Below are 115,000 nucleotides of genomic sequence, written 5' to 3'. Positions count from 1 at the left end.
GATCGTGTCCCATAATCAATTGAAACTAAAGATAAAATATTACATTTCTTTTATGCAATTTATTGCTGAGGGTGAAAGCGCGGCCCGGCAACGCCGGATTTCCCCGATTTTCTTTCGCTAAATTTACAGGATTGAAGTGCAAACTTTTATTATGTGCTCTTAGTAATCATAAAAAGTGAATTACTCTGGACTTAGTTAAACGCAAATTTCAAGTTACTCAGAAAAATAAGGCTTGGGTTTAAGATACAACGTATCTCGCTAAATCTTTCTTTGGATCTCTTAAAAGAAAATGAAGTATAATTGCTTTTATCGAATTCAAGAAACGGAACAATTATTTTAAATGAATCTGTTTATCAATTTTTGAATATTCTAAATTTTTTAACTTGATTCAAAGTATAAACCAAAACCGATCTTCGCATCTAACCTTTTTAATAAGAAAAATCTAAATTTTAAGACATGTCATAAAATGAATTTGTTTATCACACTCAAAGTATGCTCTAAATCTTAGATCCGTAATCCTTTTGTAATCACTTAGTAACAAATCAAAGATATATTTCAGAGACATTTTAATCGGAGACGTCGATGAAATTTTTCTCTATAAAAAAAGAATTCAAATGGGTGTTTGTAACACTGATCCTTTCTGGAATGATTTCAATTTCCACATCTGTAATATTCGCACAAAATAAAACACCAGAACAAACACAAACCTCCCCCGCAACCGAAACTCCTGCACCCACCAAAGCAGATAAAAGCTGGGGATTTGTAGATCTTTTTCTTTTAGGTGGTTGGACCATGTATCCTTTAGCACTTTCTTCAATCGTAGCTTTAGGAATTATATTTGAAAGAATTTATTTCCTATCTACAGCAAAACTTCTTCCCAAAGGTTATAACATAGATTTAGGGGAGACCATGGACTCAAAAGGTTTGGACTCGGTTCGCGGTTTTCTAGACGAAAGAAAAGATTATAAAATCACTCAAGTTTTAGCAGGTGGAATCGAAGTATCTTCCGGAGACGCTGAAATTTTCGCGAAAGGTGTAGAAAGAGAAGCAGCAGAAGTAATTACTATATTAGAAAGAGGACTTGTGATCCTTGCAGCAGTTTCTACGATCGCTCCTTTGATCGGATTTTTAGGAACCGTTTCCGGTATGATCAACGCATTCGACGCAATTGCAAACGCTGATCAAGTAAATGCAAAAGTAGTTGCTGGCGGTATTAAAGAAGCGTTAATTACAACCGCTGCTGGTTTGATCGTTGCAATCCCAGCAATGACATTCCATCAATACCTAACTTCTAGAATTGACGGTTTCACTTCCGAAATCGAAGAAGCCGCAAACAGAATCTATAAGGAATTCCTAAAGAGAAATTCCCAAAAAGTATAATCGTTTTTTTGAATGTAGGTATTCTTATGATCCGAATCAAAAAGAAACGCACCTTAGAAGAAATATCCGCGTCTTCCATGTCGGATATTGCATTTCTATTATTAGTATTTTTTATGGTTACCGCCGTATTCTTCGTAAAAGAAGGATTGAATATTCAACCTCCTAGAAAGAACTCAAATCCTACGTTGATTCTGCGAGAAAACATCTACGAAATATTGATTGCCGGTGATCTGGTTAAGATGAAAAACAAATCGATCGGAACCAAAGAATATAGAAATCTAATCGATTTCAGACAAGAACTCAATTTGATTGAAATTCCAGATATAGAAAACAAAGTCGCATTAATAAAAACAACTGGAGAAACGAAATACGGCAACATGTTGGATGCGTTATCCGCTGTTCAAATCCGGGGATTTAAACAGATTTCTGTAAAAAGGCTGAAATAAATATGAGTTTAAAAAAGAAAAAAAATCCACCTTCAATTCCAGTCAGTTCAATGGCCGACATCGCATTTTTACTTTTAGTTTTTTTTATGGTTACTTCTGTCTTAGATACGGATCCAGATTTACCGATCGCCCTTCCGGATGTTCCAGGTGGAGAACAGTTAAATAAAAAAATTGCAAATCTATATCTCGGCGCAGATAAAGCGGTATACTTTAATCAAGTTAAAATGCCTTTGAATGAAGCGATCAATCATGTAAGGGCCAAACTTACCACCACTCCCGATCTTAAAGTTCTGATCCACGCAGATAAAAATTTACCTTATGCAGAATTAGACAGTACATTCGAACTTTTGAAAGAAGCAGGTGCGTTGAAAATATCCCTAGTCACAAAAACCACTCAAGGTGGAGGTCTTTGATCGATGGTTCAATCTAACTCTACAATTACCATTGTGAAAAAGAATAGGTTTAGAAGATGGATCGATCGCTATCGGATGGAATTTTTTCTTTCCATTTCTTTTCTTCTACAAATATTCATTTTGTTTTTTTGGTACACACCTTCTGTTCAATTCGATCGATTGGATCGACTTGTAGATGAAGTTGCATTTGTAGATAACTTAGTTATTCAAGAACCAAACGTTGGAGAAGCAGCAGACGACGGAGAATTTGAAGTAACTGATACAATTAAAAAAAAGGAAGATCCTAGAATTGCTGGCGCACAAGACGCAATCATTTCCGGTGCAACCGCTCCAGTGGATCTAACTCCAAATATCACTCCGGAGTATCCCGATGAAGCTAGATCAGCAGGTATTACCGGAACCTCCACTTTAGAAGTAATCATTGCAGAAAATGGGCAAGTATTAAGAGTTCGTTCCGTTGGAAAATCCCTTGGGTTCGGTTTGGATGAAGCTGCAATCGAGGCATTCTATAAAAAAAGATATTCCCCTTCCATTCTGGACGGCAAACCGATTACAGTTAAAGTTCTAATTCCAGTTCGATTTAGTCTTTATTAATATAAATAAATTAGAATATTCTAAAAAATAAGCCTAATCCAAATCTATAGGCTTTCTTAAAATAAATACTACATTCCAAATTTTACAACAAGCTCAGTCTAGTTTTATTATCATCCGAGTAGTAACATCAAAAATTCTATGATAAAAAATCCGGCTTCAAAATTCATAAGTAACTTAATTTGTGGGAACTACCGCAAATCGTAGTTTTACGGTAAAAAAACCTAAAATGTGCGATATTACTTTTTCTAATTCACATTCAACCATACAATGTGAAAGATTTTGTAGGAACGACAACAACCCTATTATAAATGTCTAAAAAATCAAGATTCAAATCCTAAAATAAGTTCTGATGTTTTTTTCTAAGTTTAAAAAAACAACAATCTAAACCGCCATTCAATTCAGTATTCTATTATATAATAAATTTGAATATAGAATATTTTAAAATCGCCATTCACGTTAAACTAAACTATAACCAAAATTAACAACCCACACGATCGATTGATCCGAGAAAGTATTTAAGATAAAAAAGAAGCAGTCATATATTTTTTTTTAAAACTACCGTCAGAAGTAGTAAAAATATTAAATTTAGAATTCAGAATTCAGTTTTATTTTAGAAGAACTCAGACAAGAACAAATAGATCTACTATTTAAAATTCCTCTCAAGTCTGGAAACAAAACTAATGTGCATTTACTATTCGAACATAAGAATTGCGAGTTCGACGTAAGAAAATCAGGGCAAATCCGGCTTGCCCAGGCAGCTAGACCGAGCTCTCAGCTCTGGTAAATAAATTGCATACGCAAAACTTTATATACTAATTTTCTTTAGTTTTAATAAAACACAATCTGTCGAGCGACCCGGAAAACTTAACGAATGCCTCTCTAAAAATCGACATTTAGGGAGCGATGTATTGAGTTAAAGAAGCGAGACGCTGAATTTGAGAGACATCTTGCTATTTTCCTTGCATCGACCTCTTTCGTGTAAATTCACATTATTTAGATAATTCGATCTATATACAACTACTAGGTTATCTTACAAAAATCTATCGAAACCAACATAAAAACGGAAAACCCATATCCGTTGTAATTCCATTCGTATTTTATCATGGTGAAAAAAAAATGAAAGTTAAGAAATCGATTCTTAGATCAGCTCGTTTTAACAAATCAAGAAGTTAATATTCTAAAAGACTTTATTCCCAATTTTAAAATAGATTTATTTGATCTAAAAAATAGAACTAAAAGACAAATTAGAAAATACTACCTTTTAAGTCGCTCTGGGAGTTGTTCAAAAAAATTTGAGTAGGTGACTTAGAATTTATCTCTCATTTGAAATCCAATTCTTCCCATTCCTTCAGATCGGATTCAATCCATACAAATGGTTTTGTACTATACATTAGAATATTTTATTTTTTTAAAGCATCAACTCTTTTAATTTTGTTTTTCATCCACTCTGTTAATATCTTACGTTTAAGAGAAGAATTATAATAAGAATTCTCTAAGGCAGCGTGAGGATTGTATAAATATTCTTTTCCAAGAGAATATCGTTTTACAGCTAAATCCGTCTGAGCTCCATACTTCAATAATAATTGCAATGAATTTATGGATACTTCTTTCGTGTCTTCTAAACAAAGTATCAAAAAAGTATCTTCTTCAATCCCATCAATCCAGCGATCGTTTACGAATACGTTTTTTTTAAATCCATAAATTCGATTCGGATCCAGTCCCGCTTGTAACAATTTTTCGAGTATCTTAGGAAATCGGAGCACAGTAAAAATCATCTCTCGATCGGATGCAAAAAATATATTAAAATCGGAAACGTGTTTTCCGATAACCTCTATAGAATCAGGATTTATCTACGGCCTTTTTAAATAAATTTCCAATAGAGATTTTTGTTTCTTTTGGAAATTCCTGAAATGCTTTTTCTAAAGCAGGATGGTTATAAGCAATAACTCCAGACGAAATCGCTTCTTTCCAAACTGGATCCAAACTTTTTTTTAAATGAGGAAAATCCTTACGAATCATTCTATCTAGTTCCAATAAAATTTGAATTTGGTTCTTCCAAAATTCTTGATTTGTTTTCGGAAGTCCTAAGTTTGAACGGACTTCGAAAGATTCATAAGTACTTTGAGAACTAGGGCTTATGACAAAATCAGGATAAAGTCCGTCTCGACTTTGTTCCGAATAAAAAGAAGCAATCTCCTGGAACAAAATGGCTGTGTCTTTTGAATCTGAAAATTCATCTAAAATTTTCTTTAAAACTTCCGGATTACGAATGAGTCCCTCTTTGGAAAAATAATTTCTCCATACAATTGTAAAATAACTTTGCCATAAATTTTCATTATACTTAGATTTTAATTCCGGATGTTCCCTAAACTGTTCATAGACTATACCTACAATTTCAACGTGTTGTTTCAATTGTAATCCTGGATCTATTTTACCATTAGACGAAACTGACATCAAATATTCTAAATTTTTATTGAGGACAATTCCTTCCTTTTGTAGATCCCCAATACGTCCTTCCAGATCTGAAATAGACTTTAGCAACTTTATATATATGTATTTACTATCTTTTTCTAGAATTTCTAAAGTTAAACTTAGAATGTAGTTCGAAGAATTCTTTGCTATAAACGTATAAAGTTTTTCTTTCCGCGTGTTATAATACCAACTTTTAGATCCAGGTGAACCGGATTCCACATATAAGTAATAAGGAAAAGATACCGGTAAAAGGATGGTATCGAGCACGAGTGTAAAAGGAAGATCAATTAGAATCAATATATCCCAAATTTTTTTTGAAAATGGCTTAGGAGGACATGTTTCCCAGATCAAACGTTCCAAAGCAAGTACTGCTCCAGAATACGGATAGATCTTTTCTTTTCCTTCAAAAGTAAATATAATAGCAGATGTAGTATTACAACTGAATTGGAATATAATTAAAATCGATACAATGAACTTAAAAAACACATTCAATCCTATATTAAAAAAATGAAATTTAACTCGTTATAAAACTCACGTTACATTAGAATTATCACAAAATCGGCCCTCTTCCGTTTTTTTCATTAGAGTTGTTAAAAAATTAATTCTTGATCTGTTTATATTGGATTGAAATGGACAATTGAAGCAATTTTACGAATCTTCACTATGGAATTTTTCAACAACTCTATTAAACCGAATCAATAAAACCACTTTGTTAATCATAGATACGTTTTTTCAAAAACTCCATTTATACACAGTTCATTCTTAATCTCAAATAACATTCAAAAAAAGAATATAAAGAACCTAATATGTTTTTGTTTTATTCATCCTCTTGCTGATCTCTATAAAAATAAGTGCCGTTAATTCTATCACAAAACGCTGATTCCATGTAAAATATTAGGTACTCATTATATAGTTATGAGTAATATCATTGTTCCAAGTTCGTTCGTTTGTTTTTTTATTGCCTAACACAGACTAGTTTCCTGGAAATACTACAATCTAAAGTAAAACCTGCGGCAATAGACACGTTAGAAACAGTGTCCCCGGAACCGAACTGTCCATTGTTAAGGGCAGTTCCATCCGTCCAGTTGACACAGTGATCCGGACTGGAAACCCAATCGTTTTCTATTCCGGTCCACCAAGTAGCCGCCGCGTTAGAATCAATCGAACTGAGAGATGGAAAAACTACAATCCCCGCAGAATTAGTAGTAAATACTTTTACGGGAGAAGTGACCGTTCCCTTATAATAATCCTGATTAGACAAAAGAACCCAATTTGTATTTTCCGCAGAGTTGACACAATTAGGAGTGGCATTACAAGCCCTTCGTATTGGAGCCACCGTCGAAGCAATCAAAGCTTTATAGTCTGTCCCTTTTCCGGGTAAAGAAACAAAGTTCGTGTTTTTTTCGTTCGCACAAATGTTGTCTGCTCCGGTCACCGTGCCTAACTGTCCCGTTGTTCCTGTAACGGTAACAAAGATATATTTCAATTCAAGATTTGGATCAGAAACGTTATTCGTGTTGTTTGAATTCAATAGAGGTAATAAAAAAAGGCTCGGATTTAAATCAGGAAACGGAACCGAACAACGCGATATAAAACAAAACATGATCAAAAAAGAATATATTATTTTTTGAATATCTCTAATCCAATTAAAAAAAATATAAATTTCATTCCATAAAGAAGGGATCTTTTTTAAGAAACCGTTTTTTTGTGCGATCATTCTAACTCCCTCCGAAATCCGATTTCAAACCTTCCCAAAGAAAACAAAGCGTTCGGTTGTATATAAGAATCATTTCCTCTGAATATACTTTCGGGTTTGGATTCTATCAAAACGGTAGTAGAATGAAAAGAACGTTTTTCCAACCATACGTTTAAACCATAACTCAAAAGAGCTAAAAGACCTATACTCACTTGATTATTTTGATGTCTTTCATATTCTTTTTTGTCTCCGTCCCTTTGATGAATAAAATAAATTGATACCGGCAAGGGTGCATAAAAAGAGACTAACGTTAAAAACGTGGAGTCGTTTGTGGTGGATTGTGCAAAAGAATTACCAGCGACTCTTTCCGCATTACCCGCAACCGCAAGCGCACCAAACCATAAAAAAATCAAAGATGCCTTGGTATATTCTTTTCTTTCGATCGGCAACAAACCAGGAACCCAAACCTTCCAGGTAGAAACTCCCGCAGCAGCCAACTTTTTTTCCGCTTCCACAACACTTTTAGGTCTGTCTTGTTCGACTTGAAAAGAAGACCACTGGCTCCAAGAAGATGGTTTTCCAAAACGATTCAGAGCCGAAATCCTAAATTCGTATTCACCTGCGGGAATTAAAAATTCTAAACTACTAGTGACCGTTTTTTCTTCGGCTACAAGGGCTTCAGGATTAGAAACTTTTCTGACTTCCACTTTATAACCGTTATTTCCTTTTACTTCGTTCCATTCTATGTAATAAGTATACTTTCTTTCCTCTGAATATTCAGAATAACTAATAAATAAACAAAAAAGAATCAAAAATTTTAAGACTATAGATTTCAAGTCCTCACTCCCCTTTTTTACCAGTCGTTTTTGTTTCGGGAGTAGCTAAATCCTCTCTCAAAACAATCGTAAATTCCGCCTTGCTTTGATTAGATTCGTTTCCATCTTGAATCAACGCCCAACGAAATTTTCCAACGTCTAAAACACTTAGATCCGTTAAACGAAAGGATTCTCCGTTTACAGATCGTTTGAATATAGACTCCCCATTTTTTCCGTAAAGATTTAGATTCCACTTCTCCACTTTAGAATTAGAGTTATGTTTCCATCTAAATACGATCGAATTGCGTCCCGTCATATCCACAGTCCCACCCTGAATAGGATATACCAATTTAGGAATTATCTCTAACTTATTTCTGTTAAAATTATCTTTAGAAATATTTTCTTTCTGCTCAGTAGATTGAACCTTTTCTTTCTGAATCGTTTCTTTTACAGAAGTAGTTTCAGAACTTATAATATACTTTACATCTTCTACAGAAAAAGATCTAACTTCCGATACGGAAGACATACCTGACAAATTAGAAAAAGTTTTTACTCTCCAGTGATACTTACCTACGGACAAAGGAATCGAAATCGAAGTTTTAAAAACCGTAATCTGTTTAAATTCAGATTTAAAATCAGAAGATTGCGAAATTTCTAAAATATAACCGGTGGCCAACTGGGAAGGTTTCCAACGAAAAGATTGTAACGTAGCTCCTTCTAGAGTTGTATTCTTCAAGGGAAATAATAAGGCCACAGGAGGATTAGGCAGAATTCTGAATTTACGAACTTCGGAAATTTTTTTTCTATCGGAGGAAACGATTCTCCAATAATAAATTCCCTCCGGAAAACTATCTTCTGTAAAATCTCCTTTAATTTCTTTTTTAAATATTAAAGAATTAAAATTTCTGTTTAATGAAATTTCTAATAAACCGACAAAGAGAGAATCGGATTTCCAGCGAAACACTATTTTGGCTTCTCCAGTTTCCGGAAAAATCCTATCATTATCCAAAGGTTCCAGCAATTTCCATTCTTGTCTGATCGGTATGGCTGTATTTTTTACTACTCTGACATTTTCTCCTTCCTGAATCAAACCTACATTTCCTTCAGAGCTAATCCATCTCAGATTTCCTTTTGTAGATTCCACCACATCTTCGGTATTATTTTCGTTTCGCGTTATGCGAAATATACCCTGTTCGTCACCGGATTTTAAAACGTTTTTTCCGGAAATCAAACTCATAGAATGATCGGTCTGTATTTTTACGGAACCTTCTTCCAGTTTTAAAAGTTCTTCTTCTTCCTTAAGATGAATTACAATCATAGATCTGGGATCTAATTCAAACTTAGTTCCAGATTTTAAAGTAATGATCGCTTCTGAAAGTTCGTCGGTCCTAACAGAATCTTGATTAAAAATCGGAAAGTTCTGTTCCACATCTTGCCAAATCATATGATCCGAAAATTTTCTCTGAGCGGTTCTATATTTAAAAGTAATGTTTCCTACAGCTTCTCTTTTCCCGAAATCCACAGCCCCTTCTTTCCAAAAAAGAAAAAGAGAAACTCCTAAAACTAAAAGAGACAAAATCCCTACAAGAATCTCTTTATTAAATTTAGAATATAAATTCATGCTAAAGACCGAGAAGGGTTTTCAGGATCTGGGATATCGCATAACGTTCTTAATTCTTCCAAAGACTTAGGACAATCCTGATCCTCTTTCCAACCTAACACCGCATAGATGACTTGCGGTTTTTCCTTGCCACGGATCCAAACGGGAGGAAGTTCCACAAAATTAAAATGGTCCTTTGTTTGTTGATACGTACTTTCAGAAATTAGAATGTCCGTACCAAATTCCTTATTTAAATATTCAATTCTAGAAGCGAGATTAACCGCATCTCCGATAACTGTAAATTCTAACTTCTTTTCGGAACCAATTTGTCCAACGATTACAGGTCCAGAATTGATCCCACAACCAAAACGAGTAAAAGGACGACCAATTTCTTTTCCTTTTAGATTAAATTCTATCAACGCCCTTCTCATCAACAAAGCAGCGTTAATCGAATTTTTAGCTTCGTTTCCATCATGAACCAAAGCTCCCCAGTGAGCCATCACGGCATCGCCAATAAACTTATCCACAATTCCCTGAGTCAGATAAATACATTCTACCATTTCGGTGAAGTACTGATTTAAAAATTCAACCACCTCTTCCGGTTTCATCTTTTCTGACATTCCGGTAAAATTTCTAAGATCCGAAAAAAACACCGTGACTTCCCTATTTTCTCCTCCCAATTTCAGATCGGAAGATAACGCGCGTTCGGCGATCTCCTTATTTACAAACTTTCCAAACGTATTTTTAATTTTTTCTCTTTCTTCCAAACCCCTCGCCATTCTTAAAAACGAATTGGTAAGAACTCCTACTTCGTCGTGTGTAGTAGCTCGAATGTCGACGACGTAATCCCCTTGTTCTACTTTCTTAGTTGCAGAAAGAAGTTGAATAATAGGTATCGTAAGCGTCCTTGAAAAAACGAATACTACAAAAAACGCAACCGATAAAACAGAAATCATAATCCAAAGATTTTGTCTTCTAATCTGATACACCGCTTCAAAAGCGATATCGGCGTCTAACGTAGAGATAATTCCCAAACCGCCCACTTCCAATTGTTGATAAGAACCTAATACTTCTCTGCCTTCAAAATCGAATCGTTGAGAACCATTATCTGAAGGACTGCGTAACATATTTTCCACAAGAGGATGTTTTTTATAGTCCTTTCCGGAAACCGCTTCCTTATCGTTAGAATGAGCAATCAAGTTTCCGGAAGAATCCACCACGATCATTTGAAAAAAATCGGTTTGTCTAACACTGAGAAAAGAACCTAAAAATTCAGAAGCGGAAAAAACCAAACCGCAAATTTTGTCATCTATCGGAAGTAAAACCGCAACCGCGGGAAAACCAAATTCAGAAGAAACATTCAATATTTCTAATGTATTTGATAGACGGGAAAAAGATTTTTCCAACGCTTTTTTTAAGTGTGTAGAATCAAGAACAACCGAATTAGACTTTAGAAATTTTGAATTCCAAAAAAGGGAATCTATTTCCCAAACGGAATTTACCGCCTTACTTTTAAAACGTACGTATGCCACCGCATTAGAATTGGTTTTAAAAAATTTTTCGGAATCTTCAGAACGAAAGTCCTGAATTTTACGAGTAGTTTCTTTTAGTTGTCCACTCAATTGAAGTCCTGTCATTCTAGCAAGAGATAGATTGTATTCTTGAATTAGAATTTCACTGTATTTCCTAAAAAAATACGTGGCCATCGTAATCATCAGCCCCATACTGAGAGTGATAATCGCGGAAACGATAGAAAGTAATTTTACACGAATGGTAAACCTAGACGGACGAAACGATTGGTCACCGTTAATCTGGCGAAAATGATTAAGAAAATCATAATATTTTGATTCGATTTGGGAAAGCTCAGAAATCTCCGTCCAAACCAAACAGTTTGTATTTCTGGAACGGTTTTCTAAATAACGAAAAAATTTAGAAGAAGACTCTACATTTGCGGAAAGTATTTTATCTCTGTCCGCGGATGAAATCGTAAAACCGGCTCGTTTGAGATCTTTTATTAGCTTTAAAAAGTTTCTGGATTTTTTTAGAGATAAGGCTTGTTCTGCGGAAAGACAAAAAACAATTTCTCGAATTCCAAGAGAAAGTTTTTCCGAAATCAAACTTCGTATGATCAGATCCAGATCCTGCAAGTCGGAATGAAGATTTGGTAGTTCTTCCCAACGAACCGATTTGTCATTTTTATTCTTCCATCGATCCAACATTCCACCTTCCTTAAGTCTGGAGCAGAATAAGAACGTTTTCTGTTCTGTCATTCTAAAATCTAAAATTTGAATACAAACCTATGGAAAGAATTGAACAAAAATAGACACGATCCGACTTGAAATCCTTAAACCTTACATCAAAATGAAATCAAACGATTTGATCTTGCACGATTGGGATTTAGATAAAAAATGTTCTCATGAATTGGAACGAAATTCAAGACTGGTTTTCTAAAGACTTTCTTTGGGAATTAGGAAAGGCAACCGGAGTTTTTCTTTTCGTATTATTTTTTGGTTATCTATTAAGCGACAGAATTAACCCCAGGTTGTTTGGTTTTTTTTTAGGAGATAAAATTCCAACCTCCCATCCGATTTACAAAGCGGGAAAAAAGATCATTCGTTTATTTTTCTTTTTACTCTCTTCGTTTTTATTTCTCAAATTTTTAAAACTCACTTCAATAGAATCCGTCTCTTTAGGTTTCAAAATTCTTTCAATCATACTTGGAACGATCTCGATCTCTCATCTTTTTTCGGCGGCGTTCGAAACCAAAATAGAAGGAACGATTTCTTCTGCTTCCATCATAGGTAACGCGATCCGGATTGTATTGTTTGCGGTTTGTATTTTATTGATTCTCCAATCTTTAGGAATTTCAATCGCCCCAATTTTAGGAGCCCTAGGAGTCGGAGGTCTTGCCGTCGCACTCGGTTTACAACCTACACTTGCAAACTTATTTTCCGGGTTAGGAATCTTGCTCGGAAAACAGCTTAAAAAAGGTGACTACGTTCGGATGCAAGGAGAAGGATTAGAAGGTTACGTTCAAGACATCACTTGGAGAAGTACTACAATTCGAAAATATAATGATAGTGTAATTGTAGTCCCAAACTCCGTGATGGCGTCTTCCGTAGTTACTACATTAGAATTATCTAAAAAATGTTTTTCAATTCCAATCGAAGCAAATATAACCTATCAAGCCGATTTAGAAAAAGCAGAGTTGCTTGCCATAAACATAGGAAATGAGGTCTTAAAAAAGTTTTATCCATCCGATTCAATCGGACAAATTTCTTTCTCTTATCAAAAATTTGGACCCAATGTAGTAGGATTCAAAATGGATCTGCCCTGTTTAGAATTTTCAGATCAATTTTTAATTCGACACGAATTGATCAAACGACTACATTCTAGTTTTCAAAAAGAAGGAATCGAATTTAAGTGATAAAATATGTAATCGGCCCAATTAGTTTTAAAAAGAAAGGGACTACTCTATGTTTTACAGAATATTCTATTATTGGAATGTATTAAGTATTGATATAGTATGTGGGGCTGTTTCTTCGGCTTGGTTTGCTTCTTACGTTTTAAATTCGGATCTAAAGACAGAATTTTGGATATTACTTCCTACTACGGTTTGGGTAATTTACAGCGCAGATCATTGGATGGACGGTTGGAAACTTGGTGAAAAAAGCACAAATCCAAGACATGAATTTTATTATAAAAACAGAATATTCTTAATTATTATGACCGGTTTAACAGGAATTTTTTGTTCTATCTACGGAATTTTATTTCTAGGGGAACAAACGTTATTAGTCGCACTGACAATTGGAATTTTCGTAGCGATACATTTCGTGTGTTCCTACTTTCAAGTTTCTTTTTTTTGGAAAGAATGTTCCGTTGCAATCCTTTATACCGCAGGAATTTGGTTCGCCCCGATCCTATCTACTTCTAAAACCGATTGGAAAATTTGGTGTGGTTTATTTTTTTTGACCACACTTTGCAATTCATTCGTAAATTCTTATATGGAAATAGAAATGGATCGAAAAGAAAACGCTGAATCGATTCTAAGATGGGTTTCACAAAAGACATTAAAAAAATTGGTTATTACGTTATCCGGAATAGGAACTCTATTCAATCTGATTTGGCTTTATAAAAATCAATGGGAAATTCTACCGGAATTTTTTTACCTAAGTTTCGGTTATTTAATTCCGGTAAACATTCTATTTTTTGAATCTTTTTTTCAAAAAAAACAGCTCTATAGAATTTTAGGAGAAGGAAGTTTCATCCTCGCCTGTATTCCAGTCATTCTTAGAAAATTGTATCCTATTTAACAACAGGGGGAATCCTCAACATCCAACGAAGAATTTCATAAAATTTTACATATTTCAAAATCGGATTCAACCAACCAGTAGTAATACAAAAATAAGTATCGTGCGGGGGAGTATGATGAACCCCGTGGTGTTTTGGTCCTAAAATCAATTTATATTTTTGTAATATAATTACAAACGTTGAGGGAGAGTCCTGATGCGCCCATTTATGAATTTGGTTGGTGGCAAAAATCCCCAAAAGAAGAAAAAACCAAAACGAAGCAAATAAATAACTAAATACTCCACCAGACTCCCAAAAGAAAACATAATATACTAAAATAGGCAAAGAAACCAGACAGTTATTTCCGTTGGTTTCGATAAAATCGTGTCTTGTAATTCCTTTCGGGTCCACGTGATGATCCCTAAACGGAAATATAAACGCGGGTCCGAAAATAGGAGTGTTTTCAGAACCTACGCTATCCCCCAAAAAATGAACCAGCCCCGAAAGAAAATCAGCTCCGAGCCAAGAAAGTAAAACTACCAAAGGAAACATCCAAACCAAATAGGAATGAACGGTAAAATAATCTAAAAATAATCGAGTCAATTGATAACCAAAATAAATCGAAAGTAAAACGAAAGAGATTACGCTCAATGTCTCTAAAATTCTATGAATCGTTAAATCCGGTTTTTGTAGCTGAGTTGGTTCTGTTTTCATGGCTGCCTAGTGTAGTCTTATTATAGACAAGAATTCAGGCGAGATTTTTTCAGAAAAAGAATCTATCGATTTAAAAAAAATGAAAGCCTTTGGTAAGTTGAACTGTTTTCATTTTTATGATTGATCATTAGAGTTGTTGAAAAATCCCATAGTGGCGTTTAACAAAACTGCTTCAATCGACGCTTCCATCAAAGAAAAACTATTAACTTTTCAACAACTCTATTGTTAATATTCGTTAAATGTCGAAATTAAACTTTAAAGTAAAATTTAACCATATACAAACTTTATATAGAATCAAACCGTCAATATTTCCTTTGAGAAAAGAATTTTAAAAGAAATAGATAAAATTGCAAAGCGAGAACACCGATTCAGTTCCGAACTAATCAAAGAAGCCGCAAGAGCCACTTTGAAAGATAATTCAAATGGGAAAAGTTTTTCGAAATAAGTTCTGTGCAATTAAAGACAGCAGGTATAACTGAAAATTTGATTATAAATGAGATTCATTCAGTTAAGTTGAATTTTTTGAAAATTATTTCTGTCGAACAATAGATTAAGACGGTAAGACATCTAAACTTAAACTGAGGGTTGTACTCAGTGGCACAAGATCGTATCTATTCCAAAATTTATGTTTTTTTGACAGAAATAGACCCGCAATCTTAAGAGTTATTTCTTTATGATAGTAAGGAGCGCTTATTAAAAAACGAAAAAAATACTGTGCCTAAAAGTTCATTAGAACAGATCTTGTAGAAAATTTTATTTACAATCCGTTTTATACATTTTAAAAAGTGTCTCAAAAAAAAAGACAGAAGATATAAATTTATAGATTTAAAAAAAGTAAAATCGAACCACAAAGCGATACATTTTAAACGATTGAGCCCAAAGTCTCATCGTATAGAATCATTTATTTATAAATCTTTAATATACTTAAAAACTTATCTAGGATCCATAAAATGAACCACTATCTAGCATTCAAAGACGGCACATCGGACAAATTTTGGAATATAGAAGTTACCGGAAATTCTTTTACCGTGACTTACGGCAAAACTGGCACGTCGGGAACCTCTCAGACTAAAACTTTTGACAACGAAGAAAAATGTTTAAAAGAGGCCCAGAAATTACTTTCTGAAAAATTAAAAAAAGGGTATATTCAAACTTCTTCCCAAAAAGAAAAAATTTCCAACGACTTTCTCAAAGAATGGAAAGAGATCGCCGATTCTAAAAATTTACAAAACGATTTAACAAAACACTTTTCCTATCTTGCGGATTCTCCCGGATTTGAACCGGTAGTTCGTAAAATTTTTGAACATTCTAAGGCGGCAAAAATAAACGGAAATACGTTGGTAGTAGAATTTAAAAACGGAAATACTCTTACAGCCGCAGCTCCTGGTAATTCAAAGTCCTACAAAAAATTTCCTAAGTCTTTTTTAAATCTAATTGAAAAACACAACACGTTAAAAACAAATCGGTTAGAACTCGGAAAATGTGATTTTGATTTTGATATTTTCGACGAAGGAGATCGGGTCTATGACATTTTCGATGGCAAAGAAAGTAACGTGTTTTGTCCACTCCACTACAGGGACAATTCCGATTGGATCTATCATCCGACCGAAAAAAATAAAGAAGGTGAGCCCGCCATTTTTCCGGTGATCCACGAACTGGAAGACGAAATCAATCCAGTATATTATAATATTGGCTCACTCTTTCTAAAACAACTTTGTGACGAATTCGAAATAGAAGTCGAAATCCCGATCGCAGAACGTCCTGCAGATCCTTCTGCAGACTTAAAAACAAACTGGTGGAATGATCTAAGCGAAGCCTGGAAACAGGCTTTCCGTAACAAATTGAAAGACGAGGAACCTACGTTTGAAAAAATACTAACTTTAGAAAAATTGAATTTAAGTAATTTTGCAATTTCCGATCTAAAACCTTTAGAAGCGCTTCTGTCCGAAAAAAAATTCAAACTAGGGATCATAGATCTCAGCGACACTTCCGTTTCCGATATTGGAATTTTGGCTCTGGCTAAAAAAAAGCTATTTAGTGTGAATATTTCCGGAACTCCGGTCAAAGACGTTTCTATGCTAAAAGAAATTAATTTTTTAACCGCGGATAGATGCTCCGAGTTAAATTTTTCTACCGTAGCAAAATTAAAAAAGTTACTCCAACTTTCTCTGCTAGACACAAAATTGAACGACCTTGAATTTCTACACGACTTTACAGAATTAGAACAGTTGAATATCAACGGCACTCCTCTTACGGACGAACAGATCCAAAAATTTCAGATACGTTTCAATAAAGATCGATTGGAAAAAAACAAAACAGTTTCCTTTCCACGTGATCCACTCAAATTGGATATCCATCCAGAAATTAAAGATCCGTTACTACGAGCGCTTGCGGACAACAGCGACTATAAACCGGAACTTGCTTTGGAGGCTGGAGAAAAACTTTTAGAGCAAAGAGCAGAAAGAAAAGATTTTACAGAAATCCTCAAAGACATGATTTCTATCTGTGGCAAACAAAAGAGCAAGTATATTTACATTAAAACTCCCGAAGGTGAAAAAAAATACGATTTCTTTAACCAAAAAGAAAAAAGATTTAAATACATACTGGATACGGGTGATTTTAGCACTCCTGTATCTATCACGAGCCTCACCGATCCGATCGCAGAGATAGTCGGATTGATTCCGTTCATCTATAAAAATAAGAAGAATTACAAAGCGATCTGCACGATCGAAGACGATTCGTTTTATCACGTCGACGCCATACAGGAAATCATCTCTAAAACCAAATACCACGACGTGACTCTCTCTCAAGTGGAAGAGGCTGTAAAAAAGTCGGATTACGTGGAATATAAAATCAAAGAAAACGGAGATATGTACATCAAAGTAAAAAAATAAAACTGAATCATGCAAGATTCTAAATTACATGATGGATAACTTTAAATTTGAGTAATAATTTTAGTTTAGAATAGAGTTGTTGAAAAATTCCATAGTGGGCGATCAACAAAACCATTTCCATAAGACGGAAATTGATGGAGAATTCATTTTTCAACAACTCTAATATTATAACTCATTCATAATTTTTTGGAACCGCCAAAAAACAAAGAGCATATTTCAATCAATTGATAAAATTATTAAATTTAAATATACTAATTACTTAATAAACTCCAATTTCAAATCATCTAGGATCCATAAAATGAATCACCACCTAACATTCAAAGACGGCTCATCGGACAAATTTTGGAACATAGAAGTTTCAGGAAATTCTTTTACCGTCACTTACGGCAAAACCGGCACGTCGGGAACCTCTCAAACTAAAACTTTTGACAACGAAGAAAAATGTTTAAAAGAGGCTCAGAAACTATTTTCTGAAAAATTAAAAAAAGGGTATATTCAAAAAGAAGAAAATACTACAAAGCCCGAAAATCCAAAATTGGAAAAAGAGAATTATAAAAATTCCATTGAAAATAAAAATCATCAATCCTCAAAAGAGGTTCATAAAGAACAAAACAACATTTCCGTTCCGCAAACCGAAGAGGAAATAAAGTTGTCGCTGCAAAAAATGATAAAACCCGCCGAATCTCACTCTCAAAAAGTTGACTTGAAAGCTCAAGAACAAAATCCAAAAACTCTTCCATCAGAAAATTCTACGGAGTTCAATAAAATCAGTCTTTATTATCAAGGTGAAGGTAGCGATAAAGTTTATCACGTAAACATAGATCCGGCAGGAGAAGGTTATGTGGTTCATTTCGCTTTTGGTAGACGGGGAAGTTCTCTTCAAACCGGAACTAAAACCTCAAAGCCTGTATCTTACGAAGCCGCGCAAAAAATCATGCGCCAGCTCGTACATTCTAAGATGGCAAAAGGATACACGGAAGTAGAATCCGGTACTCCTTATCTACACTCTACAAAAGAAGAACGAATCAGTGGGATTCATTGCCAACTACTCAATCCAATTGATGATGATGAACTTTCCACATATATCGAAAACGATCAATATGGGGCTCAAGAAAAATTAGACGGAAATCGTATGATGATTCGTAAAATCGGAGACAACGTAGAAGGAATCAATCGTAAAGGTTTAATCATTGCTATTTCGCAAATTTTACACGACTACTCTCTTGGTTTTTCAGAAGATTTTATTTTAGACGGAGAAGTAATCGGAGACGTTTTTTATCCTTTTGACATTTTTTCGAAAGACGGAAACGATATTCAACACCTTCCATATCAAGAACGTTATACGATACTGGAATCTATTTTAAAAAATACAGATCCTATTTTTCGTATCGTAAAATTGGTCACTTCCACAAAAGACAAAAAACTTTTACTCGAAGAATTGCGAGAAAAACAAAAAGAAGGAATTGTATTCAAAGATCTGAATGCTCCTTATAAAGCGGGCCGTCCTGCAAGCAAAGGTTCCCAGATTAAATTCAAATTTTATGAAACCGCTACGGTCAGCGTGGAAGAGGTAAATCTAAAACGTAGCGTTAGCATGCGTCTTTACAACGGAAACGATTGGGTTTCTGTCGGTAACGTTACAATTCCGGTTAATTTTGAAATGCCTAAAGAAAACGACATTATAGAAGTACGTTATTTATACGCCTATCGAGGTGGTTCTTTGTATCAACCTACTTTTCTTGGAGTTCGAACTGATATGGACGAAAACGATTGTGACTTAAAACAACTTAAGTATAAAAATGTTCAATAAAAGCGGAATTAAGTTTGTTCTTGATTTTTTCTTAGACGACACAATTTATCAGATAAATTTTTACATTAGGAATTTCGCATGAATCAATTTACTAGTCATTTCATATTGGATGAAGTCCAAGGCCAGTGGAATATTCCTTTTATCGGAGATATACCGGATGAAATTGATATGATAGACGTAATGCTCGGAAAAAAGATCGAAGTAAAGAATCTGCCGATCCAATTACCGGTAACCATTGACGAAGAAGAGGAAACGATCTATCCGGATATAATGACCGCGGACTTACCTCTTTTTTCGAAAAAACTAAAATCTATTTTTGATAGTTTAGAAATAAATAATATAATCTATTATCCGGTCGAACTAATCGAAGAACGATCTGGAGATAAAACAGCAGAATATTTCCTGGCCGTTGTCACTAACATCATTTCATGTCTCAAAAGTGGAATTGATAAAAGTCCCGCTGGAAGATTAATTTTGAAGAATCCGATTATCGATCCCACTCTTGCAAATGGACATAGACTATTTCGATTAGGCGAAGAACCAAATCTTATGATAGTGGATTCCCAATTAAAACAAAAAATCGAAACGGCAAATCTGCAGAACATCTCACTGCTGCCCTTGGAAGATTACGTAAGTTTATGAAAGATCAAATCTTGTTTCCCGTGCGAAGTTGGTCGAACGACAAGAAAAACAGTAAATTAGGATATATTAATACGCTTGGTCAATGGACGATCGAACCGGAATACGAAAATGCAGAAGAATTTCACGAAGGATTCGCCCAAGTAAAAAAAGACGGTAAAAAATTTATCATAAACGAAAGAAATGAAACGATATTCGAAATTCAGACCGGAACGGATTTAGGACAATTCCACGAAGGTCTTGCCATAGCTTATTATATAGAAGAAAAACGAGGTAGGTATAAATGCGGCTACATGAACTTAGAGGGAGAAGTTGTAATTCCCTTTCAATACGGAGGAGCAGAAAATTTCAAAAACGGACTTGGAAGTGTTCAATCTAGTGAAAATCAAAAATGGGGAGCCGTCGACAAATCGGGACAACTGATTATCCCTTTTAAATTTCTTGCTTCGCTCTATTTCGAAGATCAGGCAGTAGCGATAGCCAACGAAGACTATGATCTATATGGAGTGGTTGATTTAAGCGGCCGTTATATGATCCAGCCTAAGTTCGGATCGATTGGCAGATTTTCAGAAGGTTTAGCTAACGTGAGGGATAAAAAAACTAAAAAACACGGTTTTATCGATTTAACCGGCAATTATAAGATCAATCCTATATTTGAATATTCTAATGGATTTTCCGGAGGTTTTGCTGCAATTCACGACGACAAAAGTAAATGGGGACACATTGATACATCCGGAAAAATAGCGGTCCCGACAAAATTCAGATCTACAGGAGATTTTTCAGAAGGTTTCGCAGACGCACTTACAAATAAATGGGGTTATATAGACCCAACAGGCACTTGGGTAATACAACCAACCTTTACTAGGACCAGCCGATTTTCAAACGGTGTGGCCGTTGTAGAAATCAAAAAGAAATACGGATTGATCAATACCTCAGGAGAATATATTCTTCCTCCGATCTACAATCATATTGATAATTCTTTATCGGGTTTAATCAAAGTTAGTTTTTCTCCGAGCCCTAAAACATCTAGTTACAATCAGTTTTTTACAAGAGACGGAAAGTTAGTTTGGACTGAATTTGAACCGACACAAACTTCAAATTTACAAATTGTAAGTAGTCCTAAAAAAAACGACATCGTCGTTCCGGAAAATCTTATTGCCGATTTAAAAACCAGCACGGAGCAAATTATCTCCGAACTTGGACAGGAAAACGAAGCTGCACTCAACACACTGACAAATATTTCATGGGAAAAAGTTTTTATCGAAGCCGTGCGTCAACTGGACGCACATTGGCAAGATTTAGCGACCCAAATCGAAGAAGAGTTAAGTGGTGTACTATTTTTTTGGGACGATTTAAAAGGGGACGTAGGACTCTCGTTTTGTTTTGCTACCGGCAACAACGATCCGGAAGATATACTCAACGAGTTCGATGGAGGCGAACCCGCAGTAGATTTTGATTTTGTGTTTTCGAAGGTTGTCCCTACAGAAGAGAGCTATGAAGAAATACATTCCCGACTCAGAAACGATTTGCTCGACCTCGTTTTTGAAAAAGCATTGGCATTGACCCTGTCGCGTTCCGAATTTTTAAAAATCAAAAAAACAAATCCTCTTTACATCTACCGATCGTATGCACACGACGATTATCCTCCGGAACTTCTGTTCAAGGTAGGAAAAGAAAAACCTAAAATTCTAAATGAGGAAAAATTCATCTCTCAAAGAGTACTAAAGGACCATCTTTATTTTTCCCAAATTTTCGGACAAAACAAATGGCTCGAAATTTATGAAGATGAATTCAACGAAGTATCTCAGGATGATCTTTCCGAAACTCTGAATCTTTTTTTATTCACATACCTCAAAGAAAGTTCTAAACCAGAATATATAAAAGCCATCGCAGATCGTTTACCTCGTTCACCAGAAACGGTGCATTCAAATCGCTTAGCTTTGACTCTGGCCGGATATTTTTGTTTGATACAAGAACCACAACTGGCATTACAACATTTGCGTCGACTGGAAAAAACGGAACATTTAAAAACTCATTTTTTGTGGGCAAGAGAACATTTTTCCCTCTTGGAAGAGAATCCCGAATTTCAAAAAATTGTACAGGAGTTACTTCATAAATAAAATAGAAATATTAAAAAATCAATTCTACATCTGTTCTATTTTATGGGAACGGTGGTTTGAGTCAGCTTTGTCAATCTGAACCATAGAACTTTCAATAACTATAATATAACATGAGTTCGACGCAAGAAAACCTGGGCGAATCCGGCTTGCCCAGGCAGCCGGACCGGGCTCTCAGCTCTGGTAAATAAATTGCATAAAGGAAACATAATATGATATTTCGACTTAAATTTCAAATTTATTTACCTCGCATCGATCCCTTTCGCGTTAGTATGCAGTAAATTTTTATGAAATAGAATTGTTGAAAAATCGATTCTCCGTCTATTTCTGTTTCATGAAAACGATCGATTCAAGCAGCGTTGTAAATCGCCATTATGAAATTTCTCAATAACTCCAATACAATAAACCATATGTTCATTGTTAGAAAAAAATTTTGCTAATAACAAAAAAATACTTATAAAATCAATTGTAAATTCAATGATCGTCCTTAAACTAACCGGAGTAATGACTTATACATTTAGCACAGAACGGGATTCAATTATACGTTAAGGCGAGTTTTAATGATTGTCGCCAAACGAAGATCTCTTGCAAAAATTTAATTCTTAAATCATTATCTTAGAATTTTATAAAGATTTCAAAATACATATTCAAAAATTAAAATATAATAATATACAAAATTTAAATTACACATAAAAATACAATGAACACAAATCTAAACGAATTACATCTATCTTTATTACAGGCCATCGAAAACGAAGACGAATCAACAATTAAAGAACTACTCAAAAACGGAGTCGATCCAAACGAAATAGTTGATGTAAGAGGACTTGAGGCGCCGATTTGGTTTTCAGCTTTGCCGATCAGTTCTTACAGCTTGGGTAGAAAAGCGATTTTAAGACCGAAGGCTTTGAAAGTATTGTTTGAAAACGGCGCAGATATAAACGCAAAAAATAAACGCGAGCAAAGTGCTTTACACTTTTTAGTCGACGATTGTCAGATCCCGGCCCGTTTTCCGGACGCGGCAAAAACAATTTTAGAATATGGTTTCGACGTAAACACAGGAAAAGAAAAAGGAAAGACCGCGCTTAAAAATGCAGTAACGTCTTCAGCATTCAGACAACCAAATTTAAAAAGAATAGAGTTCCTTCTCAATGCCGGAGCCGATCCAAATGTTGTAGATCTAGAATCCGGAGAAACAGCTCTTCTTCACGTTTGTATTCATCCAAACGAAAATCAGAAAATAATTTTAGAAATTGTATCTTTACTTATCAAAGCGGGAGCAAATATAAACGCTCACGAAACCTGGAAAGGACGTTCTTCTTTAATGTGGGCCGTAAAAAACGGAAATTTGGAATTAGCCAAACTTTTGGCAGAAGCTGGCGCCGACTTAAAAGCCGAAAATCAAAAAGAAAATACAAATGCGTATATCTTAGCTCTGGAAAATAACCATACAGAAATTGTAGAATGGTTAGAGTCCTTAGACGCTAAAGACACAGGTCTTAGGCCAAATAGAGCTTTACAATTTAAGAATATTCAAAAAGAAAAATGGAAAGAATCGATCGAAGCAGGACTCCAAGCAATTAACGTCTTTCCAAATGATTGGCGAGTTCCTTCCCATCTTGCATTTGCTTATAGAAGACTAGGTAATTTTGAAGAATCAGATCGATGGGCCAAGATCTCTCTCGATTTAAAATTCAATTTAGACACTTTCAATATTTTACTAACAAATTGTATCAGCAATTCTAAACCAGAAAAAGCGATTTTAATTTGGAAAAATTATCGAGACCAAATTCAAAAAATCGACACTGACAAAGGAAACATTTATACAAACGTTCTACTTGCGTATTTTCTAATGCAACAATATTCAGAAGCAATCACAGAATTAGGGGATCCCTGGAAAGTCCAAACCGATTTAGGAACTTTTTTTCTCAATCTGGCCTGCGTTTATGTAAAACTAGAAGATACAACATCTGCAATTAGAGCCGTGATGGAAGCGTTAAACCGTGGTTATACGGCCGAAAAGTTAGCCAAAGACAATGATCTAAAACCTTTGATCGACCTAACGGTATTTCAATTTTTATTAAAAAACGGTTCCAGCAAATTCGTAAGCGAAACATTTTTCAAAGAAAAAGATTGTATAGAATTAATACGAAATCGATCCGAAATTATAGAACGAAAGATGTTTGACACGAAAGATATCACACAATCTAATTTTAAGTTAGAGATACCTCATCAAACAGCGTTTAAATTCGCAGAACTAAAGGATCTACACACTCAGTCTGGCTGGAAATCCGATCCTAAAAAACTTTCGCCCATCGAGGAAAGTTTAGCAAAAGAAATCGATTCTATTCTAAACGAATTTAGCAATTCTAAAAATTCAGATTCTAAAGTAGGTGCAATTCTTATGGAATGGGATTACGAAGACGATGGATTTTCATACTATCTTTGTATCGAAACTTACAAAAACGTTGAAAAAGCAAAAATAAAATACAAAACCTACAATGGAACTGATAAAGATACAATCTATGAAAACAATTTAGAACACAGGGATAGAATTTATTCACAGGAATCTTTTGAAAGAATGATAAATCGCCTAACGCAGGGAGAAGGTTTTCGGAAAATAGAAAAATTGCCTTTATTTTTCTTCGTCCACGCCGAACATGATTCTGGGAACGAATTTGCAATTGAACATAAAATTTAATAATTTAGAATTATATATTATTTTTTAAATATTCAAAAAAAATAATTTTTTGCTCTGTATATTTTCTAGGTTTGATTTAAAAAACAAAAAATTAGAGTTTTTGAAAAATGAATCCTCCATATGTTTCTACTTTACGGAAACGGTCAACTGAAGCAGTTAGTCTGAACTATGGAATTTTTCAACAACTCTAATTTAGATCTATTCTTTTTATTCGTTTCTATTAGAAATTGCAAATAAATTAGTTCATCAATATGGCATAAAATATATCAATATACGGAGACAAAGTAATAAACTTTTATCACAACTCTATTTAACCTAAATTCATGGAGAAAATTTTAGCGAATTAAAAATTCGATGAAACAGATCGCGTTTAAACTCAAGCAAAATGTTCTCTACGAATAGTGTTTTAGACACAACATAAGAATCGCTTTCGCATTGATTATGCCAAACTTACGTTATTTAAATAAAAAAATGTTGAACACCTATTGTATAATTTTGAGTAATACACCAGCAATTAAAATCATGAAAGATCATCTAACATTCAGCTTTTATAAATTTCTAAATACTAAAATACCAAACAAATCCTTTCTTTTATTGGCTTTGGCTGTGCTATTGAACTTATGCTGTCAAAAAATAGACATCGATTCCAGAAAGATACTTACTGCAAAAGGAAATAAAAAACTTCCCTTTTACATCGAAATTGAAGGTCGTAACTACACTTTTGATCCGGAACAAAAACTTTTAAAGGTTCGTTATCCTATCTGGTATAAAGATCAGTTTTGTACTTTTCAAGCCTGTGCACAAATGATACGAGTTGCAGAAGCGGAAATCTCATTTCAAGATCGACCCATTCTCACCAAACGCTCTTTATACGAAGTCAGAAAAACAGATACTTGGAAAGAATGGTTTCCAAATGAAGATAATAAATTTTTTCAACCCGATCAGAATCTGTCTAACTTGGAACCAAAGTTAAAAAAACAAATCAAACAAAGAATTGGATTTCCAGAACTTTCAATTAACTTATTGATGGATTACAAAATAGATGCAGAAACTAGGCTAATTCTTTATTCGGCTTTTTTGAAATATACTTCGGTGGATAATAAAGAGTTGTGTTTAGTCCGAAAATCTAATATTTTAGATTGTTTTTCAGTATCTCAATCCAATTTTGATTTTCTTTCTTTGGGAAATAATCGGTTTCTTCTGGCTGAATCTTATAGAGGTACAGATTTTAGATATTTTGAAATTCATAAGGATCGATTTGTTTTAGAAGATAAATCAATTGAAAAATTTTTTTTCTGTGTAAATGAACTTGTCTGTGAAAATAATCAAATTTATATTAATGATAATGAATGGGAAATAGAACATTTTGACTAAAAACCAAATAACTTCACCATTCCAAACTATATAAAAAGTTAATCTATTACGCAAACATCAGTAGTAAAATCTAATAAATATCAATATGAGTAATGTATTCTACTATTTTAAAATCAAATTTCAAAAATAGAGTTGTTTAAAAATTCCATAGTTCGTTCAAAAGAACCGTTTCAATCGACTGTTTCCATGCAGCAAAAGTTGATGGACGACTAATTTTCAACAATTCTAATATAGAAAACTAAACGAATATAAACTTACCGAGTAGATAAAAAGAAAAACTTTTACAAAATAAATTTTAAATTAGATAATAATCGCCAAATAACGATTTTATGGAAAAACTTGATTGGACGATCACCAATTTTGAATTTTATAGAGATTCTTTAAGATCTTTTGGGACAGATTTTAAACAAAAAACTCAAATCTCAACCTTTCTCAAAATGCCATAAATTCAAAAATAGGTAGAACACTTCAAACAATCTAAAGACAAACAATAAAAACTTTTTTCTACTTGTCTTAAAATACTTAAGAGCAAAATCTTTACTTGGACGTTGGGGGTGGGGTTCACTGTATGAACCTCTGAGAGAGTCCCCGGAACCTGATCAGGATAAGACCTGCGTAGGAAAACGGACCTGTAAAATTTATATATTCAAATTTTTGAATTCATTTTAAAGTTTTGTTTATATAGAATTCTTACGAAACCTTAAGGTTTTATTTCCGCTTCGGTTCCAACTCTAAACCAACTCCAGGAGAATCTATGGAACCTATTAAAAAATTACAAATTCCTTATAAACCGATCCGACTTAGTGACGGAACCGAATATCAATCCTATCATACTGAAGGGGCTCTCTCTGGAAAACAACCTTCGGATTATAAAAACGGAATCCCAGCTTTTAGAAAAGAATGGATTCAAAAACGTTTCAATCATTCGAACCATTCCCAGATGTATTTTGCTAAAAAAGGCATCATCACAGAAGAAATGCGTTATGCAGCATTTAGAGAAAATATGGAACCAGAATTTGTCCGTTCGGAAATTGCCTGTGGTAGGGCAATCTTGCCTTCCAATCGAAATCATCCCGAACTCGAACCAATGGTTATTGGTAAAAACTTTCTAGTAAAAATAAACGCAAATATAGGTAACTCCGCACTTGGCTCTTCAATCGAAGAAGAAGTAGAAAAACTACACTGGGCAATCAAATGGGGTGCAGACACAGTTATGGATCTTTCTACGGGAAAAAATATACACGAAACCAGAGAATGGATTTTAAGAAATTCACCCGTTCCGATCGGTACTGTTCCTATATACCAAGCCCTAGAAAAAGTAAAAGGGAAAACAGAAAATTTGAATATTCAAGTTTTCTTAGAAACTTTAGAAGAACAGGCAGAACAAGGTGTAGATTATTTTACGATTCACGCGGGAGTACTTTTAAAATACATTCCATTTACTGCAAATAGAGTGACCGGAATCGTTTCTAGAGGAGGTTCTATACTTGCAAAATGGTGTCAAACACACCACAAAGAAAATTTTTTATACACTCATTTTGACGAAATTCTAAAGGTAATGAAAAAATACGGTGTTTCTATTTCGCTGGGAGACGGACTTAGACCTGGCTCGATCGCAGATGCAAATGACAAGGCCCAATTTTCAGAATTAGAAACTCTGGGTGAATTGACCCAACTTGCCTGGAAAGAAGACGTTCAAGTTATGATAGAAGGCCCCGGACATGTTCCTATGAATCTCATCAAGGAGAACGTAGATCTTCAAATGAAACTTTGTCAAGAAGCACCGTTTTATACGTTAGGACCTATCGTAACGGACATCGCCCCCGGTTATGACCATATCACTTCTGCAATCGGTGCTGCTATGATTGGTTGGTACGGAACGGCTATGCTCTGTTATGTGACCCCGAAAGAACATCTGGGTCTTCCAAATAAAGAAGACGTCAAACAAGGTGTAATCGCATATAAGATCGCCGCTCACGCCGCCGATTTAGCAAAAGGACATCCCGGAGCAATTGACAGGGACAATCTCTTAAGCAAAGCTCGTTTTGAATTTCGCTGGGAAGATCAATTCTCACTTTCCTTGGATCCCGAAACCGCAAAAACATTTCACGACGAAACTCTTCCACAAGATCGGATGAAAACAGCACACTTCTGCTCTATGTGTGGCCCTCATTTTTGTTCAATGAATCTGACTCAAGAATTAAGAAAGTCTGCAGAAGAAAAAGAAATCGCAAAAGAAGTTTAACCGTAAAATTGAAAGATTGTAAGAGTTCCCACATCTTTCAAATCTGGCTGTAGTTACGACCCAAAACTCAACGGATTATAAACTCGCCGAGCAGATAAAAAAGAAAAAACTTTTATAAAATAACGTGAGTTCGACGTAAGAAAATTGGGGCGAATCGCTCGCAAATTTCATAGTTAAAATGGCTCACGACCGCGCTTTTCGCTCCAATTCCTTCGGAATTTCCGCTACAATCGCTTTCGCATTTGTTATGCCGAACTCACGTTAAAATAAATTTTAAAAAGTTCTAATAGAGTCGTTTAAAAATTAATTTTCATCTGTTTCCATTGTAGTAGAATGGAAACAGTTTTGTCAATCTACATTCAATAACCATAATATAAAATTAGGAACCACGGACAAAAAAATATAATAAATTACTAATAAATAAAATGATTATCTGTAGAAACCTCGCTCAAGGGCCGTCACTGACACAACGTAAATAACTTTGGGTGCTCAACGCGGCAGTGTTGATTGTAGCATTTGTAAAATTAACTTTAAACACCTGTGTATGTGGAATGGAATTGCTAGCGTTATACTGTGATACGGCAGGAGTATTAGGAAAAGCAATCGGATCAATTTTCGCACCTGCCGAAGAAGAAGAAAAATCTAATAAACTTCTCAGTTCGTGAACGTTAGGAAGTCTCCAAGTACGATCCGCTAAATTCAAATTTTGGCATGTATATAAAGCAGAAACAAAGTTATGAATAGTTGGACTTCCTAAATTACAATCGGGAAAATTAGGCGACCAGGTCTGTCCAACGGAACATTTCTGCCAAACTAAATTGGTTCTATCGTCCCGAACAGCTCCATTATTCAAATCAGAATAGATTTGATCGGGCATTCTACTACCAGAAACACAACGAACCTTCATATTGGAAGAAATGGACTTACTGGTAGAAGTGTTAAACCCAATATCAAAACTAAATCCCCAGGCTTCGTTCGTATTGACTGCGTTAGTTGTATTTGACCAAAGTTGTACGTCCCCTAAAGGAAACTCGCTTAGATTGATATAAGCGTTAGTGGGAGTTTTATAAGTGCTGAGAGTCATCAGCTCTTCGATTTCTGGAAGCCTCCAACCTTGAATACCTGCGTATCCTAATCCTGCATTCATCTGATTCAAATTGTTACAATAGGACGAAGCAGACAACTGAGTATAATTATAAGGCATGGAACAAATAGTATTACTTCCACCAACGGGACAATATCCCCAAATCAAACCAGTTTGCCGATCAAAAGTCACAGGCTGTGGAGTATAACCGGGCATAATTACATTGGATTGAAAAGTAGATGGGGTTCCCGTAGAGTAATCCGCGTCCTGACCAGGATCGTCAAAACAAAACGAATAACAACTAGTCTGCCCCGCATCCGTTAGACGAAATATAGGAAGAGCCTGAACCGCATAATCCCGAAAACTTTCGTCGCTTGCAATTACCCTATAAGTCAGTGGAGAAGAAAAATCATTTATAGTCTGTCCACTGGATTGAGGAACACCATTTACTTCTACTCTTACTCCTGTAGTTACAAAAGTAGCTTTCAAACGAGGTATCGCCCCAAACGGAACCAAAATTATAATTCTATTTTCAGAAACTTCTCCTACAAAGTCAGTGACAAAAAAATGATCTGTGGCTTGAAAACGAAAAGAAGTAATTTCCTTTGGTTCCTCGGAAGTAATTGGAGAATCGTCCTGATTTTGATTCTCCATTAAGAAGACCTCCATACTACCTTGAAAAAGAAGCCCGGCTGTTGAAGAAGAGTCTATACTAACCCGATCGGCTTGAGAACAAAATACAAAGAACGATGTTACCGCGAACATCAAAGATAAGCCGAGACGTGAATTCATAAAAAGATCATTTCCCTTGATAAGAAAACTATAATTGGTATTCCAAAATAAGTCCTATCAAGTTATAAGCTAATCAATGAAAGAATCCGAATCTATAAGAGTCAGAAAGGTATTTTTTACAAAAAACACGAATTCAAATCCAAAATTTTAAAATTTCCATCCAGTTCATTTCCAAATTCGCTTTTGATAAAAATCCTCGAAAAAACTCAAAGGGTTCTCAAAGTTCTGTTTCCACAGTAAAATTGTATCTTTCCTAATTTACTTTGTAAGTCTTGCGAAAAGAAACTTCCCCAAAAAAGTTTTTAGATTCTTTTTAAAATTTAAATTTATTTTCAATTGATGGAGTAAATATGTCACAGTTTGAAAACGTAACGATCATAAAAAAAGCGAACGTGTATTACGATGGTAATGTAACAAGCAGAAGCATCTTGTTTCAAGACGGTACCAAAAAGACTCTTGGAATTTTAATGCCGGGTCAATACGACTTTGGAACAGACGAAAAAGAGATTATGGAAATTTTAGACGGAGAACTTTTAGTGAAACTGCCAGGACAAGAAGTTTGGTCAGAAATCAAAGGTGGTCAAAGTTTTGAAGTTCCTGCAAAATCCAGATTTCAAATGGATGTAAAAAAAATTAGTGACTATTGTTGTTCCTACATTCAAAATTCCTAATTCTCAAAATAGAAACATTTCAAGTAATTAGGAAAAAATTCTATAAATGAGAAACCGTATTCTAAAACACTCAGATCTTCTAACAAGTCATTTGGTGTGAATATTCTGTCTCTTTGTATTCACAAAACAATTTTATCCATTTGTTTCAATGAATAGAGTTGTTGAAAAATTTCATAGCTCAGCTTAACAAAATTGCTTTAATCGACCGTTTCTATGAAACAGAAATGAAGGGCGAATTAATTTTTCAACAACTCTAATAAAACTTTTTTGAAAAAACCGACCTTTTAAATATACTTCAATTGTATAGAGATTAGTAATTGTTTTTTTGTTCTAATCTTTTTTGTGCGGCTCTAAGTTCGTCGTCTGCAATCCTCAACGCCCATTCCGGAAAATGTCTCGTTAAAAAATACTGAAGCCAAGAATCCCAAGTGGCGTAACCTAAAAATTTCTTTTTAGGAAACCAATTCATAAATGAGTTCACTACTTTTTCTACGGAGTGAACCGAATTGATCACTGAACCCATCTCCATTTCTTTTACGAGATCTGGTTTATCCCGATTTTCTTTTTCTAAACCGGGAGTATCCGTAGTTGGAGGAAGAAAAACTTTCACTCTCACTCCGTGAAACATCATTTCTTGTCGTAAGGATTGTGCAAAACCAACAATCGCAAACTTACTTGCAGAATAAGCTCCGTAACCATAAATAGAAAACGTAGCAAGCATAGAAGAAACAAGAACAATATCTCCAAAACCTTGTTTTAGAAAATGACCGTGAAAGGCACGAACCAAGTTCACATGTCCGAAAAAATTCACATCCATCAATGTTTTAAAATCCGATTCGCTTAAATCCTCAACCTTACCTACTTTCGCATAACCGCTGTTACATATAAGAAGGTCTAGACCTCTTAAAATTTTGAGAACCTTGTTTGCAGCCTTTTTAATTTGCAAAACATCGGAAACATCCGCGACCACAAAACCAAAGATTGCGTTTTTAAAACCGATCGTTCTCAATTCGGCAACGGTCGTTTCCAAAACTTTTTTATTTCTAGCAGAAACAACTACATTTGCACCTCGTTTTGCAAACTCCAGTGCAAGTCCTTTTCCAATTCCAGTAGAACCACCTGCAATAAAAACTCTCTTGCCTTCAAATCGTAAATGATCTGATTTCATATTCAAAATTTATTTTTTAATTTTGTAGCCGGTTTTAAAAATCATCCAAACCAAACCCAAACAAATCGAAAGAAATACAAAAACCATCGTAAGACTTACTCCCACACTTACGTCAGAGATCTCGTAAAAACTCCAACGAAATCCGCTCACTAAATAAAGAACCGGATTTAAAAAAGTTACCTTTTGCCAAAAAGGAGGAAGCATATTTGCAGAATAAAAACTTCCACCTAAAAATACCAAAGGAGTAATGATGAGTAAAGGAATCACTTGCAACTTTTCGAAACTATCCGCCCAGATCCCTATAATAAATCCGAACAAACTAAAAGAAATAGAAGTTAAAAGAAGAAAAAGAACCATCACAATCGGATGTGCAATTTTAATCGGAACAAATAAAGAAGCTGTAGCAAGCATAATCGTTCCCAAGATCACAGATTTTGTAGCCGCGGCGCCCACAAAACCGATCACTATCTCCATCATAGAAACTGGTGCTGCTAAAATTTCATAAATCGTTCCAGTAAACTTAGGAAAATAAATTCCAAAAGAAGAATTAGCAATACTCTCCGTCAACAAAGACAACATAATTAAACCGGGAACTATAAACGAACCGTAACCGACTCCATCCACTTCTTGAATTCTAGAGCCGATCGCAGAACCAAAAACCACGAAGTACAAGGAAGTAGAAATAACGGGAGAAGCAATACTTTGAAAAAGTGTTCTCCAAGTTCTAGACATTTCAAAAATATAAATGGATTTGATCGCGTATAAATTCATTTTGATACCAACTGAACAAATATTTCTTCCAAAGAGCTTTGAGTAGTATTCAAATCTTTGAAATCAATTTTAGCTTTTTTTAAATCCTGAAGAAGAGAAGAAATTCCAGTCTGAGTCCCATGAGAATCGTATGTATAAAGAAGTTGTCTACCGTTTCCAACAATCTCCAGTCCTTTCGATTTCAAAGTTGTCGGAATTTTTTTTAAGGTTCGATTTAGATCGATTGTGAGTTGTTTCTTTCCCAACTTCTGCATTAGTTCTTTTTTATCTTCTACTAAAATCAACTCTCCCTTGTTGATCACTCCAATACGATCCGCAATTTCCTCAGCCTCTTCTATATAATGTGTAGTGAGAATGATAGTGACTCCGTTTTCCCGTAGATTACGAACTATATTCCACATATCTTTTCTAAGTTCTACATCCACTCCCGCAGTTGGCTCGTCCAAAAATAAAATCCTAGGTTCGTGAGAAAGTGCTTTTGCAATCAAAACCCTACGTTTCATTCCTCCAGAAAGTGTAAGTATCATCTGATCTTTTTTGTTCCAAAGAGAAAGTGATTTTAAAAGTTTTTCAATATAATCAGGGTTAGGTGATTTTCCATACAAACCTCTCGTAAAACTCACCGTAGCCCATACAGATTCAAACGCGTGGACACTGAGTTCCTGAGGAACAAGACCAATTTGAGATCTAGTAAATCTAAAATCTTGTAAAATGTCTTTTCCGGAAACATGAACAAAACCTTCGCTTGGATTTACGATTCCACAAATGATCGAAATCAGAGTCGTTTTACCAGCTCCATTTGGACCCAATAAAGCGATGATCTCCCCTTCTTGAATTTCCAAAGAAACGTTTTTTAGCGCCTGAAATCCGTTTGCATAATATTTGGAAAGACCATTTACGGATACAATGGGCGATTTCATTTTCGGTTTCATATTCTTCCTTACGTATTAAACGCCTTAGAATCGATTCGATAGAAAGCCAAAAATATACAAAACATTTTCTTCGTACAGCATGATTTTGATTTTTTGAATCGATTTTTACGCTTTACTTGAGGTTTAAAATTGATTTACAACATCTTGTTAAGTTTAAGTGTAATTCACAAAATAAGACAATAAACAAATTTATGTGCGAAGTGTTTAATCTTTCAGAGGGCTATTTTTTTAAGAAATAGAAATTAATTATATTCTAATTTACTTACATTTTATTCTAAATCCTAAATCCAGTATTTCTATTTTGAGAATTGGCAATTCCAATTTCCCAGGTTTGCGGATTTCCAGCCAAGATCACTTGTTTTTTAGCTCTTGTAATTGCGGTATAAAGGATCTGGCGATTGAGTAGACTACGAGATTTTTCTTCTTTTATAGAATCCGGAAGATACATTATAATTGTATCATATTCAGATCCTTGACTTTTATGTACACTCATCACAAACGCCGGTTCATGTTCTGGAAGAGTGTCTAACGCAAATTGAAAAAGTTTTCCTTCAATTGGGAACACTGCTCTAAGTTCTTTGGTAGATTCCGTTTTTAATACGATTCCAATATCCCCGTTAAAAAGTTTTCTGTTTTTATCGTTTCGAGTGATTAAAATGGGAAGACCCACAAAATAAATTCCCTTAGAAAGTCGTTTGGCAAAAAAGTTTCCGCCTTTTCCTATAAAAAAATTTTGAGCGGCCAAATTCATGATCTTGGTTTGAATCGCATCCACTCCCCAATAGCCACTTTTAAAAATTGTAAGACAACGAAATCGTTTCAGTTCATCTTGAAATTTTTGAATAAAATCTGGTTTATCAAAACAAAAAGAATCCTGAATTTTCCAAGATGCAATTCTATTGATTTGAGGATAAAAAATTTCTTTCCAAAGTTTTTCGACTAATCCGTCCCTAGAAAAATAATCCAAATTAGTACTTTCAATATTTTGCAACCATACCACCTCACTTTTGTACTGAGTATTCTCTTTGATTTGAATCGTCTTTGGAAAACTTTCGTCTATCTTAGTTCCCAGATTTAAGTTTTCAGGAGAATATCTTAAAATTTCTTCGGCGAGTGTGACTATCTTTGAAATTTTTCCGTTTGTGTTTGGTTGTTGACGATTACTTTCTTCTAATTTAGAAACAAAACGAGATCGTTTAGATTCTAACACGGATAAAAAATCACTTAACACCGCTCCTTTTTCCACAGAAGGAAGCTGATGTGGATCTCCGATCAATATAAACCGAAACGGAATTGTTTCTTCTAGAATCGTCTCATTTTTAGGAATCGAATTCCAAAGAGAAAGCATCAGATTCAAATCTACCATAGAAACTTCGTCCACGATAATCAATCGATGTGGAAGGTATCTTTCCCGATTATAATAAAATCCACCTAACGACTGTTTGTAGTTTAAAAGCCCGTGAATCGTCTGTCCTCTTAGAAATTCATTTTCGAAAGACGTGGATATTTTTTTTAAATTTTCTTGAACCGATTCTGTTAGTCTTTGCGCCGCTCTTCCGGTAGGTGCAACAAGCGCAATCTTTTCCGGAGATGGAAGTTGTTTCAATTCATTCAAAATTTGTAATAAAAACGCTACTACGGTTGTTTTTCCAGTTCCAGGTCCTCCGCTTACAATTTGAAAAGAAGAATTTAAACAAGAAAAGATCGCTTTTTTTTGGCTTTTTTTTAGTGAAAAACTTTTCGATTCTAAATCCTTTAGGATATTTTCGACTTGATCCGCATCTACGTTAACCGAAATATAATTTTCGATTCTTTCTTTTAAAAGACGTTCCAATTCGACCTTAGAATGATACGTTTTTTCGAAATACACCCATTCCGTATTTTCGAACCGATCCACGACCAGACCGGGAAGTTTTATTTTTAAAATCTTTTTCCATTCTTGTTTTACGGGAACACATAAACTTCCTTCCTGAGTAGCGTTCCAAATAGAATTCAATATTTCTAATATATGGTTTGAGTCTTCTTCGGATACTTTTATGTAATTTTTCTTTTCTAGTTCCGACGATTTTACCAGTTCTAAAATATCCGCTCTTAGCTTTTCGATAAAAGTCAATTGGATTCCCCCCATTGAAACGTTGTCGATTCTATAACGGTTTTGCGGATAGATTCTATTCTTTCTAAATCCCAAAAAAAGTCTGAATAAATTCCAGAACTCTCTCCGTATTTCATCCCTCTTAGAAAAAAATAATATACTCCTCCGATTTTTTGTAAGGCCTCTTTCGGACCAAATATATTTTTTAAATATTCATAAAGTACTAATGCATAAATATCTCGTTGAAGGTCGTATCTACTTTCCGAATTTTCCACATTTCTTTTTAAAGAAATAGCAGAATAATCTTCAAGCAGATTGGACTTATAATCTGCCAGATAAAATTTATTATCTATTTGAAATACCAAATCGATGGAGCCTCTTAAAAAATTTCCAGGGCAAGTTTTTTTAGGATCCAAATCCAAATGAAAATCCATTTCAGAAATTCTATTTTGTTTGGAAAGATCCGTTAGGCAAAACGAAGTTTTTTCCTGAATCGGAATTTTTGCGTTTAATAAATTCCATAAAATTTCTATAGTCCTTTTTTGGATCGTTCCCTTTTCTAAAATAGGAAGTCCCTCTTCTCTTTTTAAAATTCGAAAATAATCCAAATGAAAATCCATTCTGGAAATAATTTTTTCGTTTTTTAAAAGCTCTTTAGGCGTCGTAGTTTTAAAAACAGAAAAATCTAATTCTTCCAAAAGAGAATGTAAAAAAGAACCGATAGAAGCGGAAGAAGGAAGTACGTCTTTGATTTCCGTTTCGGAATTCTCAGCATCATCCGACTGGATATATTTTTTTTCTCCTAATACGGGAAAAGATACTTCTTCCGAAAAATTCATTTTACTCTTCAAAGACGAATAACTATTGAGGAGAATCGTTTTAGAAGTTTCTGATTCTTTGTAAAGTAAGGGCGTAAAACATATTTCTGGATCTAAGTTTTGATCCATTCGGTTAGGATCGGTAGAATCAAAAGGTGTTCGTGTCCAAGAAATTACATGAAATAGATCTGTATTGATTTTATTTTCTAATATACCTTGAAGCCTAGGATAAAGAATTTTATAATATGCCGAATCTCTTGTTTTCCAATTGCTCGATGGAGTATAAAACGGAAGATAAAGCCTTACCTTGGATCTAGTAATTCCCACATATAGAAGTCTTTTGTTTTCATTCAAAGATTGATTAGAATATATTTCTTTACTAATTTTCTTTTCCTCTTCGTCGTCCCAAAGACTCAATTTCCAAGATCGCCTTCCATCTTTATCTATAATAGGATAGTCGTATACTTCTGGAATAAAATCTCCGGAAAGGTTGAACAAAAAAACAACAGGCCATTCTAAACCTTTAGAAGAATGTAAAGTGAGTATTTGAACTGCATCTTTTTCGGTTTCTTTTTCGAACAAAGGAAGTTCCTCTTCGTTTTTAGAACTGTTTTGAAGTAGTTTCAATTCTTCTAATACTTCTTCCAGATCGGCTTGATTTGTAATTTGAAACTGAAGCAATCTTCTAAAAATCTGTCTATAATTGGTTCTTTTTCTTTCCCAGTCTATATCCGTTTCATTTTCCGTCAAAAAAATCCTGCTGTCTTCTTCGATAGAACGGAATAATTCAGAGAACTTACGATTTATAGAAAGAGTTTTCCAACGATCTAATATACTTTTTTCGTACGAATCAATCGAGTGTTCATCAAAATAAGAAAGGTGTGCCGGATGAATTTGAAACAAATCTCCTAATAAAAGTTTTCGATAAGAAGAAGGTTTATTTGGATCTAAAAGACATTCGAATATATTAGAAATCTGATATGATTCTACAGATTGATAAATTCCTTCTTGTTTGTAAAAAGAACAAGGAATTCCTCTGAGTTTTAAAAATTGTTCCGCAAGTTTTCCTTCCGACTTACTTTTTACTAAAACGGCGATCTCGCGAAGTTTTAGTTTTTTTTCCACATACCGCGAGTCACCTTCAGCAACTTGATAAGTAAACGGATTTTCTTTGTGAATGAGTTTTAAAATTTCTTCTGAGATAAATTGTGCCCAAGCATTTTTTGCGTCTTGAGTGTTCCAAAAATCTTTTCCGGCAAATTGTACAATCTGAATCGGACCTTCTTTGTGTTTGGTGCTTAATAAAATCTTAATATCTTTTTCTGGGGCAAATACAGGTTCATATTCGATCGGAACCGATTGTTCTAAGATCGGAAAAAAACTCTGCTTCCCAGATTTACCACCAAATATTTCGTTATAGGCTCGGATCAACTCGGGGACCGATCTATAATTGACGTTCAACGAAATTTCTTCCGCTTTCTGTTTTTTTAATTCTTCTTTTGCTTGAAGATAAATCCCTATGTCCGCTCCTCTAAATCCATAGATAGATTGTTTCGGATCCCCAATTAGATACAACGCCCTCTCGTCGTCAGATTCTAAAAAAAGTCGTTTGAAAATTTCATACTGAACTCCGTCCGTATCTTGAAACTCGTCCAAGATCCCTACTTTGTATCTACTTTGAAGCGCTTTTTTAAGACGAGGGTTTTCCAAAGAATCCCTGGTTTTTAAAATCATTTGGTCGTAACTCATCCATTCCGAAGTTTTAAACTCCTTTAAAACCGTTTCCGCAAGGATCAATGCCGTTTTTTGAAGAAAAGTCTTTGAACTCATAGGAGTTGTTTCTTTGGAATAAACGTAATTTTTACCGCTTAAAAGTTTAGATGCAGAAATTAGAATATTTTCTTTTTTGAATTTATATTTCGAAGTCGAAATAAAATCTTCCAACTCTTCCGAATTTACCCAAGAATTCCATTCATCGTGTTGGAGTTTATATAACGCGGCGCTTAAACGCTCCAAAACGTCCGTTAAGATCCAGTTGGTGGTAGTTTCCGTTTCCACCGGATATTCTTTTAAAATCATATTACAAAATCCGTGTATTGTGGAAATCGTTACCTGATCCAGTTCCCTGGCTTCTTTAGTAAGTCCGGAATCGATCAATTTTTTTCTAAGTCTTTCTTTGAGTTCCCCTGCTGCTTTTTCCGTATAAGTCAAAATTAAAATCTGAGTCAAAGGAATTTTATGTTCTAAAATTAGATCTCCTACGACTTCCATAATCGTATAAGTTTTTCCGGTTCCGGCGGAGGCTTCTATAAAACTAGATTTGAATTTATAAGCACGACTAACGTTCATAAATCCTTTTCCAATCCAAAAGAGGTTTGTAAAAATGTTTAGCCCATCGAATTTTAGATTGTAAAATCAATTCTGGCGTTTTGGGATACAGTTTTACCAACGGGGATAAGTCTTCCTTAATACCACTCAATTCCTCTTTAAGAAAACGGACCCAAACGTTTTCGTCTTCAAATTTTGACAAGTCTTCGGGCGTCTTATTTTTACCGGAACCCGCCTGTATATTTTTAACGTAATAACTTAGAAATGCTTTACGTGGAAAAAAGATAGGCTCTTCTTTCAAATATTCCGTTAGTATTTTAGAAAGATATTCCATTCCCAAAGAAGAGCCCTCTATGGTATATTCAAATTCTAGAATATTCTTTTTTTTAGATTCTTCCGAAGGTCTAGGTTTAAAAGAATAAATTTTAAAATTTTCGTTAGAAGAAGCAAATGCAACCCCGGTTAAAAAGGGGAAACTCATCACTTTCCAATAATCCTTATAACCGAAGTAGTCCTCGCTCGGTTTTTCTTCTAAACTTTTAGAAAACAACCAATATAAACTCCCATCCTTTTCGATGACATGTTCCCATTCTCCTTGAATAAAAAAATCCCCAAATTCTAAAGGAACTTTTAACGCAGGAAGTTTTTTACAAATCGTATCCGGTAATCCAGTATCTCCTAAACTCAAATACGGATAATACTTTCCACCTTGAAAAAGAATTTTCCATTCCGAAAGATATTCACTAGTTTTTACTAAATATCGAACTAAATCGGTTTCTTGTATCTTTCCAAATACGGACGCTGGAAATTTTGCCGACAACTTTTCCTTTTCTAAAATCGGAGAAATCGCTTGAACGATTTTTTCTTGATCCCAAATCCAAGGTTTTTCTAAAACCAGATCCGGAATCATAAGTGCATGCATTTTTTTTAATATATAGGTTTCCTCGATCGCGTCCAGATAGAAAGGTTCTTTTTCGTTTTCCTCAGCGTTCTCTTCTTCTAAATACATCGCCAGTTTTCTTTTGAGATACGTGTCCAAAGGATCGCTTAAAAACTGAGAAAGTTCTTTTACGTCTATTTGAGAACGAGAAAGAACGGAATGAGTTTTTGTCAGTTCGTTCAGATCCTGAAATCGACCTAGAACAGGATGATCCTTTCGATTTCCGTTGACCCAAACTCTTGCAAAATCATAACTCACCAAACCTTGTTTTAACCCTTGGGGAGTATGTTCGTATTTTATACTATACGAATGCAATGGAATACTAATAGCTTCCTTAACTTCCAAAAATTCCATGATTTCAAGAAAATGGGAACAGGGTTCAAACGTTTTATCCTCTTGCAGATTTTTACCTACGTAACTAAAAGTAATTGATTCTTTTGCGGAATGAATCGTTTCCCATAAAAGGAATTCTTGGATTTCTGTTTTAGAAATATCCCATTCTTCACGAAAGTGTTTTCTTAAATTCAATTGTGAAATATCGTCAGAACCCGGAAACTTTCCTTCTCCCAATCCTAAAACGTAAATATGTTTAAAAGGAATAGGACGCATCGGTTGTAAAAGAGAAATTGTAACTCCTCCCGTAAGATACGCTCCTTTACGATAAGGTATCTGATCAAAAATTTGTTCCGTGAGAAATTTCAAGAGAGAAATTCCTTGCTCTTGATTTTGTAGTTGGATTCCCTCCCATTCGGAAAGCGATTGAAACCAACTGTGAAAAAGTTTTGCTTCATGTTCGTATTCCTCCGAAAACTCAAAAAGTTCTTCGATAGAAGTTCGCATTACACTGAAATATTCGGAAGTCCATCGGACCGTTTCGTTTACAGCAAAAGAAAGAATATCTTTTTTTACTTTAAGAATCGTTTCCCAAAAAACTGTTAGATACAAAGGATATTCTTCGGATTCAAAAGGAATCTGAGAAATTTTATATTTTATCCAAGCGGTTTCTTGAGAAAGAATCGAAGACAATCGAATCCTTTTAAGTCCATTCGAAATTTGGAATGTATCTTCTTCCCTTCCAGATTCTTCGTATCTGACTCCAGACGTTTCGATCAACCTTTCCAGCTCCTGCACATTTTCAGGATGAATTCGAATCCTTTTCTGCAAAAGAGGATTTCTAATAAGTTTTAAAAGATCGTTTTTACGAATGGAACTTCCAGAACAAATTTCCCAAAGGTTCATTAAACCTCTATATAAAAGAGAAGCCTCGTTCGCGTTGATATCCGTCAAAGAATATGGAATTTTTTTTCGAACCGGATCTGCGTCCACCCGAGTTTGTAGAAGTATCCCTCCGTCTAACACCCATTCTACGGTTGGACGATAAACCTTCATATCCGTGACCAAAACCGCAAAATCTAGATACGTCAGTGTACTGTCTTGGTTCATTTTATAGAGAATGTCGTTTGCAACCGATTCCATTTCTCGATAAGAAGAAGGAGCGTTCCAAAAACGGACCGAAACATCTTCTGAAAATTCTTTTACATTATGCGTTCTTGTATTTCCTTTGAGGAGATTTCTAAGTTTGGAAAGTTTTTCAGGATAAAAACGAGAATCTTCTAGATTTTTAGAAACAATTCCTGGAATGGAAGCAATTCGAGAAGAAATATGAATCTGCGGATTGGACCATCTTTGTGGTCCTGGAAATTCAGCCTTAGTAGAGGCACCTGTATGAAATTGATAGAGATAGATCGGAAGTTTGTCCTTTTTAGAAATGGATTCTAAAATTCCTAAATATGTGTCCGCAAGATTAGAAAGACAAAAAAGATGCAAGGAATCTTGGGGAATACGTTTTGGGTTTTTAAAAATCTCTTTGAGAAAAAATTGAATGAGCGTGTTCGGTTGGTTCGAATTCAAAAAAAGTTTTTGATATAACTTCTTTTGAAAAAGATAATATTCGTCTTCTTTTGGAAACGGTGTTGGTCTACGGGAAATAGAAGGAACATCTAAACCTTTTTCATTTGCCCAACTCTGAATCCAAGAAGATCGGTTTAATTCGTAATCTTTATAAAGCGAAGTCAGTTTTGCACTTAAAGAAAACGCTCGCGGAATACTTTCTAAAAAAGAACCCAAAAATTTAGTTTCTTGCAAATTTGAATTTTCAATTAGAAAGGTTAAAATTTTTCTTTGAATTATATCTTGACTGGGGAATGTTCTTTGAAACGGATCGTAATCTAAACCTGCTCTGAGATGAAAATATTCTTCGAGCGCCTTTTCAAGAAAAAGAAATCTAAGATTGGCGCAAAGTCCGGAGATACGAGCAAGGTTCAGATTTAACCAAGACTTCATATTTACACTCGGCACTACGATCATAGTAGAACGAAGTGGGAAATTTTTTCTTTCCTTAAGTATATTTTGAGAAAGTTCCGAGGTTATATCTTCAAGAGATAAACTTGTAATATGAGTTATCGACAAACAATTTTCTCCGATTGAAATACGAACATCCCAAGAATTCAGCCTTGTGGCAAGTAATTACATTTTATCTTGCACTCTAAGATAAACTACAAATTCTGATCGCAATGACCTCTCTTTCCGAACTCAAAACCCTTTTCGGAATTTCCTCTTTCAGAACCTCTCAAGAGAAAATCATCACAGACATTCTTTCCGGAAAAAATTGTTTAGTGATCATGCCGACCGGAATGGGAAAATCGCTCTGCTACCAAATTCCAGCACTCATTTTAGAAGGATTGACAATCGTCATTTCTCCTCTGATCGCGCTTATGCAAGATCAAGTGTTAAAATTGAAACGACTCGGAATCGAAGCGGATTATATCAATTCTTCCCTTTCCAAACAAGACAGACTTCAAAGTTATCAAAACTTAAAAGAAGGTAAATATAAGATTTTATACGTTTCTCCGGAACGTTTTCGTAAAAATGAATTTATAGATTGTCTTAAAAATAGAAAGGTTTCTCTTCTTGCAATCGACGAAGCCCATTGTATCAGTCAGTGGGGTCACGACTTTAGACCAGATTACACTAAGATTTCCGAGTTCAGAGAAATTCTAGGTAAACCGATTACAATCGCGTTAACCGCTACCGCTACGACCGAAATTCGAAAAGACATGATCCTTCAAATGGGATTAGAAAATTCTGAAATTATAATATATAACGAAGGAATTTGTAGACCGAATCTGTTTTTAGACGTAAGAACATTTGTAGACGAACCTTCTAAATCAGATGCAATTTTAGAACTTTTAAAAAAACAGAAAGGCAGCACAATCGTTTACTTCAATCTTATTCAGAGTTTGGAAAAATTCTGTGAAAAACTAGACATTCAAAAAATAAAATATACCATTTATCACGGAAAGCTAAACAAAGATCAAAGGAAAAAAGTTCAAAATCAATTCTTAAAATCGGATGATAAAATCCTACTCGCTACAAACGCGTTTGGTATGGGAGTGGATAAACCAAACATTAGAACGATCATTCATGCTGAACTTCCTTCTTCTTTAGAAAGTTATTATCAAGAAATTGGGAGAGCAGGACGAGACGGTAATCCCTCCGATTGTCATGTGTTTTACAACCAAGACGACCTTTCTGTATTGATGGATTTTATAGAATGGCAAAATCCGGATGCGGCGTTTATCTCTCGTACATTTCAGACCTTAGAACGTTTAGGAGAAAAATTATCTTCAATCGATTACGAAGATTTACAATCTATGATCGTTTCTAAAAATAGAGGAGATCACAGACTTCAAACCGTTCTCAATCTGTTTGATAGATATGGAGTCACTTCGGGAGAGTTGGAAAAGAATTCTTTAAAATTAATTTCTACTTTGCCCGAAACTTTGCGTTCCACAGAGTCGTTAGAATTTAAAAAGAAAACTAGCCTAAAACGTCTGTATCAAATGCTTCTTTATTTAAAATCGGAAAAGTGCAGAAGAGAATTCGTTTACCAATACTTTGATGCAAAATTTTCGGAATGTGGGAACTGCGACATTTGCAAAAATTTTAGTGAGTCCAAATAGAACTTTTTATATATGGAGAGAAATTCTTAGTTCGTTAACCTAAGTTCATTCAAAAGACAGAATACGATTTTACTCTTTAATTGAACTGTAAAACAAGAGTGTTTTTAATTGTTCCTTGATTAAACTTTTACATTTTAAATTTTCTTTATCGCACTTATCGCATCGTTAGACTTCTATAAAGAATCTTTAACTAAGGGTTTGTCCAAAAACCCAATGAATTTGTGTGTAATTCTTTAGAAATTTTTAATAATGCAGTGACTTCTACAAAAACCGTCACATTTGGTAATTTGCGAACTTTCAAGTAGTTCTAATATTGTTAAATTTTCGCACGAGTTCCAGCACTAAAACCATTTTTGCATTTTATTTAGAAACCAAATAACCGACCGATTTTTGAAAAAATCGGTAAATTCTTAAAATTGAAATGTTAGTAAAATTCAATTAGAAAATTTAAAATTCTAATTTAGGAGAATGAAATGAAATATATACTTGTATGTATTGCGACCGTATATTTTGCGTTAGGTTGTAATACAAAATTTCAAAACAATCAAACCGACCCTTTTTTCTTTTCTAGCTTCGCGGACTCAATTTTAAATCTGGTCCATAATCCGTCTAACGCACATCTTTCGAACTTTGATTGTGCCCCTTCTTACGATCCCTCCAAAGGATACGTTTATATCCTAAACTCTTACGGACTTTCCTGCGAACGTCTTTCCGTTCCTTCCGGTGGACAACTCAACGTTTTGGCCTACCCACCGGCTAACGCACGATTTACGGACTATTTGCTAATTTGGAAAGATCTTACGCCCCAAGAACTTTCTAACTATCAAAACGGGATCCTTCCTCCTCAAACCAAACATATGGACTCAAAAGACATTACGGAAATTTCCGATCTAAGACCTACGGGATCCGCCTATCAGATGAGTATTTCTACTCTCAATTGGCCTCCAGGAACTTATACTCTTGCGATGCAAGGGGGTCCACAAACTCAGTATCCGACCGTCACGGAAAACGTCACCATCTCTTCCGTTGTAGATTCTACGTTTAACAACATTATCAACGATATGATCACCAACAATCGAGACGCATATATTTATTCAAACGGTAATCCGGTTTCAAGCTCTTCAAAACTTTACCGTGGAAATACTTATGTTTTTGCTTTAAACCTAAATAAAATCAAAACCGTAAAGAACGAGGTCTCGGTGGATTATATTAAGCTGTTGGGTGGATTCATGCTTAATTCTGGAATGCTTAAATTGAATTTGGTTCCCACTAATAAAAAATCAAGAATCAGCACGGAATGTTCAACCACTTCCGATTTCCCGGTTTCCATTTCCAATTATCCTCAGGGAATTCTTACAGTCCGTTTTCAGGCTCCTCCTTCTATTAAATTCTACCATGCAGATGAAAATATCTTTAGTTTCAAGATTTATCATAACGCACCTTCGGACTGTTCTTCTGGCAGTAATAAAACTACGGAATTTTCAAGAAACATCATAGACCTTCATACTGCCGAAACTCCCATACCCGTAAACGTGGCGGGACCTCTGGATACGATCAAAATCCGTATCGTTCGGTTTGGAGATACCCAATTTACTACAAACGATTCCTTAACTTCTTGGGGAAATATTCTCACTTCTGAATTTTACGAAGCCACTAAAAAATATTTCAAACTCGAAATCCAAGGGATCCAAAATTTTTCCATGATTCAACCGGATCTCAATCAGGCCTTAGTTGAAAACTGGTATAACACAAGACCCAAAACTCCTGGAAAAACTCCTCTCAATTTGAACAACCCGGATGAACGCCTTCTGGCTACGATGTTGTATTATGAATTCAATCAAACAAAATTGCTCACGGATTTAGAGATCCTTTATCCCATTCGCCAAAATGGAGAAGACGTTACCCTATATATATCAGACTTTTCTAAAATCCAAGGAGGGGCTTACGCAACTTCCAACGCTCAATTGGGACAATCGATTGTTCCTATTACGAATGTTTATTTAGCGGCGTATTCGGATGCAAACATTATAGATACGAGAGTTTTCCATACTATAACAAACGGAACGACTACCTTCCACTTCGATCCTACTTTCTATCAGCCTTGTTTAGGTTGTCCTCCAAGCGTTGCAAACGCAACGGAATACGTAGAAGTGATGAGACAAAGAAATTTACAATACACGTCCCAAAATATTTCAATTCACGAGTTAGGTCATACTTCTTGGCATCATAAGATGGGAGGAATTCGAGTGGGTGACTTCCCAGAACCGGGTAGACCGTTTGACCAACATTACGAAGGTGCAAGACTGATGGGCTACGTTTACGATGACAATTCGATCGACTTTTTTAGAAATATGGAATATATGTCCTCGAAAAGGTTGAGGGAAACACTCAATCAAACATACGGAGATATTTTAATCGAAAGGTTACTTTCTAGGTATGGAGTAAACTTTCGAAGCCATAAATATACTTTCGTACCGACAAATCCGCATAACGCAAACTTTGGAGGAATCACACAAGCAGATGGTTATTGCAATCTGGATTCCAACAAACCCTCTAAACTACTTTCTTTAGGAGGTGGGTATAAGGCGATGCTCGTCGGAGATACTCGTAGAGCTTCCCTAAGTCCAAACGCGGGAGACGGACAAATAGACTGGGTACTCAAACCTCTCCAAGAATATAGACGTTCGGATGATACGATTATCGGAACGACAAATTCTGTGGGACTTTTTTCATTTCCATTCCAAAATTCTTTTGCAGGAAATTATGCGATTTGGACCGGACTAGATCAAACTTGGAAAAATAAAGTTATTTCCGCAAACCAATTGAATTGTCTCAACTGGACTTCTTCCAGTACGAATGAATTAGGAGCGTTCGGTTTAGCAAATTGGAAATATGGAAACTCCATTTTTGTCGATCAAGGAATTTGCTCAAAGACTTCTTTACCCGATCATACAGATCCATACAACTGGAAAGATGTTCCCGCCAGCATTCTTTGTGTAGAACAATAGTTTTATAAATTGAAATCAGGTAAGTTTTTATTCAATTGTGACTCGTTGAATAAAACATTTGAGTTGTGCTGACTCGTGCAGTAATTTACTCCTCGAATACAATACACTCCTAGGAAACTCAAAAAATTGTTTCCTAGGAGTCACAATTCAAAGAGTTTTATGAGAGTATTTCATTCACACTTTCGTGATTACTCTAGGCTTCGACAAAACTTCTTACGCGGAACTTACCTTAAGACAATCAGTGTGGAAAAATTAAACGGAAACATAAAAACCATTTTCGTTTTTTCATTTACAAAATCCAAATGATCACACTTTCTATAAAAGCAATAGGAGAATAGAATATGAAAATTTTATCATATATCTTAGGTGGGATTGTGGCATTGATAATAGTCCTTGCGGTCATTTCTCCCAAGGAATTCAAATTAGAAAGAGAAGTTATCATCAATCGGCCCAAAAACATAGTTTTTGCAGAACTTAAATTTCTAAAAAATCACGAACAATGGAATGCTTGGTCTAAAAAAGACCCCCAGATGAAAAAACAATTCAAAGGAACGGATGGCAGCATTGGATTTATTTCTTCTTGGGAAAGTGAAAATCCAGAAGTGGGAACCGCTGAACAAGAAATCACAAACGTCATAGACGGAGAAAGACTCGACACTCAGATTCGTTTTCAAAAACCTTTTGAAGGAAGTTTTAATTCTTACGTTACAACTCAATCTGTAAATGAAAAACAAACAAAAGTTTTGATCGGCATGTCAGACAAGATGTCCTTTCCTATGACGGTGATTAGTTTTATAGTTAATGTTTGTTTTGATCAACAACAGAAAATCATTCAGAACATGGATGATAGTTTAAACAATCTGAAAGTTCTTTTGGAAAAATAACGATCCCAAAAAAAACCTCTATAAAATAATTTTTTATTAGATGATAATCGTAGAACATAGATTTTATACCTACATTCAATTTTAGTTATTTAGTTTTTGGATTTTATAGAGGTGACTTAAAGTAATTCGTTTTTTCATCCACCTTATATATTTCGTATAACTTCATAAACTTTTTAACATACACAGTTCTGATACACCAGTACTCGATGGGTTAACTTAGAAAACAACTTTAAGAACATCAAAACAATGTGGCAAAGACCAGAACAAGCTCGAGTGGAAACAGAGAGTCTCGAACAGAGTAAAAAAACATTAGGCAATGCGACAATGTTTAATAGGGAAAGACTCTTGTAAAAATACATTTCTCTTCAATAATCTCAAATAAATTATTTTTACGAATAAACTTTTTCTTATCTTCGCCATATCTATCTCCATCTTCAGGAGCCCATAACAAAACAATTTCTTCTAATGTTCTTCTTTTCATTTTTCTGAAAAAAGTTAAGATCTGATTTTATGGATCAATTCTTAAAATGTGGGAACTCATACTCTTTAAAAATTTGTAATGTGACTTAATTTGTAGGAACTATTACAAATCAAAGCTTTACGAGCAAATTCTAAAATTATATGAGCTTCCACACTCCTGAAAGTTTATCTATGAAATCTAAATCTGCGCGAGTTTCCATTCTAGTTTTTTTACAGAGAAATTTCCTTAAACTCACATTCACCAAACTAAAAACTTAGCTAAATTAAGAAAGTTGCACGTATTTTTCAAGATCAGAAACATTATCAATCGGAAGTTTACAAGAAAAATTTTCACAAACATAAACGAGAGCATTTCCACCGCTATCTTTGAAATCAAAAAGAGAAGAAAATTTTCTCGCCTCTTTTAACTCATCTTCATTTACAATTGCTAAAACCGAATCAGGTAAAAACCGAGACTGAATCCAAGCAAAAAGATCTTTACCCGTTTCTGAGTTTTTACGAATCAAAACAATTTCCTTAGAATGATGTTTGTAAGACCAATAAGCAGAAAGCAAATAAGGATAACTAAGAGCATAAGAATATAATTCTTTTCTAAAATATAAAAAGATCGATTCTGCAATTTCACGATAACGTTCCGAACTCACCCCTAAAAAAGATAACTTAACCAAAGAATGAGCAAGAGAACTATTCGCGGAAGGTTCCACGCCATCGTAACCGTCCACACTTCTTCTTAATAAAACTTCACCGTCAATTCCGGTATCAAAGAACACACCCGCAGCAGAACGAAACAAACGAATCGCCTCTTCCATCCAAAGAACAGCATTTCTAAGATAACGAATTCCTCTACCAGCCTCAAACAAAGCAATAGAAGAAGCGATCATCTCCGAATAATCATTAGAATAACCTAATATTCCAGATTCTCCTTCTCGAAACCTCCTCAACATTCTACCCTTAGAATCGATTAGATTTTTTTCGATAAAAGAATACGTTTCCTCGGCGAGTTTCAAAAAGTCTTCTCTTTGAAACGCAATTCCAGTTTTTACGAGCGCCTTGATATAAAGGCCATTCCAAGAAGTCAAAATTTTATCGTCTCGAAGAGGACGAATTCTTTTACTTCTCCTTTCCAAAAGTTTGGTCTTTCCTCTCACCAAAGCTCCATCTAACTGTTTGAATTCTTCTTCCGTAAAATTAGAGCCGCGAAAATTTTCGTGCAATATATTCTTACCTTCAAAATTACCTTCTTTGGAAACGTTCCAAAATTTTTCCAAAAGAAAAGAATCTTCACCACAGACTTCCCTAAATTCTTCTAAATCCCAGATATAAAAAAGCCCCTCTTCTCCTTCAGAGTCCGCGTCTTCTGCACTACAAATTCCTCCTCCGTCCATTCTCATGTCCCGATGTAAATAAGAAACAATATCAAGTGCAAAAGATTCGGCAGAAATTTTTTTCGAAACCAAAGAATACTCCGCAAGAATTTCTAAAAAAAGAGAATTATCATAAAGCATCTTTTCAAAATGAGGAACCAACCATCTTGGATCGGTAGAATAACGACAAAGCCCACCACCGATTTGGTCATAAATTCCGCCTCGTTTCATAGCAAGAAGAGTGTTTTCCACCATCTCTAAAGCCCTTGGATTTCCGGAAGAAAGATAATATCGAAGTAAAAATCCAAGTCCCATACTAGGAGGAAACTTATTGACTTGATTGGTTTTAAAACCTCCAAACTGAGAATCATAATAATTTTCATAGAGTAAAAATCCGGAATCAAAACAATTCGCAGAAGTGAAATCTGTTTCTTGCGCCCTACTTTCTCCCGAATCTTTTAAATATTGAGAAAGTTCCGAGGCCGCAGCAATCAATTCTGATCGTTTTTCCGTCCAAACTTTCTGAATAATATTCAAAACTTCTAAAAAACCTTTTCTGCCATATTTGGATTCCGGAGGAAAATAAGTTCCGCCTGTAATCGGCTTTCCTTCAGGCGTCAAAAACATATTGAGTGGCCAACCTCCTTGCTGCTCCATTGCGTGTAACGCGTCCATATAAATCCGATCTATGTCCGGTCTTTCTTCTCGATCCACTTTGATTGATACAAAGTGAGAATTGAGATAATCTGCGATACTTTGGTTCTCAAATGATTCCTTTTCCATGACGTGACACCAATGACAAGTCGCGTAGCCGACAGATAAAAAAATAAGTTTATCTTGATCTTTTGCTTTGGTGAAAGCCTCCTCACCCCAAGGAAACCAATCCACCGGGTTATAAGAATGTTGTTGTAGATAAGGACTTTTTTCTTTTGAAAGTCGATTGGGATTACGGGAATTGAATTCCATTGAATTGTTCTCTTTTAGACTCATAAAATCTATTTTTCGATTTCTAAAAAACTTCCTACATTCAACCATGTCCATTCAGTAGGCATTTGTATGTATTACAAAAAGAAAAGTACATTAGAAAAACTTCTCGTTTTCGGAACCATTCTACTCACGACAATTCAGCCTACTTGGAGTGAGGACATCCTTCCGGAAGAAACTATTTTAGAAGAGAATAAAAAATCTTCCGTTGAAAATTTAGGCGATTCTAAAAAAATATTGAGACTGACTTTAAGAGACGCAGTCAATTATGTTCTCGAAAAAAACATTACGATCCAAAATGCTAAGATGGAATATGTAAAAGCGGATGGTGGTGAACTTAAAAACGAATCCCAATTTACTTGGAATTTAGTCGGAGGAATTACCGTTTTTAGGACAACTCTTCCTGCTAATAGAAACAACATCTTCGCCGGAACCAAACAAAGCCAAGATAGATTGAGTGTAGGTATCGAGAAAAATTTTAAAACCGGAACCTATGCAAAATTAGAAGCGAGTACTACTCGTTTTGATACGAGCGCTTTTGAAAACCAAGGCACAACTCCCTCTAACTTAGCATCACTTGCAATTCCTCCTTTATATACAGGGGCTTTGACCATTACTCTCAGTCAGGAAATTTTAAAGTATAGTTTTGGAAAAACTCAAAAAGAAAAAGAAGCCATTTTAAGACAAAATACAGTGATCAAAAGAGAAGAATTGATCTATGTACTTTCACAACTTGTAGCACAAACATTAATTCAATATTGGAGTTTGAATATCTACGATTCGAACGTAAAAACCCTACAAGATTTAGAATCAAATACTAGAAACATCAGAGATTTGACCGTTAGAAAACGGAACTTAGGACTTTCGGAAGGTTTTGAAGTTAATCTATGGAATTCTATTTTATCACAAACTGCAGGTAATTTAGAAAAAGCTAAAGTTTCTCGCAAAGAAGCAGAAAGAAATCTAATTCGGATTTTAAACGCGGATCCTTCTTCTAAAATCGAAGGGGTTACAGATCTTCAAGAAAACGTTCCTTTAGATTTTAATGTAGAAAAAGATTATTTATACGCACTCGACCATAGAACCGATCTAAAAAATCTTCGTAAACAAAGAGAAATCGCAGAATTAAATCTTAAGATCAAAGAAGCGGAAGACATGCCTTCTTTAAAACTTTCGGGGGCTTATTCTACAAGAGGACAAAATATAGTTTCTCCTCAGCAAAATCTTACGGATGGAAATAGAGGAATTGCCTCTTTTAAATATCCGGAAGCATACGCGGCTTTTCAATTTTCCTATCCTCTTTGGGACAAAGGGATTAAGGCAGACATTCGAAACGCAAAATTAGATGTCCAAAACCTGGAAAAGAAAGAAGCAGAGTTAAAACTTTCTATCAAAGAAGAATTAGAAAATCGTTATGCAGCCATCGTTGCCGATAAAGATATTTTCGAAGGCGCTAAAAAAAGAAAGGACGAAGCTAATAAATTCTACAAAGGTCTTTCCGAACGTTTTCGTCAGGGTAGATTTACAGCGGTTGCGGTTAAAAACGCCCTAGACAACGTAATTCAATCCGAATTACAAGTCACTCAGGCAAAAATTCAACTGAACATAGACATTCTTCGTTACGAGTTGGCAAAAAATCATATCTTCGAAAGGTTCGGCGTAAACGTAAATGACATTATAGACAGGCTGATGAAAATAGCCGATGCGGCGGCTACGACACAATCAAAAGCTTCTACTGCGGAAACTTCTGAAAAATAAATCATTCGGAACATAGCTTACGTAAATTCGGTGTAAGAAAAACCGAGCATTTACAAAAACTCAATACAATGACTTCCCGAATTCAACAAAACGCTTTCGCAAAAAGCATTTCATTGAGTTCTTTTCACTCTATAATTGCTTTGGAATTTACTGCAACATAATAATCGCTTTCGTATAGTTATATCGAAATTACGTTAGTTGCTTTTTAAATCGGTAAGTCGTCCGAGTTCATGGATCTCAAAAATTCTTTTTATTTAACGTGAGTTTGTGAAGAAATTTATAATTCATTTTTCTGAAAAAAATTGGGGTCTGAACCTGAAGATTTTTTTTTAAAATATTGCCTTCGGAAAATATCTTTTTACGTCTTTATCCTGATACCCAGTGTATCCGCATTCTCCCACTCTAGGAGAATTTACAATAGGCAAAAGTAAATCCTCCCCTTCTTCTTCAACACATTCATGATCTTTAATACAAGATTTACATAAAAAACCCGATTCGTTATGGATACAAAATGGACAAATCATCACCGCATTATTGTCACAGTGAGAACATTTAAAATCAATGTCCTTATTTCTAAATATTATTTTAATATCCTTTTCATCTTCATCTTCAATTTCATCAATTAGCGATAAAGATAATTCCGTGGATGATCCGAAATCATATACGTAATCCACTTTAAAACCTTTTTCAAAAACTTGTTCGATTTTTTTCCCCATTTTAATATCATCGTTACGTCCTTCGGCAAAAGCACTCAAATGATCACAACATTCAACCCATATATCTCTTATGAACGAATCTATTTTTTTTAAGGAAGTATCGGGCTTTGCCTTAACTACAAGCCAATATTCGGGATTATACTTTCCCTCAATGAGCAAAATCATATAACGAAAGGATTTACTCTTCTTCGTTTTGTTTTTACCATCACATTTTGAGATATGTGTTTTGATTGATCCGGAATTTTTCGGTATTTCTTTATTACAATAAGCACATATTCCGTTGGTTTTTATTTTTTTCATAAACTACCTCATTCTTTTTAAGCTATCAATTGCGCGTTAGATGGCCAGCTTCACATTAAACGCCATAGACATCAGTTGACGATTTATACGCGCATCTTTGTAACATATTCCTAAGAGTTATCCCAAAATCTCAAAGGAAATTTGCATGAGTTCTCACAAGTTATGTTTCTTCTTACGATCTTTTGTCTTTTATACGTTTTCTCATCGTTTAAAAAAGCAGTAGTTCCCACATTTTTGTGGAGACTCAAAATCGCATTTTCTAAAATCCGCGTTCGATAGGTTTTAAGACAAACTCTAATTTTTTATTTTTTCAGAATCAAATCAAATCACATTCACAGAAAAATAATTTACTATTTTAACGTGAGTTCGGCATAACAAATGCGAAAGCGATTATTATGCTGCGATCCACAAAGAGCAGCACCTAAGTTTGAAAAATTCCGAAGGAATTGGATCGAAAAGAACTCAGTAAAACGCTCTCTACCATAACCTTACCCGCAAGTTGAATAGGATTTTAGAATCAAAATCGAACTCAGCCCCGTCTCACTCCCCATGGGTCGTTCGACAGGTCGCGTTTTAGGCTCAAAAACACACATTTTTCAAGTGTTCCGACAAGAATGAGTCTTTTTACTTGCAAAAAGTATGTTTTTCTGATAGAGAAAAGTCTTCCAAACTTCTCCACCTGAATTGCGACCCATGGGAAGCAATTTATTGAGTTACCCCCACCAAAAACGTGGGAAAACTCAGCAGACGCTCTCGACGGATCGCGTTCTAGGGTGGGAACTTAGTTTTACAGAGGATTTGTCGTAATTCCCACAGATTTAATATTGAGATCCAAATACTTGTGGGTAAGGTTATGGCTCTCTACGGATCGCGTTAACTCAGCGTCTCGCTTCTACGGTCGCTCGGGAAACTCAAAACGTTGCTGCCTGCTGTCGCAACGTTAGGTCGTGAGCCATTTTAACTATGAAATTTGCGAGCTGCGACGACGACCCAGGAAACTCCCTGAACGCCTACCTATGGGTCGGCGTTCAGGGAGTCGTTGCACCTGAGTTTTTTATTCACCCTAATTTTCTTACGTCGAACTCGCATTAATTATGAAAATGTAAATTAATATTTTATTATTTTCCTTACATTTTTTTTCTAAGAAAAACGATCATTCAATTGTTGTAATGTTATTTCGGAACAACTTTTATGAAATAATTTTTGTTCGTTTCGAAATCCTTTAAAATTCCTTCGGAAAGGTCGGAACTGGTCAATTTAGAATGTTCAGAAATTAGATTTTTGATCACTTCGTAATCTTCGTTTTCCAGACCCACGGTTTTCACATATTCTTTATTCAAAAGAGGTTCCACTTCCCATCCTTTTTGAAAAAAATACGCGATCCCTCCGGTCATACCAGCTCCCATGTTTTTACCAACACTGCCAAGACAAACAATGGTTCCGCTGGTCATATATTCGAGGAAGTGATCTCCGGCTCCGCCCACAACTGCCTCGGCCCCAGAGTTACGAACTCCAAAACGCTCTCCCGCTCTTCCAGAACAAAAAAGTTTTCCAGAAGTTGCACCGTAAAGACAAGTGTTTCCTATGATCGTATTTTCATACGCTTTGAACTTAGACTTACGATGTTTTTTAATCACGATCACACCTCCACAAAGACCTTTACCGACGTAATCGTTCGCATCTCCGTGTAAGGTGATCTGAACCCCCTTAACAAGCCAGGCTCCTAGCGACTGCCCTGCGGTTCCCTCTAAAATGATTTCGAGTTTTCCAGGAAGACCTTTCGATCCATATTTTTTAGCGATCAGACCAGAAATTTTTGCTCCTACGGTTCTGTTCGTATTACGCACCAAGTAAGAAAGAGCCATAGAAGATTTTCCTTCGAGAGCTTTTTCTGCGTCCTTGATGATACGATCGTCCAGAATTTCTCCGACTAGCTCTTTACGAATCGATCTGTCTTTTTTCTGTTTTGCAGGATCGTAAAACAAAGGCAGACGAACTAAAATCGGATTGAGATCAAGAGAATCCAAACGATCCCTTTCATAACGAGTGATTTGTTTTAAAAGATCGGTTCTACCTATAATTTCGTCGATGGACTTAAATCCAAGTTCCGCAAGATATTCTCTTACTTCCAACGCAAGACAAGTGAATAGATTTACAAGTTGATCCGGAGATCCTTTGTATTTTGCACGAAACTTGATGTCTTGGGTCGCAATCCCCGTAGGGCAATTGTTCAAATGACATTTTCTAGCCATGATACAACCTAATGCAACAAGGGACGCAGTTCCGACCCCGTATTCTTCCGCTCCCAAACAAGCCGCAATGATCACGTCTCTTCCAGATACAATACCACCGTCCGTCCTAAGAACGACTCTATCTCTCAGACCGTTCATTACTAAAACTTGATGTGTTTCGGAAAGACCAAGTTCCCAAGGAGAACCAGCATACTTAATCGAAGTGATCGGAGCCGCTCCCGTTCCTCCAACATGACCGGAAATTAAAATTACATCCGCATTCGCTTTAGCAACACCTGCGGCGATCGTACCCACTCCTGCTTCGGACACAAGTTTTACTGAAACTTGTGCCTTATGATTAGCCATCTTCAAATCATAGATAAGTTGAGACAAATCCTCGATCGAATAAATATCATGATGAGGAGGAGGAGAAATCAGATCGATTCCCATCGGAGTATGGCGATTAGTCGCAATCTCTTCGTTATTTTTCTTTCCGGGAAGTTGACCACCTTCTCCCGGTTTTGCACCTTGTGCAATTTTGATTTCTATCTCAGTCGCAGAATTCAAATATTCAGAAGTAACACCAAATCTACCCGAAGCGATTTGTTTAATAGAAGAATTAGCAAGATCCCCTTTTTCATTCACAACATAACGGGAAGGATTTTCTCCACCTTCTCCCGAAGAAGACTTAGCACCTAACCGATTCATAGCGATCGCAAGATCTGTATGAGCTTCAATCGAAAGCGCACCGTGAGACATCCCCGGAGTTAAAAAACGTTTTTGAATTTCAGTAACGGTTTCTACTTCCTCGATCGGAATCGGTTTTCTGGCAACGAAGTCAAATAAATCCCTTATGTTGATCGGATCACTTTCTTTCAGAATTTTGGTGGCTTCTTTGAAAGCTTCGTAGTCATTATCAACTGCTGCCTTTCTTAAAAATTTAACAACTCTAGGAGACCAACGATGAGGTTGATCGTCTTTCTCGGAAATAAAATCTTCCGGATTGATTTCCTTATAAAAAGCTTGTTCGTGGTTTCGGAGAATGTTTTGTTCAATTCCTCCGATTCCAATTCCAGAAATTCGAGAATACGTTCCGGGAAAATATTTAGAAACAAGAGTTCTAGAAAGACCAATTGCTTCGAAAACCTGACCTCCAACATAAGAAGATAGAATGGAAATTCCCATTTTGGACATGATCTTTAGAAGACCGTCATCTACACCGTAACGATAATTTCCACAAATCTTATGAAACTCTGGACGAGTTCCGTCTTCTTCGTCAAATTCTCCTTTTTCCCAAAGGTCAAATAATGTGTCCCAAATCAAATAGCTGTTAACCCCTGAAGCTCCATATCCAAGTAATACTGCCACATTATGAATTTCGAATGCAGATCCGGTCTCTACCAAAATAGAAACGGCGGAACGAGTTTTGTTTCGAATCAGATGATTATGAACCGCTGCCACAGCAAGCTCCATTGGAATAGGTGCTCTTTCTTTCGAAAGTTTCTTATCGGAAAGAATCAGAATATTCGTTCCAGAGGTAGCAGCCTTAAGAGCCTGTTCTAAAAGCGTGTCTAAAGCGGTTTCTAGATAATTTCTGTTTTGGCTTGACTCCGTTTCCAGATGCGCCTCAAAAGTTGCGTCTAACGTTAAAATTTTATATGGTTTGCCTTCCATCTCTCGGATTCTTTTTAAATCCAAATTAGTAAGATATGGATGAGAAAGTACCAAACAGTTCTGAGGTTTTTCATCCCCAAACAAATTCATCTTTTTTACAAGACGAGTGTAAAGAGAAGTGACACCTTTTTCTCTTATGTAATCGATCGGTGGATTGGTTACTTGAGCAAATCTCTGACGGAAATAAGTATAAAGACCAATTCTAGAAAGCATCAGAATGGATAAAGGAGTATCGTCCCCCATAGAACTAATCGCTTCTTTTCCCAGATGCGCCTGTGGTTTGATCACCGATTTTTGTTTAAAAGGAGAATAAGCAAATAAGATCTGTCTTCTTCTCAGATCATCACCTTTATAAGTAATCGTTTCATTGATAGAAGAATCTAAATCTTGATTGAGATACGAAACGTTTTCTTTGGACCATTCTCTATAGTCATATTTCTTTTCAAAAAGAGAGTTAATATCTTCGTTATAATAAAGTTTTTTCTCTTTAAGATTGATTCCGATCATTTCTCCTGGACCAAGACGTCCTTTTTTAGTTACAAGTTCTTCTTCAACTTGAACAAGTCCGGCTTCCGAACCCATCACCAAAAGACCATCTTCCGTAACCGCATAACGTGCGGGACGGAGTCCGTTTCTATCCAACGCGCCCCCAATCCAATCTCCTTCCGCAAACGCAAGAGCAGCAGGACCGTCCCAAGGCTCTATTAGGGTATTATTATATTCGTAAAAACTTTTCAACTCTTCCGACATAGTCAGGTTTTTAGACCAGGCATTCGGAACTAACATCGCTTTGGCTTGTAGAACGTCCTTACCCGAACGAACGATTGCTTCCATCGCGTTGTCCAAACTTGCAGAATCGCTCATGTGAGGGCGAATGATCGGATGAATTTCTTTTTGGTATTCTCCCCATTTTTTACATTCTAGTTCCTCCTCGCGCGCCAGCATCCAAATTCTATTTCCAGCAATCGTATTGATCTCACCGTTGTGTGCAAGAATTCTAAACGGTTGTGCTAAAGCCCAAGAAGGAAACGTATTTGTAGAATATCTTTGGTGAAAGATACAATAGGGAGAAACCATCTCTTCCGAATTTAAATCTTCGTAAAACTGAGAAACTTGATTTCCGTTGAATAATCCTTTAAAAACAATTCTTTCGGAAGAAAGAGAACAAATATAAAGATCTCCCGCGAGAGAGTGACGATCCGCGTCTCTCATCAATTTTTTCTGAATTAGAAATAATTTGGTTTCGAAGTCTTCGTTTGACATCCCTTCCGGTTTGCCTATAAGAACCTGTTCGATCTGAGGTCTGGACTGATTTGCTTTAGGTCCGAGTACTTCCGGATTTACTGGAACGTATCTCCATGCATAAAGTTTAAAGTTGAATTCCATGAGCGCGGACTCTACGAGACTACGACACATATCTTGTTTATCTATGTCTTCTCTAGGAAGGAAGATCATCCCTACTCCGATAGAATTTTCGTCGGGTCTTCTGTGGCCCATTTCTTCGATGTAAGTGGCAAATAACTTTTTGGGAATCTGGATCATGATACCGGCGCCGTCTCCGGTAATCATATCAGCATCTACCGCGCCTCTATGAGTCAAACAGGCTACAGCCTTAAGCCCCATAGATACGATTCTATGACTATTTTCTCCTTGATAGGAAGCAACAAATCCCACTCCACAGTTATCATGTTCGAACGACTTTTCATAGAGTCCATTTTCTTCCAGATATTTTTGAAGTTGTAATTGTTCTTTTAGATCGTTCATCTGCCAGATCCCTCTTCATCCAATTTCCCTGGTTTCCATAATCGTCGGGTTCGTCTATGGTCGAAATTTCAGCAAAATTCCCCAGTTACAGCCAATAAATTGAGAGTTGAGTAAATTGAAAACATTCTTTTAAAAGACTGGATTGAAATAAGAATCTGTCGGAACTCTACCTGTAAAGACGGAACCACGTTCTTCGTTGGATCCTTCTTTTTTAAAAAATTTTCTCACTCCTGAGTATAACACAATTGAAAATGTCGTTCCAGATCATTTTCCCTTTTGAGATTGTGGGAACTCGCACAAAGTTAGAAATCCCACTTCTCCAAATGTGGGAACTATTACAAAGTTAGAATCAGATTCTATTTTGAATGCTTTCTAAATAACGTGAGTTCGGCGTCAGAAGAAAGAATTTTCTAAAAATATGCAATTTTAGAATTTGTCTGTAAAATCGTGATTTGCAGTAGTTCCCACAAATTAAGTCACATTACAAATTTTTAAACAGTATGAGTTCCCACATTTTAGGAATTGATCCATAAAGTTCAGATCCTAACTTTTTTCAAAAAAATGGATCATGAATTCCTTACGCTGAACTCACGTTAATTAGTATAAAAAAACTCGATCAGAGTTTTTCAAGAAGAGGAAGGAAAAGATCGGAAAGTTTTTTTCTCTGAGTTGCATCCGGGATTTTAGTAAAGAGTTGATCCAGTTTTTGGCGCAGAGAAGAAGTATTTGGGTATTCTTCGAAAATTCTAAGAATGTGAGGCCAGGCTTTTTTCACAAGTTCTTCCATTCCCGGACCAGCGGCTTTAGAAGATACAAAAGCTTTTTCCAAACCCGCCCTAAGCTCGGCAAAAATACGAGTCAAATCCAAGACTTTCCAAAGTCTTTTCTCCGTTAATCCAATTCGAGAAGAAATCGAGGAAATGGTAGAATTCCAATCCAAAGGTTCATTCTTCATTTCCTTCAAAACAAAAGAATGAAGCTGAACAAGCGCGCTGAGTTCCGGCGGAAGAGACATTACCCATTTTTTATAAGCGTCTGGTTGGCCGTCTTTTTGAAACTGTCGAACACGATTTACACTTTCCATATATTTAGAAAACGGAATATTCACAGGAGGTTCTTCTGGTTCAACCGAAGTATCTTCTAAAAATGTAGGATCTTCAAAACCTTCAAATTGAAGATCCTCCACTTCGGTTAACAATTCTTCGTTACCACTAACCGAAATTTGATTGTTTATATCCGCTTCCTCAAGCTCTTCCTTTTTTAATTCTAAAACCTTTCCAGAAAACTCGGAACCGAATCTTTCCAAGATCTCGGTGAGAATCAATTTCTCTGGCTGCTTTTTCAAAGGCACAGCAGGGGAAGAAGCTTGTGGTGCAGTCTTTTTAACAACATCCGGCGTGTTCGTCTGCTTAGACGCTTCTGCAAAAGAGGAGGTAGAAGGTTCAAGATCTTTTCCGGTCGCATCGTCTCTAAAGACTACATAACCTTCCATTCCAATAAACCTTTTACCTGGAGGAACCAATTCTCCGATCGTTTCCAAAATTTCTTCCGAAATGCGAGCATACTTTTTCTTTTTAGGTTTACCTATATTTGTCTTTTCTTGTTCGATAAGTTTGTTTTTGATCCCCGCATGTGTGTTCATGAAGTTTTTCGTCATAAACGCGGAAAGATCAGGTTGGGACATTCCTAGAAATTCTGCAAATTTAGGAAGGTGATCAAAAAATTGCTCCGTCTTTTGGATATTACTTACAATATAAGAACGTACTTTTTGTTTAAGAGCTTCCTGGTCTATTGGAGAAATTTTTTTACCAGAGATAAGACCGTTAAAAAGTTGAATATGAGTATGGAAATAACTTAAGAACTCTCCGTAAGCCGTTAGTTCAAATTCACCGTGAGAATTTTGCTCTAAGATTTTTTTATCATTTCCGGACATACAATCAATTTACGTTTGTTGAGTTGAGCTGACGCTTTGATTGGACAGTTTTCACCTACTTTTCAGGAATTCAAGACATTTCGAGCGGCTCGTAAAGAACAAAGAAAGCAGAAAGACGGCATTTGTAAAACGATCTACATCACAACAACAACGTGTTAAGTTTTTAATTTCAGCGCAAACAAACAAAATACTGAGTTTAAAACCCATGCCTGCAATAAAACAGGGATACAAACACAAGAGTCGAATCCTATTTTTTTAAGAACTATTTTCTACTCATAACTATATTCCAAAGTAACAATGTTTTACTTTGGAATAAAACTTTGCGACAAAAACTTAAGATACTCAATTTTATAAAAATTAGCAGCCATTTAATTTTATAAATAGAAAATACTTTTTAAAAGAATAAGTTTTCCAGAACACAATCCTTCAAACGTTTAAAAAAACGAGATTACATTGTAAATCGTTATAAAATCTAAAGATAGTGAGTTTTAAATCAAATTTACAGGTAAAATTTTCATTTCACATAGAACTATAAAATAAAGTCTCAATGTTTTACGCTGAAATAGTGCTTTGTAATAAAAATTTACGATACTTATTACTCGGACACATAAATAGAATACTTAGATTAGATTGTTTCAATAATTTGAATGTTTTTGTTATGCTCTAAAATGTCGCAAATTCCGCATTTGCTTTGTTTTTTAAATACCTCTATTTTTTTCCAAATTCGACCGTTAAGAACTTAGTATCGTTTTCATACGCCCGAGTAGTAATTTAATAGAAATCAGTAAAATCAAAATCAGATTAAAAATTCATTTTATATAAATAACCGATAAGTTTTACAAAATCCTTTTCACTTATAAAAACAATTTTTTTAAATTAGAAATAAAAAACGTAAATTAGAGTTGTTAAAAAATGAATTCTCCATCTGTTTTTGTTTTATGGAAGCGGTCGATTGAAGCAGTTTTGTTAAACTGCAACTATGGAATTTTTCAACAACTCTAATTTATAGAGATTTAGAAAATTAAAATATTCTATATAACAAACCAATAAAAGATTTAACTAAGTATTTACTTAGAATGAATCAGTACAATTTTTAAATTTAAGAAAAGCTTCCAATCCAAATATAATAATTATAATACAAGCTACCCTAAAAATATCTTAGAATTTGGCATTTTAAGCAAAGATAAAGTATTTTTGAAATGGTTTAGAGTAAATTTTTATGATAAAATCACAGTATGACTACCATAATAAAAGTACATTAAATCTATTCAAAAAGATTGTTATCTATATTTCTTCGATCCATTTTGCCAAATTGAAACAAAATGATTCCCAAAATAGTTCCGCCTACAAGCCCTCCAATATGAGCTGCGTTATCAATACCACCAAACAATCCCCAAAACAAACTGATCGTTATGGCCGTTCCTACCATAATCAGAATAGTTTTTTTATCTTCCTTAGGAAACACGTTCCTTAGTAAAAGACTTAAGATCGCTCCGTAAATTCCAAAGATTGCTCCGGAAGCTCCTATACTGATTGTATTTGGATACCAAACAATACTAGCCAGACTCCCACAAAGTCCGGAAACAATATAAAGAATTAAAAATCGGATACGCCCCAAAACCGGTTCTACAAAAAGTGCCGAAATAATAAGTCCACATCCATTTAAAACTAAATGTTGAATTCCCGAATGAAGGAACATGCTGGTGAAAAGCCTCCACCATTGACCGCCTAAGGTTTCAATTCTCCGGTTTGCCCCCCAATCTAATAGCTGCAATCCATCCGGATAAAAGAAATGAACTCCCGAAAAAACCATAATTAAGAAAATTAAAATATTTAAATCTAATAATATAGATGAAACGAAATGATTTCCTTTAGGATACAAGCATTCTAGAATTTCTTTTAGGGAGTGGTCTTTTTGTGGAACAACTTTTTTATAACCTGGGAATATTAATAGGATCGATAAAATAACGGCTCCGATTGCAAAAGTTCCAAAAATCCAAGCAAGTTTACCTTCATTTTTGTTTTCAAATTTTTCTTTTATCGGCTCCAAAACGACGTAACTACCATCCGGTTTTTGTTTGATCACCGATTCAATTGCTTGTAAAAAGTATCTTCTATCATCAGAAGTAGGAGTACGTTCAAAATGGTCCAAAGAATAATAGTTGTATCTTCCCATAGCCTCCATAGATTCTTCATAAAAGTCTGTGTATAGCTTTTCCTTTTCTTCATCGTTCAATTTATTGCTGATTTGTTTTTTAAATTTAACTCCATACCAATATTTATATTCTTCTTCATTAAAACTTTTAGCCTCCGGTAAAAAAGGAATCCCAATAAATAACTCCAAATTTAAGTTTTCATTATATTTTCCACTCACTTCAACATTAGCAGAAACACCAGCAACGGAAGGATCTACAGAAAAATTCATAAGCTTAAAATAACGATCCTTAGAAGTATTTTTGATTTGTTGAATATTAGAAATAATATTCAACTTTCCTGTTGCCGTCATTAAATAACTTTCAGCAACCATAAGAGAAACAGCAATTGTAAGCACCGAAATAAGTTGGAGATAAAAAGATCCATTACCACCCTTACTTTTAAAACGTAAAATTCGCATTTTAGGTCTTAACCATATCAATATAGGTATCCAAGGTAAAGACATAGGCAGCGCAAAGCTCCAAATTTCTTCGTTAATATCTAAGATATCGTATCGAATGGTCAACAACCAACGCGCGCATAAAAATAAAATCAAAGTCAAAACGTAGATTAATAAAAAAACGGGAAGTATATATCTTAATTTTTTGATATAACTATTCATAGAATGTTTTTTAACACAGTTTCACGGATACTCCTATGAGTCTCATTTTTCATCAACCCGATTTTTGATAAAAATAAAATTTCCGAATTCCAAACCAGAAAATTGCTCAATGTTCCAAGGATCATTAGAAGCAAGTCAAAATATATTTCTTTAATAACTTTACTCAGAGCCATAAAACAAAACACCCAAACCAATAGTTTAACACTTCAATAACGTAAATTCTGCGTAATAAAATTTGGGCGAATTCGGTTTATCACAGACAGCCGGACTCAACTCTAGTAAATAAATTGCATGAAAAAAAATTAATACGATATTTTGTTTTTAGTTACAATATAGAACGCGATCCATAGAGCGCGTTCTGCTGAGTTCAACGCGATATTACTTGAACGAAATAACTAAATACACCTATATTTCTATAAAATATTTTCCCATAATAAATCCTTTTTTGTCCAATCGTCCTTTTTATAGTTTCAACTAAAAATATTTGATCCATATATATACTCAAAATTTTGATAAACTTCAAAGTATCAGCTTTAGACGTAGGCCTTACCGCAATATTCAAATTACAATAAATAATACAACTATCAAATGAAAAATTGAACTTACTACTAAATGCAGTAGTTGTTTTAGATTCTATAGAAAATGTATTTAAGAAAAATTATTTTCTATAAGTATATTTAACTTCAAATTGAAATCCACAATTTCATTATCTACAGAAGTAAAAAAATTAGAATCAAAAGTTTCCACAAGCTTAACAGCCTTCTGAGTAACTTTTTTACCTACTTCTGTTAATTCCACAATTTTAGCCCTCGTGTCTGTGGAATGTTCTCTTCGTAGTATTAATTTTTTAGATTGTAATGTTCTTAACACACTCGAAGTAGTCATCGGATCAATTTTTGTATGTCTCGAAAGTTTAACTTGTGTTACATCTTCCATATGAAGTTGCAACCAATACATACTAGCCAGTAGTACAAACTGAGAATGAGTTAGATCCAATGGACTCAAAACTTTTTGGATCCCTCTTTGCCAAAGGCTAGTTACTTGCCAAAGTAAAAAGCCAGAGCTATCTTCCGCTTTGTTTACACTGAAAGTTTTTTTACTGATTTTTTTTTCTTTTAATTTTTTCTTCGACATTCTATTTTCTTAGCTTCAATAATTTGAGTTTTCAAATCTTGAGGTAAATGATCCACAATATTTTTCATCACTACTATATTCCAAAAAAATGCAAGAGGACCACTTATACTCATTGTCACAGTCAACTTTAAACCTTCGGAAGTATTTTCATAGATATGTTCACCAAACATCTTAGCAAATGGAAATTTAGTAAAATCCTTGAAATAATATTCAGGTCTGACATCTACAAGTTGAATTTTCACTTTTGGACCACCTTTAGGTTTTAAAGTAAAAAATTCTCCTGTCTTAAAGTCGCCGTGTAATTCTGCGTTTTCAACCGATTTGTCCCAGTTTTTCCATTCGTTTACATTCGACATCAATTTCCAAATTTGTTCTTGAGTAATTTCTTTTGTAGTAATCGTGTAATTTTTTGAAATCATTCCCTTGGCTCCTTAAATAATAAGTATACATATAATATTTACACTTATTATTTTAAAAACAATCAAAAATTATTAGTTCTGTGTAAAAAATAAGACTACTATTTCATTTTGAATCTTTGGAAACCGAAGAGATAGAATTTTATGCCGGCGTACTAATTTAAAAAAATTTAATTTTATTACACCGAACTTACGTTAAGATGGGGAAATTTTTGTATTATTTCACTTATAAATATGGAGTTTATATTTCGGTTCACAACATACGGTTTAAAAAAAAATATTTCCAGTCCCAAATTGTTCTTCATTGTAAAAGTATGTATTTTGACGAGCGCGTTTAGTTTTTAATCCCTTCTCTTAAGAGAGTCGATCAACCTGTGATATTTAAAAAAATTGAATATTTTGTTAATTTTATATGAGAGTATTATCGGAGTATCTACGGATAACTCATTAGATACCAACTCTGGGAAATAATCCAGCAAAGTAGATTTCTCGAAGCTGTCCGTAATTTTGAATCTGCAGTTAGAAAACGAATCCCACAGCGTCGCCGTTAAATGCTGTTCTCAATGATTGAAATATCTTCTTCATTAAGTCCATACAATTCATAAATTAGTTTATTGATCTGCTTATCTACCAAATCACATTTTTGTTGAAAGAGTTTTTTGTCGGAGTCGTTAGTAGCCAACTGTAATTCTTTTTGTGAAGATAACATCTGCTCAACGAGAGAGATGACTTTATCTTTTGGCTTTAAAGCGGGAGATTTAGGAATTGGAACTTGAGAAATGTACATCGGTTTTTGTTCAAAGTAACCTCCTTGTTTTGTGGAAGCAATATTTTTATAAAAGTAAGTTATTAATGACGAATTTAAAATGGCTAATAATATTAAGTCTGTTGAAGCAATAAAAGTAGTCTTATCATTTCCAAAATATCTGACTTCATCATAAGCAGCCGCTGCTTTATTAACAATTGCGGGTAAAATAATTTTTTTCTTATTAAGTTCATCTTCAAATGACGGAGAAGATTGAAGCGCAAACCAAGGATAAGAACCTGCCGCCCGTCCACCTTTAACTCCAGGCATTAAAGATTGTTTGAATTTATTAAGGTGTTTCTCTATTGCAGGATATTTCGATATATCAGTATTTCTCAATGTAAATATTAACCATAGACCATTTGAGATAATCGAATATCTTTGAATATCTCTTCCTCTTAAATACGGTTTTAATATTTGTTCAGATTTTTTATCCTCTTTGATTAACCTATTCTTCGTTTCTTCATCAATTACAAAAGCTTCATTAAGCCCGGTTACTACACCTCTATAAATCTTTCCTTCTACGTATTCACCAAGTGGAATTCCCGCTTTTTTAATTTTCTCGAGAAGTGCGGATTCTTTTTGATTGGATAGAGACCAACCCTTATCATCCAGAGATTTCCAATCGACTTTGTATGCTTCCTTCTTTACAAGTTCTTGCAAAGAACCGAAGTCTAAATCCTTTACTTGAACTGTTTTTATATTTTGGGGTTTATCATTATTTAATTTTATAATACAAGGGTAAGTGGTTGCGCTTTTGAAAACAGGTAAATCACCAAAATCAATGATTTCAAAAATCCGTTTTGATTTTAAAAATTTACGGAGGGCTTCTCCGTAGTTTGCTCGCATCCATTTATTAGCAACAATGATAGAATAGAAGCCGTCTTTTTTTAAAAGAGATAACCCTTTTTCGATAAAATATACATACAAGTCTGCCGTTCCCGAAAAAGTTGCTTTAAAATGATCTTTTGCATATAGTTTAAATTCTTCTCCTAATGTTTCTTGTCTTACATACGGCGGATTTCCGATTACACAATCAAAGCCACCGCCGTTAAAAACATCCACGAACTCTTTTTCCCAGTCGAAAGTATTTACTTTTCTAAGTTCCGTTTTACCAAATAAAGAAAGATCTTTTTCTTCGTAGAAATCAGAACCAATCAGAGAGTTTCCGCATTTGATATTATTATGTAAATCAGGAAGAAGTTTAATATCGCTATGTTTGAAAAGTCTATCCGCGCTTTCCGAATTTTCATCTTCCATAAGCTTTAAGAGTAAGGAAAGTTTTGTTACTTCGACTGCTTGGCTGTCAATATCCACACCAAAAATATGATGGAGAAGTATGTTTTGTTTAATTCCTATACTTAAACGATACGCGTTCTGAGATACTTGATAAACCAACCCGTTTTTTAGAGATTTATCTAAACGCTTTTTATCGGTATAACTTTCTAGATATTTATCTAAGAGAAATGAATATGCGCCAACTAAAAAACTTCCCGATCCACAGGCAGGGTCTAAAACGGTTAGTTTCGGATGATTGTATAGGTCGACATCTTTAAGCTTTTCGCCAATTGTATTTTGGACAATATAATGTACGATGTATTGTGGAGTATAGTAAACTCCACCCGCTTTTCTTACTTCTTCTTTCTCTTCAACCTTCGCCTGATGTGAAGGTGTTAAACGTATCGTTTTACCTAAAAACTGCTCATATATATTTCCTAAAATTTCAATAGGTAATACAGAGAGCTCATAAGGGCAATCGGGATAATATAAGCTTTTAATAATATTTTGAAAAACTTTATCATCAATATCTAAATCAAAAATCCATTTCTCTGGTTTAAATAAACCGGAATTATATTTATCGTTGGCTTTTAAGAAAATTTTGTTTAAATTTTTGTAAACCTCTTTATTCTTACTTGTATCTGCGAGAAGCCCATATTTCTGTCTTCCGCGATCCTCAAAAAAATGATTCTATCAATAATTAACTGAACCGAGTTGTTTAATGAAAAAATATCCAGATTTTTATTTTTTATAGCAACATTCTTGGCAAGCGACTCTCGCCAATCTTCAATTAAAGAAAGGAACTCTTTATCAACTTCAGAAGATCCTTTTTTATTTTTATTCTCAATGATATATTTATCAAAGCTTCCTTTGTAAATTGCTTCTTTTGAAAAAGTATTATAGATAAATTCAAAATGTTTTTCATATTCTTCGTAAGTGCAGTAAAATATTCTACCGACACTAGCTTTATCCGTTTTTTCAGGTTTGATTCTTGTATCGTAGATTGCAAACTCTTCGAAATCCGTCAAAATTGATAACGGAAGTTTGGCAGTATATCCATAACGTCTTATTTGAAAGGCTGGCTCAATCTCATCTTTTATATTTACGGATGGTTTTTTTGCTTCTAGAAAAAATTTTCTTACTCCTCCAATACGGAAACTGTAATCCGGTGCTTTTGGCTTGCCTTCGATAATTACTTTGTCTTCTCTTACAACTTCACGATAACTTTCCGCATAATTTGAATTATTCCGAACGTCCCAATCTAAACATTCGAAAAATTTATCAATAAAATCAACTCGGGTATTTGCTTCATCATATTTATTATTCTTATATTCTTTAATATTACTTTGAAATGAGTTACAAAGTTTTTTTAGTTTTTCTATTTTTTCTTTCATTTGTTCAATTGCAAAAAATAATTTGGAAAACAATTCTGTAATGTAATTTTTTGAAAATGTCGTCTAATTTTAATTCTACGAAAGCCTAGAGAACTGAAGTGACTTTCTTCTTATTTCCTATTCAAAAAGCATTTACTACTCGGACACATAAATAGAATACTTGGGTTGATTGTTTCAAAAATTTGAATATTTTGGTCTTGCTCTAAAATGCCGTAAATCGCGAATTTGCAGCATTTTTTAAGTACTGCTATTTTTTGCAAATTCGGTCATTAATAACTTGGTACTATCTTCATACGTCCGAGTAGTAACTTAACGTGAGTTCGACGTAAGGAGAAAAAAGAGTAAAAAACTTGTACTAAAAAGCGCCAGATCGCATATTAAACTGAATTTTCAGCAAGAAGAGGGTAAAATATGGATCTGACAACAATATATTGTGCAATAGATGATTTTTGTACACACCAAAAAATAAACTGGTATGGAAAAAAATTGAGTTCAGTTGTTCGAAAAAGAAATCGGAAATTAAAGCTCAGCCTGAGTGAAGTAGCACGATCGTAGTTTACTTTCATCTTTCTCATTACAGAGAATTTAAGAATTTTTATTTGATAGAAATAAAAAAGAATCTGAAATCCGAATTTCCAAAAGCAGTAAGTTACAATCGTTTTGTAGAATTGATGCCCAATGCGTTAGGCGTCATAGCTTCGTTTCTATCGAATTCTTGCCTGGGAAAATGTTCCGGAATATCGTTCATTGATTCTACGATTCTCAAAGTATGTGACAATCGAAGAATTCATTCTCATTAAGTATTTAAAAATATTGCACAGCGAGGGAAATCAAGCACAGGCTGGTTCTATAGGTTTAAATTGCATTTAATCGTAAATGATCGAGGTGAAATATTATCATTTATGTTTACTCCTGGAAATGTCGACGACAGAAACTCCAAAGTAATTTTCCCACTTTCTAAAAATATTTTCGGTAAACTTTTCGGAGATAGAGGTTACATTAGCCAATCTCTTTTTGAAAGTCTTTATGAAAAGGGAATTCAACTCATTACAAAATTAAAAAAGAATATGAAGAATAAGTTAATGCCCTTAGTCGACAAAATTCTTTTAAGAAAAAGAGCTATCATTGAATCGGTTAATGATGAGCTTAAAAATATATGCCAGATTCAACATACCAGACATCGGAGTTTTTTCAATTGGGCTGTTAATCTTTTAAGCGGATTAGTTGCATATTCTTTTTTCCCAAAAAAACCGTCTCTGAATTTAAAATCTAAAGACAATTGCCAGTTCTTACTCGCTCCTTAGACCGAACTCACGTTAAATTAGAAATATTTTAGATGAAGTAGTAGTAAATCAGAATATTAGAATATTTCAGTAGTTTTCTTTTTGGAATTAAAATATTTTTAAGCTATAGCACCTAACTATCTTATATATGAATCTCGTATAAATTCCAGAAACTCAACGAATGTCGCATACCATTCCCGAAAACCAAAACTCCAATCTCACAAAGAAAAAATTCTTTGAATTGTTTTTTCTTCTTTTAAACCCAAATTTCCGAGCGCGGAAAGATGTAATTTAGGAATTCCAAAAACAGACTTGGCAAACATATTCAAATCTTCTAAAGTAATAGAATAAATTTCCTTCACTCTTTCTTCATAAGAATAATTACGACCGTAGTACAACTCCATTAAGGCGATTGTATTCATACGAGATTCAGTCTGTTCATAACTAATCGAAAGAGTACCTTCATGATTAGTCTGAGCGTCTAAAAGTTCTTTCTCCGAAATCCCGTGATCCAAAACCGATTTGATCTCGTCCGAAATTATTTCCAAACAGGTAATGAACTTTTCTTTAGAAGTAGAACAAACAATACTATTGATTCCAACATCAACATAAGAAGAAGGATAAGCAGTAATATGATAACAAAGTCCTTTTTCTTCTCTTACTTTTTGAAAGAGTCTAGAAGAAGTTCCTCCGCCTAAGATATGAGTAAATAAACTAGCAGTAGAAGCTTTATGAAATCCTCTGGGAAAACCCTCTCCACCTAAAATAAAATAAACCTGCTCCAGTTTTTTCTTTTTCGGAAAATAACCCCATTTTTTCTTAGGTGAAGAAAGTGAATTCCCCTTCCCTTTCTTAATTCTGGTTCGATTGAAATATTTAGCGGCAACCGTAAAAACTTCATCTGGTTCAAAGTTGCCAGAAATAGAAAGAAACATATTTTCCGTATGATAGTATGTATCATAAAATTCTAATATACTTTTATGAGTAACGCCGGAAACGGATTCTCTCGTGCCTATAATATCGCGTCCTAAAGAATTTTTAGGGAAAAAATTCTGATAATAAAAATCGTGGATATAATCTTCAGGAGAATCCTCATAACCCTGAAGTTCTTCTAAAATGACACCCGCTTCATTGTCTATATCAGACTGTTTCAGCAAAGGTTCATAGATCATTTCAGCTAACAACTCTAAGCCGATATCGATATGTTTTCCTGCAACGGTAACATGAAAGTAAGTATATTCTCTCGAGGTGGTTGCATTTGTAAAACCACCTACCCTTTCTATATCTTCTGCTTGTTGTTTTGCGGAACGCTTAGCTGTGTCCTTAAAGAGCATATGCTCTAAAAAATGACAGTAGCCAGCGTTTTTAGAAGATTCGTGTCTAGAACCAACTCGAACAAAAACCCCCGCAGACACGCTGACGGTATGAGGAGCTTTTTGAAAAAGAACCGTTATTCCACCAGGTAGAACTTTTCTATGAACTATCTGTGAAGGTTCTTGCACCAATTAAAAAATTCTTATACTTGTTCTTCTTCGAGAGCGTCTTTTCTGGAAAGATCAATTTTACCGGTTTTATCTACATTTAAAACTTTCACTCGAATAATATCACCTTCTTTGACTATATCTTTGACCGAGTTTACTCTTTTAAAATCAATCTTGGAAATATGACAAAGACCTTCTTTACCCGGAAGAATTTCAACAAATGCACCGAAATCGGCAATTCGTTTTACTTTTCCTTCATAAATCTTTCCTACTTCTACCTCTGCAAAAAAACCGTCTACCATCTTAGCCGCTTTTTCTGCTGACTCTTGATTAGAACCAGAGATAGTTACTTTTCCATCGTCTTCTATATAAAGTTCGGCTCCGGTAAGTTCGCTGATTCCTCGAACGTTTTTACCACCTGGTCCGATCAATTCTCCGATCCTATCTTTAGGAATATTTCTAATGATGATACGCGGCGCAGTTCCGGCTAACGTTGCAGAAGCTTTGGATATATGTTTCTCCATAATATCCAAAATATGAAATCTACCTCTCTGTGCTTGTTCAAAAACACTTTCCAGAACGTCAAAACTAACACCTGTTACTTTCAGATCCATTTGAAACGCTGTGATCCCTTTTCTGGTTCCAGCGATTTTACAATCCATGTCTCCGAAATGATCCTCTAAACCCGCAATATCAGATAACACTGCATATTTACCGGAAGAATCTGAAAAAAGTCCCATTGCAATTCCGGAAACACTTCCTCGAATCGGAACACCTGCAGCCATGAGTGCTAAAGAACCGGAACAAACAGAAGCCATAGAGCTAGAACCATTGGATTCTAAAATTTCGGATACAACCCGAATCACATAAGGAAACTCGTCCGGCTTGGGAAGAACAAGTTTTAACGCACGTTCGGCGAGATTTCCATGACCAATTTCTCTTCTGCCCGGACCAGAAGACCGACGAACTTCTCCTACGGAAAATGCAGGAAAGTTATAATGTAGCATGAAAGATTTTTCTTTCTGGCCTTCCAACGTTTCGTATCTTTGATTGTCAGAACCGGTTCCTAAAGTTACAACTCCCAAAGACTGAGTCTGGCCTCTTGTAAAAACTGCAGAACCGTGAGGACCGGGAAGAGGATTAACCTCTACGGAAATAGAACGGATTTCGTCTAACTTTCTACCATCAAAACGAGTCCCTTTAGTAAGAACCTGTTCTCTTACGATCTCATATTCTAATTCGTGAAGATATACTTTTATATCCTTGATCTTGTCAGAGTCTTCAATTGTTTGTTTGAAGAATTCTACTACTTCTTTATTTACATTAGAAATTTCTTTATTACGAGTAGTTTTATCCGGAGTTTGATTGGCAGTAGTTAATCTTGCAAACGCGTATTCTTTTACTTTTGAAAGAAGCTCTGTGTCCTTTACTCTCAACTTAACTTCGCGTTTAACAACCCCGATTTTTTTAGCGTATTCTTCCTGAAGAGTTACAAATTCCGCAATATGTTTTTGAGCAAAACGAAGAGCAGCAATCATTTCTTCGTTGCTGAGTTCTTTGGCTTCTCCCTCAATCATTACGATATGAGTTTTCGTTCCAGCAACGACCAAATCCAAATCGGAGTTTACAATTTCTTTAGTAGTTGGATTTAGAATCAATTCTCCGTTGATTCTACCAATTCTTGCGCCTGCAATTGGACCATTAAAAGGAATATCAGAAACTGCTAATGCAGCGCTCGCAGCATTTAAGGCATGCCCTGCAACCGAAACATTTGCATCTGCAGAAAGTACCTGAACTTGAAGTTGTACTTCGCAAAAATAACCTTCTGGAAATAAAGGACGAATTGGTCTGTCTATAATTCTGGAAATTAAAATTTCATGCTCTGGGGGTTTGGCTTCTCTTTTAAAATAACCACCTGGGAAACGACCAACTGAATAAAGTTTTTCGGTATATTCACAAGTAAGAGGGAAAAAATCCTGTCCTTCTTTTGCTTCCTCAGCCGCACAAACGGTAGCAAGTAAAACTAAATTTCCAGATTTATAAACAACGGCCCCGTGTGCTTGTTTTGCCCAGTTTCCGGTTTCTAAAACGATCGTATCTCGGCCATACTGGCCGGAAATTGTATGTGTCATGAATGACTCTCTTACTTACGAAGTCCGAGAGTTTCGATTAGTTTTTTATAACGTTCTAATTCGGTTCTTTTAAGATAATCTAGAAGTTTTTTTCTTTTGCCTACAAGCCTTAAAAGACCAGTTTTAGAATGAAAATCTTTTTTATGAGTCTTAAAATGTTCGTTCAATTCTTTGATTCTAGCATCAATCAAAGCGATTTGTACTTCGGTGGAACCCGTATCTCCCGCTTTGCGGGCAAAATTACTGATAATTTGTTTTTTCTGTTCAGTAGCTATCATAGAGTGAATATACCTTTTTACCATTTTCCAGTCAATAGCGCCACTTTAAAGCTAATTTTTAGGAAAGACTCTTAAATATTTATAATCTAATTCATGGACTCCATGTTCTTCTTTTTTACACCAAGCAAGAATCTCTCTTTCGGGAGAAACCAAAAGAAACTCATTTCCTGGAATCCATTCTAATTTAGTCTTTCTTCCATTGAGTACGTTTTTTACTTCCATGTCCGGAACTTCTACCATCGGAAAGTCCAAAATCGTTTTCGGGGGATGAACTTTAATCTTTCCTTCTAATAAATTTTCGTACGAATCTGCCTGGTTTAAGTTCAACTTACCTATACTTGTGCGAACCAATTTTTCTAAACGAAGGGGAAAACCAATCTGATCGGAAATATCCATTACGATTTTACGAATGTAAGTTCCTGCAGAAACTCGAATTTGAAAAGAAATAGATTCGGGAGAAAATTCCCCAAGTTCATACCGGTATACTTTGATTTTTCGAACGGCTGGAACAAGAGCGACCCCTTCCCGAAATAGATCCGACCTTCGCTTGCCATTTACTTTGAGAGCAGAAACTTCCGGAGCCTCTTGAGTCTCCCAAGTAGGTACTTGTTCAAATAGATCTCTTAATTTTTTTTGGTGCTCTTGGAACCAGATTTCCGTTTGTTCTTTAGGAAGAGATTCTAAAATTTCGCCTTCCTTATCTCCGGAATCAGTGGATTCTCCTGGCTTTACCCATGCTTCGTAAGATTTTTCTTTTTCTAAAAATACGCTGGAAAAACTAGTACAACTTCCAATGGGAAGAATCATTAGGCCGCTTGCGGCTCGATCCAAGGTCCCGGTATGACCTACTTTTTTGAATCCTAACTTTTTACGTACGGTGACCACAAGATCCGAAGAAGTCATACCTACCGGTTTATGGATGAGTAGAAATCCGGATTCAGTCCGTGTTTGTGGGTTTTCTAGTAAGTCTGAGAGATTCATCCAAACTCTGAATATATTCCTCATCCCAGAGGAAATGCATTCTAGGTGTAATTCTAAGTCCTAACTTTCCGGACAACGTCGCCTGAAATAAACCTGCGGCGCTATTGAGCCCGGATAATACTTTTATTTTTTTTTTGTCCGTGCAGATCGCAGTCACGAACACTTTCATGTTCTTTCCGTCTTCGGATATTTCCGCACGATGTACGGAAACCATATGCACTCTCGGGTCTTTTACCTTACCCGATAGAATCATCATTGCCACGGTTCGAACCGCTTCCGCTTCGATTTTTCTTCTTCGGATCGGATTCACGGTCCGATTTTCCTATTCTAGCTTCCGCTTAATTACGGTTACATTATAAGCTTCAATCGTATCTCCAACTTTAAAGTCATTGTATCCGTCTACTTGGATTCCACACTCGAAACCTGTAACCACATCATTTACGTCGTCTTTGACCCGTTTAAGAGACTTAAGTTTCCCTTCGAATTTAGTCATTCCGTCCCCAATGACACGTACATTTGCCGACTTTTGGATCTTTCCGGAGATAACCATACAACCTGCGATGTTTCCTATCTTGGATACTTTAAAAATCTCTCTGATTTCTGCAGTTCCAATCACCTCTTCAATTTTTTCCGGTTCGAGAAGCCCTTCCATCGCGAGTTTGATCTCGTCCACAACTTGGTAGATGATATTGTAATACTTGATCTGAACCTGTTCTTTTTCCGCAAGAGCAATCGTCTTCGGGTTCGCACGAACATGAAAACCAATGATGAGAGCGTTCGATGCAGATGCGAGCATAACGTCCATATCCACGATAGCACCCGCTCCAGATTGAATTACGTTCAACTTCACTTCTGAAGTAGAAAGTTTTTCCAAAGATTCTTTAATCGCTTCCGCAGAACCTCTTACGTCCGCCTTGATAATTACCTTGAGTTCTTTCAAAGCTCCTTGTTTAATGAACTCGTTCATGTTTTCAAGGGTTACTTTAGAAGAAGTTCCAGTTGCCGCGCCTGCGTTTCCGATTCTTTCAAACTCGATTCTATGTTGAGAAATATTTCGAGCTTCTTTCTCATCCGCCATCGCATCAAACGGAGCGCCTGCGTCTGGAACCCCGTCGATACCTGTCACCTGCGCAGGGAAAGCAGGACCCGCTTCCTGAATCAGCTGACCCAAATCGTTATACATAGCTCTTACACGACCGGAAAAAACTCCTGCCACAAACGGATCTCCTACTCGGAGGGTTCCATTTTGAATGAGCACCGTAGCAACTGATCCACGACCTGGATCTAGTTTTGCTTCTATAATAGTTCCTTTAGCTCTTCGTTTCGGATTAGACTTGAGATTCATTACTTCCGCTTGAAGTAGAATCATTTCCAGAAGTTTATCGATTCCTATGTTTTCTCGAGCGGAGATTTTGGCATACATAGTCTCGCCACCCCACTCTTCCGATTGAAGTCCATGATTAGCAAGTTCCTGCATAATTTTTTCCGGATTTGCAGCAGGAAGATCGATTTTATTAATTGCCACAAGGATTGGAACTTCAGCAGCCTTTGCGTGACTGATCGCCTCTAAGGTTTGAGGCATTACTCCGTCATCCGCCGCCACCACAAGAACTACAATATCCGTTACTTTCGCACCTCTCGCTCTCATCGAAGTAAATGCCTCGTGACCAGGAGTATCTAAAAACGTAATCAAACCGCGCGCGGTTTTCACTTGATACGCTCCGATATGCTGAGTAATTCCTCCAGACTCTGTATCGATCACAGAACTTCTACGAATTGTATCTAGTAATTTCGTTTTACCATGGTCTACGTGACCCATGATAGTAACTACAGGAGGACGATTGATATAATCTTCTTCGTTGTCTTTTTCCTCTTCTATGATGGTTTCTTCATATAAAGAAACTACTTTTACCTTACAACCATATTCATCCGCGAGAAGAGCCGCAGTTTCCGCGTCTATGATATTGTTGATCGTCACCATCATTCCCATTTTCATGAGTTTACCGATGACATCTCCAGGTTTTAAGTTCATTTTTTTGGCGAGTTCGCCTACTTGCACATTTTCTAATACTGTAATTTCTTTCGGAACGGAAATTCCAGATACGCCAACTACTTTAGTTTTTTTGAATTTTTGTTTAAAAAACTTCGTGTTTTCCGCACCAGAAAAGTCTCTATCGGAAGTAGATTTTTCCTTATCGTGTCCCTTTTTCTTACTCGCGCCAGCCGCACCTCTCGACTGAGAAAGTTCTACTTCCGCAGAAGTAATCGGCATTGGACGTCCAGCACCTTGACTTGGCCCACGATTTCCAGGTCCGCTACCACCAAAACGGTTTCCAGGTCCACGACTTGGTCCACTGTTCGGACCACGATTACCTTGATAACCGCCCCCGCCGCTCTGTCCAGGACCGCGATTACCTTGGTAACCACCACCCTGCCCCGGGCCACGATTGCCTCCACCTTGTCCAGGACCACCACTGCGGTTTCCCTGATAACCACTACCTGAGTTCGGTCTAGTAGGTGTAGTTCTTTGAATCGGTCTGGAAACGATAATATTAGAATCTTCTTTTTGAAAAGGAGAACGAGAAGGTGGATAAGAAGAACCTACGCTTTGTCGAGTGTCTTTATCTTTAGGAGATCGACTAGTATCTGTATCTTGTTTGCCTGGAGATTCCTCGCGTTTTGCGGGAGAATGAGAAGAAGGAGCCGGACGAACAATTGGCGATTGACCAGAATCACCCGGCAATGGCATTACAGGCGGCTTTGGGGAAGGAGCAGACTCTGCTACCGTTTCCTTCTTTGGAGAAGGAACAGGTTGATCATCTCCTTTCTTTTTTATAATCAGCTTTTTACGCTTTCCCGCGTCTGCCGAACCCTGAAGCGTTTCCTTGATCGTCTTATTTTTATCTTCCATAAATGATTCCCTGGCTTTTCCGAAGTTTCAAAAACTCCAGATCTGAATCCACCGTTCCGGCTTTTTCAGTTATCCTCCACCCATTCTACGGATTCTCGGAGCAATTTGAGAATCTGTCCGGCTGTAGTATGGCCGATTCCTTGTAATTTTGCCAGATCGTCTTGGCTGTACTCAATCAGAGTTTCCAAATCTTTAATTCCCTCGCTCTTCAAAATTCCTACGACACGAGCAGAAAGACCCGGAAGATCTTCCAAAGGTGTAAGTTCTTCTTCCTCTTCTTGTCCCATTGAAATTTTGACTTCTTCCACAGGAGAGTAAAAAAGTCTTTCTAGCCTTTCCCTTGCTTCCGGTGAAGCAAGTTCGGCGTTGTACTGCGTTACAGTTTTAATATCAATTTTATAACCAGCCAATTGAGAAGCCAGTTTTACATTAGACCCATTGATCCCGATCGCAAGAGAAAGTTGATCGTCTGGAACGACTACCATCGCCTCTCTACCGGAACCGTCCACTTTCACTTCCACCGGTTTTGCAGGAGAAATTGCATTTGCTATAAATTCGGAAGCGTCGTCGGATGATTCTACAATATCAATTCTTTCGTTTCCAAGTTCTCTTACAATCGATTGAATCCGAACCCCTTTCATACCTACACAAGCCCCCACCGGATCTATGTCTCCGCGAGTAGCGCGTACTACAACTTTTGTACGAATAGAAGGTTGTCTAGCTACATTGATAATTTCTACTAAACCATCGTAGATTTCTGGGATTTCCATCTCGAATAACTTACGAACAAAATCCGCTGAAGCTCTGGAAAGTGTAATGACTGGAATCGGTTCTCTAGGACGTAATTCTACTCTTTGAATGATTGCTTTCAGTCGATCTCCGCTATGATACTTTTCACCCGGATTTTGTTCCCGGCGAGGCATAATTCCTTCTACCTTTCCGAGATCAATACTCATGGCGTCTTTTTTCCATCTCTGAAAATATCCATGAGTCAGCTCTCCTTCCTTCGCCTTATACTCGTTATAGAGAAGTTCTTTCTCCATATCTTTAAGTCTTTGAAACACCATTTGTTTCGCTTGGCTAGAAATAATTCTAGAAAGCTCTACTGGTTTTTCTCGAAAAGAAATTACGGACCCGATTTCTGCTGATGTATCAATTGCTTTAGCATCTTCTAAACTGATTTCCAACGCGGAAGAAGGATTTCCAGAAACTACTTTTTTTGCAATTGCAATGACTACGCTATCTTTTCCAGAAGCAAATTCTACAGTAACCGGAGAAGGTTTTTCCGATTCTGAAGATTCTTCCAATCCGGATTTTTTTTTATATGCGGTTATTAAAGAATCTCGAATGACTCCCATAACTGCTTCCCGATCTAGGGATTTATCCGCGCAAAATTGTTGGATCACCTCCAACAGATTTCCTTCCGATTGTGTCTTCTTAACTGCCATATCAAATATTTACGTAAAGATTCCCTTTCAGTATATCCTTGAGGTTCAGTATCGTCTGCTTTTTTACAGCAGATTTTTTTTCCTTTTGGAATTTTTCCAAAATTACCTGATCCCCGTCACGATTCACGACTCGAAAAATTCCTTCCTGTTCTTTTTCCGACTCTTCTGATCGAAAGACCAAACGAATCGGTATTCCCCGGAAACGATCCAGGTCTCCCGGAAGATCCAGTTTCCTTTCCGCTCCCGCAGAGGAAACTTTCAGAGTGTAATCCAGATCTGGTGAGATCCGTTCTAACTCTTCTTTCAGTTTTCTGGAAACTTGCTCACATTCCAGAAGGCTGACTGAACCATACGGATGTTCGAGATTGTCTAAGACTACTTCGATCAACGAATGGTTAGGCCTTTGGTTGACCTTTAATGAGTACAGTTTGACAGGCAAAGACAGAACGTCATCCAGAATACTACTGATTTCTTCACTGTTTACTGTCAAACCCGGCCTTAGAGAGAAAACTCAAATATGAATGAATTTTTCCTGATAACCTAATCAAACTATTCAGATTTAGCTATAGTGTAAAGTAAAAAAACCCGCACAAACGATTCAATAGGATTATTGCTTGTTTTCAAATCCATCTGTGAGAATGGTATCGTTAGACTGAATCAAACTCATGAGAAATCTCCATTCCAATTTTAGCAATCATTCCGGCGTTAAAAAGCGGACTTCAATCCTTTGTTTTAGATTTGTTTTATTCTGTGTTGTAACTCTAACGGTTCTTAGTTGCACTCGTTTCAAAGTAGATAATTACAATTCCTATCTTTATGGTAGAATTAAACTCGGAAACACTCTTGCGGATGTTCAGGCTAAAGTTTTAAACGGTGTTCCGACCAATCTTCCACAGACAATTCCTGTCGTTTCTAGTAAACTTTATATTCCAGACTTTGAACAATCTATTTTAAAAGTGTTTTCCACAGATGGAGAATTAAAATTCATCTTAGGAACTCTCAAAGAAAAAGTAGGAGATAAATACAAATTAATTACCGCAAAGATCGGAAAGATTGGACTAATTACCGTCAACGGCAACGAAGAAATTTTTATTCAGTCTAGAATCGGAAAAGAAGAACAACCGAAAGTAGATCCTATGTCGGAAGATATTTTTTTGAAAAAAAGTGGTTCTTTTGATACGGAATCTAAGGAAACGATTCCATCTACCATTCTTCATTTTTCGGATTCCGGAAAACTTTTAAATACGATCTATGTAGAAGGGATTTCCGGAAACACTCCTTTTGGCTATATAGAAAGAATGGAAGCGGGTAAAGACGATCTTCTTTTTTTATTTCATAAACTAAACGGAGACATGAAACTTTCCGTGTATGACAACGGCGTTTTACTTAGATCCGTAAACGCGTCGAACTTTGCAGAAACGATTTCGGATACGGAAACCACTCAGGCTAGATTAGAAACGCTCCTTCCTCATTTTGAAGGAAAATACGTAGTCGCATCTTTTAGCATTTTTGATAAGAAAAATTCCAGATTTAAATCTCGTAGAATTTTTAAATACGATTTTGAAACAAAAACCGCCACACTCCTAAAAGAGATACAAGATCCTTCAGAGTCTTTGTATTGGATATTAAAAGATAATGATTTTTTTATATGGGAAACTGAAACCGAAGAAGAAAGTTCGATTCGTCTTCAGGTTCATAACGAAGACGGCACACACGTTAACAATATCCGACTCAACTACCTTCCTCCTAGAGGCCTTTGGAGAGAAACCTGGATGGACTTAAACGACGAAATCTATTCCGCTAGAATTAAATCAGGTTATCTGGAAATCCATAAATGGAAATAAAGTTTTTCGAATATTCAGAATCTCTGTTTGATGATAAAGAAAGCAGGGATCTGGATCGAAATGCTATTTTTTCCTCCGGCATCTCCGGTTCTCATTTTATGGGTTTTGCAGCTATTTCCGTTTATCAAAAATTTAGAAAACAAATCCTATCTTTCGATCATATTCAAGTTTTATGCGGAAACGGAAACAACGGTGGAGACGGACTCGCACTTTCTTTTTTTTTAATTCAAGAAGGTATAAAACCTACGGTTTATCTAAAAGATGGTTCTTTGTCAGAAGAATCTAAATTTTATAAAGATGCGTTTTTGAATTCTGGAGGTAATATACTTCCTTTGGAAGATTTCCAAATTTTTTCCGGAAATGAAAGTTTATTTTTAGTAGACGCTCTTTTAGGTACCGGCTTTCGCTTTCCTCTAAAAAGTCCTTTTAATTTAGTAATTTCTAAAATTCAAAAAAGCAAACAAAACAATCCTAAAAACGTTTTTATCCTGAGTATCGATTCAGTTTCCGGGTTTCAAGTTGATCTTCCTATTCCTTTTGAAGCAGACGCGTTATCCGAAATTGGTTTTAAAAAATGGAAAAACCGTTTTTTACCCAGTAAAGTTCGTAAAACATTTCATAGAATTGGTTTCCCAGTTAGTAAAAATTTTTACTTTCAACACAAAGACAATTCGTTTCAATTTACAATTTTAAATCCTGTTGATTCTAGTTTCAAATCTACACCAACCGAAACTCCGGATACATTTACTCCTAAAAACAAAACCTTTTCCGAAAATCAAAAGGACATCTTGAGTCTTCCCGAAATTAGTTTTGAATCCTCGCAGCACGAAAAACTAAAAACTGGAACTCCAAAAAAAGATATTAACGATTTAGAATCAGAAACTCAAAAGTCAGAATCCAAAACTTCATCACCCGTTTTTATTTCGAATAAAATTCTAAAACCGATTCAAACCGGTAAAATCCTTTGGAATCATATTCCGTTTAAAATTCTTAAAAAATCTCTCAAAAGAAATGAAGATTCTCATAAATATAAAAACGGTTCCTTAGTTGTGGTCGGTGGTTCTAAAGGTATGTCCGGAGCTGCGCTCTCCTCTTTACTCGCCTTTCACGAGTTAGGTGGTGGTATTTCTCTTCTTTTGACTCCTTCCGAAAAAACGGTCCGGGAAGTTTTAAAAAAAGATCCTTCTTTAATGGTGGATTCAATTCCTGATAACGATAAATTTCTTTCTCATTCTTTTGTTCATAAAGCTTCCGTTTTTCTTTTAGGTCCCGGTTTAAAATCGGACGAATGCCCTAAGTTTGTTTTGCCTGAAGAAAAGTTTTGTGTTTTAGACGCTGGCGCGATCCAGGCTTTCACAAACGTTGTGTTACACGATAAAGTTCTGATGACTCCTCATACGGGTGAGTTAGAAATTCTTCTGAATTCTAAAATCAAATCGATAGACCAAGGGATCTCACTTGCAAAAGAATATACGCACAATTATAACGTAAATATCCTCTGGAAAAGACATTCTTCTTTTCTAATAGATACAAACGGTATCGTCTATCTTTGGGAAAAACCAGAACCCAAACTCGCGGTAATGGGAACGGGGGATCTTCTCGCCGGAATTCTTGCGTTTTATTTTTCAAGAGGATTTGGAGTGTGTAATGCGGTTCATCTTTCTTTTTCCTTACTGACTAGAGCCGCTCAAAAATCGAAAGGTTTTCCCACCGCTTCTAAAATTCGTAAACTACTACTTCAAGGGGGAAACTGATATGGGAGGTGGTTATCATTCTCGTTCTCCGGAAGAATTTAAAAAATTTCTGGAAGAAAATAGAAAGCGGTCGTCCAGTGGTGGCAAATTTTCAAGGATTCGCTTGATCTTTATTTTAAATTTGGTTTTAGTCGTTTTAGTAATCGGCATGGTTGCAAGAACTAGTTTGCCAGGTGCGTTTACGGTTCAATCCTCTTCTTCTAAAGTAAACTTTGGGGCGTTCACCTTCTATGTTAAATCCAGTCGAGAAGGTAAGGATGGTTTTCCGACCTTTTTTCTTTTTATGAAAAACGAATATAATTCCGGCGAAGTTCGTTTTCCAGATTCTACTTGGAAATTTAGAATTTTATTAAGTAACAAAGAAGGGTTGAATTGTCTGGATACGTCTTGGAAAGTTTCGGAAAGATCTATTTATCCTGGTAAAATTGAATTTGAAAGATTTCGTTTGAATGACGATGCAATCGATTCTCTTCCTCCCGATTGTAAAATAAAAACCTCTGATAGTTTTTTGGAAAAAATTTTAAGAAGAACAAGTACCAAAAGCGGTTTAAATCTATATGTAATTGTTTCCCACGGAGAAGAACAAAAAACTCTATCGATCGAAAATCTTTGAGCAAATCGTTTTGAAACCTGAAACGGCTATAACCCTGAGCGCCTCGACAAAAAGAAGATCGATCTATACTTTCAAAAATATAGAATCAATCGTTAGTTTTTAAATAATGTGAGTTCGATGTAAAAAAATCGGGGTAAATCCAACTTACCACAGACAGTCGGGCCGTCCTGATCAATCAATTGCATGCAAGAAACGTTATACAATATATCGTCTTTGTTTCAATAGAAGTGAGAGTTTGAAAGAGCTTTCTCACATCAATTCTTTCGCGTTAATTCAAGTTAAGTAATTTTCTTTTCTAGATATAAAGTGAATTCTGCGTAAAAAATCCATGATTCACTTTTCTGAAAAAAAGCTGGGATCTAAACGTTACGGATCAATTCCTAAAATGTGGGAACTCATACAAAAAATAATGTTTAAAAATTGGTAATGTGACTTAATTTGTGAGAACTACCGCAAATCACTATTTTACAAACAAATTCTAAAATTGTAGAAACTTGCATTTTTAAAAAAATTCTTTCTTATTTTATTATGCCGAACTCACGTTAAAATAAGTAGTCACTTCATTAAAACGACAGCCAATTCATATTCTTACATCCAAAACCTAACGAGCGATCATAGAAGCGAGACGCTTTAGTTTCCACCGATCCATAAAGAGGTGTTTTGCTAAATTTTTCGAACAACGTGAGATTGAGTCCCACAAAAATGTGGGAACTACCGCGAAAATTTACGTTCAAACATTTCTTCCAATTAAAGTAAAGGATTAGAAACCGGATTTCTTTTTTTTCTTGGAACCATTTCTTTCCTTTGCAACTCAAAATTAATTTTTTCTCTCTGAATGGTTTCTAAAAAAGTCTGAATATCGTTTAACACAATTTCTCTATGTTCTGGAAATTCATTCATCAATTCGTGATAAAAACCTGGATAAATTTTGATTCTTTTATTTCTATAAATTAGATTTTTATAAAGTTCTGTAGAACCATTTACGTCCACGAGCCCGTCTTCTTGACCGTGTAAAATCAACACCGGACAACGAAGCACATTCGCCTTTTTGATCAATTTGGGTCCGATCTCCAAAAGTTCGCTTCCCATTTTTAAGGAAACTTTACCGTGAACAAGAGGATCTTGTTTATAAGATTCGATCACATCTAGATCATGAGAAAGATATTGAAGATCCAACTCCGCGTCCACAACGGAAGAAGGAGAAATTTTACTTAAAATACCAGCGGCAAACTTTTTTAACTTCTTTCTAAAATCCATTCTAACCATAAGCGCAGGAGAACCGAGAATCAAACCAAGAATATTATCCTGATTGATTCCTTCTTGAGAATATCGAAGAGTAATTGCTCCTCCCAGAGAATGTCCTAATAAAAAAAAACGTTCCTTTTGTTCTCTTTTAAGAACTTCAGAAACAAAATTGGCAAGATCCCTTACATACAAATCAAAAGAATCCGAATGACCTCTTTTCCCATCAGAATTTCCATGACCCCTCATGTCAAAGGAATAGAAATTGATATCACTTTTCGAAAAATAACGAATCAAATTCGCATAACGTCCGCTATGCTCTCCAAAACCGTGATGAAAAATCAACAATCTGTTTGCGTTAGGTTTTGTCCAAGACTGGCAATATAATTTAGATTTATCGGAACTGGATAGAATGTAAAATTCTTTATGATGAAAGGTCATTGCTAAAACCGATTTATTTGGAAGAAAAGAATCATGAAAACAATACTGGTCAACTAAATATTATAAAACCGTTTAAAAAGGGATTTTTTTCATTCTCTACTAGTTTTCTTTCAAAACCAATCGATAATTTTCTATGTCTCGTTGTGTATTAAGTCCAAAAACAAATTTAAAGTTTCCTTGAGTTTTACTTACGGTTTGAATTTCTTTCCTAAAAACGAAAGAGATCAAAATCTCAAACTACCGGAGAGAATATGCAAAAAATACCCTCGGACAAAAGTCTTCTTCGCTTTTTCGGATTAGGAGAATTAGCCAATCACGGATGGAACGCCATTTTAGCTTTCTGGATGATTATGGGAATGGCCTTCTTTCTTTTTGCAGATCAAAATTTAATTGCTCCCAACTTAAAAAACATAGGTGCTTCCTTCGGTTTGATCAATCAAGAAGACGTGGATTGGTACATCGGTGGAGTGATCCCGATTTTATTTTTTATCTTAGGCGGCGCAGTTTCCGTAAGTATGGGTTACCTATCTCAAAAATACTCTCGCAAAACACTGATTATATTCTCCGTATTTTTAGGAGAGGTTCCCTGTTTTCTTTCCGGTTTTGCAACCAGTTATTCAGAATTCGTATTTTATAGAACTCTTACCGGGTTCGGTTTAGGAGGAATTTTTCCGCTTCTTTTTACGGTCTTAGGTGATTACTTTTCTGACAAATCCAGATCCACCGCAGCGGCTTACGTTTCTCTTTCGATGGGAATCGGTCTTGGAGTAGGACAACTTTTAGGAGGAATTTTAGGAAGTGCAGATCCGATCAACGGTTGGAGAACAAGTTTTATCTATCTTTCCATTCCTTCTTTCTTTTTTGCGATTACTTATTGGATCTTTTGTAAAGAGCCGATTCGAGGAGGAGGAGAATCAGAATGGTCTGGAATTGCAGAAAAGTTTTCAGAAGAAAGTTTTCATCTTCATTGGAACGACGTTAGACTACTTTTCAAAAACAAAACAAATATAGGAATTTTCTTTCAAGGGATTCCTGGTTGTGTTCCCTGGGGAGTGTTTTTTGTCTTTTTAGTGGACTACTACGAAACTTCTTATCATTTAGATAAAGCAACTGCGACTATGCTTTTGACTTACGCCGCGATCGGTGTTTTTGCAGGTACTTTTTTTGGCGGAATTATCGGGCAAAAAATTTATAACTATAAAAAACGTCTTCTTCCTCTTTTTTGTATGTCCAGCATTTTGATCGGAATTTTGCCTTGTATCTATCTTTTAAAAGCGGAGAATATTGCAAGTTCGGGACTTTTTATTTTAATCAACGTCGTAGCTGGTTTTATCATCTCAGTTACCGGTCCCAACGTAAGAGCTACATTAATTAATGTGAATATTCCAAAAAATAGAAGTAGCATGTTTGCTCTCTACAATCTTACAGACGATTTAGGAAAAGGATTAGGACCGGCCATGAGCGCCTTAATTTTAGGTCTAACTCCTGGAGATCGTTCTCTTGGACTTTCCATATCCGTTCTTTTTTGGATTCCTTGCGCTTTATCTTGGTTGATCGTTTTGAAAAATTTTGAAAAGGACGAAAAAGACGTACATGAATATTTGGTTTTAGAAGCCAAAAAAATAAAAGGGGCGCTTAATTGAACATAAAGACTTTCGAATTCTATCTATTTGATATTGAAGGAACTACAACTCCGATCGAATTCGTTCACAAGATTCTTTTTCCATACTCTGTAAAAAAATTTGATTCTTTTTTTAAAACGAATTCACTTGAAAAAGAATGGATCGAAAAATTAATTTTAGAAGGTAAAAATGATTCCACCTATTCCGGAAAACTTTCGGATTCCGCTCTCGATCTGAGTGAGTATTGTAAACATCTCGTTTCTTTGGATCGTAAAAGCAGCACTCTAAAAGAGATTCAAGGTAGAATTTGGAAATCAGGTTATGAAAATGGAGAGCTAAAAAGTTCGATGTTTTCCGACGTTCCTCTTTTTTTAAAAAAAATCCAAGCTTCTAAAAAGAAATCGGCAGTTTATTCTTCCGGCAGTATTCAAGCGCAAAAATTAATTTTCGAATATTCAAATTTTGGCAACTTAACCGATTTTTTTTATGCCTACTTCGACACCGGAGTTGGAGGAAAAAGAGAATCTTCCAGCTATTGCAAAATTTCGGAACAACTAGAAGTTGCGCCGGAAAAAATTTTATTTTTCACGGATATTAAAGAAGAAGCCGACGCCGCTAAAGAAGCAAAACTTTACTCCGCTATTTTAGAACGTCCCGGTAATTATCCTCAACCGCAACATTCTCATTTTAGAATTTCTTCTTTTGAAGATTTAAATCCTTAATAACCTAACCGACTTTTCTTTTTTGACTCCGTTGAATCAAAATACCACATTCGAAACGGTCTTACGTCCAAAAATCTAACGTGAGTTCGTGGAGAAAATTTGAAAAGTGTTTTCTAAAAGTAATAGTTTTCAGGACTAATCTGTAAAATTAAAGTTTGGTGAGAGTTCCCACATTTTACTTTTTCTATAAAACAAATTTTAAGAAATGGGATTTCTACGTTAAACTCAAGTTAGTTGTAAAACTTAAATTTGTAATAGTTCCCACATTTTCAGGATTTGTCCGTAAAATCGAAGTTTCGCGAAAGTTCCACAAGTTTTAAATAAACTGAATTCAGCGTAAGAGAATCGGGGTGAATTTGGTGTTGTCGAACCTCGCTCTCAGCTCTGGTCAATAAATTGCATAAAAGAAACGTAATACAATATTTCGTCTTTAGTTTCAATTTATTATAGAACGCGATTTGTTGAACGACCTGCAGAGCGCCCAGAAAACTCAGCGAATGCCTCTCTAAGAATCGGCATTCAGGGAGTTGGTGAGACGCTTTAGTTTGAAAGAGCATTCTATTGAATTTTCTCCGACTCAATCGCTTTCGCATTGGAACTATGTTAAATATCTTTTCTCAATTTTAATATTAGTTCTGAGGTTTTAGGGAAAAGTTCTTAATGAATTTTTCATTAGATATTGGGGCGCAATTTTATAAAAAGATTACAAGCGCCAGCGATCCAAGCGACGCGAACGCGGTCACGTTTCCAACGGAAAACGTGACCGAAGCAAAGCGTAGTCGCGGCAGAGCGCGGTCCTTTCGATCGTAGATCGAAAGGAGGCGCCATTGATTTTTGCAGAATCACTTAAAAAATAATTCATGTTCAAAAAATCTTAGGCCCAACTTTTACGTTTTGTTCCGTCAAATTTTTATCTTTTGAAATGATTTTCTCTACTTTAAAGCGATGCTTTTTTCGTGGTAAGTTCGTAAAATTCGCCGATCTTTGTAAAGTGAGATTCTTTCGTTCTTTTTTTCCAGTCCTTCTTCTGATTTCTTCCTTCGGAAATCTGATTTCTAGAGAACTTGTCTATGCTTTTAGGGATCCCGGAAAACCGGAAAAGGAAAAGATGATTCTTATAGGAGAAACCGTTTTATATGATAAGGTCAAGCCGATCGAAGAAAAAGGAAAAAACAAACACCTTGACATCGGTGTTGATACAAGAGCGGATCTAGTCACCATCAAAATCAACTTTGATCCTGGTCTTAGGGTAGGTCAGACTTTATATCTCATCGAAAAAGATTTTGATCATAAGAATTATAAAAACGGCAACATTGTCGCGCAGATCGAAATCAAATCTATTTTTCAAACTTCTTTTATTGGCAAAAGAGCAAGAGGAATTGGAAATCTTGCTCTTGTTAAAAATAAAAATCTAATGGTGGCCGCTCCCTTAGTTTCCGAAAAAATAGAACCGGCAATCGTTCAAAGAAAAATGGGAGACTATCATCTTTCCAGAAATGAAATTGCGGAAGCGATCCGATCTTACAAACATACTATCAGTCTGGATCCTTCTTCTCCTATGGGACATTTCCGTTTAGGTCTTCTTTATAAAAAAACGGGAGAGGCCTACGTTTCAGCCGGATCGGAATTTTCTATGGCTTGGAATAACCGCAAACGTTTCGAAAATTCTCAAGAAGAACTTGAGTTTTATACTGAATACATAGATTACTTAAATCATAAATATGGCACGGAAGGTTTTAAAAATCAGTCTATTCTTTCTAAATCAATGGAAGTAATTCAAGAGGCTTTCAAACTGACTCGATCCGATTCTGAACTTCTCACTCATTCCGCCCTAACCTATTATTATCTTTATAAGGAAAAACCTAAATCCGGTCCTTCTTTTTCCTCCGCAGATCGAAAAAAATCAGACGCGTATTTCGAAATTTCCGAAAAGCTTACAAAAAACGCGATCCAACTCAATCCTTCAGATTATAGAAATTATCTTTTGGCTTCTAAACTCTATTTAGATAAGATCTCCGAATTGACATCCGATACGGGCCAAAGTGGTTTAGGCGAATCGGAAGAAATAGAAATTTTAAAAACCAAATTTGCAGATTCATTAGAAAAATATAAAGTATTTAAACCGACTTCAGTTCCGGGAGATACTTATGTTTTAAAATCCTTAAACTGATCCTGTTTAATTTATGTATTTCAAAACTTTTCGAGTATTCTCAAACATTAAAATCCTTTTTTATTCCGAAAGAATTCTTCTAGTTCTAGTAAAAATATATTTTTGTAGAATCAACATATCGTCTGGATTGGAATCGAAAAAATTTACCCCAAGATGATATCTATTTTCATCGACAACAATATATCGAACGACTTCACCCCTTAAAATCAGAGTTTTTTCTGAAACCGGAATAAATATTTTTATAATATTATGTTTTTTTAAATATTGAAAAATTCTTTTCTCTTCGATTTCAAACAAAAGCCCATTTATACTAATGTCAACCACCCTAGTTCCTGATTTTGCATTTCCATAGTTATTTTCTCGAATAAAAATTTTAGTAATAGAATAACTAAAAATTTCCGCAAGTTCGATTAAATAACCAACTTGAGAAGGTGTAATGGAGAAACGATCCATGGCCGATGTATAAACTCGAATGTAACCTACTACATCGTTGAACAATCGAATTGGTAATACTATATAAGAAATCACGAATTCCCTGATCTCTTTTTTTTGAAGCTCTCTAAAAAAATTGTCTGCATAGTCTTGACCGTTTTCAAGAACCATTCTCATATATTCTTCGCGGTAGTTCCTACCAATCGGATCTGAATTTTCATCTTCACGTATATAATTGATGATTAAGGAAGTATCCGGTATAAACACTGGCCGGTCGTGTCTACGAATAAAAGAATCTAAAAATGTCTCTTCTCTATGTTGAGAGAAAAACACGATTTCATATTCTTTCGAAACATTCGAAATATATTCGGATATTATAATATTTATTAACCTTAAATCAGGATTATCCTTTTTAATTTCCCTCATGAGATTATTAAATCTTTGTTCCACTTGTATATTTCTGCCGATTTCTCTTCCTCCGCCAGAAAGCGATCTGAAAAGTATCACATAATTCATAAATAGATCGTCCACGGCCACACGGACATTTTTTCTAAAAGAGGCAGCTTGTAGTTCCGACGGAATTCGGATTTGAACAATCGAATCTTCCATAAATTCAAGAATTATAACCTCGAATTGATAAAGAATGTTCATGATTTCAAAACTGATTTTGGCTCTTAGGGTTAGCCCTTGTGTTGCACCGGAAATTCTTAGATTTACGCTAGTTTCTTCTATATTTTCCACAACGGCAAAAAATCTTTGTCCGTCGTAATCAAATGGGAATTCCACATCATCCGCTTTGAGATAATAAAATAGGTGTTTTACAAGATTGATGTCGGTTCCGATGATCGTTTCTCCAAACATTGTTTCCAGAATTGTAATGAGTTCCTGTAAACTGTCCGATCTTCCGACTGCCATAAATTTTTTATTGAGAGAAAATTTCTATCTTGAATATCGGCCTTCTATAGGTCGGAATTCAGTTACTACTTAGAACTATAAGAAGAGTACCAATAATTTAGTTTAGAATAACACTTTGCGGTAAAAATTTAAGATACTCAACTTTATAGATCAGTAAGCGTTAAAATTTTCTATCAACTGCTTACTTAACGATACGTCAATCATACGAGACATAACTCAAATAAGTCCATTACATCAGATAGAAATACGGAACCTCTATAAAATCTCAAATAATGATCGGCTAATCAAATTTCTGCACAAAATCATTGTTTTGCGACCATCAATAAAGTTAAAAATTGGTTTTATAAAGGTCCTACATTCTAAAAAATATCTTGAATCGGCATTTTAAGCAAAGATAAAGTATTTTTGAGATAGTTTGTAATCTTTCAGACAAACTCGTAATCAATCGTCTTCGTAATGATTTCATTTTTTCTATCAAAAAATCAAAATTTATAAAACCAACCTCTTACTTATAACGAACTCACACGCTGTTAAAAAAATCTTAAAAATAACCATACTTAGAAAAATCAAATTCGCATTACTGAAATAGTTTTTGGATAGATCCAGAAAAAATCCACAGGAAGGTTTGGAAATATCCCGAAAAAGAATGTATGGATACAAGAAAGTCGGAACTCAATCCCGAATTGTTTGATATGATGAAACAAGGAAAGCTGTCAGCTGGAAAAATTCTGAATCTGATTGCACTGAAAGAACTTGTAGATAGATTTGCGGTTACTCCTTTTATTGAGAAAGATAAGATTGAGCAAATCAAAGAGAAAACAGGAGTAGAACCGGATATTCTAACGTGGGGAGACTACTTTCAAACCGAAATCGCATCTAGATACTTCGAAAAGTCGGAAGTCGAATTCAAAAAAATCCTGGAAACGATTCGATTCGATCTTATTTCTGCACATTTAATCTTTTCTGGAAAACCAGAATACTTTCAAGATTCCATCAGGGGCCAAGCTCTAATTTCAAAGTCCATTGACTCTACTTTCTGGACCTTGGAAGACGAAGAAGCAATTCACCTGGAAACCCTTCTCGAATATTATACTCAAATGGGAATCGGAGAAAAACCGTTGACCATATCCGACCGAATCTGGTATGAAAGCTTCGAATTGGAGAAAAAAGCAGTTTAATGGGATTCATAGACCAAGACACGATCGATCTGGGTTCAGGAAACAAAATCCTGACTTTAAGCCTCAACAATCCTGAAACCAGAAATTCTATGACTCGTGAAATGGGCTTAGAATTCAAAAAAATCATCGAAAGTTTGATAGAAACTCCAGAACAAAATAAGCCGAGAGTCGTAATTCTAACGGGAAAAAACGACATTTTTTCAGCTGGCGGTAATTTTGAATTATTAAAGTCTTTTTCAACCAAAGACTACGAAACGAACAAAAAGACGATGTTCGAATTCTACAATCTATTCTTATCCGTAAGACGTTTGGATATTCCAGTAGTCTGCGCTGCAAACGGCCACGCAATCGGAGCGGGATTTTCACTTACATTCGCCTGCGATGTTCGTATTTTTGCCAACGAAGCCAAGTATCAATTTAACTTCGTTAAACTCGGAATTCACCCTGGTATGGGTTCCAGTTATATCGTGAAAGAATTGTTCGGGACTCACATTGCCAACCGGCTTTTATTTTTAGCGGAAACATTAAATGGTGAAGAAGCCTTCCGACTTGGACTGTGTAACGACTCAGTTCCCCAAAAAGAAGTTTTAGGCAGAGCAACTGAAATTGCAATTGCATTATCCGAAAGCGCTCCTTTAGCACTTAGCGAATTAAAAAAGAACACCTACGATAAGGAAAAATTAGAAGCCGCTCTTAAAAAAGAAGCAGAATCTCAGGCAAAAAATTTCATTTCTTCTGATTTTAAGGAAACAATAAAAGCGATCGAACAAAAAAGAAAACCTGTTTTTAAAGGACTATAAAGATAGTAGTTTTTACAAATGCGTCTTATTTTTAAGTTTATGGTCTAAGAAATTTCAATTCCAGACCTCTATTTTTAAACATAACAATGCAGTAGTTCTAGTTCCTCCATTTTTATCGGCTAAAATTCATTTTATACTTTTATACTCTATTATGTAAGGATCAGTAAAATCGTAAAAATATAGAAATTCTCATATTTGAGAAAATTATAAATTAGTTCTTCTTTGTTTCTTTCTCGTAATCTTTCAAAGCTTGAAAAGTAGATTCGTAATCATTCCAGGCATTCCAAACTACAAATCCATGTCCTCCACTATCGTAAGAGGCTTTTATTTGAGCTTTGATATAATTTGGAAGTGTGAGTCCCGACTTTCCTACAGACATATTGAAACCTTGAATGTAAGGAATAACTCTTGTCGTTTTTAAAGATCTTTTAATGGTAAGAAAAGTTCCGTCATACACGGTCTGATACGGGTTTTTGATTTTATCGGACATACCATAAAAGTGAGATGGATAAAGCATTGGGTAAATTACATCCACAAGTTGGGCAAATATTTCTACTTTCTGTCCAATCATATCGTTTTGGTTGAATGGGATCCGACCAAAAATATCCGCCCCAATATAAGGAAGATGATTACATTTAAGAGTCTCTTTTCTGATACCCTTAATAATTTCAGCGATATTTTTATATCGCATTTCGTAGGTTAGTTTTAAGTTAAGATTATCTGCATAACGAATGTAATCTAATTGAATTTCTGGAAAACCGGATTTACAAGCAGCTTGAATCGACTTATGAACTGAATTGATTCTTTGGATGGACGGTTTTTCTGTCGGAAGTCCTCCGTCGAAATTCACAATTCTGGCGACAGGATAAAATCCTTCTGTTATCAAAGTTTCTACAATTTCCTTAGACGGAACTGAAGGTTGAATATCAATTACGAGAAAATTAATCCCATACTGTTTTCCTTTTTTTCTGAGATCATTAAATTCTTTCTCTTTCTTTAAGGTTCTCTGTGAAATATAAATTCCTCTGGAAAATTCTGGAACTTTAATATTAGAAATCACTTCTAAGTCGGAATTCTTTAAAGAATTTTCCACATTCTGGGTCTTTACGACTTCTATTTTAAAGGTTTTATCCTTTTTAGGTGATTTAAATTTGAAAGATTCTATTCGCAACTCAGTCTTAGTAGATCCGATTTGTATTTCCGTAAGAGGTCTATAATTTTCATTGTTTTTTAAAATTTCAGGAGATCCGACCTTTTGTTTGTAAGATTCAAAAGGAACCGAATGTTTCTTAATATTTTTTATTGGAAAAGGAAGATCAAAATCAGAATACGCAGAAGAAGTCCAAAGAAAACAAATAATAATTAGAACGATATAATACATAGGGGCTAAAAAGTTATAAAAAATCAAAAAATCTTTTTAGAACCTATCACAAGAATCCTATATTTGATCTTAGAATAATACTATTATTGGATATAGTACATCTAATATAAGCTCTAACCTTTTTAAATGTCGGAATTCATTACGTCTAACTGAAAAATAAATTCAATTCCGAAATAAAATTTAGACTACTTTTCAAATTCCCGACAAAACAATTCAATTACTACAAAGATACATGAAATTTGCTTCTTTACGTTGAAAAACCTGAGTTTTGTTTTATAAAAGATAAAAATCTCTTAACCATCCACAATAAAAAAGCTGGGGAACAAAAATGACGACAGGTTTTATTTACTCTCAAGATTTTCTTTACCACAATGCAGATTTTGAAATCCCACATTATGAGAATTCTGACAGATTACTTGCATGCTTGAACAGATTACATCAAAGCAGTTATTTTAATTCTTTATTTTTTCCCGAAATGAAGACGTTCCCTCATGAATTCCTCAATGAAATTCACTCTAAAAATCAGATTCAAAAAATTGAAAACTCCAAAGAAAAAAGAGGTTATTTTGATTCAGATACTCCTTTTACGGAAAAATCGTGGATGTCAGCCTATTCCGCTGCAAATTCTGGAATAACATTGTCGGAATCCTTAATCTCGGGAACAATCAAAAATGGTTTTTCTCTTCTTAGGCCCCCAGGTCATCATGCAGGGCATAATCGTATCATGGGTTTTTGTATGTTAAACAATGTTGCCATTACTGCCCGGTATTTACAAAACAATGGATTTAAAAAAATTTTTATTATTGATTGGGATGTCCATCACGGAAATGGAACACAAGAAATCTTTTATGAAGATCCAAATATTTTTTATCTATCGATTCATCAATTTCCATTTTATCCAATGACTGGTTTAGTAACGGAGACCGGTAAAGGAAAAGGTATTGGAACTACAAAAAATATCCCTATGCAAGTAAATTCTGAAAACCAAGCTTATATCCAGAAATTTAAAGAGATCGTTGTTCCTACAATGGAACGTTTTAAGCCAAATGTCGTTTTGATTTCTGCAGGTTTTGACGCACATAAAGAAGATCCTCTCGGAGGAATGAACATCACAACAAAAGGATTCGAAGACCTCACTCGTATCATTTTAGAAAGCGCAGATAGAATTTGCAATGGCAAAGTTCTATCCTTTTTAGAAGGAGGTTACGACTTAACTGCCTTATCAGAATCTGTAGAGGTTCATGTAGCGGTTTTAAATTCTTTTTCTTAAGAACCGACTGCAAAATTTCAATTTCAAATAACTCCGACATTTTAGAGTGACTGACTACCGAGACACATGAAAATAGCATCGAAAATTAACGATCGATTTTACCAAAGATAAGGTTTTAGAAATCTTGCTTTAGAAGAACATTAAAAAATCTCTTCCTAAACCTTAGAATGAATCATTTTTGAATCTTTGGGTAAATGCAATAGTTCCCACAGAAACCGTTATATTATATGATTTATACTTTTTTAGTATTCTTTCATTATAACGTGATGACCATGCGAAAGCGATTATTATATTACGTCATCGAACGGCCCTGAGATGTTTTAATTAACTCGATCGCATCTCATTAAGTTTTTTTATTCGCCAAATTTTCTTACGCCGAACTCACGTTAAATAGAAAGAAACTCTATAAAATAATCGCTCAATCAAATTTCTGCGCGAAATTGCTGTTTTACGACCATTATAAAATTAAAAAATTCGTTTTATAGAGACTTCCTTAAATTTTTTTTCAATTTATATAGCCCTTTTTATATCTCCTGGAACTGCATTAAAAGAGGAGATAAGAATGCAAAAACACTATCTAAAAAATTTTACTGAATTTAAAGGAAAGTCAAAAAAGAATTCCGGACCTTCCGACTTATTGATCCCGATACACCTAGAAAGTTATTTACATAAGCAAATTAAAAAACATAAAAATTTAAAGAATTACTTTCATTATTTGATTCTTAAATTTCTAAAAAAAAATTTATCCTCTAAATTCCCAGATACTGCGTTTAGAAGAACGCTTTATCAATCTAAAAATCAACAACTGATTAGATACTCTTTTCGTCCAGACCATCAAGATTGGTATGAAGCAAAGTTTATTGGATTTTACTTTGGTCTATCCATATGCAGACTCTTTTCTCGGCTTGTCGATTTAGACCGAGAAGAAGACTTGCAGATTATAAATTTAGCAGAAGAACTTATAAAATTAGGGAAACAAAAAATTCATCTTCATTTTTACTTTAAAATTTTTTCTAACCATAAAATGATTTCAAAGAAAATGTTATTTGGAAAAAATTTCGAATTGAATAGCGCATAATTTTTTTCTATTTTTTATCGGCAAGATCCGATATTTAAAGAAGAAATGGAAATTTCCTTAGAAGAAAAACTAAATCATTTTGAAGTACGTTTTAGAAATTATATCTTAATTTTAGATTTTCTGATTCGAGAAACTAAATCAGAACTTTCCGAAAACCGAGCAAAAAGAGAAATTTGGCAAAAGCATCATCAAAATTGGAAACAAAGTCATAAAGTTTTCGCAAAATCTCCTTTTTTAAAATCAAGGTAGAGTTTTTACTGGCTTTGACTTCTTATCATTCAATCAAATTTGAGTTTGAATTAATTGTACATCACTCTATTTTTCTGTAAAATCTGGAACCGAGTCGAAATTCCGACTTTTTTAATATAACAAAAAAACCTAACTAAGAGAGAACTTACAAAATTCAGAATTAGTGGATTTTCAAATCTCAAATTTCCGTATAAAAAAATCGTAGTTTTAAAGACCATTTAATCAAATTAAAAATTAATTTTAGAGAAATTTATCTTAACAAATTAGATTTTAATTTTTGTGAGAGCTATAAAAAGCGATTTCATGCAAAAATTTGATTTTTAAATCATTAGAGTTGTTGAAAAATTAATTCTCAATCAGTTTCTGTTTCATGGAAACGGTAAATTAAAGCAGTTTTTTGATCTGAATTATGGAATTTTTCAACAACTCTATTCTTTTTGAATTTTATAGAATTTCCCTTTTACAAATGCTACTCTAAAACCTAACAAACTCACATTAAATAAGGCATAGATTCTATTGTTGTATCCTCAGTAAAAAATTCTTGAAATTATGTCTCTTAGAGTTGCTCATAGAGATAGAGGCAAAAATAGGCATTCATGTATTTTCATAGATTTCTCATTATTTTAGTCTTTATTTTCGTTACGTTTTCTTTGAGTTCCGACGGACTTCCCAATTTCTCCATTCAAGAAAAAGAAGCAAGAACTCAATTCACACGAGGGTTCTCTTATTTTAATAATTCTCAGTATTCATCGGCAAGAGAGAACTTCTTAAAAGCACTTTCAATTAAAAATGATTTCACATTGGCTCGACTCCTGCTTTCAAACTCATACTATCTCTCCGGAGATTGGCCTGAAAGTATGTCGGAATTAGAACAAATCGAAGGTACGACAGGACTAAATCAAATTCAAAAAGCAAGATTAGATGCTTTGAGAATTAATCTAGCCGGTGGAAGTCAAGATTTAACAGTCCGCTACTACTCAGCAATTTTAGGTGATGAACTCAGGCGTTTTAGATTCCGAAATCCGTCTGATGTAGCCGTTGATGATGATGGATTTCTTTATGTCCTCTCCTTTGATACAGCAAATATTGTAAAATTTGATCCGAACGGCAACCCTATAGATAACTTCAAAGGATCTTTAGGTCGGAATTTAACGGGTCCCCTATTTTTTTCATTGAGAGCAAATTCAATTTTTGTGGCCGATTTTAAAGCTGATAAAATTTACGAATTTAATACAAGAGGCGAGTATATCAATCGATTCGGAAGTTCTGGAAAAACAAACGGTACGTTTCATGGACCGACCGGTATATTTTATACAAAGAACGGTTATCTTTATGTCTCAGACTCCGGAAATAATCGGATCCAAAAATTAAAGCCGGATGGTACCTTTCTACAAGAAATTGGGGTCGGAATTCTACGCAACCCATCCGGGCTGAAAGTCAATTCCAAAGGAGAAATCTACGTAGCTGATCGGGGTAATTCCCGAATCGCGGTATTTGATTCGGAAGGGAATTTTCTTCGAGAAATTACAAACCCAAACATACTATCCTCTCCCCGCAATCTAACAATTCGAAAAAACGAAATTTATATTTCCGATGAAAAGTCGGGACTCGTCATTTACAATACCATAGACAATACTTGGAGATTATTAGATTCTTTTCGAGATTCAAAAAATGTCGTCCGAAAACTGAATCAACCATTCTCTTCTACCTTCGATTACACCGGAACACAGTTCATTGCAGATTTCAATCGGCATCGAGTAGAAATTTTCAGTCCTTCTAACCAATTATCTTCTAACATGGATGTAGTGTTGGAAAAAGTTTTAAATCATGATTATCCGGATATTTCCGTATTTCTACGAGTAAGGGATCGATCGGGTAGAGACATCAAAACAATTCCAAGAAACTCTTTTAAGGTTTATGAATATGGGAATCTTTCTCCTCTGATTGGTCTTGCGGACATGCGACAATTTAATAACCGAATCTCTTTATCCCTCGTTTATGAAAATACTCCCGAAATTAAAGCGGCTTATCCTGTCTTTGAAAAGTCCTTAAAACCACTATTAACTTCGCTTCGACAATACGACGGAATTGAAGTACTACGTTCAGGAACGGAATTAATCAAGGCCTCTGATTTTAACTACTCGATGCATGATATTTTTAGAATATTAAGAACTTCTCATATTGATTCTAATTCCAAAACAGGAAAAGCAATTTATAGGGGAATCTCGGACTTGCTCGGACGCCTTGGCCCCAGAATTGTATTAGTTTTAGTTTCAGGAAATTCGTATTCGGATTCCTTTACTCAAATTTCATCTGAAAAAATCATTCGCTACTCTAAAGCACATTCAATTCCAATCTATTTCTTATCACTTTCAGATTCGGGACCAGCGGTTGAAACTTATAAAATGATCGCCAATTCTACCGGAGGAAAGTTCATCTTAATTCCGGGCGAAGGATCAGAAAAAAATCTTTATAACTCTTTTTTATCTCATAAAGACAGACGTTATATCGTATCTTTCAAAAGTAGAATCGACGCGGATAAAAAAGATTTTTACATTCCCTTAGTTATAGAAGCGAATTTTAGAAACACATCTGGAAAAACAGAAGCTGGATTTTTTACAAAATGATTTTAAGTTTTTTACAAAAACCTTCCCTCTATTATCTAGTATTTTTAATTTTATACTTATCCATCGGATCAACTCATTCTCAAGACACGGTTCGAAAAATCCAGGAAGGGGAATCTTTTCTTAAAAACCGTAATTACACTGCCGCTTATCAATCTTTTTCCGAAGCCTCTCGTTTTAACCCTATGTCTACTCGTTCTTTACTTGGGTTTGCAGAAGCTGCACAACATCTTCATAAGGACAAAGAATCTCTAGACGCTTATAACAAAGTATTAAAATTAGAACCGGAAAATAAAGCCGCAATCAAAGGGGCCGCATTAGGATACATTCGTAAAAAAGAATATAATAATTCTCTAAATTTAATCAAATCTTCCCTTGAAACAGACCCGTTTGATCCAATCCTAGCTCCAATTCAAATTCAGATCCTTTTAGAAATGGGACATTACGAATCCGCCCTCAAAAAACTGGAAGCGTCAAGATCCAGACTCCAAAACTCTAAAGAAGTTCAAATTTTAGAGGCCAAGGTAAACGGCAAAACCGGTAACTTTTCCAAATCTTATCATATTTGGAACGCGACACTTGCTTCTTCTTCAGACGATCCAGATTTATTTTTTAATATGGCTTCATTATTAATAGATTGGTCCGAAAAAAGTTTTGATCCAGAAAAAAAACAAAAATTAGAAATCGCTTCCGAAAAATTAGAAAGGGCAATTTCTTTATATCCGGATTTTGAAGAAGCCATCAACGCACTTGCAAAAATCAGAATATGGCAAGGAGACTTTCAATCCGCAGAATCACTTTCCCGTAAACTCGTTTCTATCTATCCTCAAAACCCTTTGTATCTTTATTTAAAAGCGTTTGCGGAAGAAAAAAACACAAACGACTCTTCCAAAGATACGCTTAAAAACGATTTAATCGAAATATTAAAGTTAGACGACTTAGATTCTATTTCAAGGCAAAAGGCGGAGTCAATTGCACTCGATCATTTTCCTGAAAACCATTCTTTCAGAAGAAAATTAGGGGAATATAGAATGCAACGTTTTCGTTCTTCTAAAAATTCCCTTCTTTATGATATGGCTTCTCATCATCTTTCTTGTGCGAGGGAACTCATTCCGGGTCAACCAGAAGTTCAATTTCAAACTTTATCAGAATATAAACGAACTGGATTTTTTCCGCGTTATCTCAACCTTCTTTTATTTTTAAGAAAGAAATATTCAGAAAATCAAAAGTATCAGTATGAAATCGAAAATATTCTGAACTCTATTAAACAATCAATAGCTTATAGAGAAGGTTTAATAGAAATTACAGGAGACAATCTTGTTGAAAATTATGGTAGAACACCGCCCGTTCTATTAATGTTTGATCTTTTAGATAAATCCTTTTTAGGAGATTATCCAGATTTGGCATTTCTAATTTCTTCTTCCATACGTAAAAATCTTTCTTTAAATCCTACGATCACTCTTTCAGAGGTTTTAGAATTCGCTCGTAGTAACCCATCTTCTGAAATCAAAGCAACTCCTTATACTGGAATTCTACCTTATACAGAATCCACATATCTCAAGATCAAAGACTCTTCAAAAAAAGGAATCAAACCTAGGTTTCTAATTTATGGTTCTCTAAAATACGAAAATCATTCTATACTCATAGATTGGACGATTAAAGATTCCAAACACGAAAAAATACTTTCTACATTTAGAATATTCTCAAAAGGAAGAGATTTTATACCAGAGGCAGTTGTTAGGTCTGTTTCTAAAATTTTAGCTTCTATCCCTCCAAGTGGTTCCGTCTTAAAAGTAAAGGATGAAGACCTAATAATCAATGTAGGAGCCCTTGACGGCCTAAAGAAAGGAAGTAAAATTCAGATACACAACAGTTCCGGAAAATCTGGAGAGGCTACAATAGAAGAAATCGATTACTTTCTTTCCAGAGCTGTTCCCGATAATGGAATCAACGGCTTAAAAACGATTTCGGAAGGAGATAGGGTAATCTGGAAACGTTAACTTTGATGTATAGGAAAATTGCTGAAATAATCCAATACTTCGTTTACTATTGAACTTTCAATTTTCATATTTTCTTCCGATTGGTATCGATCTATTAAAGTCAATTTCCAAACCCTTCCCCTGATTTCTACTTTATTAATTTCTAATATCCTATCTCGAACAGGAAACCAACTCGGAAATCCAGTAGCTTCTGTATAAATTCTCACTTTATTATTTTCGAATACACTCCGATTAACTTGTATTTCAAAACGATTTAGAATAACATTATATTTTATTTCCAAATCTACATCTGGATAAATTTTAAATTCATGCTTTTCAGAATCCCAGTCGATCATAGAACCTTCCAAACAAATCTCATCCTCTTTAGAAATTTCTAACTCGATCGGATAAGAGTATATGGTTTTTATTCCTTTTTTTCGATCATAACCTACTTGAACTTTTGTATGTTCGTGTTTTCTTTCTAGTTTCACTTGAAACGCTGTTTCAGGTCGTCCTACAAGATGAGTTCGAATAGTTGAAATAGCTCCTTCAGAAAATTGCAAAGGATAAATCAACTTTGAACGATTCTTTAAAATACAAAATAGATTCTGGATCGACACTAAAAGTGAATTCATAAATTATCTTTTTATATTAGAGCTATTGAGAATTTTATATCCAATATTAGAAAAATAGCATGATTTATTCGTCTTAATGAAAAAAACAGAAGAAAATTTATTTTTCAACAAAACTTCATCATTCGCTCAAGATTTTTTTTAAATTGCGCTTACTACTCGGATGCATAAGTAGAATACTTGGATTAGATTGTTTCAATAATTTGAATGTTTTGGTCCTGCTCTAAAATGCCGTAAATCTTGCATTTGTGTTGTTTTTTAAGTATCGCTATTTTTTTATAAATTCGACCGTTAATAACTTGGTATTATTTTTATGAGTCTGAGTAGTAACTCAAACATTTTGATCAATCTATTACGTGACATTTGTCCAGAGTTATATAATAAAGCTCTCAATATTTTACACTGAAAGAGTGTTTTAAAATAAAATACATAGTTGATTTTACCAAAGATGTGAAAGTTTTCAAATTGCTTCTAACTCGGAATTTTGACTTTTAAAAGGAAATTTTAAATTTTGAAACAGCCTAGCTTTTTATACATCCGAGTAACGAACCACATTTATTTCATCAACAAACGCGAAAGGGATCGATGCGAGGTCAATAAATTACAACTGAAGATGATATTTTATTTAAAGTTTCTTGCATGTAATTTATTGACCAGAGCGGAGAGCCCGGTCCGGCTTGCTATAGCAAGCCGGATTCGCCCTAATTTTTTTGCTGAATTTACATTAAACAAGCTTAACTTAATATTATTTCATGCGTTCAAATAATGCGCTAAGATAAAATATCTTTGATATAGTTTCTAATAAACGATACTATGAATACAAACATTTAAGAAATTCTGCATCTGTTTTTTAAAGTTAGCATACTATATTCAAAATAGCTTTTGGATAAAAGCTTTATTTGAATCAATCTTTTTTCATTCTAGTATTATAACCCAGAAGAATCTTTTTATAAGCCTCTGTAAATTTAGGAGAACTAATCATATAATCGGCAGTGGATCGGTTACAAGCCATAGGAACATTGTATAAAACCGCAATTCTTAACAAGGCTTTTACATCCGGATCATGAGGTTGAGCCGTTAGTGGATCCCAAAAGAAAATTACTATATCTAAATCTCCTTCAGCAATCTTAGCGCCGATTTGCTGATCCCCTCCCAGAGGCCCAGAAAGAAATCTGTAAACCGGAAGTTCGGTCTCTTCGCTTATCAATTTTCCAGTCGTTCCGGTTCCATATAACTGATGTTTTGAAAGAATTTCTCTATGAGTTTTTATCCAATTTACTAAATCTTCTTTACGATTATCATGGGCGATCAACGCGATTCTTTTGATTGCTGGAACGGAGACTTCTTTCATTTCATTACTCTTTCTCGTTTATTTTGAATCTAATTTTTTGATGACGCAAATTTCAGACCAATCCTAAATTGACCTAAGATATTTTTTTTTCGAAGTCGATTCTTGAACTTGTTTTAGATTCGAACAGATTTCCTATGAAACATTTTTATTTTAGATTTCTTACAATCTTATTTCTTTTTCCTCTATTACTCTGGAGTGAATCAACTCCCAACGAAAAGAAAATCGAAATTTTAATTCCGGATGGAAGTAGTGGTGATTCCGATTGGGGAAAGGATTTTCTTCAATTTGAGGATCTGGATCTGTTAGGCGACGCAAGCGAAGAAAATTCCAAAAATCTTTTTGAAAAAGCAAAAGAAGACTTTTTAAAGTCCGTAGATCATTTTAGGAAAACAAACGAATTAGTGAATCTAAAACGAAAAGAATTCGATAGCTTAAACTTCGAAGCAGATCGTTACGAATGGCAAAAAAAAAGTCGCCGCGAAAATTTTGAAAGAGCCATTACCAGAGACTTGAATAAATCCAGATCCGACTCTATCCATCTTTTAGTTTCTTCCATGAATTTTTTGGAAAGAATTCAAAATCAAAAAGTTAAAGATACGGATACGTTTCGAGATCTACAAGCTAATATTTATAGAGAATATATCAAACATCAACTTGCTTTAAGAAATTTTCTGCAAGCTATGGATATTTTAGAAAGATATATCCAAATCGGAAATAAATACTACGAAGATTCCGAAGCTCAAGGTTTTCTTTCCAATTGTTACGAAAGAGCCTATCGACTTTCTAAAAAAAATCGAGACGACATCGCTCGGGAGAAATACGACATTCTCCGAAAAAAACACGGACTTTTATACGCTGAATTTAAATTTGGAAAGAACTCTTCGAATTATATTGAATTTTCCAAAGAACTTTTTAAAGACTAAAATGGATTCTCAAAATAGTATTCAAGTATATCGCAATTCTCTAAAATATTCCTTGAGAATAGAATCCACTTGTTCAAACGTACAATAACCCCTTGTCAAAATTCCATTTTCAATTCCGTCCGAAAAAACAAGGCTGGGAAACACGCTTACTCCCAAAGAAAAACCATAGTAGAAGTCGTTTCTGGTTTCCAGATCCGTGTCTTCAAATATAGATTGAAATTTTTGAGCAGTAATTCCGAACTTTTCGGATAACATTACAAAAGTTTCAAAGGAAGTTGGATCTTGATTTTCGAAATAAAAAGATTTAGAAAGTGCATTCAAATATTCGAATGCTATTTCTGGCTTTATTTTTTGTATGCTGATTACTGCTTTACAAGCTAAAAATGAATCATATCGAAAATCCGTTCTTTCTAAAAACCCCAATGAAAACGGTTGTTTTGTAATAGATTCTGCGTCTTTCCATTCGTGTTTTAAAATTCTCGCTAACTCTGGCGTTAAGAGTTCAGCACCGTCTTCAAAACGTAGACCGCCTAACACAAGAGAAAACCGGATTTTATTTTTGTATTCTTCCCTTATCTTTTCCATAACAGAACCAAAGCCATAACACCAGGGACAAAGAGGATCGGTTACATAAAGAATAGAATGTCGAATCGGTTCGTCTTGGTTCATTTTGTTTGATTATTTCTGCAAGAATGAAATTATATTTTTTGCATTCATTGGATTATTACTTTTCGTTTTTAAAGAAACCGGAAAAATTTTAGTATAAGTCATTTTTAATATGCCACATTCAAAGTCCAAATCTTATTTAACTTGAATTCGACGTAAGAAAGTCTGAGTGAATCGGGCTCTCAGCTCTGGTCAATAAATTGTATATAGAAACGTTATACGATTTATCGTCGTAAATTTCAATTTAGAACGCGATCCATAGAGAGCGTTCTGCTGAGTTTAACGCGATCTGTCGAGCGACCTGCAGAAGCGACTCATAGGGAGTGATAATTGAGTTTCCAGAAGCGAGACGCTGAGTTTGAGAAAGCGTTCTCCCGCTTCGATCCCTTTCGCGTTAATTCACATTAGTTAATATGATTCCACCTATAAAACCTATTTTGCATGTTCTTTTAAAGGGGTATTCATTCCAACTTTTTAAATAATCTCGTAGTTTTGTATTAGAGTTGTTGAAAAATTCCATAGTGCCGATTAACAAAACTGTTTCAATCGACCGTTTCCATGAAACAGATAGAGAATTCATTTTTCAACGACTCTATTACAATAATCAAAAAGAATATGAGCTATTCATAAAAAAGGCGGGATTAAGAACCCGCCCTTTTTATCATTCTTGCTTAAGAATTTTCAAATTTCATTCGGGTGTTTTATATAATACACTGATAACCATAGTGTCCCGAAAAGAACCCCCGCGTATGCTAATACCACAGTGACAATGTCAATTATAGGTAGTAGTGTGGCAATTGGAGAAATTTTGTCTGCAGTCATTCGGGTTGCTTCGCCCAAAATTAAAAACAATCCTCCCAAGCCAATCAAGTGATACCTACCCATCGCTTCTTTTGTCACCCGAGCAAAACGGGCAAAAACAGGAACTGCCAACAACGCAAGCGCAAAAATCGTGATTGCATTCATTGTGAACCCTCCTTATTTCATCTAGTTAGACTTTTGTTATTTTAAAAATAATCTTTATTTTCGTTTTTATTTTATACATTATATAATGATCGTTCCAATAACGTTAACCGCTTTGGTATAAAATTATACCTTCCAAATCATTAATTGAATTTTATTTTTAAAACTAACAAAGTTCAATTTAAATTCTCTTTGAACAATATTTTAAGTTTTTACATTAAAATATTATAAAATAATTATTAATAATGGTTTTATACTCCTTTTTGGCGCAGAAGATATATTAAAAATACTTTCAATTTGTTTTGTAGTTTGTTTATTTTATCGTTCTTTGTTTAAAAACCTTGTTATGTTTTTATCCCAAATGTTAAACTATGGATTTTTCTTCGATAAACCATAAATTCGGAAATACACAATCTATTAGAGCTTCTATATTTTTATAATATTCCATCATTTACTTATAATAAGGTCCTGCAAATTTTAGAAACAAATCCAGTTTGGCCAAAATTCTGGACGCTATGGTTTCTGAGTTAATCAAGTCTTCAAGTCCAGCGTCTGGACAATCATCTCAACAAGAATAAAAAGATTTTTGAATGAAATTTAAGTTAAATTTCAAAATCAATCTTTTTAGTCACAGAAACCTAACAATCTGGAATCTAATTTTCTTGACTTTAAAAAGCAGATCATTTTATGATAAAACGCTTTTTGCGAACCTGTTTCTCCCGATCAATGGCGGCCCTTTCGCGCTCCAGCAAGTAACCGCCATTTGTGGATTGGATGGGTTTGCTTAGCATTTATATAGCATGGTAAATTAGGTTCGCGATAATTATGTCTAGAAAAGTTAATAAAGCTTTTTCTAATACATAGATTAGGACCTTTATAGCCGCTATTTCTTCCTTTGTTTGTGAAGGAAGTGGATTGAAACTTTTGGAGAATTGCTTTCTCCAGAAGTTCGAACTTATTTCTTCCTTTGTTTGTGAAGGAAGTGGATTGAAACAGGCGTGGCGACCAGATTGTTCCGATAACGATATTATTTCTTCCTTTGTTTGTGAAGGAAGTGGATTGAAACCAAATACTTCTTTCATTCTTTGCAGACAATATTGTTTCTTCCTTTGTTTGTGAAGGAAGTGGATTGAAACTATCTTTAGACAAAACCTGGGGTGGAATATTCTATCATTTCTTCCTTTGTTTGTGAAGGAGGTGGATTGAAACCCAACAGGTTATTCAGTGCCAGCGGTGTTAAATAAATTTCTTCCTTTGTTTGTGAAGGAAGTGGATTGAATCATTGAAAACATCTTCGAAAAACGTTGAACACGACTTAAGTAGTCCCTGAAAAAGTGTTCAAAAGAATTCCAAACTTAAAAGTTGAGAATTGGTTCTAACTTTTAAAGAGGGCGATTACGCCTAACTTCTGCTTCTCGCTGCGTTCGGAATTGCTAATGCGAGCCCGCACTCCAGGCGTTGCCACATTTGTTTTGTTGTTAGGTGAAAGTAGATTATCGTCTTACTTTAAATCATTAAATTCACAGGTAATAACTCTATGGGAAGTATAAAAAATTGGGCTACTGGCCAATTATCCATTGTTTCTGAATGTTTAAGTTATTATTTTGCCTTTATAGCGGTTTTTAATTTTTTAACTAAAAATTATAGAGACTTGTTTAATTTTGAAGACATATTTTTAACGTGAGCAGGGCGTAACGCGAAAGGGATCGATGCGGGGTCAATAAATTAAATCTAAAGACGATTGTTGTATTATGTTTCCTGTATGCAATTTATTGACCAGAGCTGAGAGCCCGGCCGGCTGCCTGTGGCAAGCCGGATTCGCCCGGTTTTCTTATGTCGAACTCACGTTATTTTTAGGTAATTTTTTTTGTTCTAACAATCAGGAGAAAAAATTTAAATGTCCACGATCTTATTTTCTATTTCAAAACTCGCCACTCTGATTCTATTCCCTCTACCGTTGGTCCTTTTGATTCTTTTGCTTGTAGGTGCAAAACTCAAAAAATGGAAAGAAAAATTTTCCGTTTGGCTCCCCGTTTTGTTTCTTTGGATCTTATCCACAAGTACGGTTTCCCAAAAACTGATTCAATCTTTAGAAATTTATTATCCTCCGGTTTCTCTGGAACAACTTCCACAAGCGAACGTTATACTTGTGTTAGGTGGAATGGTTTCTACATTAAGTATTCATGACGAACCCGTGGACCTTTCTAACAGCGCGGAAAGACTTACCGAAACAGTCCGACTTTACAAAGCCAAAAAAGCGCCTAAGATTTTATTTTCCGGAGGTTCCGGAAATCTTTTTTATCAAACTGTGCCGGAATCCGAACCTGCGGGCAGATTTCTAAAACAAATGGGAATACCCGATTCTTCTTTGATCTTAGAATCTAAAAGTAGAAATACCGCCGAAAACAAAAGTTTTACCATAGAACTTCTCAAAGAACATGGTTGGAATTCGGTGATTTTAGTGACTTCTTCTTTTCATATGAAAAGGTCAGTTGAAATCTTTCAGGAAAATGGAATCACGATCATTCCCTTCCCTACCGATTTTCGTTCCCAAAAAGCAGTTTTGACTTTGGATAATTTCTTTCCTTCGACAGGTTGCCTTGAAAATTCCACGATTTCAATTAAGGAATGGATCGGCATTTTGGTTCATAGAATCCGAAACTTATAATCTAACTCAGATTTGGCGCAAAAAAATTTGAATGAATTTGCAATAGTTCCCACATTTTCAAAGTTCATCTGCAAAATCTTAATTTGCAGTAGTTCCCACATTGTCAAAGTTCATCTGCAAAATCTTAATTTGCAGTAGTTCCCACATTGTCAAAGTTCATCTGCAAAATCTTGATTTGCAGTAGTTCCCACAAATCATCGAAAAAACGAACCTCCCAAAATAGATGATTCCACTGAACAAAGTCCATAATAGGGGATTTACACTTTTCTCCACCCATCCATTCTGATTTTATGGTCTAAAACGAAAAACAGTCGGAACTTCAACGATGAATATAAAATTTACGATACTCGCAGGAATTATCCTTTTATCCCTCGGCTCCATCGCTTATTTTTCCTCTAAGGAAACCTCTTATACCCTACTCGACGCCTCGGAACTGGCCGCCTCCCCTGCAAAATACGAAAACGATCTTTTAAGAGTCAGAGGTTTTGTAAAACTAGGATCTGTCATTCGAGAAGGTAAAACCGCAAAATTCATCTTAGAATTTAACGATAAACAAATTCCCGTTTTTTTTACTGGAGAAACCCTACTTCCAGACGCATTTAAAGAAGGCACACGCGCTCGGGTAGACGGTTATATGAAAGATGGAATACTCGTTTCCGATCATGTAGAAGCAAAATGTGCGTCCAAATACGAAGCAGATTATTCGGAAGAGAATAAATAAAAAGGATTATAATTTTTTAATATGAATGATTTCGGAGCACTTTGTATTATCACGTCATTTGCGATCCTAATATTTTCGATCCTACAAACTTCTTACGGAATTTGGAAACGGGACAAAAAAGCGATCGAACTAGGTAGATATACTTTGATGGCCAATTCTGCGGTCATTTTTTTCGGGTTTATAGTTTTGCTAGTTCAATTATTCAGAACCGATCTTTCCAACTATTACGTGGTAATGCATTCGAACGAACATCTACCTTTATTTTATAAACTTACCAGTATTTGGTCCGGATCTTCCGGTTCTTTACTTTTTTGGAATCTTTTACTTTCCATTTTTACTTTTATCGTTCTTTGGCAAACGAAAGATCTTACCCAAGATAGAATTCCTATTTTAAATTTAACGTTAGCCGTCATCTCTGCTTTTTTTTCTTATCTCGCCGTATTTTATCCAGATGCTCAACCATTTCGAGAATTTCAACCGGCGGCAGTTGCCGGAAGAGGATTAAATCCTCTTTTACAACACTGGGCAATGGTCATACATCCACCGATTCTTTATGTGGGTTACGTAAGTTTTGCGATCCCTTTTGCAATCGCAGCCTCGGCCTTAATCACAGGACATCTTTCCGAAAACTGGTTTCGTTTTGTAAGAAGGTGGACTATTTTTTCTTGGTTTTTTTTAGGAACCGGAATTTTACTCGGATCCAAATGGGCTTACGAAGAATTAGGTTGGGGAGGTTACTGGGCCTGGGATCCCGTAGAAAACGCTTCTCTTATGCCCTGGCTTTTATCCACTGCATTTCTGCATTCTATGATCATCCAAGAAAGAAGAGATATGTTAAAGTTTTGGAATATGCTTTTGATCATACTCGCTTTTCATTTTTGTTTATTAGGAACTTGGATCACTCGAAGTGGAGTACTCGAGGGTCCTCATAGTTTTTCCAAATCTACAATCGGAACCCCGTTCATTATCTACATAGGAATCAGCTTTTTATTCTTTTTAGGATTTCTGATCTACCGCAGGAATTCTCTAAAACCGAAACACAATCTAGAAGCAATGACTTCTAAAGAAGGAAGTTTTCTTTTTAATAACTTTCTTCTTGTGATCGCAACCCTAGCAATCCTTCTTGGAGTATTTTCTCCGCTACTTTACGGAAGAGAATTTAAGGCCCCTTGGTTTAACTCTTGGGGAGTTCCCGCTGGAATCCTTTTGATCCTTTTGATGGGCTCAGCCCCACTTCTAGCGTGGAGAAAAGGCGCGGATAAGATTTTCTTTTCCACTTTACTCAAACCGTTGTTAGTCGGAATTGTAGGAGCTGGAGGTTATATTCTATTTTATACCCGTAACTTTACAATCAGCGAATATAGTTTAGGCGACGTATTAGGAGAAGTTTATTCCGTGATCGCAGTCGGCCTCGGAATTTTTACAATCGCGGGAATTTTACAAGAATATCATAGAGGGATCATCGCCAGAAAAACTGTATATCCAAACGAAAATTATTTTTTCTCCGGATTTAGGATGCTTTTAAAAAATAAAAGAAGATACGGGGGTTATCTAGTCCACTTGGCGATGGTGATACTTTTTATAGGTTATGCAGGAAACGCGTTTAAACAAAACACTTCCATTAAGTTTTTCTACTTTTTAAACGCACCCGAAAAAAACGAAATTGTATATTCCAGCCAGGACACAGGCGTTTTAGGCAACTATCAAATTTCCGCCAACACTTTAAAAATCAAACCTCTCGTTAATGGAGAAGCCAAAAACGGTCTCAACATTCAGAACGTAATCGTTTCCCACGAAGCAACTTTTCAAGTAAAACGGAACCTAAAAGAATTTTCTACGATGGTTACAGAAAGAAGATTTTATCCACAAATCTCTCACTTAAGTGGAGACTTTGAAACTCATATTCCTACAAGTGAACCCGCAATCTCTTCCACTCCTAAAGAAGACTTATATATTCAACTCGGGGCCATCGAACATTCCGATCTTTCTGATGAAAATCCTGACCTTCCAATACTTTTTATGAATTATCTTTTTACCAACGAAAACCAACCCGTTCGTAAATTGGAAAACTTCAACCGATTTCCGAGACAACTTGTAGCCAATCTGGAAGTATGGGTAAATCCTTTGGTAAAATTCATTTGGGTGGGTTCGTTGTTATTTTTCTTTTCTGGATTATTAATCCTTCTTCCGATCGGAGAATCCAGATCATGAAAACAATATTTTATAATATTCTAATTTTATTTAGCTTTTGGAATGTATTCGTTTTAATCGGTTCGCTTAGATCTTTATCAGCTGACTCCACTTTTACCAACCTAACAGAACCGGATCAGATCCGGACCTTTCACGAAGTAACTTCTAAAATCAGATGTATCTGTATCCCTTCAATTACGATCAAAAGTTGTTCGTTTAACAATTGTACAGTTTCGGCAAAACTAAAACTTTTTATAGAAAATCGGATTCAAAAAGGAGAAACCGCGGACGTAATCGTAAACAAAATGGTTCACGGTTTTGGAGAAGAGGCTCTCTCCGATCCTGTAATCCAAAAATTTGTAGAAGCAGGTAATACCGGAATGGCAAATTCAGTCGTCTTCGGTTTTGGAGAAAATATTCTGGCAACTCCAGATTCTACTTGGATCAACTTAAGTCTTGCTCTCGCAGGTTTTTTAGGAATCATACTCATCTATCTTTATATTCAACGAAAGAATCCTGGTTCTTTAAAACAAACTCAGGAATCCGGAAATCCAGTCAAACAAGTAGAAGATTCTTTTCAGAAATATCTTTCTGAAATACAGGAAAAACAAAAATAATGGACCCTTTACTCATTCCGTTTTACGTCATTCTACTCGGAATCGTTCTTGCTCCGTTTTTATGGATCCGATTTGTAAACCACTCTAAAACATCCGATATTGAATCCGAAAGGTCGGAACTGGTCCTTCGGAGAGAAGTAATTTTAGAAAACCTAAGAGATATAAAAATTGAATTTGATACCGGCAAACTCACTGAGTCAGAATTTCATTCCATCTCTTCCGGAATCGTTAAGGAGTTGGAAGACTTCGACGAAAAAATCCGATCCGTCGCGCAAATCATTCCAAAACAAGCAAACCCGTCCGAAGTCATTCCCAAATTTTGTCATGAATGTGGTTTTAAAATAGTTTTCTATGGAGCCAATTTTTGTCCTTCCTGCGGAACCAAATTGTTAATCTGAAGGCGATTTTTTTCTCTAAAACGCCCCAGATAACCTTCCTAAAATTATTTTATTATTTCAGTATATCAATATATTCTTTTTTTTTAATAGACTGCTCAGGAAAAAATCTTAAACTTCAAGGGGAACCTAACCGTCTTTCCGAACTTCCTTTTTACGGAGCTGGTTTTTACGTTTCCGCCTCTAAAATCGAAAAAGACGATCTTGGGGAAATCAGAAAGGATCTCAAAAACGAACTAGCTTCCAGAATTCCAAAAGATAGGATAGAACGATGGAAAGAAGTAGATTCCCTCAGCGGTTCGGAAGGAATTTATGTTCTTTTTCAGATCGTTCCGGAAACAAGAGTTCTTCCTGAATTTTTAGACTTTCAATTTTACTTAAACGATGTTCTCGCTGATAAGATTTGGAATTACTACGTTCAGTCTTTTACTTCCAAAGTTCGTAACTATCGTTTTTCGGCCCTTCCTGTCTATGGAACCTTCGGCTATCCTTTTTACACGGCTCCACCCGGAGCTTATACTTCGGGTTCCTTTATTTATGATTCGGACGTTACCACAGAGACAGAACACATTTATCGTTTTTTGGTCCGTTTTCCTAAGGATACTTTGATTAAAAATTCTCAAAGTAAAACTTTTTTTCAGGTCGTAACTCCGGCTAAATCCATTCTACGTTTTGAATATTAGTATAACATAAAGTTCAAAGTAAGAAAACCTGGGCAAATCCGGTTGCCATAAGCAGCCGGACCAGGCTCTCCGCTCTGGTCAATAAATTGTATAAAAGAAACGTTATACGACTTATCGTCGTAAATTTCAATTTATCGACCCTAAAACGCTTTCGTAAAAAGCGTTTTGCTGAGTTAACGCGACCCTGCAGAGCGACCCTTAGGGAGCGATGCATTGAGTTCAGGAGAGCGTTTTGCTTTAGTTCATTCATCGATCCCTTTCGCGTTAATTCGACGTAAAAATCCATGATTCACTTTTCTGAAAAAAGCTAGAACCTGAACTTTACAGATCGATTCCTAAAATATGAAAACTCACTCATACAAAAAGCAAAAGTTTCAAAATTTGTAATGTGACTTAATCTGTGGGAACTATCACCAATAGAACCAATTCTTAAATTGTAGAAGTTCACATTTTGGAAAACCATTTCTCATTTTCTTACGCCGAACTCACGTTAACTTTAAGATAGAGTTATTGAAAAATTCCATAGTTAACGTGAGTTCGGCGTAAGGTGGGAAAAAAGAGAAAGATCTTGTACTCAAAAGCGCCAGATCCATATTGAACCAAACTTTCAGCAAAAAGGAGTTCAATATGGATCTGACATCAATATTTTGTGCAATAGACGATTATTGTACACAACAAAAAATAAATTGGAACGGGAAAATATTGAGTCCCGTGGCAGGAAAAAGAAATCGTAAATTTCAGCTCAGCCTGAGTGAGGTAGCAACAATCGTAGTTTATTTTCATCTTTCTCATTATAGAGAATTTAAAAATTTTTATTTGATAGAAATAAAAAAGAATCTGAAATCCGAATTCCCAAAAGCGGTAAGTTACAATCGTTTCGTTGAACTGATGCCTAACGTGTTAGCTGTTATAGCTTCCTTTCTATCCAACACTTGTATGGGAAAATGTTCCGGAATATCGTTCATTGATTCTACAATTCTCAAAGTATGCGACAACAGAAGAATCCATTCTCATAAAGTATTTAAAAACATTGCACAACGAGGGAAATCAAGCACAGGCTGGTTTTACGGCTTTAAATTACATTTAATCGTAAATGATCAAGGTGAAATATTATCATTTATGGTCACTCCTGGAAACGTCGACGACAGAAACTCGAAAGTGATTTTCCCACTTGTTAAAAAGATTTACGATAAACTTTTCGGAGATAGAGGATACATCAGTCAATCTCTATTTGAAAGTCTTTATGAAAAGGGAATTCAACTCATTACAAAACTTAAAAAGAATATGAAAAATAAATTAATGCCCTTGGTTGATAAAATTCTTCTAAGAAAAAGAGCTATCATTGAATCGGTTAACGATGAACTTAAAAATATCTGCCAAATTCAACATACTAGACATCGGAGTTTTTGCAATTGGGCTGTTAATCTTTTAAGTGGTTTAGTTGCATTTTCATTCTTTCCAAAAAACCGTCTTTGAATTTGAGATCTAAAGACAATTTACAACTTTTAATCTCTCCTTAGACCGAATTCACGTTAAAGTATTACAAAAAAGTTCTGATCAGTTCGTAATAAAAAACGAGAGGATTAAAATCTAAATCGATAGTCTTT

Annotated in this window: 76 protein-coding genes, 5 pseudogenes and 1 riboswitch; of the genes and pseudogenes, 43 read left to right on the top strand and 38 right to left on the bottom strand. The window is 35.2% G+C overall.

Translation table 11 applies throughout. The features are described from left to right. Positions 1–582: 582 nt before the first annotated feature. From LEP1GSC059_RS05545 to LEP1GSC059_RS24615, 6 genes are all read left to right on the top strand, one after another. Positions 583–1,380: a MotA/TolQ/ExbB proton channel family protein gene (locus tag LEP1GSC059_RS05545; RefSeq protein WP_017215601.1), complete on the top strand. Its 798-nt coding sequence runs from the start codon at positions 583–585 to the stop codon at positions 1,378–1,380. A 26-nt stretch (positions 1,381–1,406) separates the two neighbouring features. Continuing rightward, positions 1,407–1,826, top strand: a complete 420-nt coding sequence (locus LEP1GSC059_RS05540; protein WP_017215600.1) for an ExbD/TolR family protein — start codon at positions 1,407–1,409, stop codon at positions 1,824–1,826. Positions 1,827–1,828: 2 nt separating this feature from the next. Then, the gene (locus LEP1GSC059_RS05535; protein WP_002177881.1) at positions 1,829–2,239 is read left to right on the top strand and encodes an ExbD/TolR family protein; all 411 of its coding nucleotides are present in this window, start codon (positions 1,829–1,831) and stop codon (positions 2,237–2,239) included. Between the two features lie 3 nt (positions 2,240–2,242). Continuing rightward, a complete protein-coding gene (locus tag LEP1GSC059_RS05530; protein WP_004455851.1) occupies positions 2,243–2,833 on the top strand; it encodes an energy transducer TonB in 591 nt (196 codons plus the stop codon). A gap of 607 nt (positions 2,834–3,440) precedes the next feature. After that, on the top strand, positions 3,441–3,617 hold the full coding sequence (locus LEP1GSC059_RS24830; protein WP_420323974.1) for an Rpn family recombination-promoting nuclease/putative transposase: 177 nt from the start codon (positions 3,441–3,443) through the stop codon (positions 3,615–3,617). 179 nt (positions 3,618–3,796) lie between these two features. Continuing rightward, complete coding sequence (locus tag LEP1GSC059_RS24615) at positions 3,797–4,006, top strand: Rpn family recombination-promoting nuclease/putative transposase (protein WP_337587744.1); 210 nt, start codon at positions 3,797–3,799, stop codon at positions 4,004–4,006. A 227-nt stretch (positions 4,007–4,233) separates the two neighbouring features. Here the strand turns inward: LEP1GSC059_RS24615 and LEP1GSC059_RS05525 are convergent. The 5 genes and pseudogenes from LEP1GSC059_RS05525 to LEP1GSC059_RS05505 all read right to left on the bottom strand — a co-directional run bounded on the left by LEP1GSC059_RS05525 (position 4,234) and on the right by LEP1GSC059_RS05505 (position 11,686). Further along, a pseudogene (locus LEP1GSC059_RS05525) lies at positions 4,234–5,791 on the bottom strand (YceK/YidQ family lipoprotein). A 469-nt stretch (positions 5,792–6,260) separates the two neighbouring features. Then, positions 6,261–7,022 (bottom strand): DUF1554 domain-containing protein, encoded by a 762-nt coding sequence (locus LEP1GSC059_RS05520; protein ID WP_017215599.1) that lies wholly within the window; start codon positions 7,020–7,022, stop codon positions 6,261–6,263. Further along, on the bottom strand, positions 7,019–7,837 hold the full coding sequence (locus LEP1GSC059_RS05515; protein ID WP_017215598.1) for a fibronectin type III domain-containing protein: 819 nt from the start codon (positions 7,835–7,837) through the stop codon (positions 7,019–7,021). Before LEP1GSC059_RS05515 ends, LEP1GSC059_RS05520 begins: the two co-directional genes overlap by 4 nt. 4 nt (positions 7,838–7,841) lie before the next feature. Next, positions 7,842–9,437 carry a hypothetical protein gene (locus tag LEP1GSC059_RS05510; protein ID WP_017215597.1) on the bottom strand — a complete coding sequence of 532 codons (1,596 nt, stop codon included), beginning with the start codon at positions 9,435–9,437 and terminating at the stop codon, positions 7,842–7,844. Then, entirely contained in the window at positions 9,434–11,686 is a 2,253-nt protein-coding gene (locus LEP1GSC059_RS05505) for an adenylate/guanylate cyclase domain-containing protein (RefSeq protein ID WP_002177815.1), read from the bottom strand. Before LEP1GSC059_RS05505 ends, LEP1GSC059_RS05510 begins: the two co-directional genes overlap by 4 nt. 146 nt (positions 11,687–11,832) lie before the next feature. Between LEP1GSC059_RS05505 and LEP1GSC059_RS05500 the strand changes: the two genes are divergently transcribed. Beyond that, on the top strand, positions 11,833–12,843 hold the full coding sequence (locus LEP1GSC059_RS05500; RefSeq protein ID WP_002178024.1) for a mechanosensitive ion channel family protein: 1,011 nt from the start codon (positions 11,833–11,835) through the stop codon (positions 12,841–12,843). A 49-nt stretch (positions 12,844–12,892) separates the two neighbouring features. Then, the gene (locus LEP1GSC059_RS05495) at positions 12,893–13,729 is read left to right on the top strand and encodes an LA_0991 family prenyltransferase-like protein (RefSeq protein WP_020980438.1); all 837 of its coding nucleotides are present in this window, start codon (positions 12,893–12,895) and stop codon (positions 13,727–13,729) included. Here LEP1GSC059_RS05495 and LEP1GSC059_RS05490 read toward each other — a convergent pair. Continuing rightward, a complete protein-coding gene (locus LEP1GSC059_RS05490) occupies positions 13,722–14,420 on the bottom strand; it encodes a fatty acid desaturase CarF family protein (RefSeq protein WP_002177812.1) in 699 nt (232 codons plus the stop codon). The two genes, LEP1GSC059_RS05495 and LEP1GSC059_RS05490, sit on opposite strands and share 8 nt — an antisense overlap. Before the next feature lie 307 nt (positions 14,421–14,727). Here LEP1GSC059_RS05490 and LEP1GSC059_RS24825 point away from each other — a divergent pair. The 8 genes and pseudogenes from LEP1GSC059_RS24825 to thiC all read left to right on the top strand — a co-directional run. Next, positions 14,728–14,827: pseudogene (locus LEP1GSC059_RS24825) on the top strand (CopG family transcriptional regulator); the annotation flags it as partial. Between the two features lie 543 nt (positions 14,828–15,370). Continuing rightward, positions 15,371–17,314 carry a WGR domain-containing protein gene (locus LEP1GSC059_RS05485; protein ID WP_017215593.1) on the top strand — a complete coding sequence of 648 codons (1,944 nt, stop codon included), beginning with the start codon at positions 15,371–15,373 and terminating at the stop codon, positions 17,312–17,314. Between the two features lie 298 nt (positions 17,315–17,612). Then, positions 17,613–19,124 (top strand): WGR domain-containing protein, encoded by a 1,512-nt coding sequence (locus tag LEP1GSC059_RS05480; RefSeq protein WP_017215592.1) that lies wholly within the window; start codon positions 17,613–17,615, stop codon positions 19,122–19,124. Positions 19,125–19,202: 78 nt separating this feature from the next. Then, complete coding sequence (locus tag LEP1GSC059_RS05475; protein ID WP_017215590.1) at positions 19,203–19,766, top strand: imm11 family protein; 564 nt, start codon at positions 19,203–19,205, stop codon at positions 19,764–19,766. Next, positions 19,763–21,883, top strand: a complete 2,121-nt coding sequence (locus LEP1GSC059_RS05470) for a WG repeat-containing protein (RefSeq protein ID WP_020980431.1) — start codon at positions 19,763–19,765, stop codon at positions 21,881–21,883. The genes LEP1GSC059_RS05475 and LEP1GSC059_RS05470 overlap by 4 nt, the downstream gene beginning before the upstream one ends. 697 nt (positions 21,884–22,580) lie before the next feature. After that, positions 22,581–24,581 carry an ankyrin repeat domain-containing protein gene (locus LEP1GSC059_RS05465; RefSeq protein WP_017215588.1) on the top strand — a complete coding sequence of 667 codons (2,001 nt, stop codon included), beginning with the start codon at positions 22,581–22,583 and terminating at the stop codon, positions 24,579–24,581. A gap of 522 nt (positions 24,582–25,103) precedes the next feature. Beyond that, positions 25,104–25,955, top strand: coding sequence for a hypothetical protein (locus tag LEP1GSC059_RS05460; RefSeq protein ID WP_017215587.1), 852 nt, complete (start codon positions 25,104–25,106; stop codon positions 25,953–25,955). A 540-nt stretch (positions 25,956–26,495) separates the two neighbouring features. Then, positions 26,496–26,594, top strand: a riboswitch (TPP riboswitch). A gap of 115 nt (positions 26,595–26,709) precedes the next feature. Continuing rightward, positions 26,710–28,200 (top strand): phosphomethylpyrimidine synthase ThiC, encoded by a 1,491-nt coding sequence (thiC, locus tag LEP1GSC059_RS05455; protein WP_017215585.1) that lies wholly within the window; start codon positions 26,710–26,712, stop codon positions 28,198–28,200. A 448-nt stretch (positions 28,201–28,648) separates the two neighbouring features. Here thiC and LEP1GSC059_RS05450 read toward each other — a convergent pair whose 3' ends face one another. Beyond that, positions 28,649–30,076: an Lcl C-terminal domain-containing protein gene (locus LEP1GSC059_RS05450; RefSeq protein WP_017215584.1), complete on the bottom strand. Its 1,428-nt coding sequence runs from the start codon at positions 30,074–30,076 to the stop codon at positions 28,649–28,651. Positions 30,077–30,426: 350 nt separating this feature from the next. Between LEP1GSC059_RS05450 and ppnP the strand changes: the two genes are divergently transcribed. Beyond that, entirely contained in the window at positions 30,427–30,747 is a 321-nt protein-coding gene (ppnP, locus tag LEP1GSC059_RS05445) for a pyrimidine/purine nucleoside phosphorylase (RefSeq protein WP_002177988.1), read from the top strand. A 310-nt stretch (positions 30,748–31,057) separates the two neighbouring features. Here ppnP and LEP1GSC059_RS05440 read toward each other — a convergent pair whose 3' ends face one another. The 6 genes from LEP1GSC059_RS05440 to LEP1GSC059_RS05415 all read right to left on the bottom strand — a co-directional run bounded on the left by LEP1GSC059_RS05440 (position 31,058) and on the right by LEP1GSC059_RS05415 (position 42,265). Beyond that, a complete protein-coding gene (locus LEP1GSC059_RS05440; protein ID WP_020980436.1) occupies positions 31,058–31,915 on the bottom strand; it encodes an SDR family NAD(P)-dependent oxidoreductase in 858 nt (285 codons plus the stop codon). Between the two features lie 9 nt (positions 31,916–31,924). Next, a complete protein-coding gene (locus LEP1GSC059_RS05435; RefSeq protein WP_017215582.1) occupies positions 31,925–32,686 on the bottom strand; it encodes an ABC transporter permease in 762 nt (253 codons plus the stop codon). Continuing rightward, positions 32,683–33,618 (bottom strand): ABC transporter ATP-binding protein, encoded by a 936-nt coding sequence (locus tag LEP1GSC059_RS05430; RefSeq protein WP_017215581.1) that lies wholly within the window; start codon positions 33,616–33,618, stop codon positions 32,683–32,685. The genes LEP1GSC059_RS05435 and LEP1GSC059_RS05430 overlap by 4 nt, the downstream gene beginning before the upstream one ends. A gap of 274 nt (positions 33,619–33,892) precedes the next feature. Next, the gene (recD, locus tag LEP1GSC059_RS05425; protein WP_020980444.1) at positions 33,893–35,731 is read right to left on the bottom strand and encodes an exodeoxyribonuclease V subunit alpha; all 1,839 of its coding nucleotides are present in this window, start codon (positions 35,729–35,731) and stop codon (positions 33,893–33,895) included. Beyond that, a complete protein-coding gene (locus tag LEP1GSC059_RS05420) occupies positions 35,728–38,877 on the bottom strand; it encodes a UvrD-helicase domain-containing protein (protein WP_017215579.1) in 3,150 nt (1,049 codons plus the stop codon). Before LEP1GSC059_RS05420 ends, recD begins: the two co-directional genes overlap by 4 nt. After that, positions 38,867–42,265 (bottom strand): exodeoxyribonuclease V subunit gamma, encoded by a 3,399-nt coding sequence (locus tag LEP1GSC059_RS05415; RefSeq protein ID WP_017215578.1) that lies wholly within the window; start codon positions 42,263–42,265, stop codon positions 38,867–38,869. The genes LEP1GSC059_RS05420 and LEP1GSC059_RS05415 overlap by 11 nt, the downstream gene beginning before the upstream one ends. 104 nt (positions 42,266–42,369) lie before the next feature. Here LEP1GSC059_RS05415 and LEP1GSC059_RS05410 point away from each other — a divergent pair, with 104 nt between their 5' ends. From LEP1GSC059_RS05410 to LEP1GSC059_RS05400, 3 genes are all read left to right on the top strand, one after another. Then, positions 42,370–43,818, top strand: coding sequence for a RecQ family ATP-dependent DNA helicase (locus LEP1GSC059_RS05410; RefSeq protein ID WP_017215577.1), 1,449 nt, complete (start codon positions 42,370–42,372; stop codon positions 43,816–43,818). A gap of 473 nt (positions 43,819–44,291) precedes the next feature. Further along, on the top strand, positions 44,292–46,826 hold the full coding sequence (locus LEP1GSC059_RS05405) for an extracellular matrix-binding protein Lp95 (protein WP_017215576.1): 2,535 nt from the start codon (positions 44,292–44,294) through the stop codon (positions 46,824–46,826). A 341-nt stretch (positions 46,827–47,167) separates the two neighbouring features. Next, positions 47,168–47,710 carry an SRPBCC family protein gene (locus LEP1GSC059_RS05400; RefSeq protein WP_017215575.1) on the top strand — a complete coding sequence of 181 codons (543 nt, stop codon included), beginning with the start codon at positions 47,168–47,170 and terminating at the stop codon, positions 47,708–47,710. Between the two features lie 328 nt (positions 47,711–48,038). Here LEP1GSC059_RS05400 and LEP1GSC059_RS23580 read toward each other — a convergent pair whose 3' ends face one another. Together LEP1GSC059_RS23580 and LEP1GSC059_RS05395 are read right to left on the bottom strand one after the other, a co-directional pair. Further along, positions 48,039–48,191, bottom strand: a complete 153-nt coding sequence (locus LEP1GSC059_RS23580; protein ID WP_002178013.1) for a hypothetical protein — start codon at positions 48,189–48,191, stop codon at positions 48,039–48,041. 262 nt (positions 48,192–48,453) lie between these two features. Beyond that, positions 48,454–50,589 (bottom strand): thioredoxin domain-containing protein, encoded by a 2,136-nt coding sequence (locus LEP1GSC059_RS05395; protein ID WP_155243406.1) that lies wholly within the window; start codon positions 50,587–50,589, stop codon positions 48,454–48,456. A gap of 21 nt (positions 50,590–50,610) precedes the next feature. On the opposite strand from LEP1GSC059_RS05395, the gene LEP1GSC059_RS05390 reads away from it, so the two are divergent. Then, a complete protein-coding gene (locus tag LEP1GSC059_RS05390; protein WP_002177848.1) occupies positions 50,611–52,296 on the top strand; it encodes a TolC family protein in 1,686 nt (561 codons plus the stop codon). 329 nt (positions 52,297–52,625) lie between these two features. Here the strand turns inward: LEP1GSC059_RS05390 and LEP1GSC059_RS05385 are convergent, their stop codons facing one another. The 7 genes and pseudogenes from LEP1GSC059_RS05385 to LEP1GSC059_RS05355 all read right to left on the bottom strand — a co-directional run bounded on the left by LEP1GSC059_RS05385 (position 52,626) and on the right by LEP1GSC059_RS05355 (position 68,756). After that, positions 52,626–53,312, bottom strand: coding sequence for a hypothetical protein (locus LEP1GSC059_RS05385; RefSeq protein WP_002177948.1), 687 nt, complete (start codon positions 53,310–53,312; stop codon positions 52,626–52,628). A gap of 1,172 nt (positions 53,313–54,484) precedes the next feature. Continuing rightward, positions 54,485–58,981 (bottom strand): glutamate synthase large subunit, encoded by a 4,497-nt coding sequence (gene gltB / locus LEP1GSC059_RS05380; RefSeq protein WP_017215572.1) that lies wholly within the window; start codon positions 58,979–58,981, stop codon positions 54,485–54,487. Positions 58,982–59,597: 616 nt separating this feature from the next. Further along, positions 59,598–60,914 carry a hypothetical protein gene (locus LEP1GSC059_RS05375; RefSeq protein ID WP_002177866.1) on the bottom strand — a complete coding sequence of 439 codons (1,317 nt, stop codon included), beginning with the start codon at positions 60,912–60,914 and terminating at the stop codon, positions 59,598–59,600. A 1,264-nt stretch (positions 60,915–62,178) separates the two neighbouring features. Continuing rightward, the gene (locus LEP1GSC059_RS05370) at positions 62,179–63,729 is read right to left on the bottom strand and encodes a rhomboid family intramembrane serine protease (RefSeq protein WP_020980426.1); all 1,551 of its coding nucleotides are present in this window, start codon (positions 63,727–63,729) and stop codon (positions 62,179–62,181) included. A 648-nt stretch (positions 63,730–64,377) separates the two neighbouring features. Further along, entirely contained in the window at positions 64,378–64,863 is a 486-nt protein-coding gene (locus tag LEP1GSC059_RS05365; protein ID WP_020980424.1) for a MarR family winged helix-turn-helix transcriptional regulator, read from the bottom strand. Further along, positions 64,845–65,282 carry an SRPBCC family protein gene (locus tag LEP1GSC059_RS05360; protein WP_004452162.1) on the bottom strand — a complete coding sequence of 146 codons (438 nt, stop codon included), beginning with the start codon at positions 65,280–65,282 and terminating at the stop codon, positions 64,845–64,847. The genes LEP1GSC059_RS05365 and LEP1GSC059_RS05360 overlap by 19 nt, the downstream gene beginning before the upstream one ends. Before the next feature lie 544 nt (positions 65,283–65,826). Then, a pseudogene (locus tag LEP1GSC059_RS05355) lies at positions 65,827–68,756 on the bottom strand (Eco57I restriction-modification methylase domain-containing protein). 411 nt (positions 68,757–69,167) lie between these two features. On the opposite strand from LEP1GSC059_RS05355, the pseudogene LEP1GSC059_RS21465 reads away from it, so the two are divergent. Continuing rightward, a pseudogene (locus tag LEP1GSC059_RS21465) lies at positions 69,168–70,060 on the top strand (IS982 family transposase). A 197-nt stretch (positions 70,061–70,257) separates the two neighbouring features. Here LEP1GSC059_RS21465 and LEP1GSC059_RS05340 read toward each other — a convergent pair. From LEP1GSC059_RS05340 to rimP, 8 genes are all read right to left on the bottom strand, one after another. Further along, positions 70,258–71,541, bottom strand: coding sequence for a M16 family metallopeptidase (locus LEP1GSC059_RS05340; RefSeq protein ID WP_017215565.1), 1,284 nt, complete (start codon positions 71,539–71,541; stop codon positions 70,258–70,260). Between the two features lie 14 nt (positions 71,542–71,555). Beyond that, positions 71,556–73,652: a polyribonucleotide nucleotidyltransferase gene (gene pnp / locus LEP1GSC059_RS05335; RefSeq protein WP_017215564.1), complete on the bottom strand. Its 2,097-nt coding sequence runs from the start codon at positions 73,650–73,652 to the stop codon at positions 71,556–71,558. Positions 73,653–73,663: 11 nt separating this feature from the next. Then, on the bottom strand, positions 73,664–73,930 hold the full coding sequence (gene rpsO, locus LEP1GSC059_RS05330) for a 30S ribosomal protein S15 (RefSeq protein ID WP_000562102.1): 267 nt from the start codon (positions 73,928–73,930) through the stop codon (positions 73,664–73,666). Between the two features lie 51 nt (positions 73,931–73,981). Further along, positions 73,982–74,911 carry a tRNA pseudouridine(55) synthase TruB gene (gene truB / locus LEP1GSC059_RS05325; RefSeq protein ID WP_017215563.1) on the bottom strand — a complete coding sequence of 310 codons (930 nt, stop codon included), beginning with the start codon at positions 74,909–74,911 and terminating at the stop codon, positions 73,982–73,984. Next, complete coding sequence (gene rbfA, locus LEP1GSC059_RS05320; protein ID WP_001068305.1) at positions 74,868–75,221, bottom strand: 30S ribosome-binding factor RbfA; 354 nt, start codon at positions 75,219–75,221, stop codon at positions 74,868–74,870. The genes truB and rbfA overlap by 44 nt, the downstream gene beginning before the upstream one ends. Positions 75,222–75,233: 12 nt before the next feature. Next, positions 75,234–77,822, bottom strand: coding sequence for a translation initiation factor IF-2 (gene infB / locus LEP1GSC059_RS05315; protein ID WP_017215562.1), 2,589 nt, complete (start codon positions 77,820–77,822; stop codon positions 75,234–75,236). A gap of 65 nt (positions 77,823–77,887) precedes the next feature. Beyond that, positions 77,888–79,270: a transcription termination factor NusA gene (gene nusA / locus LEP1GSC059_RS05310; RefSeq protein ID WP_002178044.1), complete on the bottom strand. Its 1,383-nt coding sequence runs from the start codon at positions 79,268–79,270 to the stop codon at positions 77,888–77,890. A gap of 1 nt (position 79,271) precedes the next feature. Beyond that, positions 79,272–79,760 carry a ribosome maturation factor RimP gene (gene rimP, locus LEP1GSC059_RS05305; protein ID WP_081099803.1) on the bottom strand — a complete coding sequence of 163 codons (489 nt, stop codon included), beginning with the start codon at positions 79,758–79,760 and terminating at the stop codon, positions 79,272–79,274. 175 nt (positions 79,761–79,935) lie between these two features. Between rimP and LEP1GSC059_RS05300 the strand changes: the two genes are divergently transcribed. From LEP1GSC059_RS05300 to LEP1GSC059_RS05290, 3 genes are read left to right on the top strand one after another with little or no spacing between them, the layout of a single operon-like run. Continuing rightward, the gene (locus tag LEP1GSC059_RS05300) at positions 79,936–81,114 is read left to right on the top strand and encodes an LIC_12708 family protein (RefSeq protein WP_002178052.1); all 1,179 of its coding nucleotides are present in this window, start codon (positions 79,936–79,938) and stop codon (positions 81,112–81,114) included. Next, a complete protein-coding gene (locus LEP1GSC059_RS05295; protein WP_002177940.1) occupies positions 81,105–82,868 on the top strand; it encodes a bifunctional ADP-dependent NAD(P)H-hydrate dehydratase/NAD(P)H-hydrate epimerase in 1,764 nt (587 codons plus the stop codon). Before LEP1GSC059_RS05300 ends, LEP1GSC059_RS05295 begins: the two co-directional genes overlap by 10 nt. Before the next feature lies 1 nt (position 82,869). Continuing rightward, a complete protein-coding gene (locus tag LEP1GSC059_RS05290) occupies positions 82,870–83,481 on the top strand; it encodes a hypothetical protein (RefSeq protein WP_002177807.1) in 612 nt (203 codons plus the stop codon). A 747-nt stretch (positions 83,482–84,228) separates the two neighbouring features. On the opposite strand, the gene LEP1GSC059_RS05285 is transcribed toward LEP1GSC059_RS05290, so the two are convergent. Next, on the bottom strand, positions 84,229–85,164 hold the full coding sequence (locus tag LEP1GSC059_RS05285; protein WP_017215561.1) for an alpha/beta hydrolase: 936 nt from the start codon (positions 85,162–85,164) through the stop codon (positions 84,229–84,231). Positions 85,165–85,415: 251 nt separating this feature from the next. Between LEP1GSC059_RS05285 and LEP1GSC059_RS05280 the strand changes: the two genes are divergently transcribed. Next, positions 85,416–86,807, top strand: a complete 1,392-nt coding sequence (locus LEP1GSC059_RS05280; protein WP_002180473.1) for an MFS transporter — start codon at positions 85,416–85,418, stop codon at positions 86,805–86,807. Further along, positions 86,804–87,508, top strand: coding sequence for an acireductone synthase (gene mtnC, locus LEP1GSC059_RS05275; protein ID WP_020980429.1), 705 nt, complete (start codon positions 86,804–86,806; stop codon positions 87,506–87,508). Before LEP1GSC059_RS05280 ends, mtnC begins: the two co-directional genes overlap by 4 nt. 739 nt (positions 87,509–88,247) lie before the next feature. On the opposite strand, the gene LEP1GSC059_RS24530 is transcribed toward mtnC, so the two are convergent. Further along, the gene (locus LEP1GSC059_RS24530) at positions 88,248–88,370 is read right to left on the bottom strand and encodes a hypothetical protein (RefSeq protein ID WP_020980432.1); all 123 of its coding nucleotides are present in this window, start codon (positions 88,368–88,370) and stop codon (positions 88,248–88,250) included. Between the two features lie 60 nt (positions 88,371–88,430). On the opposite strand from LEP1GSC059_RS24530, the gene LEP1GSC059_RS05270 reads away from it, so the two are divergent. Next, positions 88,431–89,678: a tetratricopeptide repeat protein gene (locus tag LEP1GSC059_RS05270; RefSeq protein ID WP_017215559.1), complete on the top strand. Its 1,248-nt coding sequence runs from the start codon at positions 88,431–88,433 to the stop codon at positions 89,676–89,678. Positions 89,679–89,738: 60 nt separating this feature from the next. Here LEP1GSC059_RS05270 and LEP1GSC059_RS05265 read toward each other — a convergent pair whose 3' ends face one another. Continuing rightward, entirely contained in the window at positions 89,739–91,025 is a 1,287-nt protein-coding gene (locus LEP1GSC059_RS05265; protein WP_002180456.1) for a DUF1577 domain-containing protein, read from the bottom strand. 650 nt (positions 91,026–91,675) lie between these two features. Between LEP1GSC059_RS05265 and LEP1GSC059_RS05260 the strand changes: the two genes are divergently transcribed. After that, complete coding sequence (locus LEP1GSC059_RS05260; RefSeq protein WP_002147666.1) at positions 91,676–92,203, top strand: hypothetical protein; 528 nt, start codon at positions 91,676–91,678, stop codon at positions 92,201–92,203. Then, positions 92,203–93,003, top strand: coding sequence for an enoyl-CoA hydratase/isomerase family protein (locus LEP1GSC059_RS05255; RefSeq protein WP_017215557.1), 801 nt, complete (start codon positions 92,203–92,205; stop codon positions 93,001–93,003). Before LEP1GSC059_RS05260 ends, LEP1GSC059_RS05255 begins: the two co-directional genes overlap by 1 nt. A gap of 211 nt (positions 93,004–93,214) precedes the next feature. Here the strand turns inward: LEP1GSC059_RS05255 and LEP1GSC059_RS05250 are convergent, their stop codons facing one another. Next, entirely contained in the window at positions 93,215–94,384 is a 1,170-nt protein-coding gene (locus LEP1GSC059_RS05250) for a putative glycoside hydrolase (protein WP_017215556.1), read from the bottom strand. Positions 94,385–94,712: 328 nt separating this feature from the next. On the opposite strand from LEP1GSC059_RS05250, the gene LEP1GSC059_RS05245 reads away from it, so the two are divergent. The 5 genes from LEP1GSC059_RS05245 (at position 94,713) to LEP1GSC059_RS05225 (ending at position 101,605) form a co-directional block, all read left to right on the top strand. Next, a complete protein-coding gene (locus tag LEP1GSC059_RS05245) occupies positions 94,713–95,654 on the top strand; it encodes a histone deacetylase family protein (RefSeq protein WP_017215554.1) in 942 nt (313 codons plus the stop codon). A 562-nt stretch (positions 95,655–96,216) separates the two neighbouring features. After that, on the top strand, positions 96,217–96,732 hold the full coding sequence (locus LEP1GSC059_RS05240; RefSeq protein WP_002180455.1) for a DUF1564 family protein: 516 nt from the start codon (positions 96,217–96,219) through the stop codon (positions 96,730–96,732). Positions 96,733–96,777: 45 nt separating this feature from the next. Then, positions 96,778–96,981, top strand: coding sequence for a hypothetical protein (locus LEP1GSC059_RS05235; protein ID WP_002180529.1), 204 nt, complete (start codon positions 96,778–96,780; stop codon positions 96,979–96,981). Positions 96,982–97,577: 596 nt separating this feature from the next. Further along, positions 97,578–99,608: an NHL repeat-containing protein gene (locus tag LEP1GSC059_RS05230; protein ID WP_002180506.1), complete on the top strand. Its 2,031-nt coding sequence runs from the start codon at positions 97,578–97,580 to the stop codon at positions 99,606–99,608. Continuing rightward, positions 99,605–101,605, top strand: coding sequence for a tetratricopeptide repeat protein (locus LEP1GSC059_RS05225; protein WP_017215553.1), 2,001 nt, complete (start codon positions 99,605–99,607; stop codon positions 101,603–101,605). The genes LEP1GSC059_RS05230 and LEP1GSC059_RS05225 overlap by 4 nt, the downstream gene beginning before the upstream one ends. Here the strand turns inward: LEP1GSC059_RS05225 and LEP1GSC059_RS05220 are convergent. After that, positions 101,602–102,219, bottom strand: a complete 618-nt coding sequence (locus LEP1GSC059_RS05220) for a hypothetical protein (protein ID WP_017215552.1) — start codon at positions 102,217–102,219, stop codon at positions 101,602–101,604. The genes LEP1GSC059_RS05225 and LEP1GSC059_RS05220 overlap by 4 nt on opposite strands. Before the next feature lie 901 nt (positions 102,220–103,120). Further along, the gene (locus LEP1GSC059_RS05215) at positions 103,121–103,567 is read right to left on the bottom strand and encodes a methylglyoxal synthase (RefSeq protein ID WP_002180510.1); all 447 of its coding nucleotides are present in this window, start codon (positions 103,565–103,567) and stop codon (positions 103,121–103,123) included. Positions 103,568–103,701: 134 nt separating this feature from the next. On the opposite strand from LEP1GSC059_RS05215, the gene LEP1GSC059_RS05210 reads away from it, so the two are divergent. Beyond that, on the top strand, positions 103,702–104,490 hold the full coding sequence (locus LEP1GSC059_RS05210) for an FcpA-related putative periplasmic flagellar protein (protein ID WP_017215551.1): 789 nt from the start codon (positions 103,702–103,704) through the stop codon (positions 104,488–104,490). Positions 104,491–104,511: 21 nt separating this feature from the next. On the opposite strand, the gene LEP1GSC059_RS05205 is transcribed toward LEP1GSC059_RS05210, so the two are convergent. Then, entirely contained in the window at positions 104,512–105,159 is a 648-nt protein-coding gene (locus LEP1GSC059_RS05205) for a DsbA family protein (protein WP_002180484.1), read from the bottom strand. A 678-nt stretch (positions 105,160–105,837) separates the two neighbouring features. After that, entirely contained in the window at positions 105,838–106,122 is a 285-nt protein-coding gene (locus LEP1GSC059_RS05200) for an LIC10816 family protein (RefSeq protein ID WP_002153556.1), read from the bottom strand. Between the two features lie 1,894 nt (positions 106,123–108,016). Between LEP1GSC059_RS05200 and LEP1GSC059_RS05190 the strand changes: the two genes are divergently transcribed. The 7 genes and pseudogenes from LEP1GSC059_RS05190 to LEP1GSC059_RS05155 all read left to right on the top strand — a co-directional run bounded on the left by LEP1GSC059_RS05190 (position 108,017) and on the right by LEP1GSC059_RS05155 (position 114,913). Then, complete coding sequence (locus LEP1GSC059_RS05190; RefSeq protein WP_002180496.1) at positions 108,017–108,787, top strand: YdcF family protein; 771 nt, start codon at positions 108,017–108,019, stop codon at positions 108,785–108,787. A gap of 325 nt (positions 108,788–109,112) precedes the next feature. Further along, the gene (locus LEP1GSC059_RS05185) at positions 109,113–109,508 is read left to right on the top strand and encodes a cytochrome c maturation protein CcmE domain-containing protein (protein ID WP_002180541.1); all 396 of its coding nucleotides are present in this window, start codon (positions 109,113–109,115) and stop codon (positions 109,506–109,508) included. 21 nt (positions 109,509–109,529) lie between these two features. Then, the gene (locus tag LEP1GSC059_RS05180) at positions 109,530–111,719 is read left to right on the top strand and encodes a heme lyase CcmF/NrfE family subunit (RefSeq protein WP_002180559.1); all 2,190 of its coding nucleotides are present in this window, start codon (positions 109,530–109,532) and stop codon (positions 111,717–111,719) included. After that, entirely contained in the window at positions 111,716–112,315 is a 600-nt protein-coding gene (locus LEP1GSC059_RS05175; RefSeq protein WP_002180557.1) for a cytochrome c-type biogenesis protein, read from the top strand. Before LEP1GSC059_RS05180 ends, LEP1GSC059_RS05175 begins: the two co-directional genes overlap by 4 nt. Next, the gene (locus LEP1GSC059_RS05170; RefSeq protein ID WP_017215549.1) at positions 112,315–112,713 is read left to right on the top strand and encodes a zinc ribbon domain-containing protein; all 399 of its coding nucleotides are present in this window, start codon (positions 112,315–112,317) and stop codon (positions 112,711–112,713) included. The genes LEP1GSC059_RS05175 and LEP1GSC059_RS05170 overlap by 1 nt, the downstream gene beginning before the upstream one ends. Next, positions 112,680–113,393, top strand: coding sequence for a hypothetical protein (locus LEP1GSC059_RS05165; protein WP_020980447.1), 714 nt, complete (start codon positions 112,680–112,682; stop codon positions 113,391–113,393). Before LEP1GSC059_RS05170 ends, LEP1GSC059_RS05165 begins: the two co-directional genes overlap by 34 nt. A gap of 627 nt (positions 113,394–114,020) precedes the next feature. After that, positions 114,021–114,913, top strand: a pseudogene (locus LEP1GSC059_RS05155) (IS982 family transposase). Positions 114,914–115,000 lie beyond the last annotated feature (87 nt).

The sequence above is a fragment of the Leptospira noguchii serovar Panama str. CZ214 genome (assembly GCF_000306255.2).
Taxonomy (GTDB): Bacteria; Spirochaetota; Leptospiria; order Leptospirales; family Leptospiraceae; genus Leptospira; species Leptospira noguchii.
The sequence above is the reverse complement of the archived record's forward strand: the minus strand, read 5'-3'. Positions and strand labels throughout refer to the sequence as shown.

Bases quoted from the DNA above. Each gene is read 5' to 3' on its own strand.
- ppnP (WP_002177988.1), top strand. From the start codon at position 30,427: ATGTCACAGTTTGAAAACGTAACGATCATAAAAAAAGCGAACGTGTAT.
- LEP1GSC059_RS05505 (WP_002177815.1), bottom strand. From the start codon at position 11,686: ATGACAGAACAGAAAACGTTCTTATTCTGCTCCAGACTTAAGGAAGGT.
- LEP1GSC059_RS05240 (WP_002180455.1), top strand. From the start codon at position 96,217: ATGCAAAAACACTATCTAAAAAATTTTACTGAATTTAAAGGAAAGTCA.
- LEP1GSC059_RS05290 (WP_002177807.1), top strand. From the start codon at position 82,870: ATGGGAGGTGGTTATCATTCTCGTTCTCCGGAAGAATTTAAAAAATTT.
- LEP1GSC059_RS05185 (WP_002180541.1), top strand. From the start codon at position 109,113: ATGAATATAAAATTTACGATACTCGCAGGAATTATCCTTTTATCCCTC.
- LEP1GSC059_RS05395 (WP_155243406.1), bottom strand. From the start codon at position 50,589: ATGGTTGAATGTAGGAAGTTTTTTAGAAATCGAAAAATAGATTTTATG.
- LEP1GSC059_RS05215 (WP_002180510.1), bottom strand. From the start codon at position 103,567: ATGAAAGAAGTCTCCGTTCCAGCAATCAAAAGAATCGCGTTGATCGCC.
- LEP1GSC059_RS05510 (WP_017215597.1), bottom strand. From the start codon at position 9,437: ATGAATTTATATTCTAAATTTAATAAAGAGATTCTTGTAGGGATTTTG.
- LEP1GSC059_RS05280 (WP_002180473.1), top strand. From the start codon at position 85,416: ATGCAAAAAATACCCTCGGACAAAAGTCTTCTTCGCTTTTTCGGATTA.
- LEP1GSC059_RS05365 (WP_020980424.1), bottom strand. From the start codon at position 64,863: ATGTCGAAGAAAAAATTAAAAGAAAAAAAAATCAGTAAAAAAACTTTC.
- LEP1GSC059_RS05245 (WP_017215554.1), top strand. From the start codon at position 94,713: ATGACGACAGGTTTTATTTACTCTCAAGATTTTCTTTACCACAATGCA.
- LEP1GSC059_RS05420 (WP_017215579.1), bottom strand. From the start codon at position 38,877: ATGAACGTTAGTCGTGCTTATAAATTCAAATCTAGTTTTATAGAAGCC.
- LEP1GSC059_RS05220 (WP_017215552.1), bottom strand. From the start codon at position 102,219: ATGAATTCACTTTTAGTGTCGATCCAGAATCTATTTTGTATTTTAAAG.
- LEP1GSC059_RS05540 (WP_017215600.1), top strand. From the start codon at position 1,407: ATGATCCGAATCAAAAAGAAACGCACCTTAGAAGAAATATCCGCGTCT.
- LEP1GSC059_RS05545 (WP_017215601.1), top strand. From the start codon at position 583: ATGAAATTTTTCTCTATAAAAAAAGAATTCAAATGGGTGTTTGTAACA.
- LEP1GSC059_RS05200 (WP_002153556.1), bottom strand. From the start codon at position 106,122: ATGAATGCAATCACGATTTTTGCGCTTGCGTTGTTGGCAGTTCCTGTT.
- LEP1GSC059_RS05435 (WP_017215582.1), bottom strand. From the start codon at position 32,686: ATGAATTTATACGCGATCAAATCCATTTATATTTTTGAAATGTCTAGA.
- infB (WP_017215562.1), bottom strand. From the start codon at position 77,822: ATGGAAGATAAAAATAAGACGATCAAGGAAACGCTTCAGGGTTCGGCA.
- LEP1GSC059_RS05430 (WP_017215581.1), bottom strand. From the start codon at position 33,618: ATGAAACCGAAAATGAAATCGCCCATTGTATCCGTAAATGGTCTTTCC.
- LEP1GSC059_RS05465 (WP_017215588.1), top strand. From the start codon at position 22,581: ATGAACACAAATCTAAACGAATTACATCTATCTTTATTACAGGCCATC.
- gltB (WP_017215572.1), bottom strand. From the start codon at position 58,981: ATGAACGATCTAAAAGAACAATTACAACTTCAAAAATATCTGGAAGAA.
- LEP1GSC059_RS05535 (WP_002177881.1), top strand. From the start codon at position 1,829: ATGAGTTTAAAAAAGAAAAAAAATCCACCTTCAATTCCAGTCAGTTCA.
- LEP1GSC059_RS24530 (WP_020980432.1), bottom strand. From the start codon at position 88,370: ATGAATTATTTTTTAAGTGATTCTGCAAAAATCAATGGCGCCTCCTTT.
- LEP1GSC059_RS05470 (WP_020980431.1), top strand. From the start codon at position 19,763: ATGAAAGATCAAATCTTGTTTCCCGTGCGAAGTTGGTCGAACGACAAG.
- LEP1GSC059_RS05285 (WP_017215561.1), bottom strand. From the start codon at position 85,164: ATGACCTTTCATCATAAAGAATTTTACATTCTATCCAGTTCCGATAAA.
- LEP1GSC059_RS05190 (WP_002180496.1), top strand. From the start codon at position 108,017: ATGTCCACGATCTTATTTTCTATTTCAAAACTCGCCACTCTGATTCTA.
- LEP1GSC059_RS05490 (WP_002177812.1), bottom strand. From the start codon at position 14,420: ATGAAAACAGAACCAACTCAGCTACAAAAACCGGATTTAACGATTCAT.
- LEP1GSC059_RS05475 (WP_017215590.1), top strand. From the start codon at position 19,203: ATGAATCAATTTACTAGTCATTTCATATTGGATGAAGTCCAAGGCCAG.
- thiC (WP_017215585.1), top strand. From the start codon at position 26,710: ATGGAACCTATTAAAAAATTACAAATTCCTTATAAACCGATCCGACTT.
- LEP1GSC059_RS05400 (WP_017215575.1), top strand. From the start codon at position 47,168: ATGAAAATTTTATCATATATCTTAGGTGGGATTGTGGCATTGATAATA.
- LEP1GSC059_RS05260 (WP_002147666.1), top strand. From the start codon at position 91,676: ATGGATACAAGAAAGTCGGAACTCAATCCCGAATTGTTTGATATGATG.
- LEP1GSC059_RS05450 (WP_017215584.1), bottom strand. From the start codon at position 30,076: ATGAATTCACGTCTCGGCTTATCTTTGATGTTCGCGGTAACATCGTTC.
- LEP1GSC059_RS05265 (WP_002180456.1), bottom strand. From the start codon at position 91,025: ATGGCAGTCGGAAGATCGGACAGTTTACAGGAACTCATTACAATTCTG.
- LEP1GSC059_RS05250 (WP_017215556.1), bottom strand. From the start codon at position 94,384: ATGTATTATATCGTTCTAATTATTATTTGTTTTCTTTGGACTTCTTCT.
- LEP1GSC059_RS05480 (WP_017215592.1), top strand. From the start codon at position 17,613: ATGAATCACCACCTAACATTCAAAGACGGCTCATCGGACAAATTTTGG.
- LEP1GSC059_RS05175 (WP_002180557.1), top strand. From the start codon at position 111,716: ATGAAAACAATATTTTATAATATTCTAATTTTATTTAGCTTTTGGAAT.
- LEP1GSC059_RS05255 (WP_017215557.1), top strand. From the start codon at position 92,203: ATGGGATTCATAGACCAAGACACGATCGATCTGGGTTCAGGAAACAAA.
- LEP1GSC059_RS05295 (WP_002177940.1), top strand. From the start codon at position 81,105: ATGGAAATAAAGTTTTTCGAATATTCAGAATCTCTGTTTGATGATAAA.
- LEP1GSC059_RS05410 (WP_017215577.1), top strand. From the start codon at position 42,370: ATGACCTCTCTTTCCGAACTCAAAACCCTTTTCGGAATTTCCTCTTTC.
- LEP1GSC059_RS05235 (WP_002180529.1), top strand. From the start codon at position 96,778: ATGGAAATTTCCTTAGAAGAAAAACTAAATCATTTTGAAGTACGTTTT.
- LEP1GSC059_RS05520 (WP_017215599.1), bottom strand. From the start codon at position 7,022: ATGATCGCACAAAAAAACGGTTTCTTAAAAAAGATCCCTTCTTTATGG.
- LEP1GSC059_RS05385 (WP_002177948.1), bottom strand. From the start codon at position 53,312: ATGAAAAAAATAAAAACCAACGGAATATGTGCTTATTGTAATAAAGAA.
- pnp (WP_017215564.1), bottom strand. From the start codon at position 73,652: ATGACACATACAATTTCCGGCCAGTATGGCCGAGATACGATCGTTTTA.
- LEP1GSC059_RS05205 (WP_002180484.1), bottom strand. From the start codon at position 105,159: ATGAACCAAGACGAACCGATTCGACATTCTATTCTTTATGTAACCGAT.
- LEP1GSC059_RS05460 (WP_017215587.1), top strand. From the start codon at position 25,104: ATGAAAGATCATCTAACATTCAGCTTTTATAAATTTCTAAATACTAAA.
- LEP1GSC059_RS05270 (WP_017215559.1), top strand. From the start codon at position 88,431: ATGATTTTCTCTACTTTAAAGCGATGCTTTTTTCGTGGTAAGTTCGTA.
- LEP1GSC059_RS05230 (WP_002180506.1), top strand. From the start codon at position 97,578: ATGTATTTTCATAGATTTCTCATTATTTTAGTCTTTATTTTCGTTACG.
- LEP1GSC059_RS05300 (WP_002178052.1), top strand. From the start codon at position 79,936: ATGAGAAATCTCCATTCCAATTTTAGCAATCATTCCGGCGTTAAAAAG.
- LEP1GSC059_RS05180 (WP_002180559.1), top strand. From the start codon at position 109,530: ATGAATGATTTCGGAGCACTTTGTATTATCACGTCATTTGCGATCCTA.
- LEP1GSC059_RS05530 (WP_004455851.1), top strand. From the start codon at position 2,243: ATGGTTCAATCTAACTCTACAATTACCATTGTGAAAAAGAATAGGTTT.
- LEP1GSC059_RS05440 (WP_020980436.1), bottom strand. From the start codon at position 31,915: ATGAAATCAGATCATTTACGATTTGAAGGCAAGAGAGTTTTTATTGCA.
- rpsO (WP_000562102.1), bottom strand. From the start codon at position 73,930: ATGATAGCTACTGAACAGAAAAAACAAATTATCAGTAATTTTGCCCGC.
- nusA (WP_002178044.1), bottom strand. From the start codon at position 79,270: ATGGCAGTTAAGAAGACACAATCGGAAGGAAATCTGTTGGAGGTGATC.
- LEP1GSC059_RS23580 (WP_002178013.1), bottom strand. From the start codon at position 48,191: ATGAAAAGAAGAACATTAGAAGAAATTGTTTTGTTATGGGCTCCTGAA.
- LEP1GSC059_RS05210 (WP_017215551.1), top strand. From the start codon at position 103,702: ATGAAACATTTTTATTTTAGATTTCTTACAATCTTATTTCTTTTTCCT.
- LEP1GSC059_RS05405 (WP_017215576.1), top strand. From the start codon at position 44,292: ATGAAATATATACTTGTATGTATTGCGACCGTATATTTTGCGTTAGGT.
- LEP1GSC059_RS05170 (WP_017215549.1), top strand. From the start codon at position 112,315: ATGGACCCTTTACTCATTCCGTTTTACGTCATTCTACTCGGAATCGTT.
- LEP1GSC059_RS05485 (WP_017215593.1), top strand. From the start codon at position 15,371: ATGAACCACTATCTAGCATTCAAAGACGGCACATCGGACAAATTTTGG.
- LEP1GSC059_RS05370 (WP_020980426.1), bottom strand. From the start codon at position 63,729: ATGAATAGTTATATCAAAAAATTAAGATATATACTTCCCGTTTTTTTA.
- LEP1GSC059_RS05495 (WP_020980438.1), top strand. From the start codon at position 12,893: ATGTTTTACAGAATATTCTATTATTGGAATGTATTAAGTATTGATATA.
- LEP1GSC059_RS05390 (WP_002177848.1), top strand. From the start codon at position 50,611: ATGTATTACAAAAAGAAAAGTACATTAGAAAAACTTCTCGTTTTCGGA.
- truB (WP_017215563.1), bottom strand. From the start codon at position 74,911: ATGAATCTCTCAGACTTACTAGAAAACCCACAAACACGGACTGAATCC.
- LEP1GSC059_RS05360 (WP_004452162.1), bottom strand. From the start codon at position 65,282: ATGATTTCAAAAAATTACACGATTACTACAAAAGAAATTACTCAAGAA.
- LEP1GSC059_RS05500 (WP_002178024.1), top strand. From the start codon at position 11,833: ATGAATTGGAACGAAATTCAAGACTGGTTTTCTAAAGACTTTCTTTGG.
- LEP1GSC059_RS05375 (WP_002177866.1), bottom strand. From the start codon at position 60,914: ATGTCCGGAAATGATAAAAAAATCTTAGAGCAAAATTCTCACGGTGAA.
- LEP1GSC059_RS05225 (WP_017215553.1), top strand. From the start codon at position 99,605: ATGATTTTAAGTTTTTTACAAAAACCTTCCCTCTATTATCTAGTATTT.